115 protein-coding genes and 1 pseudogene (2 of these 116 cut by a window edge) are annotated in these 112042 nt (G+C 59.1%); 65 read left to right on the top strand and 51 right to left on the bottom strand.

Going from position 1 to position 112042, the window contains the following annotated elements; all coding sequences use genetic code 11:
• A protein-coding gene (dnaG, locus tag AC1DNI_RS13490; protein WP_477692192.1) for a DNA primase crosses the window boundary here: on the bottom strand, positions 1–1888 show its 5' portion. The gene continues 80 nt to the left of window position 1, outside the view; the window shows 1888 of its 1968 coding nt (coding positions 1–1888); its start codon is at positions 1886–1888; its stop codon lies beyond the left edge, outside the window.
• 348 nt (positions 1889–2236) lie between these two features.
• Between dnaG and AC1DNI_RS13485 the strand changes: the two genes are divergently transcribed.
• Both AC1DNI_RS13485 and AC1DNI_RS13480 read left to right on the top strand, forming a co-directional pair.
• Positions 2237–3907, top strand: coding sequence for a Na/Pi cotransporter family protein (locus AC1DNI_RS13485; protein WP_477692191.1), 1671 nt, complete (start codon positions 2237–2239; stop codon positions 3905–3907).
• A gap of 489 nt (positions 3908–4396) precedes the next feature.
• Positions 4397–6271 (top strand): calcium-binding protein, encoded by a 1875-nt coding sequence (locus AC1DNI_RS13480; protein ID WP_477692190.1) that lies wholly within the window; start codon positions 4397–4399, stop codon positions 6269–6271.
• A 48-nt stretch (positions 6272–6319) separates the two neighbouring features.
• On the opposite strand, the gene AC1DNI_RS13475 is transcribed toward AC1DNI_RS13480, so the two are convergent.
• Positions 6320–6994 (bottom strand): HAD-IA family hydrolase, encoded by a 675-nt coding sequence (locus AC1DNI_RS13475; RefSeq protein WP_477692189.1) that lies wholly within the window; start codon positions 6992–6994, stop codon positions 6320–6322.
• Positions 6995–7098: 104 nt separating this feature from the next.
• On the opposite strand from AC1DNI_RS13475, the gene AC1DNI_RS13470 reads away from it, so the two are divergent.
• From AC1DNI_RS13470 to AC1DNI_RS13455, 4 genes are all read left to right on the top strand, one after another.
• Entirely contained in the window at positions 7099–7632 is a 534-nt protein-coding gene (locus AC1DNI_RS13470) for a DUF1003 domain-containing protein (RefSeq protein ID WP_477692188.1), read from the top strand.
• Between the two features lie 341 nt (positions 7633–7973).
• The gene (locus tag AC1DNI_RS13465; RefSeq protein ID WP_477692187.1) at positions 7974–8729 is read left to right on the top strand and encodes a COG4280 domain-containing protein; all 756 of its coding nucleotides are present in this window, start codon (positions 7974–7976) and stop codon (positions 8727–8729) included.
• Positions 8726–8950 (top strand): hypothetical protein, encoded by a 225-nt coding sequence (locus AC1DNI_RS13460; protein WP_091944429.1) that lies wholly within the window; start codon positions 8726–8728, stop codon positions 8948–8950. The genes AC1DNI_RS13465 and AC1DNI_RS13460 overlap by 4 nt, the downstream gene beginning before the upstream one ends.
• Positions 8951–8989: 39 nt before the next feature.
• The gene (locus AC1DNI_RS13455) at positions 8990–10186 is read left to right on the top strand and encodes an MFS transporter (protein WP_477692186.1); all 1197 of its coding nucleotides are present in this window, start codon (positions 8990–8992) and stop codon (positions 10184–10186) included.
• Between the two features lie 52 nt (positions 10187–10238).
• Here the strand turns inward: AC1DNI_RS13455 and AC1DNI_RS13450 are convergent, their stop codons facing one another.
• The 4 genes and pseudogenes from AC1DNI_RS13450 to AC1DNI_RS13435 all read right to left on the bottom strand — a co-directional run.
• On the bottom strand, positions 10239–11018 hold the full coding sequence (locus AC1DNI_RS13450; RefSeq protein ID WP_477692185.1) for a response regulator transcription factor: 780 nt from the start codon (positions 11016–11018) through the stop codon (positions 10239–10241).
• Positions 11015–11392, bottom strand: coding sequence for a response regulator transcription factor (locus AC1DNI_RS13445; RefSeq protein WP_091944420.1), 378 nt, complete (start codon positions 11390–11392; stop codon positions 11015–11017). Before AC1DNI_RS13445 ends, AC1DNI_RS13450 begins: the two co-directional genes overlap by 4 nt.
• The gene (locus AC1DNI_RS13440) at positions 11371–12036 is read right to left on the bottom strand and encodes a response regulator transcription factor (RefSeq protein ID WP_477692184.1); all 666 of its coding nucleotides are present in this window, start codon (positions 12034–12036) and stop codon (positions 11371–11373) included. Before AC1DNI_RS13440 ends, AC1DNI_RS13445 begins: the two co-directional genes overlap by 22 nt.
• Positions 12033–13580 (bottom strand): annotated as a pseudogene (locus AC1DNI_RS13435) (PAS domain-containing sensor histidine kinase); the annotation flags it as partial. The pseudogene AC1DNI_RS13435 and the gene AC1DNI_RS13440, both read right to left, overlap by 4 nt.
• 518 nt (positions 13581–14098) lie before the next feature.
• Here AC1DNI_RS13435 and AC1DNI_RS13430 point away from each other — a divergent pair.
• The gene (locus AC1DNI_RS13430) at positions 14099–14344 is read left to right on the top strand and encodes a glycine zipper family protein (protein WP_477692207.1); all 246 of its coding nucleotides are present in this window, start codon (positions 14099–14101) and stop codon (positions 14342–14344) included.
• A 120-nt stretch (positions 14345–14464) separates the two neighbouring features.
• On the opposite strand, the gene AC1DNI_RS13425 is transcribed toward AC1DNI_RS13430, so the two are convergent.
• On the bottom strand, positions 14465–15217 hold the full coding sequence (locus tag AC1DNI_RS13425; protein ID WP_091944414.1) for an SDR family NAD(P)-dependent oxidoreductase: 753 nt from the start codon (positions 15215–15217) through the stop codon (positions 14465–14467).
• Positions 15218–15267: 50 nt separating this feature from the next.
• Positions 15268–16089 (bottom strand): alpha/beta fold hydrolase, encoded by an 822-nt coding sequence (locus tag AC1DNI_RS13420; RefSeq protein ID WP_027233354.1) that lies wholly within the window; start codon positions 16087–16089, stop codon positions 15268–15270.
• A gap of 581 nt (positions 16090–16670) precedes the next feature.
• Here AC1DNI_RS13420 and AC1DNI_RS13415 point away from each other — a divergent pair.
• The 11 genes from AC1DNI_RS13415 to AC1DNI_RS13365 all read left to right on the top strand — a co-directional run bounded on the left by AC1DNI_RS13415 (position 16671) and on the right by AC1DNI_RS13365 (position 26995).
• Positions 16671–17129 (top strand): carboxymuconolactone decarboxylase family protein, encoded by a 459-nt coding sequence (locus tag AC1DNI_RS13415; protein ID WP_477692183.1) that lies wholly within the window; start codon positions 16671–16673, stop codon positions 17127–17129.
• 43 nt (positions 17130–17172) lie between these two features.
• On the top strand, positions 17173–17454 hold the full coding sequence (locus AC1DNI_RS13410; protein WP_477692182.1) for a GNAT family N-acetyltransferase: 282 nt from the start codon (positions 17173–17175) through the stop codon (positions 17452–17454).
• Between the two features lie 251 nt (positions 17455–17705).
• A complete protein-coding gene (locus tag AC1DNI_RS13405) occupies positions 17706–18467 on the top strand; it encodes an SDR family oxidoreductase (RefSeq protein ID WP_477692181.1) in 762 nt (253 codons plus the stop codon).
• Positions 18468–18533: 66 nt separating this feature from the next.
• Entirely contained in the window at positions 18534–18950 is a 417-nt protein-coding gene (locus tag AC1DNI_RS13400) for a cupin domain-containing protein (RefSeq protein ID WP_477692180.1), read from the top strand.
• A gap of 21 nt (positions 18951–18971) precedes the next feature.
• Positions 18972–20492 (top strand): cyclic nucleotide-binding domain-containing protein, encoded by a 1521-nt coding sequence (locus AC1DNI_RS13395; protein ID WP_477692179.1) that lies wholly within the window; start codon positions 18972–18974, stop codon positions 20490–20492.
• A 23-nt stretch (positions 20493–20515) separates the two neighbouring features.
• The gene (locus AC1DNI_RS13390) at positions 20516–21268 is read left to right on the top strand and encodes an SDR family oxidoreductase (RefSeq protein ID WP_477692178.1); all 753 of its coding nucleotides are present in this window, start codon (positions 20516–20518) and stop codon (positions 21266–21268) included.
• Between the two features lie 117 nt (positions 21269–21385).
• Entirely contained in the window at positions 21386–22012 is a 627-nt protein-coding gene (locus tag AC1DNI_RS13385; protein WP_477692177.1) for an RrF2 family transcriptional regulator, read from the top strand.
• A gap of 40 nt (positions 22013–22052) precedes the next feature.
• Positions 22053–22739, top strand: coding sequence for a response regulator transcription factor (locus tag AC1DNI_RS13380; RefSeq protein ID WP_477692176.1), 687 nt, complete (start codon positions 22053–22055; stop codon positions 22737–22739).
• An 83-nt stretch (positions 22740–22822) separates the two neighbouring features.
• Positions 22823–23203 (top strand): response regulator transcription factor, encoded by a 381-nt coding sequence (locus AC1DNI_RS13375; RefSeq protein WP_477692175.1) that lies wholly within the window; start codon positions 22823–22825, stop codon positions 23201–23203.
• Positions 23204–23279: 76 nt separating this feature from the next.
• A complete protein-coding gene (locus AC1DNI_RS13370) occupies positions 23280–25328 on the top strand; it encodes a PAS domain-containing sensor histidine kinase (RefSeq protein ID WP_477692174.1) in 2049 nt (682 codons plus the stop codon).
• Positions 25329–25483: 155 nt separating this feature from the next.
• Complete coding sequence (locus AC1DNI_RS13365) at positions 25484–26995, top strand: DUF1254 domain-containing protein (RefSeq protein WP_477692173.1); 1512 nt, start codon at positions 25484–25486, stop codon at positions 26993–26995.
• A gap of 29 nt (positions 26996–27024) precedes the next feature.
• Here AC1DNI_RS13365 and AC1DNI_RS13360 read toward each other — a convergent pair whose 3' ends face one another.
• A complete protein-coding gene (locus AC1DNI_RS13360; RefSeq protein WP_477692172.1) occupies positions 27025–27837 on the bottom strand; it encodes a transglutaminase-like domain-containing protein in 813 nt (270 codons plus the stop codon).
• 310 nt (positions 27838–28147) lie between these two features.
• Positions 28148–28597 (bottom strand): GatB/YqeY domain-containing protein, encoded by a 450-nt coding sequence (locus AC1DNI_RS13355; protein WP_477692171.1) that lies wholly within the window; start codon positions 28595–28597, stop codon positions 28148–28150.
• A 287-nt stretch (positions 28598–28884) separates the two neighbouring features.
• Between AC1DNI_RS13355 and carA the strand changes: the two genes are divergently transcribed.
• Complete coding sequence (carA, locus tag AC1DNI_RS13350; RefSeq protein ID WP_153668481.1) at positions 28885–30135, top strand: glutamine-hydrolyzing carbamoyl-phosphate synthase small subunit; 1251 nt, start codon at positions 28885–28887, stop codon at positions 30133–30135.
• On the opposite strand, the gene AC1DNI_RS13345 is transcribed toward carA, so the two are convergent.
• Positions 30136–31056 carry an aldo/keto reductase gene (locus AC1DNI_RS13345; protein ID WP_477692170.1) on the bottom strand — a complete coding sequence of 307 codons (921 nt, stop codon included), beginning with the start codon at positions 31054–31056 and terminating at the stop codon, positions 30136–30138.
• Positions 31057–31230: 174 nt separating this feature from the next.
• Here AC1DNI_RS13345 and AC1DNI_RS13340 point away from each other — a divergent pair, with 174 nt between their 5' ends.
• Both AC1DNI_RS13340 and AC1DNI_RS13335 read left to right on the top strand, forming a co-directional pair.
• Positions 31231–31704, top strand: a complete 474-nt coding sequence (locus tag AC1DNI_RS13340; protein ID WP_477692169.1) for a nuclear transport factor 2 family protein — start codon at positions 31231–31233, stop codon at positions 31702–31704.
• 3 nt (positions 31705–31707) lie between these two features.
• Positions 31708–32265, top strand: coding sequence for a TetR/AcrR family transcriptional regulator (locus AC1DNI_RS13335; protein WP_477692168.1), 558 nt, complete (start codon positions 31708–31710; stop codon positions 32263–32265).
• Position 32266: 1 nt separating this feature from the next.
• On the opposite strand, the gene AC1DNI_RS13330 is transcribed toward AC1DNI_RS13335, so the two are convergent.
• Together AC1DNI_RS13330 and AC1DNI_RS13325 are read right to left on the bottom strand one after the other, a co-directional pair.
• On the bottom strand, positions 32267–33538 hold the full coding sequence (locus AC1DNI_RS13330) for a TCR/Tet family MFS transporter (RefSeq protein WP_477692206.1): 1272 nt from the start codon (positions 33536–33538) through the stop codon (positions 32267–32269).
• Positions 33539–33700: 162 nt separating this feature from the next.
• Positions 33701–34165 carry an Lrp/AsnC family transcriptional regulator gene (locus AC1DNI_RS13325; RefSeq protein WP_027233372.1) on the bottom strand — a complete coding sequence of 155 codons (465 nt, stop codon included), beginning with the start codon at positions 34163–34165 and terminating at the stop codon, positions 33701–33703.
• Positions 34166–34310: 145 nt separating this feature from the next.
• Here AC1DNI_RS13325 and AC1DNI_RS13320 point away from each other — a divergent pair, with 145 nt between their 5' ends.
• On the top strand, positions 34311–35033 hold the full coding sequence (locus AC1DNI_RS13320) for an aspartate/glutamate racemase family protein (RefSeq protein WP_477692167.1): 723 nt from the start codon (positions 34311–34313) through the stop codon (positions 35031–35033).
• Positions 35034–35069: 36 nt separating this feature from the next.
• Here the strand turns inward: AC1DNI_RS13320 and ypfJ are convergent, their stop codons facing one another.
• Positions 35070–36008 carry a KPN_02809 family neutral zinc metallopeptidase gene (gene ypfJ, locus AC1DNI_RS13315; protein WP_477692166.1) on the bottom strand — a complete coding sequence of 313 codons (939 nt, stop codon included), beginning with the start codon at positions 36006–36008 and terminating at the stop codon, positions 35070–35072.
• A gap of 337 nt (positions 36009–36345) precedes the next feature.
• Between ypfJ and carB the strand changes: the two genes are divergently transcribed.
• The 3 genes from carB to AC1DNI_RS13300 all read left to right on the top strand — a co-directional run bounded on the left by carB (position 36346) and on the right by AC1DNI_RS13300 (position 40549).
• Positions 36346–39831, top strand: a complete 3486-nt coding sequence (gene carB / locus AC1DNI_RS13310) for a carbamoyl-phosphate synthase large subunit (protein ID WP_477692165.1) — start codon at positions 36346–36348, stop codon at positions 39829–39831.
• Positions 39832–39920: 89 nt separating this feature from the next.
• Entirely contained in the window at positions 39921–40157 is a 237-nt protein-coding gene (locus AC1DNI_RS13305) for a type II toxin-antitoxin system Phd/YefM family antitoxin (RefSeq protein ID WP_091946441.1), read from the top strand.
• Positions 40154–40549 carry a type II toxin-antitoxin system VapC family toxin gene (locus tag AC1DNI_RS13300; protein WP_477692164.1) on the top strand — a complete coding sequence of 132 codons (396 nt, stop codon included), beginning with the start codon at positions 40154–40156 and terminating at the stop codon, positions 40547–40549. The genes AC1DNI_RS13305 and AC1DNI_RS13300 overlap by 4 nt, the downstream gene beginning before the upstream one ends.
• A gap of 2 nt (positions 40550–40551) precedes the next feature.
• Here the strand turns inward: AC1DNI_RS13300 and AC1DNI_RS13295 are convergent, their stop codons facing one another.
• A complete protein-coding gene (locus AC1DNI_RS13295) occupies positions 40552–42336 on the bottom strand; it encodes an ABC transporter ATP-binding protein/permease (protein ID WP_081815997.1) in 1785 nt (594 codons plus the stop codon).
• A gap of 324 nt (positions 42337–42660) precedes the next feature.
• Here AC1DNI_RS13295 and AC1DNI_RS13290 point away from each other — a divergent pair, with 324 nt between their 5' ends.
• Positions 42661–42873, top strand: a complete 213-nt coding sequence (locus AC1DNI_RS13290) for a cold-shock protein (RefSeq protein WP_027233379.1) — start codon at positions 42661–42663, stop codon at positions 42871–42873.
• Positions 42874–42985: 112 nt separating this feature from the next.
• Here the strand turns inward: AC1DNI_RS13290 and AC1DNI_RS13285 are convergent, their stop codons facing one another.
• Positions 42986–44017, bottom strand: coding sequence for a zinc-dependent alcohol dehydrogenase family protein (locus AC1DNI_RS13285; protein WP_477692163.1), 1032 nt, complete (start codon positions 44015–44017; stop codon positions 42986–42988).
• A 127-nt stretch (positions 44018–44144) separates the two neighbouring features.
• Here AC1DNI_RS13285 and AC1DNI_RS13280 point away from each other — a divergent pair, with 127 nt between their 5' ends.
• Positions 44145–45062 (top strand): LysR family transcriptional regulator, encoded by a 918-nt coding sequence (locus AC1DNI_RS13280; protein ID WP_477692162.1) that lies wholly within the window; start codon positions 44145–44147, stop codon positions 45060–45062.
• An 18-nt stretch (positions 45063–45080) separates the two neighbouring features.
• Here the strand turns inward: AC1DNI_RS13280 and AC1DNI_RS13275 are convergent, their stop codons facing one another.
• Positions 45081–45692: a glutathione S-transferase family protein gene (locus AC1DNI_RS13275; RefSeq protein WP_153668467.1), complete on the bottom strand. Its 612-nt coding sequence runs from the start codon at positions 45690–45692 to the stop codon at positions 45081–45083.
• Positions 45693–45933: 241 nt separating this feature from the next.
• On the opposite strand from AC1DNI_RS13275, the gene AC1DNI_RS13270 reads away from it, so the two are divergent.
• Entirely contained in the window at positions 45934–47136 is a 1203-nt protein-coding gene (locus tag AC1DNI_RS13270) for a pyridoxal phosphate-dependent aminotransferase (protein ID WP_477692161.1), read from the top strand.
• A 134-nt stretch (positions 47137–47270) separates the two neighbouring features.
• Positions 47271–48245, top strand: coding sequence for a protein-methionine-sulfoxide reductase catalytic subunit MsrP (gene msrP / locus AC1DNI_RS13265; RefSeq protein ID WP_477692160.1), 975 nt, complete (start codon positions 47271–47273; stop codon positions 48243–48245).
• A gap of 232 nt (positions 48246–48477) precedes the next feature.
• On the opposite strand, the gene AC1DNI_RS13260 is transcribed toward msrP, so the two are convergent.
• The 3 genes from AC1DNI_RS13260 to trxB form a co-directional block, all read right to left on the bottom strand.
• On the bottom strand, positions 48478–48954 hold the full coding sequence (locus AC1DNI_RS13260) for a DUF2380 domain-containing protein (RefSeq protein ID WP_477692159.1): 477 nt from the start codon (positions 48952–48954) through the stop codon (positions 48478–48480).
• A 115-nt stretch (positions 48955–49069) separates the two neighbouring features.
• Entirely contained in the window at positions 49070–49966 is an 897-nt protein-coding gene (locus AC1DNI_RS13255) for a LysR family transcriptional regulator (RefSeq protein WP_027233385.1), read from the bottom strand.
• Positions 49967–50118: 152 nt separating this feature from the next.
• Complete coding sequence (gene trxB / locus AC1DNI_RS13250) at positions 50119–51093, bottom strand: thioredoxin-disulfide reductase (protein WP_477692158.1); 975 nt, start codon at positions 51091–51093, stop codon at positions 50119–50121.
• 312 nt (positions 51094–51405) lie between these two features.
• Between trxB and AC1DNI_RS13245 the strand changes: the two genes are divergently transcribed.
• Both AC1DNI_RS13245 and AC1DNI_RS13240 read left to right on the top strand, forming a co-directional pair.
• Positions 51406–52806, top strand: coding sequence for a TrkH family potassium uptake protein (locus AC1DNI_RS13245; protein WP_477692157.1), 1401 nt, complete (start codon positions 51406–51408; stop codon positions 52804–52806).
• 98 nt (positions 52807–52904) lie between these two features.
• Entirely contained in the window at positions 52905–53375 is a 471-nt protein-coding gene (locus AC1DNI_RS13240) for an Lrp/AsnC family transcriptional regulator (protein WP_027233388.1), read from the top strand.
• Here AC1DNI_RS13240 and AC1DNI_RS13235 read toward each other — a convergent pair.
• The 3 genes from AC1DNI_RS13235 to greA are packed head-to-tail and all read right to left on the bottom strand — an operon-like array spanning position 53372 to position 55641.
• Positions 53372–54106 carry a glycosyltransferase family 25 protein gene (locus AC1DNI_RS13235; protein ID WP_477692156.1) on the bottom strand — a complete coding sequence of 245 codons (735 nt, stop codon included), beginning with the start codon at positions 54104–54106 and terminating at the stop codon, positions 53372–53374. The genes AC1DNI_RS13240 and AC1DNI_RS13235 overlap by 4 nt on opposite strands.
• The gene (locus AC1DNI_RS13230; protein ID WP_477692155.1) at positions 54103–55149 is read right to left on the bottom strand and encodes a glycosyltransferase family 4 protein; all 1047 of its coding nucleotides are present in this window, start codon (positions 55147–55149) and stop codon (positions 54103–54105) included. Before AC1DNI_RS13230 ends, AC1DNI_RS13235 begins: the two co-directional genes overlap by 4 nt.
• An 18-nt stretch (positions 55150–55167) precedes the next feature.
• Entirely contained in the window at positions 55168–55641 is a 474-nt protein-coding gene (gene greA, locus AC1DNI_RS13225; protein WP_091923800.1) for a transcription elongation factor GreA, read from the bottom strand.
• Between the two features lie 305 nt (positions 55642–55946).
• On the opposite strand from greA, the gene AC1DNI_RS13220 reads away from it, so the two are divergent.
• Positions 55947–57083, top strand: coding sequence for a PQQ-dependent sugar dehydrogenase (locus AC1DNI_RS13220; protein ID WP_477692154.1), 1137 nt, complete (start codon positions 55947–55949; stop codon positions 57081–57083).
• An 83-nt stretch (positions 57084–57166) separates the two neighbouring features.
• Positions 57167–58111: a DMT family transporter gene (locus tag AC1DNI_RS13215; RefSeq protein WP_477692153.1), complete on the top strand. Its 945-nt coding sequence runs from the start codon at positions 57167–57169 to the stop codon at positions 58109–58111.
• On the opposite strand, the gene AC1DNI_RS13210 is transcribed toward AC1DNI_RS13215, so the two are convergent.
• The gene (locus AC1DNI_RS13210) at positions 58040–58390 is read right to left on the bottom strand and encodes a DMT family protein (RefSeq protein WP_027233393.1); all 351 of its coding nucleotides are present in this window, start codon (positions 58388–58390) and stop codon (positions 58040–58042) included. The genes AC1DNI_RS13215 and AC1DNI_RS13210 overlap by 72 nt on opposite strands.
• Positions 58391–58583: 193 nt before the next feature.
• Here AC1DNI_RS13210 and AC1DNI_RS13205 point away from each other — a divergent pair, with 193 nt between their 5' ends.
• Positions 58584–59624 carry an extensin-like domain-containing protein gene (locus AC1DNI_RS13205; RefSeq protein ID WP_477692152.1) on the top strand — a complete coding sequence of 347 codons (1041 nt, stop codon included), beginning with the start codon at positions 58584–58586 and terminating at the stop codon, positions 59622–59624.
• Here AC1DNI_RS13205 and AC1DNI_RS13200 read toward each other — a convergent pair whose 3' ends face one another.
• Positions 59625–60812, bottom strand: coding sequence for a low temperature requirement protein A (locus tag AC1DNI_RS13200; protein ID WP_477692151.1), 1188 nt, complete (start codon positions 60810–60812; stop codon positions 59625–59627).
• A gap of 176 nt (positions 60813–60988) precedes the next feature.
• Here AC1DNI_RS13200 and AC1DNI_RS13195 point away from each other — a divergent pair, with 176 nt between their 5' ends.
• Complete coding sequence (locus AC1DNI_RS13195; protein ID WP_477692150.1) at positions 60989–61411, top strand: VOC family protein; 423 nt, start codon at positions 60989–60991, stop codon at positions 61409–61411.
• 4 nt (positions 61412–61415) lie between these two features.
• On the opposite strand, the gene AC1DNI_RS13190 is transcribed toward AC1DNI_RS13195, so the two are convergent.
• On the bottom strand, positions 61416–61793 hold the full coding sequence (locus AC1DNI_RS13190) for an acyl-CoA thioesterase (protein WP_036815387.1): 378 nt from the start codon (positions 61791–61793) through the stop codon (positions 61416–61418).
• A gap of 187 nt (positions 61794–61980) precedes the next feature.
• Here AC1DNI_RS13190 and AC1DNI_RS13185 point away from each other — a divergent pair, with 187 nt between their 5' ends.
• The 3 genes from AC1DNI_RS13185 (at position 61981) to uvrB (ending at position 66560) form a co-directional block, all read left to right on the top strand.
• Positions 61981–63183 (top strand): mandelate racemase/muconate lactonizing enzyme family protein, encoded by a 1203-nt coding sequence (locus AC1DNI_RS13185; RefSeq protein WP_477692149.1) that lies wholly within the window; start codon positions 61981–61983, stop codon positions 63181–63183.
• A 194-nt stretch (positions 63184–63377) separates the two neighbouring features.
• Positions 63378–63635 carry a SemiSWEET family sugar transporter gene (locus AC1DNI_RS13180; protein ID WP_027233399.1) on the top strand — a complete coding sequence of 86 codons (258 nt, stop codon included), beginning with the start codon at positions 63378–63380 and terminating at the stop codon, positions 63633–63635.
• A gap of 114 nt (positions 63636–63749) precedes the next feature.
• Complete coding sequence (gene uvrB, locus AC1DNI_RS13175) at positions 63750–66560, top strand: excinuclease ABC subunit UvrB (RefSeq protein ID WP_477692148.1); 2811 nt, start codon at positions 63750–63752, stop codon at positions 66558–66560.
• A 28-nt stretch (positions 66561–66588) separates the two neighbouring features.
• Here the strand turns inward: uvrB and AC1DNI_RS13170 are convergent, their stop codons facing one another.
• Positions 66589–67161: a TetR/AcrR family transcriptional regulator gene (locus AC1DNI_RS13170; RefSeq protein ID WP_477692147.1), complete on the bottom strand. Its 573-nt coding sequence runs from the start codon at positions 67159–67161 to the stop codon at positions 66589–66591.
• A 116-nt stretch (positions 67162–67277) separates the two neighbouring features.
• Between AC1DNI_RS13170 and AC1DNI_RS13165 the strand changes: the two genes are divergently transcribed.
• The 3 genes from AC1DNI_RS13165 to AC1DNI_RS13155 all read left to right on the top strand — a co-directional run bounded on the left by AC1DNI_RS13165 (position 67278) and on the right by AC1DNI_RS13155 (position 71304).
• Positions 67278–68321 (top strand): aldo/keto reductase, encoded by a 1044-nt coding sequence (locus AC1DNI_RS13165; RefSeq protein WP_477692146.1) that lies wholly within the window; start codon positions 67278–67280, stop codon positions 68319–68321.
• A gap of 34 nt (positions 68322–68355) precedes the next feature.
• A complete protein-coding gene (locus AC1DNI_RS13160; protein ID WP_477692145.1) occupies positions 68356–69660 on the top strand; it encodes an MFS transporter in 1305 nt (434 codons plus the stop codon).
• A gap of 126 nt (positions 69661–69786) precedes the next feature.
• Positions 69787–71304 (top strand): helicase HerA domain-containing protein, encoded by a 1518-nt coding sequence (locus AC1DNI_RS13155; protein ID WP_477692144.1) that lies wholly within the window; start codon positions 69787–69789, stop codon positions 71302–71304.
• Here AC1DNI_RS13155 and AC1DNI_RS13150 read toward each other — a convergent pair whose 3' ends face one another.
• The gene (locus AC1DNI_RS13150; protein WP_477692143.1) at positions 71305–72030 is read right to left on the bottom strand and encodes an HAD family hydrolase; all 726 of its coding nucleotides are present in this window, start codon (positions 72028–72030) and stop codon (positions 71305–71307) included.
• Between the two features lie 151 nt (positions 72031–72181).
• On the opposite strand from AC1DNI_RS13150, the gene AC1DNI_RS13145 reads away from it, so the two are divergent.
• From AC1DNI_RS13145 to AC1DNI_RS13135, 3 genes are all read left to right on the top strand, one after another.
• Complete coding sequence (locus tag AC1DNI_RS13145) at positions 72182–73027, top strand: transglycosylase SLT domain-containing protein (protein ID WP_477692205.1); 846 nt, start codon at positions 72182–72184, stop codon at positions 73025–73027.
• A 392-nt stretch (positions 73028–73419) separates the two neighbouring features.
• Positions 73420–73635, top strand: coding sequence for a cold-shock protein (locus tag AC1DNI_RS13140; protein WP_027233407.1), 216 nt, complete (start codon positions 73420–73422; stop codon positions 73633–73635).
• A 312-nt stretch (positions 73636–73947) separates the two neighbouring features.
• On the top strand, positions 73948–74361 hold the full coding sequence (locus AC1DNI_RS13135; protein WP_027233408.1) for a BA14K family protein: 414 nt from the start codon (positions 73948–73950) through the stop codon (positions 74359–74361).
• 48 nt (positions 74362–74409) lie between these two features.
• Here AC1DNI_RS13135 and AC1DNI_RS13130 read toward each other — a convergent pair whose 3' ends face one another.
• The 3 genes from AC1DNI_RS13130 to AC1DNI_RS13120 form a co-directional block, all read right to left on the bottom strand.
• Complete coding sequence (locus tag AC1DNI_RS13130; RefSeq protein WP_477692142.1) at positions 74410–75057, bottom strand: MBL fold metallo-hydrolase; 648 nt, start codon at positions 75055–75057, stop codon at positions 74410–74412.
• Between the two features lie 191 nt (positions 75058–75248).
• Positions 75249–75560: a hypothetical protein gene (locus AC1DNI_RS13125; protein ID WP_027233410.1), complete on the bottom strand. Its 312-nt coding sequence runs from the start codon at positions 75558–75560 to the stop codon at positions 75249–75251.
• Between the two features lie 132 nt (positions 75561–75692).
• The gene (locus tag AC1DNI_RS13120; RefSeq protein ID WP_477692141.1) at positions 75693–76583 is read right to left on the bottom strand and encodes a branched-chain amino acid aminotransferase; all 891 of its coding nucleotides are present in this window, start codon (positions 76581–76583) and stop codon (positions 75693–75695) included.
• Positions 76584–76834: 251 nt separating this feature from the next.
• On the opposite strand from AC1DNI_RS13120, the gene AC1DNI_RS13115 reads away from it, so the two are divergent.
• The 3 genes from AC1DNI_RS13115 (at position 76835) to AC1DNI_RS13105 (ending at position 79579) form a co-directional block, all read left to right on the top strand.
• Positions 76835–77338 carry a MarR family winged helix-turn-helix transcriptional regulator gene (locus AC1DNI_RS13115; protein ID WP_091923819.1) on the top strand — a complete coding sequence of 168 codons (504 nt, stop codon included), beginning with the start codon at positions 76835–76837 and terminating at the stop codon, positions 77336–77338.
• Between the two features lie 73 nt (positions 77339–77411).
• Positions 77412–78113 carry a response regulator gene (locus AC1DNI_RS13110; protein WP_370462166.1) on the top strand — a complete coding sequence of 234 codons (702 nt, stop codon included), beginning with the start codon at positions 77412–77414 and terminating at the stop codon, positions 78111–78113.
• Between the two features lie 170 nt (positions 78114–78283).
• Positions 78284–79579 (top strand): ATP-binding protein, encoded by a 1296-nt coding sequence (locus AC1DNI_RS13105; RefSeq protein ID WP_477692204.1) that lies wholly within the window; start codon positions 78284–78286, stop codon positions 79577–79579.
• Positions 79580–79593: 14 nt separating this feature from the next.
• Here AC1DNI_RS13105 and AC1DNI_RS13100 read toward each other — a convergent pair whose 3' ends face one another.
• Positions 79594–79914: a ribbon-helix-helix domain-containing protein gene (locus AC1DNI_RS13100; protein ID WP_027233415.1), complete on the bottom strand. Its 321-nt coding sequence runs from the start codon at positions 79912–79914 to the stop codon at positions 79594–79596.
• A gap of 218 nt (positions 79915–80132) precedes the next feature.
• Between AC1DNI_RS13100 and AC1DNI_RS13095 the strand changes: the two genes are divergently transcribed.
• The 3 genes from AC1DNI_RS13095 to AC1DNI_RS13085 all read left to right on the top strand — a co-directional run bounded on the left by AC1DNI_RS13095 (position 80133) and on the right by AC1DNI_RS13085 (position 82809).
• The gene (locus AC1DNI_RS13095) at positions 80133–80528 is read left to right on the top strand and encodes a VOC family protein (protein WP_477692140.1); all 396 of its coding nucleotides are present in this window, start codon (positions 80133–80135) and stop codon (positions 80526–80528) included.
• Between the two features lie 96 nt (positions 80529–80624).
• Positions 80625–81191, top strand: coding sequence for a gluconate 2-dehydrogenase subunit 3 family protein (locus AC1DNI_RS13090; RefSeq protein ID WP_477692139.1), 567 nt, complete (start codon positions 80625–80627; stop codon positions 81189–81191).
• A 46-nt stretch (positions 81192–81237) separates the two neighbouring features.
• A complete protein-coding gene (locus tag AC1DNI_RS13085) occupies positions 81238–82809 on the top strand; it encodes a GMC family oxidoreductase (RefSeq protein WP_027233418.1) in 1572 nt (523 codons plus the stop codon).
• Between the two features lie 102 nt (positions 82810–82911).
• Here the strand turns inward: AC1DNI_RS13085 and AC1DNI_RS13080 are convergent, their stop codons facing one another.
• From AC1DNI_RS13080 to AC1DNI_RS13065, 4 genes are all read right to left on the bottom strand, one after another.
• On the bottom strand, positions 82912–84126 hold the full coding sequence (locus AC1DNI_RS13080) for an MFS transporter (RefSeq protein ID WP_477692138.1): 1215 nt from the start codon (positions 84124–84126) through the stop codon (positions 82912–82914).
• 60 nt (positions 84127–84186) lie between these two features.
• On the bottom strand, positions 84187–85176 hold the full coding sequence (locus AC1DNI_RS13075; protein ID WP_477692137.1) for a cupin domain-containing protein: 990 nt from the start codon (positions 85174–85176) through the stop codon (positions 84187–84189).
• 97 nt (positions 85177–85273) lie between these two features.
• Complete coding sequence (locus AC1DNI_RS13070; protein ID WP_477692136.1) at positions 85274–85609, bottom strand: tRNA-binding protein; 336 nt, start codon at positions 85607–85609, stop codon at positions 85274–85276.
• 32 nt (positions 85610–85641) lie between these two features.
• The gene (locus AC1DNI_RS13065) at positions 85642–86142 is read right to left on the bottom strand and encodes a type III secretion system chaperone family protein (protein WP_091924029.1); all 501 of its coding nucleotides are present in this window, start codon (positions 86140–86142) and stop codon (positions 85642–85644) included.
• Positions 86143–86659: 517 nt separating this feature from the next.
• Between AC1DNI_RS13065 and AC1DNI_RS13060 the strand changes: the two genes are divergently transcribed.
• Positions 86660–86833, top strand: coding sequence for a hypothetical protein (locus tag AC1DNI_RS13060; protein ID WP_477692135.1), 174 nt, complete (start codon positions 86660–86662; stop codon positions 86831–86833).
• A gap of 63 nt (positions 86834–86896) precedes the next feature.
• On the opposite strand, the gene AC1DNI_RS13055 is transcribed toward AC1DNI_RS13060, so the two are convergent.
• The gene (locus AC1DNI_RS13055; protein WP_477692134.1) at positions 86897–87211 is read right to left on the bottom strand and encodes an accessory factor UbiK family protein; all 315 of its coding nucleotides are present in this window, start codon (positions 87209–87211) and stop codon (positions 86897–86899) included.
• A gap of 179 nt (positions 87212–87390) precedes the next feature.
• Here AC1DNI_RS13055 and lgt point away from each other — a divergent pair, with 179 nt between their 5' ends.
• Genes lgt through AC1DNI_RS13035 form a run of 4 tightly spaced genes read left to right on the top strand, consistent with a single transcriptional unit; the run spans position 87391 to position 91339 of the window.
• On the top strand, positions 87391–88242 hold the full coding sequence (gene lgt / locus AC1DNI_RS13050; RefSeq protein ID WP_091924033.1) for a prolipoprotein diacylglyceryl transferase: 852 nt from the start codon (positions 87391–87393) through the stop codon (positions 88240–88242).
• Positions 88239–89342 (top strand): class I SAM-dependent methyltransferase, encoded by a 1104-nt coding sequence (locus AC1DNI_RS13045; protein ID WP_477692133.1) that lies wholly within the window; start codon positions 88239–88241, stop codon positions 89340–89342. The genes lgt and AC1DNI_RS13045 overlap by 4 nt, the downstream gene beginning before the upstream one ends.
• Positions 89343–89391: 49 nt before the next feature.
• A complete protein-coding gene (gene pgeF / locus AC1DNI_RS13040) occupies positions 89392–90183 on the top strand; it encodes a peptidoglycan editing factor PgeF (RefSeq protein WP_113280795.1) in 792 nt (263 codons plus the stop codon).
• Positions 90184–90187: 4 nt separating this feature from the next.
• A complete protein-coding gene (locus AC1DNI_RS13035) occupies positions 90188–91339 on the top strand; it encodes a M24 family metallopeptidase (RefSeq protein ID WP_027233427.1) in 1152 nt (383 codons plus the stop codon).
• A gap of 344 nt (positions 91340–91683) precedes the next feature.
• Here the strand turns inward: AC1DNI_RS13035 and AC1DNI_RS13030 are convergent, their stop codons facing one another.
• Together AC1DNI_RS13030 and AC1DNI_RS13025 are read right to left on the bottom strand one after the other, a co-directional pair.
• Positions 91684–92160, bottom strand: coding sequence for an Hsp20 family protein (locus tag AC1DNI_RS13030; protein WP_477692132.1), 477 nt, complete (start codon positions 92158–92160; stop codon positions 91684–91686).
• 427 nt (positions 92161–92587) lie between these two features.
• Entirely contained in the window at positions 92588–92767 is a 180-nt protein-coding gene (locus tag AC1DNI_RS13025; protein WP_153669587.1) for a DUF3606 domain-containing protein, read from the bottom strand.
• 389 nt (positions 92768–93156) lie between these two features.
• On the opposite strand from AC1DNI_RS13025, the gene AC1DNI_RS13020 reads away from it, so the two are divergent.
• Together AC1DNI_RS13020 and AC1DNI_RS13015 are read left to right on the top strand one after the other, a co-directional pair.
• Positions 93157–93696 (top strand): hypothetical protein, encoded by a 540-nt coding sequence (locus AC1DNI_RS13020; protein WP_477692131.1) that lies wholly within the window; start codon positions 93157–93159, stop codon positions 93694–93696.
• A gap of 144 nt (positions 93697–93840) precedes the next feature.
• A complete protein-coding gene (locus tag AC1DNI_RS13015) occupies positions 93841–94773 on the top strand; it encodes a ribose-phosphate pyrophosphokinase (RefSeq protein ID WP_027233431.1) in 933 nt (310 codons plus the stop codon).
• A 7-nt stretch (positions 94774–94780) separates the two neighbouring features.
• Here the strand turns inward: AC1DNI_RS13015 and AC1DNI_RS13010 are convergent, their stop codons facing one another.
• A complete protein-coding gene (locus AC1DNI_RS13010; RefSeq protein WP_477692130.1) occupies positions 94781–95137 on the bottom strand; it encodes a HepT-like ribonuclease domain-containing protein in 357 nt (118 codons plus the stop codon).
• On the bottom strand, positions 95137–95421 hold the full coding sequence (locus AC1DNI_RS13005) for a nucleotidyltransferase family protein (protein ID WP_477692129.1): 285 nt from the start codon (positions 95419–95421) through the stop codon (positions 95137–95139). Before AC1DNI_RS13005 ends, AC1DNI_RS13010 begins: the two co-directional genes overlap by 1 nt.
• A gap of 233 nt (positions 95422–95654) precedes the next feature.
• Between AC1DNI_RS13005 and AC1DNI_RS13000 the strand changes: the two genes are divergently transcribed.
• Genes AC1DNI_RS13000 through AC1DNI_RS12980 form a run of 5 tightly spaced genes read left to right on the top strand, consistent with a single transcriptional unit; the run spans position 95655 to position 99106 of the window.
• Positions 95655–96284 (top strand): 50S ribosomal protein L25/general stress protein Ctc, encoded by a 630-nt coding sequence (locus AC1DNI_RS13000; protein ID WP_027233432.1) that lies wholly within the window; start codon positions 95655–95657, stop codon positions 96282–96284.
• Between the two features lie 30 nt (positions 96285–96314).
• Positions 96315–97040 (top strand): aminoacyl-tRNA hydrolase, encoded by a 726-nt coding sequence (gene pth / locus AC1DNI_RS12995; RefSeq protein WP_477692128.1) that lies wholly within the window; start codon positions 96315–96317, stop codon positions 97038–97040.
• 12 nt (positions 97041–97052) lie between these two features.
• The gene (ychF, locus tag AC1DNI_RS12990) at positions 97053–98156 is read left to right on the top strand and encodes a redox-regulated ATPase YchF (RefSeq protein WP_027233434.1); all 1104 of its coding nucleotides are present in this window, start codon (positions 97053–97055) and stop codon (positions 98154–98156) included.
• Between the two features lie 15 nt (positions 98157–98171).
• A complete protein-coding gene (locus AC1DNI_RS12985; RefSeq protein WP_477692127.1) occupies positions 98172–98642 on the top strand; it encodes a MaoC family dehydratase in 471 nt (156 codons plus the stop codon).
• A complete protein-coding gene (locus tag AC1DNI_RS12980; protein ID WP_477692126.1) occupies positions 98639–99106 on the top strand; it encodes a MaoC family dehydratase in 468 nt (155 codons plus the stop codon). Before AC1DNI_RS12985 ends, AC1DNI_RS12980 begins: the two co-directional genes overlap by 4 nt.
• 41 nt (positions 99107–99147) lie before the next feature.
• Here AC1DNI_RS12980 and AC1DNI_RS12975 read toward each other — a convergent pair whose 3' ends face one another.
• The 6 genes from AC1DNI_RS12975 to AC1DNI_RS12950 form a co-directional block, all read right to left on the bottom strand.
• Entirely contained in the window at positions 99148–99693 is a 546-nt protein-coding gene (locus AC1DNI_RS12975) for an adenine phosphoribosyltransferase (protein WP_027233437.1), read from the bottom strand.
• A gap of 107 nt (positions 99694–99800) precedes the next feature.
• Positions 99801–100664 (bottom strand): cytochrome c1, encoded by an 864-nt coding sequence (locus AC1DNI_RS12970; protein WP_228017887.1) that lies wholly within the window; start codon positions 100662–100664, stop codon positions 99801–99803.
• A 29-nt stretch (positions 100665–100693) separates the two neighbouring features.
• Positions 100694–101992 carry a cytochrome b gene (locus AC1DNI_RS12965; RefSeq protein WP_091923840.1) on the bottom strand — a complete coding sequence of 433 codons (1299 nt, stop codon included), beginning with the start codon at positions 101990–101992 and terminating at the stop codon, positions 100694–100696.
• Between the two features lie 21 nt (positions 101993–102013).
• On the bottom strand, positions 102014–102577 hold the full coding sequence (gene petA, locus AC1DNI_RS12960) for a ubiquinol-cytochrome c reductase iron-sulfur subunit (protein WP_027233440.1): 564 nt from the start codon (positions 102575–102577) through the stop codon (positions 102014–102016).
• A gap of 188 nt (positions 102578–102765) precedes the next feature.
• Positions 102766–104616 (bottom strand): ABC transporter ATP-binding protein, encoded by a 1851-nt coding sequence (locus AC1DNI_RS12955; protein WP_477692125.1) that lies wholly within the window; start codon positions 104614–104616, stop codon positions 102766–102768.
• Positions 104617–104837: 221 nt separating this feature from the next.
• Entirely contained in the window at positions 104838–106685 is a 1848-nt protein-coding gene (locus AC1DNI_RS12950) for an ABC transporter ATP-binding protein (protein ID WP_477692124.1), read from the bottom strand.
• A 324-nt stretch (positions 106686–107009) separates the two neighbouring features.
• Between AC1DNI_RS12950 and AC1DNI_RS12945 the strand changes: the two genes are divergently transcribed.
• Positions 107010–107465 (top strand): tRNA (cytidine(34)-2'-O)-methyltransferase, encoded by a 456-nt coding sequence (locus AC1DNI_RS12945; RefSeq protein WP_477692203.1) that lies wholly within the window; start codon positions 107010–107012, stop codon positions 107463–107465.
• Between the two features lie 56 nt (positions 107466–107521).
• Here the strand turns inward: AC1DNI_RS12945 and AC1DNI_RS12940 are convergent, their stop codons facing one another.
• Both AC1DNI_RS12940 and AC1DNI_RS12935 read right to left on the bottom strand, forming a co-directional pair.
• The gene (locus tag AC1DNI_RS12940) at positions 107522–108625 is read right to left on the bottom strand and encodes an ABC transporter substrate-binding protein (protein WP_477692123.1); all 1104 of its coding nucleotides are present in this window, start codon (positions 108623–108625) and stop codon (positions 107522–107524) included.
• A gap of 230 nt (positions 108626–108855) precedes the next feature.
• Positions 108856–109128: a hypothetical protein gene (locus AC1DNI_RS12935; protein ID WP_027233445.1), complete on the bottom strand. Its 273-nt coding sequence runs from the start codon at positions 109126–109128 to the stop codon at positions 108856–108858.
• A 156-nt stretch (positions 109129–109284) separates the two neighbouring features.
• On the opposite strand from AC1DNI_RS12935, the gene hemF reads away from it, so the two are divergent.
• Together hemF and AC1DNI_RS12925 are read left to right on the top strand one after the other, a co-directional pair.
• Positions 109285–110199: an oxygen-dependent coproporphyrinogen oxidase gene (gene hemF, locus AC1DNI_RS12930; protein ID WP_477692122.1), complete on the top strand. Its 915-nt coding sequence runs from the start codon at positions 109285–109287 to the stop codon at positions 110197–110199.
• 127 nt (positions 110200–110326) lie between these two features.
• Positions 110327–110509, top strand: coding sequence for a DUF1059 domain-containing protein (locus tag AC1DNI_RS12925; RefSeq protein WP_027233447.1), 183 nt, complete (start codon positions 110327–110329; stop codon positions 110507–110509).
• Here AC1DNI_RS12925 and AC1DNI_RS12920 read toward each other — a convergent pair whose 3' ends face one another.
• Complete coding sequence (locus tag AC1DNI_RS12920; protein ID WP_477692121.1) at positions 110510–111781, bottom strand: CCA tRNA nucleotidyltransferase; 1272 nt, start codon at positions 111779–111781, stop codon at positions 110510–110512.
• A protein-coding gene (locus tag AC1DNI_RS12915; protein ID WP_113280808.1) for a CoA pyrophosphatase crosses the window boundary here: on the bottom strand, positions 111778–112042 show its end. Its footprint extends 377 nt past the window's final position; only the last 265 of its 642 coding nucleotides appear in the window; its start codon lies off the right edge, out of view; the stop codon is at positions 111778–111780. Before AC1DNI_RS12915 ends, AC1DNI_RS12920 begins: the two co-directional genes overlap by 4 nt.

The raw sequence follows: 112042 nt of genomic DNA, 5'->3' as shown, positions 1-112042 counted from the left end.
CATTCTGAATATCGAGCAGCCGGTTGAGATTTTCGTCGGTGGCTTCCGTAGCCAATGCAGTTTCAGCGACTTTCAGCTCCTTATGTAGGGTGCTGGCGCGCTGATGCAAGTGAATGGCCTGTCTTAAAGCTTCAAGCGCGTCTTCTTCCGCCGCCTCCGCCGTCGCCGTCCACATACGGGCGCGCCTCACCAGCGCTTCCAGCGCCTCGATCAGTGCGCCGTGGCCGGTCTCGGCCATCGCCTTGCGCATTTCACGGCCGTCCGCCACGTGATGTTCAGCCATGGCGTTAAGCATCGCGGTATGGAAGCGCTTCAGGTCGGGATGGCTGAATTCAAGCCGCACGATCGTCTCGAAATCATCCTCGATAAGCCGGGGATGGTTGAACAATGTCATAAGGATGGCGGTCTCGCGTAAGGGTAGTGTAGCGGAGCTTGTCTTGACGAGAACCGAGCGCGCCAGGCTCTCCGATACGGCGAGCCGCCCATTGGGAGCCCCTCGCCCTCGCTGCCCGTAGCCGGATTGCGGGCCGAAGCTGTTGCGGTTGCTTCCCGCTTGTCCAGACCCGCGACGCTCATTGCCTCGCGTATTGGCGCTGAAAAACTGCTGGATGCGGTCACGAACGTCCTGGGCATAATGGCGGCGCACGTTCTCGTCGCCGATAAGGCTCGTCATCTGTTTCAGCCGCGACTCGAGTTCGGCGCGCCGTTCGGGCGTGTCGAATATACCGCCGCTCGTTTCGCGCGCCCACAGCATGTCCGCGAGCGGACGTGCATCGTCGAGCACGGCCTGGAATGCCTGAGGGCCGGACGCCTTGACGAGATCATCCGGGTCCTTGCCCTCCGGCAGCACTGCAAAGCGCAGCGAGCGTCCAGGCTTCAACGCCGGCAAGGCGAGATCGATCGCCCGGTGCGCTGCCTTGATGCCGGCATTGTCGCCGTCAAAGCAGAGGACCGGCTCGGGCGACATGCGCCAGAGAAGATCGAGCTGATCCTCGGTCAAGGCCGTGCCGAGCGGCGCGACCGCCTGGGCAAAGCCAGCCTGCGCCAGCGCAATGACATCCATATAACCTTCGACGGCAATCACGGCTTTTGCCGGTTGGCCGCCTTGCGGCTGCGCCGCCTTGCGGGCACGAAGCGCATTGAACAGGACCTTGCCCTTGTGGAAAAGCTCGGTTTCATTGGAGTTCATGTACTTGGCAATGGCGTTCGGCGTCAGCGCCCGCCCACCAAAGGCAATGATCCGGCCACGCAGATCCTCGATCGGGAACATGATGCGGTCGCGAAACCGGTCGAACGAGACCGGCTTGTCATCGCCGTAAACGACGAGGCCGCACGCCTCGATCTGCTCCTTCGTCGCCCCATTCAGTGCGAGATGTTCTTTGAGTGCATTGCGGCTTTCCGGCGCGTAACCAAGGCGGTAGGCATGCTGCGTTGCCGCGCTCAAGCCCCGATCGCGCAGATAGGCGCGCGCCTTGGCACCGCCTGCTGCCTGCAACCGCTCCTCGAAGAACTGGGTCGCCATTTCCATGACGTCATAGAGGGTCGCGCGTTTTGCCTCGCGAATCTCCGATTCAACGTCGCGCGCGGGCATCGGAATGCCCGCCATGTCGGCGACGCGCTGCACGGCCTCCGGAAAGCTCAACCCCTCGAGTTCCGTCAGAAAGCGGAAATGGTCGCCGGTCACCCCGCAGCCAAAGCAATGGTAGCGGCCCTTGCGGTCCTCGCAATGAAAACTCGGCGACTTCTCGCCATGGAACGGGCAGCAGGCCCAGAAATCGCCCTTCGGCGCATTTGTCTTCTTGCGATCGAATGAAACCCGCGTGCCGATCACGCTGGAAATCGGTACGCGTTCCCTGATCTCATCGAGAAAGGATGGCGAAAATCGCATGCTGCTCTTCGTTCGTCAGATTGTAAGCAAGGTCGGATCGCTGCGAACCCGATGTGCAGACCATACTGCAACAAATAAGGTTTGGGCGGAAGGGCGGCAACCCCGTCATCCCCTGTTCATCGCGTTATGGTGATTCGGTTTGAACTTTACGATTTTGCGTAGCCGGCAAACTTCTGCCGGGGCGACACAAATCTGTCATCAAACTGATAAATTATGCCAAATGCGACATGATTTTTCTTAGCCGGAACATATTTTTTTCGCTTTTACCGCGATATGTTATCTTAACAATCGGCTGCTAGATCTTCTGGCTGCTATACCGCAATCTCCAACACGAATGGATTGCACCAAGTGAACGGTTCCTCGGTTTTGTTGCATTTGGCCGGCGCGGTGGCGCTGCTCCTGTGGGCAACGCGTATGGTCCGCACCGGTGTCGAGCGCGCCTATGGCGAGCGCATGCGCCGCAGCCTGCGCGGCGTTTTGCACAATCCCGTACTTGCCGTGCTTTGGGGCCTGATGTTGTCGATCGCGCTGCAGTCCTCGACCGCAGTCAGCCTCCTCGTCGGTTCCTTTGTCGGGTCCGGCATTGTCAGCGGGATTGCCGGTCTGATGGCAGTGCGCGGCGCCGAGGTCGGCTCGGCGCTCGTCGTCAAGATCCTGAGCTTCGACCTGACGCTGCTGGTGCCGCTCTGCCTCGTCGCCGGCACGGTGATCTTCATGTCGACCGAGCGCAGCAACTGGCGGCAGATGGGCCGCATTCTCGTCGGTATCGGACTGCTGGTGCTGTCGCTCGAAATGACCGGGCAGGCCACCGAACCCTTGCGCAACAGCGAACTCCTGCCGGTCATCGTCAGTTACCTTAATACCGACCCGGTAACGGCTTTCCTTCTCGCGGCGCTCATGACCTGGCTTTTCCATTCGAGCATTGCGGCGGTGCTGCTCGTTGTCACCTTCGCCTCGCGCGGCCTGATCCAGCCTGAACTTGGCATCGTCATGATCTGCGGCGTCAATCTCGGCTCGTCGTTCATCGCGCCGGTCCTCACCCGCAACGCCGCGCCGAAAGCCCGCATCGTGCCCATGGGCAATCTCCTGATGCGGGGGCTCGGCTCCATCGTCATCCTGACGCTGTATCTCGCCTTCCGTCCGCCCGTTGCCGTTCTCGGCAGCACGCCGGCCGACCAAGTGATCAACGGCCACATCCTCTTCAATGTCATCATTCTTCTTGCCGGGGTGCCGCTGTCCTCGCTCGTTCTCAAGGCGACGCGGGCGGTGGTGGCCCTCAACGCACCGGCCGAGCCGCAAAAGCCCATCGACCATGTCGAACTCAGTGCGCTGGATGAAAGCGTGCTCGATACGCCAAGTCTTGCTCTTGCCAATGCAACACGCGAGACGGTCAGCGTCTGCGAAACGGTCGAGATCATGCTACGCGGCATTATCGATCTTTATGAAAATCCCGACCAGGCACGGATTGATGAACTCTCGGCGCTCGATGACAAGGTCGACCGCAAGCACGCCGCCATCAAGCTCTATCTCGCCAAACTGACAACGCGGAAACTGTCGGATTATGAGGTGGGCCGGGCGCGCGAACTTCTCGGCGCCTGCGTCAAACTCGAACAGGTCGGCGACATCATCGTGCGCAACATGTTGGCGCTCGTGCAAAAGAAGATGGACCGCAAGCTGCAGTTTACCGATGAGGGCTGGCGCGAACTCAGCGATTTCCACGCAAGGGTCCTGACCAATGCGCGGATGGCGTTCAACGTCCTCGTGTCACGAGATCGCGAAACCGCGCATCAGTTGGTATTGGAAAAGGATCATCTGCGCGACGCCGAGAAACAAACGAGCGACAGGCATTTCAACCGCTTGCGTGAAGGAACGACCCGCAGCCTCGAGACGAGTTCAATCCACCTAGATACCATTCGCGATCTCAAGCAGATCAACTCACTGCTGGCCGCAATGGCCTATCCAGTGCTCGAGGAACAGGGACTCCTGAACACCACACGTTTACGTGCGCTGCACAGCTGAGCAGATTTCTTGAGGCAAGAGGATCAATAGTCGCGATGGACGTGCGTGTTAGACCCGATAAACGCGCCCATGGCCGAACCGATCAATAGGCCGAGCAATATATTTCCCATCATTGCTTCGCCCACGCCTGCACCCACTGACAACCCTGCCAGTATTCCGATAATTGTCGACCACCGATGTTCTTTCATTGTCGCCTCCGTTATTTGCTCAACAACGTAGATCTAGGCGGCTGGTTCCATCCGACATTAACTATCACCTTCAGTTGATCGGTGTTGTCCACCCGAGGTTGCTCGCGGGTGTCGCACCGAAAATGTAGGGCGAATGCTTCTTCAATACTCCTGAACCGGGCAACGAATAGCCGACGAAAACATTGTTCCTGACGCGCCAGTTTCAGGAATTTGCTCGGATTATTGAAGTAATTTCAAACATTTGACTGTGTATATTTATTGATTGAGATTGCCGCCAGCATCCAACGTGGGGAGTTCGGAAATGGCAAATGTCACAGGTTCTGAGAATGTCGATGTGCTCAAGGGCACGGCCGACGAGGACACCATGTCCGGCCTTGCCGGCAATGACCGGCTGATCGGCAGCGCCGGTGAAGACCGCATTGATGGCGGGGAAGGACGCGACACAGTCGATTATCGGGGCTCGGAGGCTGGCGTCAATGTCGACCTTGAGATCGAACGGCAGGCCGTAACGCCGGGGCTCAGCTATGCCAGCGGCGATACGCTGATCGATATCGAGAACGTCATGGGCTCGGCCCATGATGATTTCATCACCGGCAATGCGAAGGACAACGTTTTTACCGGGGGCGCAGGAGCCGACCGCCTTTTCGACAATTCCACCACCGACCATGATCGGGCGAGCTATGCGACATCGTCCGAAGCTGTGGATGTCGACCTGCGCCGCACGGGTCAACAGTTCGGCGGCGATGCCGAAGGCGACCGCCTGCACGGCATCGAGAATCTCAGCGGCTCGGCCTTCAACGATCGTTTGATCGGCGATGCCGGCAACAATGTCATCAATGGCGGCGACGGTGCCGATTTCATGGATGGCGGCTCCGGCACCGAGGACATCGCCGAATATACCGGCTCCAAGGCCGGCATCGATGTCGACCTCAACCGTATCGTCCAGCACGCCGGAGCAGCCGAGGGCGACCAGCTCATCGGCTTCGAAGGCGTTTATGGTTCGAAGTTCGATGACCATATCGTCGGTGATGCAGGCGACAACTTCCTGACCGGCAATGCCGGCAATGACACCATTGTCGGCGGCGGCGGTTTCGACCGCATCAATGCCGGTGAAGGCGACGACACAATCGAAATAAGCAGCCTGTCGAAGGTGTCGGGTGGCGCAGGCTTCGATACCCTCATCGTCAACGTGACCGATTACGATCGCTATGAGAGCCACAGCGACGGTTTCAAGGCCGTTTACCAGGCGTGGAACCACGGCGATATCCAGCTTTCAAGCTCCGAATACCCTTATGCGTATCCTTCCCACACGAAGTACGCGACGGGCATAGAGCGTCTCGAATTCTATGGCAGCAAGCACGGCGATCTCGCGGTCGGCACGGACAATGACGACAAGCTCATCGGCAATGACGGCGACGATCTTCTGGTAGGCGGCCGAGGCGCCGACCATCTCGAGGGTGGCGCTGGCAACGATACTCTCTATGCGGGCGTACAGGGCCTGCAGAACGACATTCCCGACGCCGGAGATTATCTCGATGGCGGCAGCGGCGATGACATTCTCAACGCAGGCAATTCATTTGCGTTCATCGACGGTGGTGAAGGCGACGACCTTCTGCGGCTCACGGTCACCGAGCGGGATGGCGGATATATCGACGTGCGCACTACGGGACTGCAGGGCCAGCACATCTTCAACGTCGAGCATTTCGAACTCTATGGCGCGCAAGGCGACGACGTTCTGATCGGCGGACGCCATGCAGATCTTCTGGAAGGCGGCGACGGCAACGATCTGCTGCGCGCCGGCTTCAGCAACGATACGCTGCATGGCGGCAATGGCGACGACATGCTCTATGGGGAAGACGGCAACGATGAACTCACCGGCGGAACCGGTGATGACGTATTGTCGGGCGGGACCGGCGGGGACTATTTCATCTTCAACAGCATCGCCGGACAGGGCCATGATGTCATAACTGACTTCAATGGAGCCGAGGGCGACATTATCATCGTCCAGCGCGACCTTATTTCGACTTTGCATTCCTTCGAGGACTTCATGCACGCCGCCACCCAGACGGAGAACGGCGTGCTCGTCGATCTAGACGGCGACGGCGCGTCGACATCGAGCATCCTCATTGCCAATGCCTCGCTTGAAGATTTGACGCCGGACAACGTCCACGTCTGACGAACCCTTACCTTGAAATCAACGAGGGCGCCCGGCGGCGCCCTTGCGTTACGCTACATCAACCCTGCGCAGCGACATTCGCCCGTCGTCTTCGACAACCACGTCGAGATGCCGATAATCGAACACCACGGCATGCGCGGTCTCGAGCGCATGCTTGTGGGTTGCCGTGATGACAAGCACATCCGCACCGGCTGCATCGCCGGCCAGGATGCCGGGCACCGCATCCTCGAAGACGAGACAATCGCCGATATCGACACGGAGCTTTTTTGCTGCGAGCAGATAGCAATCCGGATTGGGCTTGCCGATTGCGACATCTTCTGCGGCCACCATCGTCTGCGGAAGTGGAACACCCGCCGCCGCAAGACGCCGCCTGGCAAGATCGAGCGGCGCCGACGTGACGATCGCCCATTGGGCCTGCGGCAGCTTGCCAAGAAATTCAACGGCGCCCTTGAGCGCGAAGATGCCGCCGACGTCGTCCATCTCGGCCCGCGTGATCTTCAACGCTTCGGCTTCCGGGTCGACGCCCGGCAGGCCGAGCCGGCGCACCGTATCGACAGCGCGCGCGCCATGCATCGTCGGCAGGAACGTGCGGACGTCGATCCCGTGACTCTCGGCCCACTTCGCCCAGACCCGTTCGGCGGCGAGGGTCGAACTGATGAGGGTGCCATCCATGTCGAACAGGAAAGCGGAATAACTCTTTTCGAACACGGCTGTTGCTGGCACTCTGCACGTCCTTTCAACTGCAATCATTTTGCCTGAGTTGTAGTGCATTTCCGTCATTGATTGCCAGTCCACGATCAGGTCTCAGTGAATAGGGGAGCACGTCCATGCCTAACGTCGAGCAAGTGAAGCGGGGTTTGCAGGAAGCCGAACTCAGGCTCCTGCATCATCTGCGTGCAGTTCGCCGTGAACATCGCAAGGAGAAGCCGGCCGATCGCGCGCAACTAACCCCGGGGCAGAAGATCGCCGACACGGTCGCCGCGACCATGGGTTCCTGGACGTTCATCATCATCCAGACGACGATCCTGTTCTTCTGGATCATCCTCAACATCACGGCATATGTGCGCAATTGGGACCCCTACCCCTTCATCCTGCTCAATCTTGCTCTCTCGTTTCAGGCAGCCTATGCGGCGCCATTCATCATGATGAGCCAGAACCGGCAGCAGGATATCGACCGCAAGGAAGCAGAGAACGACTACAAGATAAACATCAAGGCGGAACTCGAGATCGAGCTGCTGCATGAGAAGATCGAACTCCTGCATCAGAAAATCGACCAGATGCGCGAAAAGGAAGTTGTGACCCTTGCCGAGACCGTGCAGGAACTGGCCAAGTCACAGGATACGGCGGACAAAACGGAATGAGGCAGAAACGAAAAGGACCGCTGCGGGAGGAGGTGCAGCGGTCCTGATTGTAAATGTACCGCGGGAGGAGGTGCAGTACATTCCGGGTTGGGGTTTCTGGGAGGAGAAGAACCCAACGGTTTGAAGATAGTGTTCACCCGAGGATATTGCAATGCACAAAATTGCATGCGAGCCATGCAATCTGGAGCGTTGACCTGGATCCGCCACCGGGCAGCAAATGTGGATCACGTCGATGGATTCGATTAAATTTTTGACACGGCTTTGCGTCTATCTAGCGGTTGCGCCGGCAACCGTTACAGTGCCACGTTGCCTAAACCTCTGATTACGGAACGATTTATTCCATGACGAACATCACGACAATCGCTTCCACCATGACGGCGGCTTTCCTTGGCTCCTTCGTCGAGGTCGTCGAAGCCTTCACGATCATTCTCGCCGTAGGCGTATCGCGCAGCTGGCGGCCCGCCATAATCGGCACGGTTCTCGCGCTCGTCGTCCTTGCTTTGATCGTCATAGTCCTCGGGCCGCTCCTTGGCCTGATTCCGGTGGAACTGCTGCAGTTCGTCATCGGCACGCTGCTGATCCTGTTCGGCATGCGCTGGCTGCGCAAGGCGATCCTGCGCGCGTCGGGATTCATTGCCCTGCATGACGAGACGGAAGCCTTTGCCAAGGAAACAGACTTGCTCAAGCGTCAGGCCGCCGAGCGCCGCGCTGACTTCATCGCCGGCACCGCGGCGTTCAAGGCCGTCCTCCTCGAAGGCATCGAAGTGGTCTTCATCGTCATTGCCGTCGGCGCCGGACGCGGGATGATCGGTTATGCGGCGCTTGGCGCTGCTGCTGCGTGCCTGCTGGTGCTCGCCATTGGCGCAGCGGTGCATAAGCCGCTGGCGCGCGTTCCGGAAAACACGCTGAAATTCGTCGTCGGCCTGCTGCTGACCGCCTTCGGCGTTTATTGGACCGGAGAAGGCCTTGGTGCGCACTGGCCGGGCGCCGATCTTTCACTCATCGCCATCTTTGTCGTTCTTGCAATATTCTCGCTGATAGCCGTGCGTCTTCTGCGCAGCTATAACGAAGGTCAGGTAAAGGCAGTATTCCGATGAGCTTTCTCGCCTCCGCGTTGAAGGAATTGATCGGCATGTTCATCGACGACGGCGCACTGGCGCTTCTGTCGATCCTGCTGATCGCTATTATAGCTGCAGCCGTGGAATTTGCGGGATTGCCGGGTCTGACTGGCGGGCTGTTGCTGCTTGCCGGATGCATTCTCATTCTGGCAGAAAGCACCTGGCGCGCCGCCAGAGGGAAGCGGCCGTCAGACACTTGATGGCATGACTACAACCTGTGGCACTTGTGGGAGGGCACCATGGGACCTGATGCGATGCGGGACGTTTCAGCAGCGGGCGATTCGTGGCCCGTCGTGGTCGGTGCGATCGCCGCGCAGGTGATCGGCGGACTGGTGCCGCAAATGGCACCCTTCCTCGTCAGCGGGATGATGGACGGACTTTCGCTTTCAGAGCGCGACGCAGGCTTTGTCGCCTTCGTGGAGTTCGTAACCCTTGCTGCCACTGCGATCTTGATTGCGCCTGTTCTGCCCCGGTTTTCTTACAGGCGCGTCTGCCTCGCCGCCGTTGCTTTGACGCTGTTGGCGCAAGGAGCGTCGATATTTAGCACTTCTCTCGGATCGCTCGCATTTCTTCGCGGCTTCGCAGGTGTCGGGGAAGGCGCAATCTACGCTGTGTCGCTTTCCATTGTCGCTTCCCGCTGCAGAAACCCGGATAAGGTCTACGGCTATTTTCAGGTCGTCTGGGCCCTTGGAAGCGTTGGGCTCTTCGCTATTGGCGGCCAACTCACCGCCACATTCGCACATCGGGGCATTTTTGCATTTATCGCGGGGGTCACTCTCGCACTCTCCCCGCTACTACTCCTCATTCCGAACGACCGCGCCCGAAACGTCCACCAATCTGCGGCTTTGGTGGTTGCGGCCCCACCTTTGATCGGCGTCATGACGTTTGCGGCGATCATGCTTTATCTGGCTGCTTCCGCTGCGGTCTACACCTTCAGCGCGCCTCTCGGCGAGCGCGCCGGCCTTGACACATCGCAAGTGAGCTATGCGCTGACCATCGCATCCTTGATCGGACTTCTGGGCGCTGGTGCCGCCACCGTCCTCAACTTGCGCTGGGGCCGGGCAATCCCGATCACTGGGTTCTGTGTCGGTTTCGTCCTCATTACAATTGCGCTCTGCTTCTCGCAAAGCGCGATTGTCTATCTGGTCGCCCTCATCGCGTCGGTAGTGATCTACTATTTTTCGATCCCCTATCTTTTTGGTCTTTCAGCGGCACTTGACCGCAGCGGACGTTGGGCAGCAGCGGCGGGTTCGGCCTATCTGCTTGGCTTCGCAGCAGGCCCCCTGCTCGCTGGTGCGACGATCACGGCCGCGGGCTATGCCGGACTCGCCGCAGCTTGCGTGGCAATCACCGCCGGGGCATGGGCGCTGGCGATGGCGGTCAATCGCCGCCTTCGCGCAACGACTGGTGCCGGAACGACTGAAGCTCCAGCTTGAAACTGCCGTGAAGCGTCGAGCGCGGACGCTGCCGAACCCGCCGCCGCATTATTCAAAATGCCATGGCCGGTCGATGCGAGATCGCGAGGCGGCCGGCATCGGCAATTTTGGCAGGACAAGGCTGAGCTTCCACGGAATTGCGCACGCCTTCAGGCAGCGCCTCCCAGACGTGAACGAGTTCGCCGACTGATGTGAGCTTCATCTTGCGCATGACGTTGCAGCGGTGAAGTTTTACGGTGATTTCGCTGATGCCAAGGCAGAATGCGATCTGTTTGTTCAGACGGCCAATCGCGACTTCCTGCATCACCTGACGCTCGCGTGGTGTGAGCAGCGCAAATTTGCTTAGGTGGTCGGTAACGATCCGCGCCTGGGCGCGCTGCTTGGCATCGCGGTCAATTCCTGCGGCTATGGCATCGAGCAACGTCTGGTCGCGTACCGGTTTGGTGAGGAAATCTACCGCTCCGGCCTTCATCGCCTGAACGGACATCGGGATGTCGCCATGGGCGGTAAGAAAGATAATCGGCTTTTCATCGCCGCTTTCCAGGAGCCGATGCTGGAGATCGAGACCGCTCACGCCCGGCATGCGCACGTCGGCGACAATGCATCCCGGCCGATCAGAAAGCTCGGCTTTGAGGAACTCTTGCGTCGAACCGAAGCTGATTGTGTCGAGGCCCACCGACTGCATCAGTTCATCGAGTGCTTCACGGAGCTTCGCATCGTCATCGACGAAGATAACCAATGGAGGCTCCGCGCCGCCCCAATCGCTCACGGTCTGCGATCGATCGGGTACGGCATGCCCCAGGCTTACATTTGCATGATAGCTTATGCTCATTTTGGAGTCCCCTTTCCAGTCAGTGCATCGCCGATCGCTGCAAGCAACGCTTGCCCGTCGAAAGGCTTGCGGAAGAACCAGCCATGTTTGGGCTGCATTTGCTCTGCGAGTTCGTGTCTGCCCGTAATCAGGATCACAGGCAGGTCGGGGTGTTTGTCTTTCATTAAGCGCTGCAGTTCAAAGCCATCCATACCTGGCATGCCGATATCGGTAATCAGGCAATCGATTTCATGCGCAGCGTTGCTCTCCAATAGTTTCCTGGCGGACGAAAACGCCCGCACGACATGTCCCGCGGATTCGAGGAGATCCTCGAGCGAGTCGAGCAGGCGCTGATCATCATCGACGATCGCAACTACAGACTTCTGGTTGTACATTCGCGCGAGCTTCCGGATCGTCTGGAATGAGTGACAGGGATGCGCAGCTTCTCGGCGATCCTCACCAGGTCGGCGAGCGATGCCGCTTCCATCTTGTGCATGATCTTGCTGCGGTGGATTTCGAGAGTAATCTCACTAATGCCGAGTTCCGCTGCCGCCTGCTTGTTGAGAAGGCCGCTGACAACGAGTGGCAATACTTCTCGCTCGCGCGGCGTAAGCGCCGACAGCCGGCGCATAAGCTCAGCCAGTTCGGCGCGTGTCGTACGTTGTTCACGGTCGCGCCGGATCGCCGCCCGCACCGCCGCGATCAGATCATCCTCCCCGACCGGCTTGGAAAGAAAGTCGACTGCCCCACCCTGAATAGCCCTTACCGATGACGGAATATCGCCATGGCCGGTGATAAACACGATGGGAGGATGCGCGTCACTCGATAGCTGCTTTTGAAATTCCAGGCCGTTGACGTCAGGGAGTTCGACATCGAGGATCAGGCACGCGGGAAGATCCGGCTTCGGACAGGCGACATAGTCGGTGGCCGCAGCAAAGGTCTCGGTTCGCCACCCGAGCGATTCCAGCAGCTCGCCCAGCGCCTCGCGTACGCGTGCGTCGTCATCCACGACGAAGACGATTTCATCGCGCGGGTTCATGGCGTCTCGCTCGCCGCCAACGGCAGCCTGAAAGCGACGGTCGCCCCGCGCGTCTCGTTGTTGGCCATCCACAAGCGGCCCCCGTGCGATTCGATGATCGAACGGCAGATTGCGAGCCCCATACCCATCCCATACGGCTTGGTCGTAAAGAACGGCTCAAACACCCGCTCGGCGTCCTTGAAGCCCGTTCCGTCATCTCGAACCTCGATCCGAATGGCGTCAGGGCCATCGAAAGAGGAGAGGATCTGCAGAACATGCTGGCTGTCGGCTGCAGCTTCTATTGCTTCGACGCCGTTGCGGATCAAGTTTACGAGTACCTGCTGTATCTGGACGCGATCGAGCGCAACCGACGGCAGGTCGGGGGCAAGTTCCGTCCTGATGCGTACGTTCTTGGCCGCGGCCTCATCAACCATCAGTTGGCAGACTTCACCGGTCAGCCGGTTGACATCTTCAGGCGTCCTGGCATGCGGCGTTCGGCGGAAGAGCGCGCGCACGCGGCTCACGACATCCGCGGCCGAATTCGCATCGCGAGTGATGCGCTCGGCTGTGATCTTGGCACGTTCGACGTTTGGAGGGGTCGCGGAAAGCCAACGGTAGCAAGCATGGGAATTGGCGACGATGGCTGCCAGCGGCTGATTTACCTCGTGCGCGATAGACGCAGACAGTTCGGCCAGGCTCGCTGCCTGCGTCGCCTGGGCGAGCTTGTCGTATGCGCGTCGAAGCGCATCTTCCGCGTGCATTTGATCATCGATATCGTGACAGAGGCCGAACCACTGGACAATATTTCCATCTTCATCGCGCAAAGGCTCAGCGCGACCGGACATCCAGCGATATACGCCATCCGCCCGGCGCAGACGATACTTCATCGAGAAGCGATCGCCCGTGCGCAGACAGCTCCCGAGAACGGCCTCCACCTCCCCGGCATCGTCGGGGTGGAAAATAGTATCGAACACCACCGCCAGTTGTTGCGTGTCCTCCAAGTCCATCCCGAGGAAGTCCGCCATGCGTTTGTTGACGAGGGTGGTCTCTCCCTGCGGGGTCAGCCGCCAGAGATTGCTCGGGACCATGTCGACGAGCAGCGACAGTTCCCGCTCCCGATCGTGCAGCGCCTCCTGGGCCGTCACCAGGTCGTCGATGTCATGGCAAAGACCGTACCATTGAACGATGCGTCCGGTGTGGTCGCGAAGCGGCTCGCCGCGGCTCGACATCCAACGATAGAGCCCGTCGGTTCGGCGCAGGCGATACTTCAAGGAAAAGGGGACGCCGGTTGCGAGACTGTAGCGGAGCGTTTCGCCAAACTCCACTGCGTCTTGTGGATGCAGCACCGTGCTTATGAGCACGTCCAGCCGGCTCATTCCGGGTTTGTCGGTATCTGGAACGTCCAGACCCAGGAAATCGGTCATGCGTTTATTGAAGAATGTCGGTTCACCCTCGGGTGTAAGGCGCCAGAGGTGACTGGGAACCATATCAACGAGCAAGGAAAGCTCGCGCTCCCGATCGCGCAGCGCCTCTTCGGCCTGCATTTGATTGGCAATTTCCATCTGCATAATCGGCTGCTCCTCCCCGACAAAGAAAACCATCGGGCCGCCTACGCTTCCTATACCATTGACTATCGATTTCAGAGCTGCCGACGTCATACGATAGTGTAATCTAGCACTACGCTTATCGCACCTCATGGAAATCCATGATTGCAGAAGGTTGTGGCGAACCAAACGTTTTCGTCCGATCCAAAAACTTTACAACAAAATGCGGAGGTTCCTCCAGAGCAAGGAGGCGCTCGTCAATGAATATTGCCGAACGAACGGCGACAAGCCGCTAGCGCTTTACTGCACGAGGGCGAGATAAGTGACTGAGGACGCTATCAACTTGCCTTGGCAGATCGATGGCTCATCCCATCAAGGCGCCTCGCTAAAATCGCGTGACTTTGTGTTTCTATATGCCAATATCAACTTCGCTGGCAAACTTCGCCGCAGCGTGACACCCGATTATGTTCCCTTTCAAAACGGAAAGCCTCACCATGAATCTGGTCCCAGACAATCGCGTTCAGCAAAACCAATATTCAATGCCACAGTTCGTACTGACAGTCGCCCTTATAATGGGGTTGGCAGGCTGCACAACGACCGAAAAGGACCTCAGCGTCGGCACTGCGGCGGGCGCGATTATCGGTGGTATCGCTGATGGCGGCAAAGGTGCGCTGATTGGCGCGGGCGTCGGCGCACTTGGCGGCCTTTTGGTCCGCAACCTGCGCAATGGGTATTGTCAGTACCGCGACCGGAACGGCCGCATCTATACAGCGCGCTGCCGTTAAAGCACGATCCATTCCCTGGACACAGGCGATGGCGGCACTGAACCGGGTTCGTGCCGCAGTAGCCTTGGTGCTTTTTACTCTTAAGGCCCGGGTGCACGACCGGTAAAGCCGCCTCTCCGCCTACGTCGTAACAAGGCCCCCGTCGACGGCAATGACCTGCCCTGTCATCCATGTGGCGCGTGGATCGGCAAGGTGCACGATCCACATGGCCACGTCGTCCGGCACCCCGCGCCGGCCGAGTGGAATTGCCTTGCGTTCCTGCTCGGTGACCGCAACGATTTCTTCAGGCGACAGGTTCATGCGATCACGCAGGAAATCGGATTCCACCGGTCCTGGAGCGATGGCATTGACGCGTATCCCCTGCGGGGCGAGTTCCAGTGCCCAGCAACGCGTGAGGTGCTCGACCGCCGCTTTGCTCGATCCATAGATGGAAAGCACCGCCGCTGCCTTGCTGCCGAATGTGCTCGACATGTTGATGATCGTGCCTTTGGTCTCCGCCAGGTGCGGGACTGCCGCCGCGGCAAGGAGCAGCGGTCCCGTCACATTGACGGCGAACACACTGGATATGGTGTCGGCATCGCTCTCGATCAGCGGCCTGATTGCACCAGCTCCGGCATTGTTGACGAGAACATCGAGGCGACCCCAGCGTCTGATGGCAGCATCGACCGTCTGATGTGCTGCTGCCGGATCGGCTGCATCCGCCACAAGGCCCTCGATGTTGGGATTTGCGGCAGTGATTTCCTGGAGAACGCCAGGGCGGCGTCCGGTAATAAGGACTTTAGCGCCCTGCGCCGCAAATTGCTTGGCTGCCGCCAAACCGATGCCGCTGCTGCCACCAGTTATGATGACAACCTTGTCATGAAAACTTTCCATCTAACACCTTCGATTATTGGCGACCCATGATCGACTTGATGTCGCAACGCTCAGCTTCGTATGAACGCAAGCAGATCGGGGTTGATGACGTCCGCATTCGTCGTGCACATGCCATGGGGAAAGTCCTCGTAGACCTTCAGTGTGCCATGCTTCAAAAGCTTCACGGTCAAGAGCGCCGAATCGGCAACCGGAACTATCTGGTCGTCGTCGCCATGCATCACCAGCGTCGGAACATCGATGGCCTTCAGGTCGCCGGTGAAGTCGGTTTCGGAGAAGGCTTTTATGCAGTCATATTGAGCCTTCGCTCCGCCCATCATTGCCTGCCGCCACCAGTTTGCGCGCACGGGTTCAGATAAAGTCGCCCCCTCGCGGTTGAAGCCATAGAAGGGGATGGGAAAATTCCAGTAGAAATCCGCACGGTTGGCTGCGAGTTGATGGCGCATTCCGTCGAAGACATCCAACGGGGTGCCGTTTGGATTAGCTGCAGTTTTCACCAAGATCGGCGGAACCGCGCCTATCAGGACGAGCTTTGCAACACGCCCCTTGCCATGGCGGGCAACATAGTGGGCTGCCTCGCCGCCGCCGGTCGAATGCCCGACATGAATGGCATCGCGCAGATCAAGAGCCTTTGCGAGCTGAGCGAAATCATCGGCATAAGTATCCATATCATTGCCGGTCGCCGTTTGGGTCGAACGCCCATGGCCGCGACGATCATGGGCGATGACCCGATATCCCTTGTCCAGGAAGAAGAGCATCTGCGTATCCCAATCGTCGCTGGAGAGTGGCCAACCGTGATGGAAGACGATGGGCTGTCCCGTTCCCCAATCCTTGTAGAAGATTTCTGTCCCGTCCTTGGTCTTCAGCATTCCCATTGTGTAGTTCCTTTCTGTTTGGTTCGCGGTCATAGGTGAAACCCGCTTTGCGCTGAACGCCGTCGACGGCATGGCAGCAAAGACCGTCGCGCTCGCCGCAAGCAGCAGGACGTCGCGGCGGGATGCTTCGATCGCTTCAATCGGAGTGGGTTCTTTCATGGAGTTCTCCTCGATGGATTGGGCCGGACAGGTTGGATGCTCGCCTGCCAGTTCGTCGGCTGCAGGAAGAAACCGGAAAAACTCCTGCATTCATCATCCCTGTCGCGTCCGGTTAACACGGCTCGCACTTGAAAAATTAGCGGCTGAGCCGAGCTCCTGCATCCCATCCATAGGTTTGGATGGCTCATACCGAGGGTGACATTAAGCAGTTTGAAATTGAGGGTCGCGGCGGTTCGGTTAGGCGCGATCGGCCTCGATCAGCAATCGTTTGCCGAAACGGGCGACCAGGGCCGCGCGGCTCCTGGCATTGCGGGATGGTTCACCTGAACGAAAGAATAGGATCGCTCCCCATCCGGCACGATAGCGAACGCGCCTGCGAGGGTCATGATGGGCGCGCAGATCATTTTCAAGGAGGACCCGAAATGTCGCCCCGCTTCATACCATTCAAAACTGCTCCCGAACTCATTGAAGCTCTTACCAAAGTGGAGAAGGTCCTCGCCACCGGCGGGCTCGAGCCCAGCCTGGGGGAACTCGTCAAGCTGCGCGCTTCCCAGATCAACGGCTGCGCCTACTGCATCTACATGCACGTGAGTGACGCCCGCGCGCGCGGCGAAACCGAGATGCGGTTGTTCATGCTCGATGCATGGCGCGAGTCTTCGCTCTACACCGATCGCGAGCGCGCGGCCCTGGCGTGGACCGAGTCCCTGACCAGGGTTGCGAAGACAGGCGCCCCCGATGAGGATTATGCCCTTGTGAAAGGCCAGTTCAATGAGGGCGAACTCACCTATCTCACGATAGCGATCGGCATGATCAACCTCTGGAACCGGCTGCAAGTTGGAGCCCGCGCCTCGCACCCCGTCCACGCTGCGACGGCGGCCTGACCATGCTTGGCAGATGCCATCCCGGACCACAGAGGAATAAACGATGAGCAATCCCGTCAAGGACAATGTTGCTGACAGTCGCTACGAGATGCCGATTGCCGATGGAGCAATCGCCGCCGCCTACTACAGGATTGAGGATAACGCGGTGATATTGATTCATACCGAAGTGCCATTCGAATATTCCGGCCAAGGCATTGCCTCGAAACTGGCCGCGGGCGTTTTCGAACTCATTCGTGCGAGCGGACGGAAAGTCGTGCTGAAGTGCCCTTTCATGGCAAGGTTTTCGGCCAATCATCCCGAATACCGTGATCTCGTTGCCGGCTGATTCCGACTGCTCCGTCGCGACCTATAATGCTGAAAAAGCCTTCTCTTCATCGCGAAGGCTTTTTCCATTGCGGTATCAGCCAACACCGAAGCTAACGCTGGCGCGGGGTGGCTGCCTAAACTTCCGGATAGGTCGACTAAACCCGGTGACTAGAGCGCTAGGCCCCGTGCACGATGGAATGATTTTCCCTCTCCAATCATTGTCGAAAGCGGTCAACCAATCGAACACACACTCTCGACAGGAGAATTGCCATGAAGATCGTTCTTATCGGCGGAACGGGACTAATCGGCTCCAAGACTGCGGCGCGCCTGCGCAGCAAGGGCCACGATGTCCTGGCCGCCTCGCCCAACACCGGCGTCAACACCATTACGGGCGAAGGGCTGGCGGAGGCCCTGGTCGGCGCTGACGTGGTGCTCGATCTTGCGAACTCGCCCTCCTTCGAAGACAAGGCGGTCCTTGAATTCTTTCAGACGTCGGGGCGCAATCTGCTCGCAGCCGAAACCAAGGCTGGCGTAAAGCACCATGTCGCCCTCTCGATCGTTGGAACGGAGCGATTGCCGGAAAACGGATACTTCAAGGCCAAGATCGTTCAGGAGAAGCTTATCAAGGAATCTTCGATCCCTTACACGATCGTGCATTCCACGCAGTTCCTCGAGTTCCTCAAGGGTATCGCCGACACGGGAACGGTGGGTAAGGTTGCCCGGATTTCACCGGCCTATTTCCAGCCTATCGCTGCCGATGACGTTGCCGATGTAATGGCGTCCGTTGCAGTCGGAAAACCGATCAACGGCATGATCGAGATTGCGGGACCAGAGCGCGTCCGGATGAACGAACTCGTTGCCCACTACCTCAAGGAAATCAACGATCCGCGGACAGTCGAGGCCGACACCCATGCGCTCTACTTCGGGTCCGAGCTGAATGACCAGTCGCTCGTACCCGGCGACGGCGCACGGATCGGCAAGATCGGCTTCCGGGATTGGTTGCGCCAATCACAGCTGGCGCCGGCGAAGTAGCAATTGAGCAACGGGAAGGAATTTCCCGTGATTCCTTCCTATTCCACAAGCTGAAGGGAAACCAAAATGATCAGAACCATCTTGTTATCGGCGATCATCCTCGCCGGAAATGCAGCGGGCGCCTTGGCTCACGATGCCGGCAAGGAATCGAAAGTCACGCTTGTCTACGAACATGAGCTGCCGAATGTGCCGGGCAAGAGCATGAAGGGCGTGCTCGTCGAGTATGGTCCAGGCGGATCGTCCGCTGCACATACCCATCCCGATTCCGCCTTCATCTATGCAACGGTCCTTGAGGGAGCGGTCACGAGCAAGGTCAATGACGGCCCGGCAAAAACCTACAAGGCGGGCGAAAGCTTTTCGGAATATCCCGGCGACCGCCATGCTGTCAGCGAGAATGCCAGCACGACTGAACCGGCCAAGCTGCTTGCGGTATTCGTCGTCAATACCGACGAGAAGGATCTGGTGCTGCCCTACCATGAATAAACAGGTTGCCGAGGGTGAGGCATGAACATCGATCCAACCATTGCGGACATGATGTCCTCGCCAATCATCCACGCCGGCTGGGTTGCCCTGGCCGGTGTTGCTTCCACACGCGCGCTCGTGCGCCGTCATTCAATCTTGAAACTGATTGCGCAGATTGCGTTTTTCATAGCGCTGACAGGAATATTGCTCGCCAACGGCATCCTGCCCTATGACATCGATCCTGGCCGCGGCTCGGCGGTCGAAACGGTCGTTCTCGCGCTCGTCAAAATCGTGTGGTGGATGAATGTCGCATGGGCGCTTGTTGCCTTTGTCCGCTTGTTTCTCGTACTGGAACATACGCCGCGCGAGGCACGCCTCATCCAGGATATCATCGTCGGTCTGATCTATCTCGGCACCGCTTTGTCGATCGTCGCATTTGTATTCGGTGTGCCCGTCGGCACCTTGCTTGCAACATCCGGTATCTTTGCGATCATTCTTGGCCTTGCCCTTCAGAACACTTTGAGCGATGCCTTTTCCGGAGTGGCGCTCAATCTCGGACGGCCGTTCGTCCTCGGCGACTGGATCAAGCTCAGCGATGGCACGGAGGGTCGCGTCGTCGAGAGCAATTGGCGCGCAACCCACCTCTTAACCTCCGGCAATAATATCGCGGTTCTGCCAAACGGCTTTCTTGCCAAACTTGGACTAACGAATGTCAGCCATCCGAACGAGACGCACGGCATTCCATTGTCGTTGAGAATAGCGCCGACCAAACCGCCCGCAGCAGCCATCGAATGCATGGAGATGGTCCTCTTGAGCTGCAATTCGATCGTCAGGGATCCGCCTCCGCTGGTTGCCTTGCGGGGGCTCGATGCCGCGGCAATCGAGGTCGATCTCCTGTTCCGCGTATCGAGCCTGGCTTACAGTATTTCGGCCAAGAATGAATTGATTGACCTCGTCTATCGTCATACGCGATCGGCAGGACTGACCTTGGCGAGCCCCGCCTCTTCACCGAGTTTGGGAGGAGCAAGCTCCGCCATCCCTGACGCGCCAAACTCGCCTGCCATGGAACTTTTCGAATCGACACCATTCTTCGCAGCCCTTTCCGGCGAAGAGCGACAGGCCCTGGCCGATGCGGGTTCGAGCCGGATTTACCGAAAAGACGAGATCGTCGCGCGCCAAGGGCAGACACTGGGTTCGTTAATGTTTGTCCAACGCGGAGTGCTTCTCCTGACCCGGCAGGGTCAGCACGGCGAAGACGAGATCATGCGCCTGGCTCCAGGCGACTTCTTTGGCGAGGATGCTCTGCTTCCTGGAACCGCAGAACCCGGAACCATGACCGCGATTGCGTCAACAGTAATCTTTGAGTTGGAGAAGAAGCATTTGGCACCTCTCTTCGAAGAGCGGCCTGACATGGCCGGCGATCTTGCGGCGATGCTGGCGCAACGATTTGAATTGGGCCTTCGCGACGCTCATTCGACGCGGGATCGAGCGCACCGCCGCTCGGTGACCGAAATGCTGAAATCCATGGAAACTGCATTCCTGACGCCCAACGGCGGTCCCTAACGCACATCTGAAAGGAAGCAACGATGAAAATCACGGTCATGGGAGCAAGCGGGCTCATAGGCACGCGTCTCGTCGAAAAACTTCGGCAAGCAGGCATGGAAGTGGTTAGCGCATCCCCTTCTCTCGGCATCGACAGCGTGACGGAAGAAGGCCTGCGGGGCGCGATTAACGGCGCTGAAGTCGTCATCGATGTCACCAACACCACCTCGTTCGGCGACGATTCGGCATTGGGCTTCTTCAAGGCATCGACCCGGAACCTCCTCGCCGCGGCGGCTGATGCAGGCGTCAGCCACTACCTCGCGCTCTCCGTGGTCGGTACGCCTCGCCTGGTGGAGAGTGACTATTTCCGCGCGAAAATGGTGCAGGAAAATCTTATCCGAGCCGCACGCAGGCCCTATACCATCCTCCATTCCACACAGTTTTTCGAGTTTATCAACGGGGTGATCGAGATGAGCGCCAAGGGCGATGAGTTCCGGCTCCCCTCGGCCCTCATCCAACCGATCGCTGCCGACAATGTCGCCGCAATTCTGGCCGAACTGGCGATGGCAGCGCCGCGCAACGATACCGTGGAGATAGGCGGACCTGAACAGTTCGGTCTCGACGAAATTGCGCGTGTCCAGCTCGCCGCCGATGAAGACCGGCGCGAGGTCATCCGCGATGACAGAGCTCGCTACTATGGTGTCGAACTTAACGACGACACGCTTCTTCCGCTGAAGGGATCGCGCCTTGGCTCGCTGCGCTACGGCGACTGGCTATACCGCTCCATGGCGAACTGACGAGGCAATTCCACTTCAGCCGCTCGAAGAAGCGCTTATGAGATCGGGAGGCAATCGGCCTCGACCTATACAAAATACAACTGGAAATTTATAACACAACCTTGTATGGGTTGTGTTATGAAGAAGCCCAGGATTGAACAACCCGCGAAAACGGCAGACGGCGGTGCTACCGGCCGAGTGAGTCTGTATGGGGCGGCGGTTGAGTATGGCATTCACTGCATGCTCTGGCTTATCGAGCCGCGTGCGAAGCCGGTCAGCAGCCGCGATCTTGCCGAGCTGCAGGGCGTGCCATCCGCATTGATGTCGAGAATCATGCCCAAGCTTGAAAAGGCGGGGCTGGTCACATCGACCAGCGGCATCAGCGGGGGCTACCGGCTCGCCAAGGCGCCGCAGGACATCACGGTCCTCGAGGTTGTCGATGCAATCGATGGCGGCAAGGGCGTCTTTGACTGCAGGAATATCCGCAAGAATTGCGTCTTGTTCCGCGGCAATGCTCCCGCCTGGATCACGAGTGGCGTTTGCGGGGTTCACGCCGTCATGCTGCGGGCCGAGAAAAGCATGCGCAATGAAATGAGCCGGACAAGCTTGCTCGACCTAGCAATGGGTTTCGGCGAGTTGGCCCCAGCTGATTTCGGACCAAATGTCGGTCAGTGGCTGGATGACCGCGCATCCAATCGCGAAATTGCCCGCATTTCGGCGGTCAAGGACAGTTCACGAAAGCGACGGCGCAGTACCAACGAGTGATCGTTGACGAACAACAGTTTGACTCCTTGCAACGCACTGGATGGACAAGATGAATCTTTCGACGGGGACTTTAGTGACTGCCAAACCAACTTATCCCGATCAAAATCCGATCGTCCTTGTTGTCGACGATGATGAATCGCTCCGGCTTTCGATTTGCGATCTTCTGGAATCTGTCGGTATCGAAGCAGCCGGTTTCGCCTCGACGCAGGCGCTGATGGATGCCGACCTCCTCGACCGGCCGGGCTGCATGATACTTGATGTCCGCATGCCTGGCGTCAGCGGGCTGGATTTTCAATCACGCCTTGCCGCAAGCGGCATTTCAGCATCCATTATTTTCCTCACCGGCTACGGCGACATACCGATGACGGTGCAGGCGATGAAGGCGGGGGCAATCGAGTTCCTCACCAAGCCCGTTCGCGAACAGACGTTGCTCGACGCGGTGAACAAAGCCATCGAAATCGACAAGGAAAGACGCGCCGCGCAACTCACCAAAGACGCCAATATCGCGCTCTACGCGACGCTCACGCCGCGCGAACGGCAAGTCATGGAAGCTGTGGTGCGGGGAGCCTTGAGCAAGCAGATCGCCTTTGAGCTGAACATATCGGAAATCACCGTCAAGCTCCACCGAAGCAGCGTGATGCGCAAGATGAAAACCTCGTTCGTCACCCAACTGGTGCACGCCTGGCAGTCCCTACCATCGGACATACGCAATGACTATGCGGCCTAGTCTTTGGTATGGCTGTGATGAAACCCGGACTCAGCAGATACTAAAATCGAGTTGTCACAGTAGGTTGCGCGAAAGTATTCATTTTGGCCCCAGTACCAGTTATTGCAGTCGTCGACGACGACGCAAGCGTCCGCGAGGCCCTGGCGGAATTACTCGAGGTGTTCGACTTCAGGTGCCGGGCGTTCGAAAGCCCCGAAACATTCCTGGCAGCGAATGCCCCAGGGCGGTTCGACTGCCTGATCACAGACCTTCACATGAAAGCTATAAGCGGGCTTCAATTGCAGCAGAAGCTTGCCGAGGTCGATCCCGGCTTACCCATCGTCTTCATTTCGGCACACTCGGACCCCGCAGCAAGGTCGAGGGCGCTTCACTGTGGGGCAATCGCCTTTCTGAACAAGCCGATCGACGACAATGTGCTCTATCGGCACATCATATCCGCCCTCAATCGTGGTTCGAAGGAGTAAGATCGATCACGAAGGACACCGCCAGCCGGTGAATTGAAACGCAATCGACCATCGCGTCAGGAAACGGAGGTCGCAGATGGAACTCGCAGATTACGCGACCGACAGTGTAATTCGCTACGATCTCGAAGGCACAATTCATTACTGCAACGCCGCCACGACAACCCATTATGGATGGGTTGTCGCGACCATGATCGGTCGGCATTTCCAGGATCTCATGCCGGAGTCTGACCAGGGCACCGTGCTTTGGAATGATCTGTTGAAGAACGGGCATTGGGACGGCGCGTTGCAGCGGCTCTCGCATTCGGGCGCCGTAATCGACGCCAGTGTGCGGTTGGCACTTCGCAAGGACGGTTTGGGCAATGCACTGGATGTTGTCGAATTTTCCACGGTGCAAGCTAATGCCGCCGTCTCGCTGCCTCATGGCACGGGGTTGGGAACGGCAGCCTGCTGGCAGTTCAACCTGCGACGCGCCCTGCCCCTGTTTGCTCTCGCCGACGCACCGGCGAACCGGGATCCGAGTGCCGATGAATGGTGTCCAGACCGATTGGATACGCTCCTCACCGCGATCCAGATAACGGATGTCAATGACGAAGCCATACGCCTGTTTGGATTGCCGGAAGATCGCGACCGGGTGATCGACCGGCCTGTCGCCAGCCTATGGCCCGAGCAAAGCCGGGCAGCGCTTGGAGATTTGCTGACCGCCCTGGTTGCAAAGACCGACGCGGAGCCGGAGATACGGGAAATTCCCGTCGTTGGCCGATTGCAGCAAGTCGTTCTGACGGGTTGGCGAGCGACTGACCCGCGGTGCCCCGATACAGTCTTCGTCCGCGTCAAAGCCATATTGAACGCGCCAAACGCGCTGATCGAACTGGAAGCGAGCCAGAGTCGATATCGCAATTTGATCTCCTATCTGCCCATCCCCGTATGGCAGATCGACGCCCGCGCCGCAGGGCGTATTTTCGACCGCCTGAGGGAGGGCGGCCTCGACGACATGGCTGCCTATTCAGAGGAGCACCCCGATCTCGTCGATCTTACCTGCGAACTTGTGCAGGTATTCGACGTCAATGATGATGCCATGTCTCTCTTCGGGAGCAAGGAGCGCTCGGACTTTACCGGTCCGGTCGGCTATCTGTTTGCAGGCACGCCGGGCGCGGCGCGGCGCGTCATGCTGGCGCATTTTTCCGGCGCGCGGAACCACGTCGAAGAACTTAAGGTGAAGACGTTCGATAGCCGCGTGATTGACGTGCTGCTGTTGGTGACCTTCCCGGTTCCCGGCGAACGGCTCGATACAACGATCATCATCATGATAGACAATACGGCGCGCCTTGAAGCGGAAGCAAAGCTGCGCAGGATCGAGGCGGATTTCTCGCACGCGTCGCGGCTTTCGACCTTGGGCGAAATGACCACGTCGATCGCGCACGAGATAAAGCAGCCGCTCGCGGCAATCCTGATGAATGCCCAGACGAGCCTGCGATATCTGAGGAAAGCCGAGCCCAATCTTGAGAAGGCAGATCAACTGACGTCTCGCGTTGTCGATAGCGCCCAGCGCGCCAGTGATATCATCGGTCGGATCCAGGACATGGCGCGCAAGCGTGCGCCGTCCTACGCGTTGCTTGGTTTGAACGACGTCGTGCGCCAATGCCTGATCTTCCTTCGCCACGAAAGCGAAGACAAGGATGTGGTGATCAAGTCCAATCTTGAGCCGAACCTGCCGTTGATCGATGGCGATCGAATTCAGTTGCAGCAGATCATCGTCAATCTGATCGTCAACAGCATCCAGGCCATGAAGTCGGCGCCGAAAACCCGACGCGAGATTTACCTCGAGACCAGCCTGGACGACAACGATCAGGTTGTTTTTTCTATCCGGGATACGGGCACGGGCATCGCCGTCGATCACATGGAACGGATATTCGACAGTTTCTTCACCACAAAGGAGGGCGGCCTCGGCATAGGACTTGCCATATGCCAGTCGATCGTCAAGGCCCACGGCGGAACGATCGAGGCTTTCAATCATCCGGACGGCGGAGCTGTATTTCGCTTGGCTATCCCGGCGAAAGGCGCTTTCAAAGCATCCGGCAATCCGGCTTCTTCCGAGCAAGCGGCATCAGAAAATCGCCCCTATTGAGAACAAAGGGGCGCGGCGCCCCCTCAAGATAGCCCAATGAAGGAGCACGGTATCGGTCACTGTAACCGTAACGTACTTCAACTGGCATCGATAGCTTGGCAATGACCTTGCGAAGCTAATGCCGCCCCAAGCGGCATCGTTGGAAAGGTCGATCCATGTTCAGATTTTGCCACGCACCGCTAGCCGCGCTGCTGATCGCCGCCGCCTCGCCGGCCTTGGCGCAGCAGCAGCCGCCAAAGTTTGCCGCCAAAGTTCCGGCGGATATCCAAACGCCAAACGCGGTCCAGACGCGCATTGGCGAACTGAAGTTCTCCGACGGGCTTCCCAGCGACGAAACCGTACAGAAGGTCTATGACAACATCGATTTCTCGCGCGGTGTCGAGGCTTTCCTCTCAGGCGTGCCAGCCGCGTCGGTGCACGCGGCCTGCAACGGGCTGAAGAGCATCGGCGTCAACCCAAACGAGGCGGTATCGATCAGTGAAGACCTGCTTGACGCGCGCTCCCTGTTCCTGACAGCCAATTCGACCACGGTATACGTGTTCTTCTGCATCGACCTGAGGGATGGTCCCGTCGTCGTCCAAGTACCGCCGGGTGTTCTTGGACCTGTGGACGACGCCTATTTTCGCTATGTCACGGATCTCGGCCTGATCGGCCCGGATAAGGGCAAGGGTGGCAAGTATCTGTTCGTCGGTCCGAACCAGGAAGGACAATTGCCGGATCAAGGCTATTTCGTCACCAGGACGCCGACCTTTACCAATCTCATCTTCTACCGGGCATTCGTAAAGGACGGCGACATCGCCGGAGCGGTAAAAAGCGTCAAGGCACATGCCCGGGTCTATCCGCTGGCGGCTGCCAAAAATCCGCCGGAAACCACATTCGTCAACAGTTCGGGCAAGCAGTTCAACACGATCCACTCCAACGATTTCAAGTTCTATGAAGAAATCAATGAGGTTATCCAGGCCGAGCCAGGCGATGCGTTCGATCCGGAGATTGTCGGTCTGTTCGCTTCCATCGGCATAAAGAAGGGCAAGCCATTCGCGCCAGATGCGCGGATGAAAGCCATTCTCGCCGACGCCATTGCGGTGGGCAACGCGACGGCGCGGGCGATGGTGTTTGCTCCACGCGACGAGCGCGCCAAATTCTATCCTGATCGCCAGTGGAACAACGGGTTCATCGGCAACAGTTACGCGTTCCTGAACGGTGGAGAACGCATGCTCGATCCGCGTACCATGTTCCACTACATGGCAACCGGAATAACGCCGGCCATGGCCGCCGCGAAGCCCGGCACCGGATCGGCCTACGCCTTTGCCGTTCGCGACGCGGCGGGGACATTTCTTGATGGCGGAAAGACCTACAAAATCACGCTCCCCGCACCGATACCCGCCGGCCAGTTCTGGTCGTTCACAGCCTACGACAATCAGACGCGCTCCATGCTCGAAACAGACCAGAAACTGGCAGGTATCGACAGCAATAACCCCGACATCAAGAAGAACGAAGATGGATCGGTGACAGTATGGTTTGCGCCGAACGCGCCCGCCGGGCACGAAAGCAACTGGGTGCATACCGTGCCCGGCAAGGGCTGGAGTTCCATCCTGCGCCTGTACGCACCGTTGGAACCATGGTTCGACAAGAGCTGGAAGCCCGGCGATTTCGAATTGGTGAACTGATCTGCCGAGGATGCAGGCAGGGTCGGCCGTCAGGCCGGGACTGCCTCGTCGGCCCACACCTTGAATTGCGTCAGGACATTGGGACCGAAGATGTTTGTGAGCGGGACGTCCGCAGCATCGCGCCCGTGCGCGACCTTGATGCGACCAATGCGCGGCGCGTTGTTCCGCGGATCGAACGCATGCCACTCTCCGCCGAGGAATACCTCCATCCACGCACAGAAATCCATCTCCGAATGCGGCGGGGGAACCCCGATATCGGTTATATATCCGGTGCAATAGCGTGTCGGTATGTTGAGGCAGCGGCAAAATGCGACCGCGAGGTGCGTAAAGTCCCGGCAGACGCCAATGCCCTCGCCAAAAGCACCGCTCGCCGTTCGGGTCGGATTGGAATAGGCGTAACCGAATTTTATATGCTGATGCACGTAATCGCAGACGGCCTGAACGCGCTGCCAGCCGAGCGGGAATTGTTCGAACAGCCGCCAGGCCTGATCGCTCAACAAGTCCGTCTCGCAATAGCGGCTACCCATCAGGTAAACCAGCACCTCATCGGGAAGATCCTGAACCAGATGCTGCTCGGCATCGAGGTGGATTGGGTCGGGGGAGCCGCTGTCGTTGACAACAGCATTCGTGCTTAAACTGAATTGGCCTGCAGGCGCCAGGATACGATTGCACCAGTTTCCAAATTGGTCGTGGTAGCCATGAGCATGGATCAGTGGTGCTGTCTTGAACGTCTCTATACCGATGAGATCGTCAACGCGCGAGTGATGAACATTCAGTATGGCAATGATCGGTGTTTCCTGCGGAAACTCGAAGGTCAGCTTGCATCCGACTTCAATCTTCATTCGTGGCGCTCCGGGGCTAAAAATCGAAAACAATAAAAGCAGACGACCGATGTATCGCAGTGGCCTGCGCCTGATCATAAATTACGTTGGAAGAACGTCCACTCCGGCAAGCAATAGACGGAGTGGCTCAGTGCATCCTACATGGTTTTCCGCCAATGACGCCTAAAAATTGCGCACGATGACAATTTGCCCATCTTGAAGCTTTGACCTTTCAAATCCCGATGGCGCGCGAGCCCACCTTCTCCTCATAAAACCCTGAACTGCGATGAGTTCCCGGCACAAGCAAGTCTCACACGGTACTTGAGCGCAGCTACTGCAGCAGTTCCTTGACCAGGGCGCTTGCCTTGCTGAAGTCCATCTGGCCGGCATATTTCTCCTTGAGCGCGTTCATCACCTTGCCCATGTCGCGCAGGCCGCTTGCATCGGTTTGCGTGATGACCTGCGATGTAGCGGCGCGTATTTCGGCCTCGCTCATCTGCTTTGGCATGAAGTCGCGGATAATCTCGATCTCGGCGCGCTCCTGCGCGGCAAGCTCTTGGCGGCCGCCATCTTCGTAGAGCTTCGCCGATTCCTCGCGCTGCTTGATCATCTTGGCGAGGATTGTGCTGATTTCCTCGTTCGTCACCGGCTCCTTGCCCGTTCCCCGGTTGAGAATGTCGCGATCCTTGATAGCCGCCATGATCAGGCGCAACGTCGGGACCCGGCGCTTGTCCTGTGCCTTGACGGCGGCGGTGAGTGCTTGTGCGATCGTATTGCGCATATTCGTCGTCTCCTGTTTGCGAGCAACCTAGACGCGGAGCCAGCCTGAAACAATTGGTGTCAATCCCGACGCCTGGAGAATTCACCAGGAGTCTTCGCGTTCCAATTGACCGCGGGCGCGGCTTTGTCTATGGAGTGGGCCTTAGCCAGACTATTATTGTTGTTGCTGCGGTGGAGAGCTTTCCGGCCACCGCGTTCAGTCACGTCATATGGACGCATGGACGGCATTCTTCAATGCCCCGCAACGACAAGGACAACAACGACGCAAGCCCACGCCAGGAGTGCCGCATGAACCCCTCGACAACGACAGACGCTGCAGCCCAGACGAGCCCCAAGACAGCCGGCTGGACACAAGCAAAGCCGACGGCAGTTCTCGTCCTCGCCGATGGCACGGTCATCGAAGGCAAGGGCCTCGGCGCCACCGGCAGCTGCGAGGCGGAGGTCTGCTTCAATACCGCACTTACCGGTTATGAAGAGATACTAACCGACCCTTCCTATGCGGGTCAGATTGTGACCTTCACCTTCCCGCATATCGGCAATGTCGGCACCAACAAGGAAGACATCGAGGATTTGACGCCCGCCAACCGGGCTGGCGCTGTCGGCGCGATCTTCAAGGCGGACATCACCGCCCCGTCGAGCTATCGTGCCGCCGACAACCTTGATCATTGGCTGAAAGCGCGCGGCATCATCGCGCTTGCCGGCGTCGATACCCGCGCGCTTACCGTTCTCATCCGCGAAAAAGGCATGCCGAACGCCGTGATCGCCCACGATCCGGACGGCAAGTTCGACATCCCGGCGCTGAAAGCACGCGCCGCTGCATGGCATGGCCTTCTCGACCTCGATCTCGCCAAGGACGTCACGTCCGGCCAGAGTTCGGTCTGGACCGAGAAGCCATGGGTCTGGAATGAAGGCTTTGCCGAACAGTCGGCGCCGGAATTCCACGTGGTTGCCATCGACTATGGCATCAAGCGCAATATCCTTCGGCTCATTGCCGGGCTTGGCGCGAAGGTCACCATTCTTCCGGCGACGGCCACGGCGGACGACGTACTCGCCCACCAGCCCGACGGCATTTTCCTTTCGAACGGCCCGGGCGATCCGGCCGCAACCGGAAAATATGCGGTCCCCGCGATCAAGCAACTGATCGAGACCGAAATCCCGATCTTCGGCATTTGCCTCGGCCACCAGATGCTGGCGCTCGCGCTGGGCGGCGACACGCAGAAGATGCACCAGGGCCACCACGGCGCCAACCATCCGGTACGCGACGATACCACCGGCAAGGTCGAGATCGTCTCGATGAACCATGGCTTTGCGGTCGACACCAAATCGCTGCCCGCTGGCGTCGAGGAGACCCATGTCTCCCTGTTCGACGGCAGCAATTGCGGCTTGCGCGTCACCGGCCGCCCGATCTTCTCGGTCCAGCATCACCCGGAGGCCTCGCCCGGTCCGCAGGACTCGCACTATCTCTTCCGCCGCTTCTTCAATCTCATTCGCGCGCGCAAGGGTCTGGAACCGCTGCCGGAGCGGGACCAGGCGGCCTGATCAGGGCACGTCCCGTCCCGTAGCAGCTTTCAGGATTTCGAACCATTGCTGGCGGTCGAGTTGGATGTCGAGCGCCCGAGACATTGCTGCGAGACGATCGAGGTTTAAGCTGCCAAGCACTGGGATAAGCCTCGCCGGATGGCATAGCAGCCAGGCGATCGCGATCGTGGCGATGTCCTCCACGCCAATTTTCACTCCCGCTTCCCCCAGGACATCACGAACGCAGCTTTCACGCTGCCCGTTACTGCTGAAGAGCTTGCCGCCGCCAAGTGGCGACCAGATCATCGGCGCGTACCGCAAGCGTTGCGCATGGTCGAGGCTGCCATCAAATAACGGCGATGTTTGAAGCACCGACATTTCGATCTGGTTCGTCACCAGTGGAAACGACAAACGCGATGCCAACAGGTCGAACTGCGATGGCGAGAAATTCGAGACGCCGACAGCGCGAACCTTCCCTGCTTTTACGACGCTTTCCAGACCCGAGGCCGTCTCGTCCGCATTCATGAGAGGGTCGGGACGATGGATCAGCAAAATATCGAGATAGTCGGTGTGGAGATTGGTGAGCGAGCGTTCGACGGAGGCCCTGATATGCGCGGCGCTCGTATCGTAGTGTTTGAGACGATTGTCGGGGCGGGCATTTGATTTCAGCATGATATCGCATTTGCTGATCAACTCTATCGTGTCCCGGGGGCCGCCCCAATCTTTAAGCCCCTCTCCGAAAGCTTGCTCAACTCCGTAGTTGCCGTAGATGTCCGCATGGTCAAAGCTCGTTATTCCGAGGTCGATTGAACCCTGAGTGAGCCGCGCAATGTCGGAGGCACTTGGTTTCGAAGTTCCGTCCAGGAGCCGCCATCCACCGAGGACAATCCTCGACAGGCTGAGCCCTGCTCCATTCAGCGTAACGCGCGATCCTTGGGACATTCTCTCACCTCACTTTCCAACGGCGCCCATTTTCTAGAGCAAATGTGAAATGGTGAAAATGGCTGAAAGTAAGTTCGCTTGCGCATGAAACTACCGAGTTCTCTCTTGACATGAGAGGGGATGACTGTACCAATCACTCAAGATTTTACCTTTCGGTACACAAAGGAACCTAACATGTCAGAGCAACGTCCGCCGCTGCCGCCATTCACCCGCGAAACAGCGATCTTAAAGGTTCGTGCCGCTGAAGACGGCTGGAACAGCCGCGATCCGCAGCGGGTCTCCCTCGCATATACGCTCGACAGCTCGTGGCGCAATCGCTCCACCTTCATCAGCGGACGCGATGAGATCGTTGCTTTTCTCACCGCAAAGTGGGTGCGCGAGCTCGATTATCGCCTGATCAAGGAGCTTTGGGCGTTTACCGACAACCGCATCGCCGTTCGCTTCGCCTATGAATATCACGACGATTCGGGCAACTGGTTTCGTGCCTATGGCAACGAGAATTGGGAGTTCGACGAGAACGGGCTGATGCGCGAACGCTACGCATCGATCAATGACCTGCCCATCAAGGAACCGGAACGGAAGTTTTTCTGGGAACGCTCGAAACCCCGCCCGGCGGACCATCCGGGGCTAACGGATCTCGGTCTATAGGCTATGGCCAAAACCGTTGCCGAACGCGCCGACGTCGTTCCTGTCCTTGCCGAAATCTTTCGTGAATATGGCTTCGAGGGTGCAAGCCTTGCCATCATCGGTGAACGCACCGGCCTCGGCAAGGGCAGCCTCTACCACTTCTTTCCTGGTGGCAAAGCGGAAATGGCAACGGCGGTCCTTGCCGAAATTGATGCCTGGTTCGAGGCAAATATCTATCGGGTCTTGCGGGAAGGCGCTGATCCCCGCGCAGCTATCGAAGCAATGTGCCGCAGCGTGACCGGATATTTTCACTCGGGGCAGCGCGTGTGCCTTGTCGGCGCATTTGCTCTCGACAACGTCCGCGATCGGTTCGGCAACCGGATCAGCGCCTACTTTTCGAATTGGCAGGCGTCACTGGCTGCGGCCCTCGTCAAAAATGGTTGCAGTGCGGTCGATGCGGCAGATCTTGCCGAAGAGTCCGTAGCCGGCATCCAGGGCGCGCTGGTATTGGCCCGGGCCCGTGGGGATGCTTCGGTCTTCGAGCGCGCCATGATCCGGATCGAACGAAGGCTCCTCGCCTGAGCTACTGCGCTTCGTTCGGCGCAAGCGCGCCCGGTGCAAGCGCGCCATCCTTTGCGGGCGAAGGCTTGTCGACGCGCAGGATAAAGACGATGACGGCAACGAGCACGAACAGACCGCCAAGCACATAGGCGGCGCCGGCAAATTTCACCGGCGCGTCCGCCGCGGTGAAAACCGCGAAAATCTGCGTGAAGATCAGCGGCCCGATAATATTGGTTATGCTGAAAAGGCTCGTCATCGCACCCTGCAGTTCGCCCTGTTCGGAGGCCGGCACCTTGGCCGATGCGATGCTGCGCATGGCCGGGTCGGCCAGACCTTCAAGGCAGGTTGCGATAATCACCGCATAGACCATCCAGCCCTGCCAGGCGCTTGCATAGCCGAAGAAGCCGAGCATGGCGAAGGTCAGGCCAATGACGGCGGTTCGCCATTCGCCGAACTTCGTGACGACGCGCGGCAATACCAGCCCCATAACGAGGGCGCTGCAGAGGCCATAGACGCCGAGCGAAAGGCCGATATCGCTTTCGCTCCAGCCATAGCGAAAACTTCCGACATAGGCCCATACCGACGGGTATGCCATATGCCCGAGCGTAAGCATGAAAAAAGCAAGTCCGATAGCGAGGATGCCCTTGTGCTGGCGCATCTGTTTCAACGCGCCGATCGGATTGGCGCGCTTCCACTCGAATGCCCGGCGGTTTTTGATTGCGAGTGTTTCGGGCAGCATGAACCAGGCGACGACGAAATTGACGAATGAGATTGCTGCGGCGCCAAAGAAGGGAACCCGCGGGCCGAATTCACCGAGGAAGCCGCCTATGATCGGGCCGAGAATGAATCCAATGCCAAAGGCGATGCCGAGCAGGCCGAAATTTCGGGCGCGGTTCTCGTCGGTGCTGACATCGGCGATATAGGCTGAAGCCGTCGCGTAACTGCCGCCGCTTATCCCCGCGAGAATCCGTCCGAGCAACAAAATGGCGAAGTTGGGTGCAAGCGCGCAGATCAGATTGTCGAGTGAGAAGGTGATGATGGATATCAACAGGATTGGCCTGCGGCCGAACCGGTCACTCAGATTTCCAATAAGCGGCGCAAATGCAAACTGCATGCCCGCATAAACGAAAAGCAGCCAGCCGCCGTAGATTGCCGCCTGTCCGACGTCCGTGCCGGTGAGTTCCTCCAGATATTCGGGGAGAACGGGGATGATGATCCCAATGCCGATGATGTCGAGCAGTAGGATCGTAAAAACGAGAATAAGGCCGCGTTTGGCAAGGACCGGATCGATCATCGGAAAACTCACAAACAGCCCCTTTATGCGCAGCGGAGGCGCAAAGGGCACATTTTCAGTCGTCAGGCGCGAAACAATTCGTGAACATGAACAGGAAACGGCGCAAAATGCCATCGATTTCTGGCTGAAAGCAAACTTCCTCCTGACAACTGCTGCCAAAAGCTAGCGCACGTAGCGCGTCGGCACAGCCGTCGTAGTCTTCAGGATCTCCATCGAAACCGACGCTGAAATATCGAAGAACTCGACCCTTTCGACCAGCGTCCGATAGATGCCGTCATAGGCCTCGACCCGGGGCAGGACGAGTTTCAGGATATAGTCGATCGTACCGGTCATGCGATGCACCTCGACGATTTCGGGAATGTCGTTGATCGCCTTGCGGAATTGTTCGAGCCATTCGGCGGAATGGCGTGCAGTGCGGACAATGACGAACATCGTCGTCGGCAATCCCATCAGCGGACGATCAAGCAGGACCACGCGTCGCGCGATGAACCCCTCCTCTTCGAGGCGCTGGATGCGGCGCGAACATGCCGATACCGATAGGTTTACCCGTTCAGCGAGTTCAGATACGCCGAGTGACGCGTCATTCTGCAGCAAATCAAGGATTTTCCGATCGCGATCGTCGAACATTGATTAAATCAAGCCCATTTATTGCACCTTAGGCACATACTACGCTGATTTTTTGCAAAGCCACAACCAAAAGGCGCCAAGTTTGCGAAGCTTTTGCGCGTGTTCCCGCCTATCCTTTGCCCAGGTCACAAAGCAAGGGGTTGGTATGCGCACTATTGGATTGATTGGCGGCATGAGCTGGGAGAGCACCGCTGTTTATTATCGCCAGATCAATGAGATGATCCGTGAGCGACTTGGCGGGCTGGTCTCGGCAAAGATTGCCATGCAGTCGCTCGACTTCTCCGAAGTCGTTGCCTTGCAGAAAGCCAACCGCTGGGACGATGCGGCTGTGCTCCTCTCCGGTGCGGCCCAGCACCTCGAGGCTGCCGGCGCTGATTGTGTGCTCATCTGCACCAATACCATGCACCTCGTCGCCGAACCCGTCGCAGCCTCTATTTGCGTGCCGCTTATCGATATCCGCACCGAAACCGCGAAAGCGCTGGCTGCCGCAGGCAAAAGCCGGCCGCTGCTGCTCGCTACCCGCTATACGATGGAACACGGCTTCTATGCCGAATTCATGCGCGATCACTTTGCTATCGAGGTCATGGTGCCGAACGAGATCGACCGCGCCAAGGTTCATTCTGTGATCTTCGATGAATTGTGCTGCGGCATCGTCAAGGATGATTCCCGTCATGCACTCGAAAAGATCGTGCAGCGCGGCAAGGAAGCCGGCGCCGATTGCGTCATTCTTGGCTGCACGGAAATATGCCTGTCACTGACCGCCGACAATCTGGCCCTGCCGGTGTTCGACTCGACAACGATCCACTCTAAGGCCGCCGTCGCCCATGCGCTCGGCCTTGACCGGGTCAGCGATCAAGAAGCCATCTAGCGGAGTGCCTCCCGTGACGGGAGGCAACCAGCCACATCAGATCTTGCTGTTGAACGTGTCACAGCTATCGAGCTTGCCGCTGTCGAATCCGCGCTTGAACCAGGTCGCGCGTTGCTGCGAGGTGCCATGGTTGAAGCTCTCCGGCACGACATAACCCTGCATTTTCCGCTGCAGCGTATCGTCGCCGATCTTCTGTGCGGCATTCAATGCCTCTTCCAGATCGCCCGCTTCGAGAATGCCCTTCTGCTCGGTGAAGTGGCCCCATATGCCGGCGAAACAGTCGGCCTGGAGCTCGACGCGAACAGACATGGCATTGGCATCCGCCTCACTCATGTTCTGACGCATCTGGTTGAACTTGGGCAGCACGCCGATCAGGTTCTGTACATGGTGGCCGACTTCGTGGGCAAGCACATAGGCCTGGGCGAAGTCGCCCGATGCGCCGAACTTCTTGTCCAGTTCGTCATAGAAACTCAGATCGATGTAGAGCTTGCGATCGCCGGGGCAATAGAACGGCCCGGACGCCGCACTGGCGAAACCGCAGGCGGACCGCACCTGCCCATTGAAGAGCACCATGGTGGGCGCCGGATAGGTCTGGCCCTCGGCCTGGAAGATGCCGCTCCAGACGTCCTCGGTCTCGGCAAGGATCGTCCGGACGAACTGGGTCATCTCATCGTTGCTCTTGACGGACGTGTCGCCTCCCGAGGGGGACTGGGTCTGGCTCGGCGAAAGCGAACCGCCATCTTCGCCAGAACCGACGAGGATCTGCATGGGATCGATATTGGTGCAGAACTTCAGGAACAGGAAAATTGCCGCGAGGATGACGATGCCTGAAAAGCCGCCGCCGCGCGCCGTGCTGAAACCGCCGCCTGTCGGCAACCGGAACCCGCCGCGACCGATGCCTCCGGGAAAGCCGCCGTCGCCCTCGCCGCGTTGATCCTCAACATTGTCACTTTGCCTGCGGCCTTGCCAACGCATGTCCATCTCCCAAAGCCAGCCGACGAACCGGCCGATATGCTGCACTATCAACAGTATAGTGCGATATTTGTTTCACGCATGCGGCTATTTTTCAACGCAGAGGCGCCGACGACACATAATCAACTTTCATGACCGATTGATGCAGCGGCAAGGCCGAGCCACAAACGAGCCCCAAACTGCGGCGAAAAAGGATGAAATGCCGCGTTTTTGGGGTTACGTAATGCGATTCCTTTGCCTATAAGGCAGCCTTAGCCTCGCATCTGGAACTTAAGTGTCTGTCCGTACGGTCGAAACCCGTGCGGTTTTTTGTGCAGCACGCTATGGATAGGAACCGACCATGCCAAAACGCACCGACATCAAATCTATTCTGATCATCGGCGCTGGCCCGATCATCATCGGTCAGGCATGCGAGTTTGACTATTCCGGCACGCAAGCCTGTAAGGCGCTGAAGGAAGAAGGCTACCGGGTCATCCTCGTCAATTCCAATCCGGCGACGATCATGACCGATCCGGAGCTTGCCGACGCCACCTATATCGAGCCGATCACCCCTGAAGTCGTCGCGAAGATCATCGCCAAGGAGCGTCCGGACGCGCTGCTGCCGACCATGGGCGGCCAGACCGCGCTCAATACCGCGCTTTCGCTGCGCCGCATGGGCGTTCTCGACCGCTACAATGTCGAGATGATCGGCGCCGATGCCGCGGCTATCGACAAGGCCGAGGACCGGGCGCTTTTCCGCGAGGCGATGGCCAAGATCGGCCTCGAAACACCGCGCTCGATGCTCGCTAATGCCACGGACGTCAAGGATCACGACCGCCGCCTGCACCAGGAGCAGCGCGAGGCGGTGAAAGCGAAATATTCCGGCGCGGAACTCGACGCCGCGCTCGACAAGCTCGAGACCGAATGGCAGCTCGGCGAAGGCGACCGCAAGCAGCGCTATGTCTCGCATGCACTCGGTATGGCCGGGGCCGCGCTCGACCATGTCGGCCTCCCGGCTATCATCCGCCCTTCCTTTACCATGGGCGGCACCGGCGGCGGCATCGCCTACAACCGTACCGAGTTCTATGAAATCATCGGCAGCGGCCTCGATGCCTCGCCGACGACCGAGGTGCTGATCGAGGAGTCGGTGCTCGGATGGAAGGAGTACGAGATGGAGGTTGTTCGCGACAAGGCGGACAATTGCATCATCATCTGCTCGATCGAGAACGTCGATCCGATGGGCGTCCATACCGGCGACTCGATCACCGTTGCCCCCGCTCTGACGTTGACCGACAAGGAATACCAGATCATGCGCAACGCCTCTATCGCGGTGCTGCGCGAGATCGGGGTCGAGACCGGCGGCTCGAACGTCCAGTTCGCCGTCAACCCGGAAAACGGGCGGCTGATCGTCATCGAGATGAACCCGCGCGTATCACGATCCTCGGCGCTGGCGTCGAAGGCAACGGGCTTCCCCATTGCCAAGGTCGCAGCCAAGCTCGCCGTCGGCTATACGCTCGACGAACTTGAAAACGACATTACCGGCGGCGCGACGCCGGCATCGTTCGAACCTTCGATCGATTATGTCGTCACCAAGATCCCCCGCTTCGCCTTCGAAAAATTCCCCGGCGCCGAACCGATCCTGACGACGGCAATGAAGTCGGTCGGCGAGGTCATGGCGATAGGACGCACCTTCAAGGAATCGCTGCAAAAGGCGCTGCGCGGTCTTGAAACCGGTCTGACCGGCCTCGACGAAATTACGATCCCCGGCACCGGTGAGGGCAACGACAACAATGCGATCCGCGCCGCCATCGGCACGCCCACGCCGGACCGGCTGCGCATGGTGGCGCAGGCGTTGCGGCTTGGTCTTTCCGTCGAGGAGGTGCACGAGGGCTGCAAGATCGACCCGTGGTTTCTCGAACAGATGGCGGAAATCATCGCCACGGAAGAACGGGTACGCGAGCATGGCCTGCCGCAGGACGCGCAGAACCTGCGCATGCTGAAGGGCATGGGCTTTTCCGATGCGCGTCTCGCCAGTCTCGCCAAGGTCGAGGCTTCCGATGTCACCAAGCTTCGCAACAAGCTGGACGTTCATCCGGTCTACAAGCGCATCGACACCTGCGCTGCCGAGTTCGCCTCGCCGACCGCCTACATGTATTCGACCTATGAAGTACCCTTTGCCGGAGCGCTCGCCTCGGAGGCCGAAGTCTCCGATCGTAAGAAAGTCGTCATCCTCGGCGGCGGGCCGAACCGTATCGGCCAGGGTATCGAATTCGACTATTGCTGCTGCCATGCTGCTTTCGCGCTGCGCGATGCCGGCTACGAAGCCATCATGATCAACTGCAACCCGGAGACCGTATCGACCGACTACGACACCTCGGACCGGCTCTACTTCGAACCTTTGACGGCTGAAGACGTCCTTGAAATCCTGCGCACGGAACAGAGCGCCGGCACACTCCATGGCGTCATCGTCCAGTTCGGTGGCCAGACGCCGCTCAAGCTCGCCGATGCGCTGGAGAAGGCCGGTATCCCGATCCTCGGCACGTCGCCGGACGCGATCGATCTTGCAGAGGACCGCGACCGATTCCAGAAGCTTCTCGTCAAGCTTGATCTGACCCAGCCGAAAAACGGTATCGCCTATTCGGTTGAGCAGGCCCGCACCATTGCTGGCGAACTCGGCTTCCCGCTAGTGGTACGCCCGTCCTACGTGCTCGGCGGACGCGCCATGCAGATCATCCATGACGAGCGGTCGCTGCAGAGCTATCTTCTCGACACGGTTCCCGAACTCGTGCCTGAGGAAATCAAGCAGAAGTATCCCAATGATAAAACCGGGCAGATCAATACGCTCCTCGGCAAAAACCCGCTGCTTTTCGACCGCTACCTGACCGAGGCCATTGAAGTCGATGTCGACTGCCTGTGCGACGGCAAGGACACCTGGGTTTCCGGCATAATGGAGCACATCGAGGAGGCCGGCATCCATTCCGGCGACAGCGCCTGCTCCCTGCCCGTCCACTCGCTCTCCGCTGAAACGGTGGCCGAACTCGAAAAGCAAACGGCTGCGCTTGCCAAATCGCTCAATGTCGTCGGCCTGATGAATGTACAATACGCCATCAAGAACGACACAATCTATGTGCTTGAAGTGAACCCTCGCGCCTCACGTACAGTGCCTTTCGTCGCCAAGACCATCGGAACGCCAATTGCCAAGGTCGCAGCGCGGATCATGTCCGGCGAAACGCTGGATCAGGCGCTTGCCAATTATGGCGGCAAGCCGGCAACGACGGGCCGCAAGCACATCGCCGTCAAGGAAGCGGTATTCCCGTTCGCGCGCTTCCCCGGCGTTGATACGCTGCTTGGGCCAGAGATGCGCTCGACCGGTGAGGTCATGGGTCTCGACTATGACTACGCGCTGGCCTTTGCCAAGTCACAGCTCGGCGCCGGTGTCGATCTTCCGCGCGATGGAACGCTGTTCGTTTCTGTCCGCGACGACGACAAGCCGGGTATCCTTTCGGCCGTCAAGCGTCTCTCCGGGCTCGGCTTCAAAATCATGGCGACCGGCGGCACGGCCCGTTTTCTTTCGGAAAACGGCGTCGCGGCCCAGAAGATCAACAAGGTTCAGGAAGGCCGACCGCATGTCGAGGACGCCATCCGCAACCGGCAGGTCCAGTTGGTCTTCAACACCACGGACAGCGCTAAGGCGATCTCGGACTCCAAGTCCCTCCGCCGCGCAACGCTGATGCAGAAGGTGCCATATTACACCACCCTCTCGGGTGCCGATGCGGTCGCCGAAGCAATCGCGGCGCTGAAGGCGGGGTCGCTTGAGGTCAGGCCGCTGCAGGATTATTTCGTTTGACAGTCTAGGCCGGGCTGGTGGCACCGCTACTTGCCTGGCAGGACAATACACAGTAAAATGACCACAGGCATCTGACTATGGTCACGAATATGAGCAGACAGGTATCCAAATCCGAGTTCAAGGCAAAGGCGCTTGAATATTTTCGGCAGGTCGAAGCGTCTGGAGTAAGCCTTGTCGTAACCGACCACGGCAAGCCGGTGCTCGAAGTGCGACCTTATCGCGGCGGAACCGAACGCAGCGCAATGGACGTGTTACGTGGCTCGGTCATTCAGTACGACAAGCCAACCGACCCGGTCGGCGACGATGACTGGGCCGAGGCGCAGTGATCGTACTGGACACACATGTCCTGGTCTGGTGGGTGAGCGGCGATCCCGCCTTGAGTAGGACGGCACGTAACGTGATCCAAGAGCAGCAAGTGAGTGGCGAGATCATTATCTCGGCCATCTCAGTTTGGGAAATCGCCATGCTGGTCGATCGAGGACGGCTGGTGCTTTCGATGGATGTCGATTCTTGGCTAAGCGCAGTCGCGCGAATCGAGCGAATGCGCTTTGTCGCCGTAGATCGAGAGATCGGGGTAAAATCGGTGAGATTGCCAGGCGACTTTCACAAGGATCCGGCTGACCGCATGATCGTCGCCACGTGTCATGTCTTGAGCGCGCCGCTGGTCACAGCCGACAGCAAAATTCAGGAATACGCGCACATCACCACAATCTGGTAGCGCTAAACCCCTTCGATCCCTTCGTTCTCGAGCCCGTGGCCTGACGGGTCGCTGACGAAATGCAGCACCTTGGCGAAGAGCTTTTCGTCCTTGTCCTCCCGTCCGATATGCACCACGGTCGACTTGGCGAGATGGTTGCGCAAAACCTTCATGACCCGCTCATGCGCAGCAGGTTCCATTGCGTCGAGGGCCTCATCGATCACCACCCAGCTTGGTTCGTGCAGTTTGAGGCGGGCGAAGGCCAGAGATTGCTGTTCGTCGTCGCTGAGTTCCCTGTCCCAGCGCGCGCGGAAATCGAGCATTGATTCAAGCCGGGTCAGGCCGAGTTCATGAAGGGCCGATACCAGTTGCTCGTCGGAAAAGGCTTCCTCGCCTTGCGGATACGACATCGCTCCCCGCAGGCTGCCCGGCGGAAAATAGGGCGAACGCGGCATATAGAGTATCGAGGTGTTCGCCGGCAGGCTGACCGTTCCGGCACCCCACGGCCAGAGGCCGGCAATGGCGCGGAACAGCAATGTCCGGTCTATCCCAGCTTCGCTGGTTATCAGGACCCGCTCGCCTTCCTTGACGACCGCCTTCTTTTCCTTCAGCCGAACCGTTGCCCGGGGCGCGGTGATTTTCAGCGATTCCAGGACGATCTGGTTGGAATCCGTCTCGGTGAACTTGATGCGCTGGTCAACACTGTTCATGAGGTCGGTCGCCTGGACGGCCTGGCGGAATGACGTCACACGCAAAAGCGTGGCGCGCCAATCGGCAATGGCGCCGAAATTGTTGACGAACCATTTCAACGCGTCGTGCACCTGGTTAAACGCCCCGATCGCAGCCATCAAGCCGCCAAATGACAGGTTACCAGCAAAGTAGACCGGTGCCGCAACGAGGATCGGGGCAACGATTGTGATCCAGCCGTAACCCGACGTGACCCAGGTCAACTGGGTCAAGGCGGTGACCAACAGGCGGATTGCGCCAAGCAGTCGGTCGATATCGAAACCGAGCCGGCGATTCTCGTCGGCCTCGCCACGGTAGAGCGAAATCGCATCGATATGTTCGTTGACGCGCATCAGCGAGAAGCGCAGTTCCGATTCCTTCTGGTATCGGTCGGCATTGAGATGGATGAGCCGGCGTCCGACGAGCCAACTGATCCACGAAGCGATGCCGGCATAGAGAAATGCTGCCCAGACCATGTAGCCCGGTATGGAAAAACTGTAGCCCGCCACGTTGAAGACGAAGCCGCTGGAAAACGTCCACAACACGCCGACAAAGCTGATCAGCAATATCGACGCCTGCAACAGCCCGAAGCCGAGATCGGTCGACATTTCGGCGAGGTGGCGGGCGTCCTCATGCAGGCGCTGGTCGGGATTGACGCCGATCGGACCGGAATTGGAGAGCTTGAATGCCCGTCGTGGTTGCAGCCATTCGCCGACGAGATCGCGCGTCAGCCCCTCGCGCAGTTTGAGGCGCGCCATCTGGTTGAGCCAGGTCTGCGCCACGTTGAGCACGAGCAGCACCGAGGCAATGGCGAAGAACACCATGAGCTGATCGACGAACGCCGAAAAATCGCGGCGCGACAGGGCATCATAGAACGGCACGTTCCAGCGGTTGAGAAGGACCTGCCCCGCCGAGGTGACGATGATAATGGCGAAGACGCCGAGGATGAGGAGAATAAGGCGGTTACGAACCGGCGAAATCCAGTAGATATTGCCGATGACGCGAAGCTGCGCCCAGAGACCCGCTTCCACTTCGCCCGCGACGGAGGTGGGCGTGGATCGGTTCGGTTTCTGCTCCGCCATGAGTTTCCCCTGTGGGCGACCGCGAGTCGGCCTTGTTCTACCTTCTAACACACGTCGGATAATGCGCTGAAATGCAAGACGGAATGTAGGGGCAAAATTTACGCACGCAAGCGCTGCGCGGTAACCTCGATGGCAGGCCATTTTGAATCCGGCTTGTTTTGGGCCGGAATCTGTCATATGTATCCGTCATCGATTTTATCGGTCGAGTGACTTTGCGACCTGCGTAACCCGTTGCGCTTCCTGATGAACTCCATTGCATAGGTTCGATTCCCTGGGCTGCATATGTGCATGCTGCCTGTCTTATACATCTGAAAGGAATTTCCCATGGCTACGGGAACAGTGAAATGGTTCAACAGCACTAAGGGCTACGGTTTCATCCAGCCTGATACCGGTGGTGCCGACGTATTCGTCCATATTTCCGCTGTTGAACGCGCAGGTCTGCGCGGCCTCAATGACGGTCAGAAGGTCAACTACGAGATCGTTCAGGACCGTCGTTCGGGCAAGTCGTCCGCTGACAACCTCAGCGTCGCGGGTTGATGCCGCAAACCGGGAATCGTTCGATTTCTGAAGCACAGAATTGAGAAAGGCGGGTTCACCCCGCCTTTTTCGTTTTATATCAAGAGATTCGTCGGTCCGCCGGACTCAACTTCTAAGCGAGTTCAACAACAACTTTACCGAACGGTCCCCGATCAAGATGATCAAGCGCAGCGTTGAGCTCGGCCAACGTGTAGCTGGCCTCGATGATCGGCTTCACGCCTGAAACGTCATAGGCGCTTACCAGATCTTCAAGTCCCCGCCGATGGCCGACCTGAAGACCTTCGACGATCAGTCGCTTGCGGGCGAATGCGCCAAAGCTGCCGGACACATCCAGCCCTTCGAGAATGCCAATAAGGGAGATGCGCCCCGCGACGGCAGCCGCCTCAAGCGATTTGCCAAGATGGGCGCCGCCCACGGTTTCGAGAATATGATCGGCGCCGTGATCGTGCGTCAGGCGATGAACGGCGGCCACCCAATCCTCTTTTTTGCGATTGATGCCATGGTGGGCGCCGTGTTCGCTCGCGCGAGCCAGCTTCTTGTCGTCCCCTGAAACGACGATGATTTCGGCCCCGTGCATCAGGCCGATTTGAAGCCCGAACAGCGAAACGCCGCCGGTGCCAAGAATGAGGACCGTCTGTCCCGCCCGCAATTGTCCACGCTCGACAAGCGCCGTCCACGCGGTCAGTCCAGCGCAGGGCAGCGTGCTGGCCTCACTGTGCGTAAGGGTGGCAGGGCCTCGCACCGCCCAGTCTTCGTGGAGAACGACATACTCGGCAAGAACCCCCGGCACCGCGCCCCCGAGCGTGCGCCCGTTGGGTTCTCTCGCGGTCCCGGGGCCGTCGCCATCGATCCAATCGGGAATAAACGTGGAGATGACGCTGTCGCCCACGGCAAAGCGCGTCACGCCGTCGCCGACCCCGGCGACGATGCCGGAAAGGTCGGAAGCAGGCACCACCGGTTCCGTCAGCGGATCGGGCAAGCCGAAACCGTCATCGATGAAGAGTTTGTCACGATAGTTCAACGACGCGGCGAAGACCTTGATCAATATTTCGCCGGGCCCTGGTTGCGGAACCGGTACCTCCGCTAGCTTTAGATTTTCCCTGCCGGCCGCGATCAATTGCCAGCGTCCCATCGTCGTTTTCATAAATACACCTTTCTATCGCACCCGCCTCCGGGTTGAGGTGTCGACCATATAGGCGCCGCGAGCACAACAGTTGCGCCAATCCGCATCAATATTGTATCCCTACTGTCTACAATGAGGATCGAGGACGTTGAACAAACTCGCCGGCATTCAAGAATTTGTCGCGGTTGTCGACGCGGGCGGATTCTCGGCTGCTGCCGAACGTCTGCACATGTCGAGGTCAGCGGTGGGCAAGACCGTGGCACGCCTTGAGCAGCGGCTTGGCGTCAGGCTCTGCCATCGCACAACCCGGGCATTTGCGCTGACTGCAGAGGGGCACGCCTTCTACGAGCGCTCGCTGCGCGTCCTTGCTGAAGTCGAGGCGGCCGAATTTGCTCTGACCTCGGAAATGGCCGAGCCAGCCGGCCGCATGCGGATCAGCGTGCCGGCAATCTTCGGCCGGCGCTGCGTGGCGCCGATTGTCTTCGATCTCGCCCGGCAATATCCGCGACTGCGATTCGACGTCTCCTTCACCGACCGGACCGTGGACCTTATCGAAGAGGGTTACGATTTGATCGTGCGCAACACCGTGCTTCCGGACAGGGCTGGATTGAGCGCGCGCCGTATTGCCCGCCAGCGCATGGCCATCTGCGCGTCGCCGGACTATCTCGCCGCGCGCGGGACGCCGGGCACACTTGATGACATCGCGGCACACGATGCCATCACCTATGGCCGCGACGGCAATGCCCGACCCTGGCTGTTCCCTGACGGGCGCGGCGGCACCTTCGCTGCCCCGGCGCGAAGTTTGCTCATCGTTGACGATCTTGAGGCTGCGGCGGATGCTGCCGCGAGCGGTCTTGGCCTCGTATGGTCGCCGTGCTGGCTGATCCGCGAACACGTTCGCGCAGGCCGTCTGGTCCAGGTGTTGACCGGGCTTGAGCCTCTGATCTTCGACACATTCGCCGTATGGCCGACCGCGCCCTTCATGCCCGCCCGCCTACGTGTCCTCGTCGACGCTTTGGCGAGCCACCTTCCGGGCATGACCGGCGCAGACCGTGAGATCAAGTGACTGGGCGAGTGGGATCTCCTACGGGATCCACGTGATTGGCACGTGTCCTTCGTCTGCAGCAACCCGGCTCAGCCATTTTGCAATCGACGGGTAGGCTGAAAGATCGTAGCCGCCGCGATTGGCTTCGTGTGTATAGGCGTAGAGGGCGATGTCGGCGAGGCTCATGCTGCTGCCCACCAGATATGGCGTTTTCTGCAGCTGCGTTTCCATGACGAGGAGTGCCTTGTTTCCACCCTCGAGCGTTGCCGCGAGCCGCTCGGGCGTCGCCTCCTTGGCCCGTTCCGGATAGACGAACAAGGCCTTTCGCACGGCGATGTTCGGTTCATGCGTATACTGCTCGAAGAACAGCCACTGATACATCAGCGCCCGCTCGTAGGGGTCCTCGGGAATGAAGCGGCTGCCTTCGCCAAGGTGCAGCAGGATTGCGTTTGATTCTGCGAGGAGCCGCCCGTCGTCGAGCTCGAGCAGGGGCACCTTTCCGTTCGGATTTTTTGCCAGATATTCCGGCTTGCGCGTTGAACCGTCGACGGAAGACACATGGATATGCTCGAACGGCATTGCCAATTTCGCCATCAAAAGCCGTGGCTTGTAGCAGTTTCCGGATTCGGGCTGTGAGTAGAGTTTCGGCATATGGCTGGTCTCCTGTGGCAGGCGAATATTTTCGCTCCTTCGCGCAATGTCCAATCATTTTGCTTGAAGGATGTGACAAGCGAAGCTGATGCTTCGTCAGTTCGATGTCACACCCTGCATAGAAAGTGAGCGATGAAAAGCCTTCAGGGCATGCTTTTGCTTGCGATTCGCCCTCCATTGCGACATACGAACCCCGCAACCGCCCGGCGGTTATCAACCCTCGTTTCTGGAGAACGACAAAATGGCATTCCTCGCAGACGCCCTTTCCCGTGTGAAGACTTCCGCAACCATTGCGATCACCCAGAAAGCGCGCGATCTGAAAGCCGAGGGCCGTGATGTCATTTCCCTATCGGTCGGCGAGCCGGACTTCGATACGCCCGATAATGTCAAGGAAGCCGCAATTGCCGCCATCCGCCGCGGCGAAACCAAATATACGCCCGTCGCGGGCATACCGCAGCTGCGCGAAGCGATCGTGCGCAAATTCAAGCGCGAGAACGAACTCGAATACAAGGCCAACCAGGTTATCGTCAGCACCGGCGGCAAGCACGTCATCTATAACGCGCTGCTTGCGACGCTCAATCCAGGCGATGAAGTGATCTGCGTTGCGCCCTATTGGGTAAGCTACCCTGAAATGGTGGCGTTGTGCGGCGGCACCCCGGTGATCGTCTCCGCGTTGCAGAAGAACGAATTCAAGTTGCAGCCCGAGGATCTCGAGCGTGCGATCACGCCGAAGACCAAGTGGATCATCATGAATTCGCCTTCGAACCCGTCGGGCGCGGCCTATACGTGGGACGAAATGAAGAAGCTGACGGATGTGCTGATGCGGCATCCGCATGTCTGGGTGCTGACCGACGACATGTACGAGCACCTGACCTATGGCGACTTCAAGTTTGTCACGCCGGCACAGGTCGAGCCGAACCTCTACAACCGCACCCTGACGATGAACGGCGTTTCGAAGGCCTATGCCATGACCGGCTGGCGCATCGGCTACGCCGCCGGCCCGCTCGAACTGATCAAGGCAATGGACATGGTCCAGGGCCAGCAGACGTCCGGGACGAGCTCCATTTCACAGTGGGCGGCCGTGGAAGCGCTCGATGGAACGCAAGAACATTTGCGGGTGTTCAAGAAGGCCTTCGAAGGACGTCGCGACCTGATCGTCTCGATGCTGAACCAGACCAAGCTCCTCGAATGCCCGAAACCCGAAGGCGCATTCTACGTCTATCCGTCCTGCGCGGCCGCAATCGGCAAGACCGCACCGTCGGGCAAGGTCATCGAAACTGACGAGGATTTCGTCAGCGAACTGCTGGCAACGGAAGCTGTCGCCGCCGTACATGGCTCGGCATTCGGGCTTGGCCCGAACTTCCGTATTTCCTATGCAACCTCCGACGCCAACCTCGAAGAGGCCGGCAAGCGCATTCAGCGATTCTGCGCCAGCCTTCGCTGATTGATTGCAGAAGACCAGTGAAGGGGGCCGTAAAGCGGCCCCTTTTCGTTCCGCCGACTAATCACGCCATTGTGTGACAACGGCCTGCGATTACTGGCTATTTTGCACCCCGAAACCGGCATAACGGAGTGGTCATGGCCGTAATAATTCGCAAGCCCGCCTGGGCGATTTCCGACGCCTTGGCGACCCCTGAAACGGCATTTCTCGATCGCAGGTATATTTTGAAGGCCTGGGGCCTCGGGGCGCTGGCGCTTGCGGCAAGCGCGAGTCTGCCGAAAGCTGCGCGGGCTGCAACTTTGCCTGCGGGCAACCCGGCGCTCTACCCCGCGAAACAGAATGCGGCCTATAAACTCGACCGCAGCCTGACACCGGAAGAGATCAATTCGAAGTACAATAATTTCTATGAGTTCGGTGGCGACAAGGACATCTGGACCGAGGCGCAGACACTCGTCACCAATCCCTGGGACATTGAAATCGGCGGCATGGTGGAAAAACCCTTCACCATCGCCTTTGCCGAACTCGAGACAAAAATGCCGCTGGAGGAGCGCCTCTACCGGCACCGCTGCGTCGAGGCATGGTCGATGACCATACCCTGGACCGGCTTCTCGCTGGCGAAGCTTGTGGAACTGGCAAAGCCGACCGCCTCGGCGAAATATATTCGCTTCGAGACATTTTACGATCCGGCGATGGCGAGCGGCCAGAATGGCTTCCTGTATACCTGGCCCTATGTGGAGGGGATAACCATGGCGGAGGCGGCAAACGAACTCGCCTTCATGGTGACGGGCGCCTATGGCAAGCCGCTCCTCAACCAGTTCGGCGCGCCGCTTCGCCTTGCCCTGCCGTGGAAATACGGATTCAAATCGATCAAATCGATCCGCAAGATCAGCTTCACAGACGAGCGGCCGGTAAGTTTCTGGGAAGGGCTCGCCTCGAACGAATATGGATTCTGGGCCAACGTCAATCCAGAGGTCGCGCACCCGCGCTGGAGCCAGGCGCAGGAGCGCGTGTTGCACACCGGCGAGACCGTGCCGACGTTGCTATTCAACGGGTATGGCGAACAGGTGGCTGGATTATATGCGGGGATCGAGGGCGAAGAACTCTATCGCTAAAAAGCGTACCCCTGAAAAGAAAAGAGGCCGGACAAATGCCCGGCCTTAAGTTTTGAAGGTGCCGTTTCCGGCTAAAACCTCCAGAGGGGAACACTTGCGGGCGCGCAATGGGAGGAGGAGACGCACCGGCAAGTGATGTGGATATGAAGGTTTTGGCCCTTTCTCGCAACATCCAATTGTGCATTGCACCCATGCATCTGATGCATAGCGCGCCAATCCGCTTAAGAATTCATCATTTTTGCATATTGAAATCGCAATGCCGAATGATTTGTCCGGCCGAAAACTTCGCAGCCCGCCGCCATGCTTCGTCGGTATCGCCGCGATAGGTGATGAAGTCGCCGCAGACGGCGCGGCTGTCCCGCACGTCCAGCACCGAATATCGCAGCCAGCCGATGAGCGTGCTGGTTTTCTGCACGGCGCCAATGACGACATAGGTCGCGCCGTTCTGCCTCGCCAGTGCGGAGAGCTTTTCAAATCCCGGATCAGTCGCCGTACATTGGCCGTCCTGGCATGGCAGTTGCACGAGTTTGAACTTGCCTTGCTCCGCCAGTTGCTGCCGCAGATAGTCTGCAAGCTCCCTCAGGCGCCTCTGATGATCAGCGGATTGGTCCCGGGGCTCACCGGACGTATCGACGAAATCGAAATTGGCCGAGGCGATCGGCGTTTGTGTTTCCGCATCGCTGTGGCCCAAGGCCAGGAGCAGACTCAAAAACGCAATCGATATGCGAGCAACTGCAGGCATGACACACCGTGCCGGCGCAATGGCCGGTCCGTTCGAAGGTGCCTCACGGCGGACTATAATTCGCCTGCGAAGAAAGGATAGTCTAATACGCCCAGGTGCGCGCCTTGGAAAACAGGAAATCGCGGAAAACATGCAGCTTTGCGGCGTTCTTGATGCCCTCCGGATAGCAGAAGAACGTATCGAAGGACGGCAATTCCATCTCGGGCAGAAGCCGAACAAGGGTCGAGTCCTTCTCCACCATATAGTCCGGCAATACACCGATGCCGACGCCTTTCTGGATGGCACGTTTGATCGACAAAAGGTTGTTGATCTGCAGTACCGCCGGCCTGAGGTTCCCATCCGATCGGCCGATGACCTCAAGCCAGTTCAGATTGGTGAGATAGGAGGGCGCGGGTTCGCCGAAGCTGATGATGCGATGCGAATCGATTTCGTCGATGCTTTCGATCTTGCCATACTTGGCAATATAGCCCGGCGCGGCGTAGACGTGCATGTGTACGGTAAAGAGCCGACGCTGAATAAGATCCGGCTGTTGCGGCTGGCGCAGGCGAATGGCGCAATCAGCATGGCGCATCGTCAGATCGAGTTCCTCATTGTCGAGGAGGAGTTGCAACTGGACTTCAGGATAAAGTTCGATGAACTCCTGTACGCGCTCGATAAGCCAGCCTGAACCGAGGCCGACCGTCGTCGTCACGCGCAGCTTTCCAGACGGCCTGTCCTTGCTTTCGGTGAGCCGCGACCTGACGTTTTCAAGCTTCATGAGAACTTCGTGGGCGGTGCGATAAAGTACCTCGCCCTGTTCAGTCAGAATGAGACCCCGCGCATGCCTGTGGAACAGCGGCACGCCGACATCCTGCTCCAGGGCGCTGACTTGACGGGAAATAGCCGATTGCGACAGGTGCAATGTCTCGGCAGCATGGGTGAACGACCCAGCCTCTGCCGCAGCATGAAATATTCGCAACTTGTCCCAATCAAGCGACATCGCGCAGTTTTCTCCCCACTCCGGCCGCGCCATCGCGGCCAGCTCCATTTGACCCATTGCTCCCAAAATCATGTTTGATTGTCTGGGGTTGGGCCACTCAACATTCCACTGCAGCGCCGCGTGCCATCAGGCGCGGTGCGCGGCGGTTATTCTTATTCAGCAGCTTCGCGTACTGGTTCCTGGGCGGCCAGCCAGCGTTCGGCTTCAAGTGCTGCCATGCAACCCATGCCTGCTGCAGTTACCGCCTGCCGGTAGATGTCGTCCGTGACGTCGCCGGCAGCAAAGACGCCGGGAACATCGGTGGCCGTGGAATCAGCCGCCGTCCATAGATAGCCGTTCGGCTTGTGCTTGAGCTTGCCCTTGAAGAGCTCGACGGCCGGCGCGTGACCGATGGCAACAAAGACGCCATCAGTCTCAAGATCAGTGGTTTCGCCAGTCTTGATGTTCTTCAGGCGCACGCCCGAGACCGATGCCGGCAGCGGCGCCTGGGCTTCGGTGCCCGTGATCTCGTCTATGACATTGTCCCAGATGACCGTGACGTTTTCTTTGCTGAACAGGCGATCCTGCAGTATTTTCTCGGCACGGAACTGGTCGCGGCGGTGAACGATGGTCACCGACTTTGCAAGATTGGCAAGGTAAAGCGCTTCCTCGACGGCAGTATTGCCGCCCCCGACGACGACCACGTCCTTGTTGCGATAGAAAAATCCGTCGCAGGTGGCGCAAGCCGAAACGCCAAAGCCCATGAAAGACTGTTCGGTCGGAATTCCGAGCCACTTCGCCTGTGCGCCGGTGGCAATAATCAGCGCATCGCAGGTGTATTGTGTTCCACCGTCCCCGACCAGCCGGAAGGGGCGCACCGACAAGTCGACCTCGGTGATGATGTCATGCGCAATTTCGGCCCCGACATGTTCGGCCTGAATGCGCATCTGCTCCATCATCCAGGGTCCCTGGACGGGATCGGCGTAGCCCGGATAGTTCTCGACATCGGTCGTGATCATCAACTGGCCGCCCTGCTGCAGGCCCGCCACGATAAGCGGTTTCAAATTAGCGCGGGCAGCGTAGATCGCTGCGGTATAGCCCGCGGGACCGGAGCCGATAATGAGAACGGGCACATGGCGCTTCGACATAACAAGACCTTAAATTCATTTCTCACAAAAGTTGGCGCGGGCCGCAGCTCGCGTTCGACCGCCATAAGGTAGTGGCTCAGCCCCCGGTGTTGCAAGGTCTGTGCAAAACATAGGCAGGTTAGCCACAGCTTGCTGCTGCCTTTCCCGCCTCTTCGTTCCATTGTGCGCTCTGCACGAACCAGTTATGAAACTGAAGATGTCAAAAATGCGGACCACCGCCCTTTCCAGAACATAGCGACCGATTTCTGACGGAGGGAGGTCAACGCCATTTTTCGCACCATCATCAATCTATGCGCGCGGTTCGGCCTCATCATGGCGGCGACGATGCTCATACCGGCACTCATCGACCTCAATGCCGGCAGTCGCGATTGGCTCGTCTTCGTCCAGGCGGCAGGTCTTACCGCTGTCCTGTGCTGGCTGACCAGCCTTGCCACGCACCACCCCGAGATCCGCTTCACCCCCCGGCTTGGATTCCTGCTGATTGTCGCCCTCTGGCTTAGTGCGGCCGTGTTCGGCGCCCTGCCCTTCATCTTCTCGCCCCTGCCGATCAGCATCATCAAGGCCTTCTTCGAGTCCATGTCCGGCATTACTGCCACCGGAGCCACCGTCCTGACCGGTCTCGACAGGATGCCGCGCGGTATCCTGCTCTGGCGCTCGATGCTGTGCTGGTTCGGCGGCCTCGGCTTCATTGGCCTCGGGCTTTTGCTGCTGCCGTCCTTGCGCGTCGGCGGCATCCAGCTGCTGCACATGGAATCCTCGGACAAGTCGGAGAAGATACTGCCGCGCATCCACCAGATCGCGACCGGCATTGTTCTCGCCTATGTCAGCCTGACGCTGATTTGCACCATTCTCTATTTTGTTGCCGGAATGGGCATGTTCGACGCCATAAATCATGGCATGACCACCGTTGCGACGGCGGGCTTTTCGACGCACGATTCATCACTCGGCTTTTACGCGCACAACCGCGCCATCCTCATCATCGCCACCGTGTTCATGATCCTCGGTGCCCTGCCCTTCGTGCTCTATATAAAGGCGGCGATGCCGCAACGCCGGGTATCGATGAGCGATCCGCAGGTTACGCTGTTCTTCATCATCATTGTCGGCTTCAGTGCAATCCTTGCCGCCGGGCTGATGCTGGAGACCGGCATAGGGCTTGTTGACGCGATCATCGCGGCAACGTTCAACCTTGTCTCGGTGATCACCACGACGGGCTTTGCGACAGAAGACTATACGCTTTGGGGTGCCGAGGCGCTCGGCATATTCTTCCTCGTGACGTTCATCGGCAGCTGCTCCGGTTCAACTTCCGGAGGCATCAAGATCAATCGCCTCATCATTCTCTGGCAGATGGCATCTGCAAGCCTGACGCGTCTGATCCTGCCGAACGCCATCGTCAAGATGCGCTATGGAAAATCGGAGATCACCGACGAAGTCGCACAATCGGCGCTCCTGTTCATCTTTCTCTACATGGCCTCGCTCGTCGCGGGCGCCACGGTGCTTGCCATGCTCGGCAACGATCTCGGGACCGCTTTCACCGGCGCCCTGACTGCGCTTTCGAATGTCGGCCCGGGATTTGGCGAAACGATCGGCCCGGCCGGCAATTTCTCGACAATCGGCGATCCATCGCTGCTGGTTCTGAGCTATCTGATGCTCGCAGGACGGCTTGAAATCGTCACGGTTGTTATTCTCTTTACCCGTCGCTTCTGGACGAGATAAATCGCAACCTGTTTGCAACCGGCGGGCAATGCATTACACAGCAGCAGGAATCGCTTATGTATAACGCACTTACCGTGTGAAACAGGATAAAGGCACCCATGCCTCTGAAGGCGGAACTCGACGCGATCGACTGGAAAATCCTGAAACAATTGCAGGACAATGGCCGCATCACCAATGTGGAGCTCGCCGAACGCGTTGGTATCTCGGCGCCCCCCTGCCTGCGCCGCGTGCGCAAACTTGAGGAAAGCGGCGTCATCCAAGGCTATCGCGCGATACTCAACGGCGCGGTCCTTGGGCAGGACATCGTGGCGTTCTGCATGATCCGCCTGCACCGCCAGTCCGATGCCGATCTGAAGAGCTTTGCCGAGAAGACCCAGAACTGGACGCTCGTGCGCCGTGCCTGGATGGTTTCGGGTGAATCGGACTTCCTGCTTCACTGCGTTGCGAGCGACCTTTCCACCTTCCAGAACTTCGTCATCGAGGAACTCACCTCGACGCCGAACGTCGATTCGGTGCGCACATCGCTGACCATCCGCTCGGTAAAGAACGAACCTTTGATGGTGCTCTAGGCTCGTCGCGTGCGGCTGTAGAGGTTCAAGGCGACCCGGTAATACGGCCTTAGAATTTCCCGTTTCAAGCGGGCGCCGAAATTCTTGTTCTTGCCCTGAACGACCGTACCGCCAAGATCGAAATCGATCTCGCGAATGGTGATCGGCCGCGCGGAAAGAATGCGTGCGCAATGAAGCCAGCGCATCTGTATCGTCGTGTCGACCGGACGATCGAACCGCTCCGTGGCCTTCAGGAGTTCTGCGGCCGCCTCGCGGCCGACAAGTTGCATCTGCATGCCAAGGCCGGGCAAGCGCGGCTGCATGATCGAATAGATGCCCTTGCGCGCAATATCGGTTCCATGTTCGCCCCGCGCCCAGCGCGGAAAGCGGATATAATCGCCGGGCTGCATTGCCTCGAGCGCCAGTGCCAGTTGCTCGGCGAATGGCCCGTCGTCGATATCGACATCGTCCTCGATGACAAGCCCCGCATCGAGATCGCGCTCGACGATCGTCGCCCAGGCCTTGCGGTGCGACTGGAAGCAGGCGATTTCCGAAGGACGCAGCTCGAACGGGTAGTAGGGCTTATGCAATGACCGGGCATAGACCGTATCGATTTGACCCGAAGTCATGTTCAAGGCGTCAATGGCATCAAGGATTTCGGCCTCGATCGGCAGGCGTTTGATCAGCTTCTCGACGTGTTCGCCGCGCTTTGTGGCGCGCTTTAGATGGATGATCAGCGCGGCAGTCTTCACCGCAGCCCGCTCGCGAACATGGCCTCATAGACGTCGAGAATCTTTCCGGCTTCCTTTTCCAGCGGAAAATTCTGCCGCACATGGGCAAGGCCGGCCTTACCCATATCGGCGCACTGGGCCGGATCGGCGAGATAAGGCGCGATCGCTGCTTCCAGCGCCTTGCCGTCACCCGCAGGAACGACTGATCCTGTTCCGGGTGTAATCATCTCGGCATAGGCGCCCGCGTCGCTCGCGACAACCGCCGTCTGCGACGCCATGGCTTCGAGCGGCGTCAGGCCGAAGCCTTCCTTGCGGGACGGGGCAACGTAAAGCGTCATGCGGCGATACCAGATGCGCACGTCCGGCACTTCGCCGAGGAAAAGAATGCGGTCCTCAAGTCCGGCAGCGGCGATCTTCTGCCGCAGTTCCTGCTCGAAACCCTTGTTTTCAACGGTTGTGCGGCCGGTCATGATTGCCGTCCATTCCGGATGCTGCGGCAAAAGGCTGATCATTGCGTCGACGAAGAGATCGGTTCCCTTCGAATGCCGAATCCGGCCCGAACAGCCGATGAGATATTTCCCCGGCAGTCCAGAGGCCGCAACGCTGTCCTCCTCACCCAATGGCGGGTGAAACCGCTCCGTGTCGACACCGTGCATGATCACCGTGTGCGGCACCTCGAGGAAGCTGCCAGATTTCCCGCTCGTCGCGATGACGGCGTTCATTTGCCGGATCAGCCACTTGGTGAAGGACCTGTGGTCGCGCTGCGCCGCCGAGGTAAAAAGCAGCTTCAGCCGCATGCGCAACACCGAACGCATCAAAATGCCTGCGACCATCTCCGTATTGCGGCGGGCGTGCCAGATGCGGAACGGACGGGTCCGGGGCTTTAGCCATAGGCCAGGTAGACCCAACCAACGGAGCTTCGGCAAATCGTCCGGCAGGCCCGGCCCCAAGGTTGCTATCTTGAGGCCGTTCGCGCGTTGCAATGGAATAAGCTGGATGATGGTCGAGGTGACGCCGGAAAGCGTGCGCTTGAAGTTCGGCGCGATCACCTCGACGTTTGACACGGTATCGAACGACACCGCTTAAACAAATCTGAAGCCGAGGATCTCGTAGGACCGTGCGCCGCCCGGCGCATTGACTTCGATCGTGTCGCCTTCGCTCTTGCCGATCAGGGCGCGGGCGATTGGCGAGGAAACGGAAATCCGGCCCGCCTTGGGATCGGCTTCCTGGTCGCCGACGATCTGGTACGTCCGCTCTTCCTCGGTATCCTCATCGACAAGACGGATCGTTGCGCCGAACTTGATCTTGTCGCCGGAAAGCTTGGTAATGTCGATGATCTCGGCGCGCGCCGTATAGTCCTCAAGTTCGCCGACGCGACCCTCGTTGTGGCTCTGCGCTTCCTTGGCAGCATGATACTCGGCGTTTTCCGAAAGGTCGCCATGAGCGCGCGCCTCCGCAATCGCCTGGATGATGCGCGGCCGTTCTTCTTGCTGGCGCCAGCGCAGCTCTTCCTTGAGCTTATCAAATCCTGCCTGAGTCATCGGGACCTTTTCCATGTCCTCTCCTTTCGTTGTAGTGCCAAAACGGGCCAAAACAGAGCCGCGCGGCACAAAAAGAAAACGGTCGCCGGAGCTCAAAGCTTCGGAACCGTTCAATCATTCCTGACTTAATATAGCATCGTTTCAGGCAATTTCACGAAGAAAGTGGAAATAGTGCCGGCAAACGGATTTGCGGGCGATGCGGTATCGAATCACAAGGGACTCACATCACTGTGAGGCGACCGAACCGTCGAAATGTGTTCTCAATTTCCCAAACTGACTCGCCACGCCCGACAACGCCCGCGATGAAAGGACCCTCATCGATGCGACGGAGAACAGCTATTTTGCTGGCAAGCGCCCTTTGCTTTGGCGCCCAGATAGCCCAGGCCGAGACCTTCGACACCGAGAAAACGCCAGTCGCCTCCGAGACGGTCGCGAGCAATCTCGACCACCCCTGGAGCCTCGCCTTCCTTCCGGATGGCGCCCTTCTCGTAACGGAGCGCGCCGGGAATATACGTATCGTCAAGGATGGCAATGTATCGGAACCGCTGAAAGGTGTACCGAAGGTCGCCGCGATGGGCCAAGGCGGCCTGCTCGATGTCGTGCTGGCGCCGGATTTTGCGCAAAGCGGGCGCATCTTTTTCACCTTCTCAGAACCTGGCAAGGACGGCGCGGGCACTGCGATTGCAAGCGCCAGACTCGTGCGCAGTGGACAGGGCGGAACCCTCGAGGACGTCACCGTCCTCACCTCGATGCGCAAGAAGACCAGCAAGGGCCAGCACTTCGGCTCGCGCATCGTCATTACGCCCGATGGCAAGCTGTTCGTGACGATGGGCGAGCGCGGCGACAGCAACCGCGCCCAGGATTTCAAGGATGAAGCAGGTTCCGTGCTTCGCATCAATGCCGACGGTACCACGCCGGCCGACAATCCTTTTGCCGATGGCAAGAAGGGGCTACCGCAAATCTGGTCGAAGGGCCACCGCAATCCGCAAGGGGCGACCTGGGATCCAGTCACGCAGTCGCTCCTGACAGTGGAGCATGGGGCCAAGGGAGGTGATGAAATCAACCAACCCCAGGCAGGCAAGAATTATGGCTGGCCGGTCATCTCCTACGGCAAGGATTATTCCGGCGCCAAGATCGGTAAGGGCACGAAGGCCAAGGGTTACGAGCAGCCACTCCACTATTGGGATCCGTCGATTGCGCCGTCGGGGCTGGCCGTCTACGAAGGCGAGATGTTTCCTGAATGGAAGGGCGATCTCCTTGTCGGATCGCTGAAGTTTGCAACGCTGGTGCGACTTGAACGCGATGGAAAAGGCACGATCGGAACCGAGGAGCGCATGCTCAAGGACGCGTTCGGCCGTATCCGCGACGTCCGCGTCGCGCCGGATGGCTCGGTCTATCTTCTAACCGACGATGCTGATGGCAGGATCGTTCGATTGACACGCGCGCGAGCGAGCTAAGCGTCTTGCAGTCGGCGGTTGCAGCAGTTAGAGCAATTGCGACTGCGGAACCTGATGTAACCGCACCAACTTGTGGGATCGTCATGACGCATGGCCGCGCCAATATTCTGTTGCTTCTTGCCGGAGCGATCTGGGGTTTCGGCTTCGTTGCCCAGTCGACGGCCATGGCCAGCGTCAAGCCGTTCATGTTTGTCGCCATCCGCTTTTTTCTTGCGGCGCTGACCGTCCTGCCTCTCGCGATGCGCGAGGCAAAAAACGCGCGCCAAGGCCTGACACAGCGCGATTATCTCGGCTTTGTCTTCATCGGCCTCCTGCTCTTTTCCGGCGCAGCCCTGCAGCAGGTTGGCATGCTCACATCGTCGGTCACCAATGCCGGGTTCCTGACTGGGCTTTACGTCGTCATGGTGCCGATCCTCGGCGTATTCCTGTTTTGGCAATGGCCCCATCCAGTCGTCTGGCCCTGCGCCCTGACTGCGCTTGCCGGTATCTACCTTCTTTCCGGAGGCCGTCTCGATGGTCTGACTGTTGGAGACTGGCTTATCGTGGGATGTGCGGTTTTCTGGGCACTGCAGATCATCTTCATCAACCGCATCGGCGTTCAGAGTGGACGCCCGATCATGCTGTGCCTCGTGCAGTATCTGGTTTGCGGCATCCTCGGCCTGCTGGTCTCGATGACAAGCGAGCGGACCGAACTGTTTTCGATCCTCGCGGCCGGTCCGGAACTCATTTTTGCGGGTGTCCTGTCGTCGGGCGTAGGCTTCACCCTGCAGGCCGTCGGCCAGCGTTTTACAACGGCGCCGCAGGCCGCCATCATGCTTTCGTCCGAAGCCCTTTTTGCCGCGATCTTCGGCATCATTCTGCTCGGCGAGCGCCTGACGCTTCAGGGCCTTGTCGGGTGCGCCCTCATTTTTTCGGCAATGATCGCTGTCGAACTCATCCCGATGCTGCGCAACAAGTCACGCCTTGAAGATCAAGGTCGCCCCGCCGGCAATCAGGGCAAATCCGGCCACGTGCTGCCAGGTGAATGATTCCTTGAGATAAAACACCGAAAACAGGCTGAAGACGACGAGCGTGATGACCTCCTGCATCGTCTTCAGTTCAGCGGTCGAATAGACCGTGTGGCCGATGCGATTGGCGGGAATGGCCAGCCAATATTCCATCAGCGCAATGCCCCAGCTGATGAACACCACTTTCGCCAATGGCGCTGACGGAAACTTCAGGTGACCGTACCAGGCGAAGGTCATGAAAACATTGGAAGCAATAAGCAGGAAAATGGGCGCAATGGATGGCGATAGGAAATTCGGCATGATCGCTCTTTCAGGAAGATAGGTCGTTGGCTACGGCAGGCTAAATGCACCGGCAATTGCAGCAAAATCAAGCCATTTGCGGGCCCGTCATGTTTCGATCCCAAATGTTAAGAAGCCGCTGACCTTTCCTTTACGATTTGCCTCTACTTTCACCCGTTGCTGCGCCTCGATTCAGGCAATGGGATGTGGTGACATGAGTTGTGCGTTGTCGTCCGCTGTGCGCTTGAAGCGCTTATCCACGATACTGCTCCTGTCTGTGTCGACGACCCTCAGTGGCTGTGGCATGGACGAGGTGCGCCGTCCCATGGCCGACGTCGGCAGCGGTTCGGATACCGCCATTGCCAGCAGGTCGCTTGCCAGCGAAGAAAACCAGGTCGCTGTCGAAACGCAAACGCTGCCGAGCTCCGGGATGGACCAAATGGCCGGGCCACCCCCCGATGTCATTTCTGTGCCGGACACCAGCCAGGCGGCGAGCGAACCGATCGAGGCGGCGACGCCGACCCTGCAGCCACCCGAGGCAGCGCCGGAAATTCCGCGGCTTGGCGAGACCAAGCCCTATTCCCTGCCCGAAATGGAACCACCGTCGGATGATGACAAGAGCTATGGCTACCTGAAAAATTATAGCTATCCCAATGCGATACGCGATCCTATCGCACGCGGCGAAAGCGTTCTCGGCATGTCCGGCGGCGAGATGGCCTGCCGCACCGAACTCAAGAAGCTTGGCGTGGTGTTTCAGGAAAAGCCGCCAATCAACGATGGCGGCGCCTGCCGCATCGACCATCCGCTTGCGGTCAGCGGCTTTGCCAGCGGCAATATAAAGCTGAAGCCGACGGCGACCCTGAATTGCCATATGACGCTTGCATTCGCCCGCTGGGTCAAGGGCGACCTCTCGCCATCGACGCGGCTGCGCTACCTTTCGGGCATCAACACCATACATCAGGCGTCGAGCTATTCCTGCCGCACCATGAGCAGCCAGCGCGGCCGGCCCATGTCCGAGCATGCCAGGGGCAATGCGCTCGACATTGCGAAAATCACGCTCAACAACGGCCGCGAAATCGAGGTCGAAAGGCCGGGGCTCTTCTCGTTCCGCCAGCGTGGTCTTCTCAACACCGTTCGTTCGGATGCTTGCGACTATTTCACCACCGTGCTCGGACCCGGTTATGACCGTTTTCACAGCACGCACTTCCATTTCGACCTGATGCAGCGGCGCAGCGGCCACCGCGCCTGCCGCTGATCATTGCGGATTTAACTGCCGCTGCTTGTAGCTCCGATATTCCCAGACGGTGACGACGATCAGGATGGCGCTGGTCGCGGCGCCGATAGCCAGCGGTGAAAGTGCCGGGCAAATGACCGCCAATCCGGCACACAGCACCAGCCCCACGAGATGGGATAGCGGTACCCGGCCATTGACGTAGCGCTTGAAGAGAAGATTGCCGACAAGATAAAGCGCCGTGCCGCCGACCGACGTCCAGATCATGGCTGCTTCCGCATGGCCGAGCGGATGATCCAGCACCAACTCGTCCGAGACGGCGACGACAATGATGCCAGCGACCAGCAGCACGTGGACATAGGTATAGGCGATGCGGGCGATTCGCCCCGGATCGTCGGTCTCTGCAATCTTGTGATGCGCCGCCGACTGGCCGAGATTGAAATAGATGAGATACATGGCGACGGACGCGACGAAAGTCGTCAAGAACGCCGCCAGCGAAACCAGGCTCCATTCATGCTCTGAAAAGGTGGCGCCGGATACGAGGATGGATTCGCCGAGTGCAATGATGATGAAAAGGGCCGCCCTTTCAGCCATATGGTCGCCGCTGACATTCCAGTCCGTGGTGATTGAGGCGCCAAGCCGGGGCGCCCAAAATCCCACGGCCGGCCCAATGATCTCAATTGCCAGCGCCCCTGCCCACAGCGGTAGACGATATTCCGGCATGGCCAGGCCACCGGCAAGCCAGAAGATCGCCGAAATACTGAGCCACACGGCAATGCGCTGGAAGTTGCGGAAGTTGGCGTCGTCGTGATGCCGCACCGCCCACAGCATGAACAGGGTGCGTCCAAGTTGCATTGACACATAGGCGAGCGCAAAGACGATGCCGCGTCCGGCAAAGGCGGCGGGGATCGAGGTGGAGAGCACAAGCCCGGCGAGCATCAGCGCGAACAGCATCGTGCGCACCGGCGCGGTTGCAGGGTCGAGCCAGTTGGTGACCCACATTGTATAGACCCATACCCACCAAACGGCCGTGAGCAGCAGCGCGCTTTCGGCAAGGCCCTCGAGGCTCAGATCATGCAGGAGGAAATGCGATATCTGCGTAATGGCGAATACGAAGACGAGGTCGAAGAAGAGTTCGACAAAATCGACCTTCGCACTATCAGCAGCATCCCGCTGACGGGAATAGTCCCGAATTGCCCCGAAGAATGCCACGCCCCATCTCCCAAATCATTAGCCTGCCCGTAAGATGAAGCGGTTCCAGCCAAAAATGAAATGGTTTTTGCCGCAGCCAGGACCTGAATGCTCGCTTCAAACTCCTGACAATTTGGGGTTGCGCTCGCGCGCCGCTTTCCCACTTTTAGATGATCAAACAACTCCGGGAGGAACCCATGCGCTTCGTTGACCGCTATCCAATCATCGTCACAGACCGCAAGGAGGCCTGCCGCGACTTCTGGATCGAGCATCTTGGCTTTGTCAGCGCCTTCGACAGCACCTGGTTCTCTTACCTCATGGCCGAAGATCAATCGGCCAGCATCGCTTTCATGACGCCGGACCACCCTTCCGCCCCGCCCGGTCCGGAAAAGTTCAGCGGAACCGGCATGTGTTTCGAGCTCCAGGTGGAGGATGCCCGGGGAGCCTTCGACAAGATTTCATCCACCGGCCTCAAGATCGAATACCCGCTGACCGACGAGCCCTTTGGCCAGCGCCGCTTCGGCTTTCATGATCCATCGGGCCTCTGGATCGACGTTGTCGAGCAAATCGAATCGGCAGCTGGATTTTGGGATCGCTACATGATCGGCAGCCAGAGCTGATCGGTCAGATTTCCTTCGGCACCGGGGTGGGCTTGCCGTCCTTGTCCAGCGCAACCATGATGAAGTCGGCGTGGGTGACGAGTTCCATCAGATCGGACAGGTAGCGTTGCGCCCAGGCCTCGACCTTGAGCGTGATCGAAGTGCGTCCGACATGGGCGATATGGGTGTAGATGCACAGCGTATCGCCGATCTTGACCGGTTTTGCGAAGGCCATTTCCTTGACGGCAGCCGTCACTACGCGTCCGCGCGCCCGTTCCGCGGCCCGAATGCCGCAGGACAAATCCATCTGCGCCATGACCCAGCCACCGAAAATGTCCCCGGCCGCGTTGGCGTCCGCCGGCATCGCCAGCGTGCGCAGGGTGAGTTCGCCGATAGGCTTCATCTCTTCGGTCAATTGCCGTCTCCGTCAATGAATTGCGTTGCCGCCATGATGGGGTGCGGTCGCGGGATTGAAAAGGGGCCTTCGCCCGCCACTGTCAGAAACCCGACATTGCGGGTCGTTGACCGGTTTCGGTTTCGTATCGCCGCTGGCTTAGTCTGGCAATACAGCGAACGTACCGGAGGGGATCATGAAAATAACCGACGTCAGGACCTTCGTGGTCGGCAATCCGCCGCCCTCGTTCGGCGGCACATGGTTCCTCTTCGTCAAGTTGACGACCGACTCCGGCGTTGTCGGCTATGGCGAGGCCTATAATTCCACGGTCAGTCCGCAGGTTATGCGCAAGGTCATCGAGGACGTCGCCGAGCGCTGGCTCATAGGCGAAGACCCGCACCACATCGAACGATTTTTCCGCCGCGCCTATTCGAGCGGCTTCACCCAGCGTCCTGACGTGACGGTCATGGGCGCCGTTTCGGCGCTGGAAATGGCCTGCTGGGACATCATCGGCAAGGAAGCCGACAAGCCGGTCTATGAACTGCTTGGCGGCAAGGTGCACGAGCGGCTGCGCAGCTATACCTACATCTATCCCAAGCCCGAACTCGGCGAGACCTCCGCCATCTACTGGAACGCGGAAGCATCAGCCGAGCGTGCCGCCGAATATGTGGCGGAAGGCTATACTGCGGTGAAGTTCGACCCCGTTGCCCCCTATACTTCGTTCGATCCGCGCCAGCTTTCGCTGGAACAACTCGATCTCGGCGAGAAATTCGTTCGCCTCGTGCGTGAAGCCGTCGGCGGCAAGGCCGACCTTCTGTTCGGCACCCATGGCCAGATGACGCCGACCAGCGCGGTGCGGCTGGCCAGGCGGCTCGAACCCTATGACCCGCTGTGGCTGGAGGAACCGGTGCCGCCTGATATGCCGGAGAACATGGGGTATGTGCAGCAGCACACCTCGATCCCGGTCGCGGCGGGCGAGCGCCTGACGACGAAGTACGAATTCCAGCGCCTTCTCGTCAATCGTGCCGCCAATATACTGCAGATGAATCTCGGCCGCGTCGGCGGCATTCTCGAAGCCAAGAAGATCGCAGGCATGGCGGAGACATTCCATGCGCAGATCGCACCGCACCTTTATTGCGGGCCAATCGTCGGAGCCGCCAACATCCAGATCTCCACCTGCAGCCCGAACTTCCTGATCCTTGAATGTATCCAGGGCTTCAGAGGGTTCCACGCCGATATCCTGAAAAGGCCGATCAAATGGGAGGACGGCTACGTCATTCCGTCTTCGGAACCCGGCCTCGGCGTCGAACTTAACGAGGACGTCGCCGCCGCGCACGCCTATGACGGCCATGACCTGCATCTCGGCATGGGACGCGATCCGCTGATCGTATGGACCTGATGGGGCCCATCGATCTGGGCTCTGAGGCCGGTCGCGATTCCGCCTCGGCGCGCTCAGCCATAGCCGTCAAAGCTGCCTTCCCGCGTTCCACGAAAATAATTGTCGCATGTAAAGCTTGATGCCATTATTCCGCTGTATTTCAAGGAAAAATCAGCTCATATATTAATCGCATTTTTCTTCGAAAGAGCCGATCCGTGCCGCTCCATATCGAACTTGTGGGTAGCCTTGCTGCCGTGATCACCACGCTGTGCTGGATCCCGCAGATCATCAAGATCATGCGGCACCGCGAAACGGCCAGCATTTCCCTTGTATCCAACGCTTCGCTGATGCTCGGCGTTTTCCTGTGGCTGATCTACGGCATGATGATCGGCTCATGGCCGGTGATCATGGCCAACGGCGTCACTTTCCTGCTCATCCTCGCCATTCTCGGCCTGAAAATCCGCTACGGCTGATTGCCAGCAAACCGGCCTGGCTTGGCCGCCCTCCTGACAACCTGTTGTCAGGAGCCTGTCAGTTTCTGCCGGGCCGCCCTTTCCATTTCGCCGGACTCTTACCATATTCGACGAATGGCTAAATCTCCTGACAAGTACAAAGTAAGCGGTTTCGGCGAAGCGCCCCAACCCGAGCTGGAAGGCACGCCGCTTTCCGGCTCTATCAGCGATTGGGCGAACCAGATCACCGAAGCTTCGGCCAAAGCCAAGCCAGCGAAGGCCAAGGCAAAGCAGGGCGCCAAGACGCAATCCAGCGCGTCGCGGACATCGCGCGGGACGTCGATCGGCGGATCGACCGACCCGAAGACGCGCGCGGCCGCCGGCCTTAATCCCGTTGCTGGCCTCGATATCAGGCTCGAGGATGCTGGAAGTATCGCACCGGGCGGAGCCACGGCAACGGTCGCAGCGCTGGCGGCGCTCATCGAGAGTGGCAATCCGCTCTTCAAGAACGGCGCTGCATGGCAGCCGCACCGTCCGGCACGGCCCGAGAAATCCGAGGGCGGCATCCAGATCAGCATGGAGACCGATTTCCAGCCGTCCGGCGACCAGCCGACGGCGATCCAGGATCTCGTCTCCGGCATCAAGGATAATGACCGCACCCAGGTCCTGCTCGGCGTTACGGGTTCGGGTAAAACCTTCACCATGGCCAAGGTGATTGAGCAGACCCAGCGTCCGGCGCTCATTCTCGCGCCAAACAAGACATTGGCCGCGCAGCTTTACGGCGAGTTCAAATCCTTCTTTCCGAACAATGCGGTAGAGTATTTCGTTTCATACTACGATTACTACCAGCCGGAAGCCTACGTTCCACGCTCGGACACCTATATCGAGAAGGAATCCTCGATCAACGAGCAGATCGACCGGATGCGCCACTCGGCCACCCGCTCGCTCCTCGAGCGTGACGACGTCATCATCGTCGCTTCCGTCTCCTGCATCTACGGTATCGGCTCGGTCGAAACCTATACGGCGATGACCTTCGAGATGAAGATCGGCGACCGCCTCGACCAGCGCGCGCTGCTCGCCGATCTCGTGGCGCAGCAATACAAGCGACGCGACATGGACTTCACGCGTGGTTCGTTCCGCGTGCGCGGCGACACGATCGAACTCTTCCCGGCCCACCTTGAGGATCGCGCCTGGCGCATTTCCATGTTCGGCGACGAGATTGAGGCAATTACCGAATTCGATCCGCTGACCGGGCAGAAGACCGGCGATTTGCGTTCGGTAAAGATCTACGCCAATTCGCACTATGTAACGCCGCGCCCTACGCTGAACCAGGCGATCCGGTCGATCAAGGAAGAGCTCAAGCATCGGCTTGTGGAACTCAACGCCGCTGGACGCCTGCTCGAAGCGCAGCGCCTCGAACAGCGCTGCACCTTCGATCTGGAAATGCTGGAGGCCACTGGCTCCTGCGCCGGCATCGAGAATTATTCGCGCTATCTGACCGGCCGCAAGCCCGGGGAACCGCCGCCGACGCTGTTCGAGTATATTCCGGACAATGCGCTGGTCTTTATCGACGAGAGCCACGTTACGGTTCCGCAGATCGGCGCCATGTACAAGGGCGACTTCCGCCGCAAGGCGACCCTCGCCGAATATGGCTTCCGCCTCCCCTCGTGCATGGACAACCGTCCCCTGCGCTTCGAGGAGTGGGACGCCATGCGCCCGCAGACCGTTGCGGTCTCGGCAACACCGAGCAACTGGGAGATGGAAGAGTCCGGCGGCGTCTTTGCCGAACAGGTCATCCGGCCAACTGGCCTGATCGATCCGCCGGTCGAGGTGCGCCCGGCGAAAAGCCAGGTCGACGATGTGCTCGGCGAAATTCGCGAGACGACAGCCAAGGGTTACCGCACCCTCGTTACGGTTCTCACCAAGCGCATGGCAGAGGATTTGACCGAATATCTGCACGAGCAGGGTGTTCGGGTGCGCTACATGCACTCGGATATCGACACGCTCGAACGCATTGAAATCCTGCGCGACCTGCGGCTCGGCGCCTTTGACGTTCTCGTCGGCATCAACCTTCTGCGTGAGGGTCTCGACATTCCCGAGTGCGGTTTCGTCGCCATTCTCGATGCCGACAAGGAAGGGTTCCTGCGCTCCGAAACCTCGCTGATCCAGACGATCGGCCGTGCCGCCCGCAATGTCGACGGCAAGGTCATCCTCTATGCGGACCACGTAACAGGCTCCATGGAGCGGGCGATGGCGGAAACCAACCGCCGCCGCGAGAAGCAGGAGGCCTATAACGCCGAGCACGGCATCACGCCCGCCAGCGTCAAGAAAAACATCGCTGATATTCTCAACAGTGTTTACGAACGTGACCACGTACGGGCTGACATTTCCGGCTTTGCCGAGTCCGGCGCCATGATCGGCAACAATCTGAAGTCGCATCTCGAGCATCTCGAACGGCAGATGCGCGAAGCGGCCGACGACCTCGACTTCGAAGTGGCGGCACGGCTGCGCGACGAGATCAAGCGCCTGCGCGAGACGGAACTTGCTATCGCCGACGACCCGATGGCGCGCGAGGTGGAACTGGAAAGTCCGGCCACGGGACGCACCAAGGGACGGCACAATGCCGGGCGGGCGATGCACCGCGTCGTTACCGACGATCAGGACCAGGACTCGCAGCTGTTCCGCAAGCCGCATCTCGACGAGATGGGCGGCGACACGACGCGGCCGCTCGGCGTCTTCCGCAAGAATACGCTCGACGAGATGACGGTCGGTCGGACGGAAAAGCCAGTCGTCGGTTCAGTGCCGCAAAAGCCCGCCTTTACCGGCACGAACAGGAACGACCACGAGATCGTGCGGCGTGAGCGTTCGGGCGTCGGGTCCTACGAAGATGCAGGCGATGCGCGCAAGAAGCGGCGACCCGGCAAGACCGGTCGGCCCGGGCGGTAATCAGGGCAGCGCAGTGACGGCTGCCTGATCAGTCCTGTTTGCCGAAGGCCGCCTGCCCTGCCGCCAGGATTTCATCGGCAAATGCCGGATCATCGACGGCGCGCGAAAGAACCAGCGTGCCGACGAGACCCGCCATGGTGGCAAGCGCCTTCTCGCGTTTCGCCTCTGCGGATACGCCCGGTATGATCTTAGCCAGAATATCAAGCAGGGCACGCGTTCCATGCGTAAAGCGCGCGCGCACGCGTCCGCTCTGCCGCGCGATGTCGGGAGCAAGCGCCGCCATGGTGCAACCCGTTGCCCGGTGGTCGCGATGCTCCTTGAGGAGATAGGCATCGGTGAGGGCGGCGAACGCCTCCTCGGGCGACCGATCCGCGAGTTTGCCCCACTTTTCCGCCGATTGGTCCATGGAAGCCGCACAGGCTTCGGCGATCAAATCGTCCTTTGAGGCGAAGTGGCCATAGAAGCCGCCATGGGTGAGGCCAGCACTTTTCATAAGATCCGCGACGCCGATGCCATCAAAGCCCTTGTCGCGAAATTCGCGGCTCGCAACTTCGATGATGCGGTCCCGATTCTTGGCAGCCTGTTCCTTGCTCACACGCATGACACCATCCTCACGAAAATTCCTTGTTGACATTTTATATGATGAACGTCATTTATAGTCAATCATTATGATCATCATTTAAATGCGGCTGCGATACGCCCGCACAGGAGCAGTTCATGCGCTACAAGCTTTTCGGCAACCATACGGGCCTGCGGGTTTCGGAATTTGCGCTTGGTACCGGCAATTTCGGTACCGGCTGGGGTTACGGCTCCACCGCCGACGTCGCCAAACAGATATTCGACGCCTATGCTGAAGCGGGCGGCAATTTCATCGATACAGCAGACAGCTATCAGTTCGGGCAGTCTGAGACCATCCTCTCCGATCTCATCGCGGCAGAGCGCGACAACTTCGTTCTCGCCACCAAATATTCACACGGCGCTTCTGCTAATGTCGGGCCCTCTGTTGTCGGCAATAGCCGCAAATCCATGATCCAGGCGGTGGAAGCAAGCCTGAAGCGGCTGAAGACGGAGCGTATCGACCTGCTTTGGGCCCACATGTCCGATGAGATGACGCCCATTGACGAGATCGTGCGGAGCTTCGAAGACCTCGTTCGCGCCGGAAAGATTGTCTATGCAGGCTTCTCCAATTTCCCCGCCTGGCGGATCGCCAGCGGCGCGACAATCGCCGCGCTGCGCGGCTGGACGCCGATTGTCGGCCTCCAGACCGAATACAGTCTTGTCGAGCGGACTGCCGATCGTGAACTGCTGCCTATGGCGCGCGGTTTCGGGCTTGGCGTCGTCGGCTGGTCGCCGCTCGGCGGCGGACTTCTGACAGGCAAATACCGCATGGGTGAAGAAGGCCGCGCAACTGGTCTGGGTGTCGTCATTCAGCACGAAGACAGCACACAGCGCACGCTGATCATCAATGAAGTCATTGCAATCTCTGCAGAAATCGGCGTAACGCCGAGCCAGGTCGGCATTGCATGGGTCGCCGCCAAGGGCGTCCTGCCGATCATCGGCCCAAAGACGCTCGACCAGTTCCGCGACAATATCGGCGCTACAGCACTGGTTCTCACCAGTGAACAGGTAGAAAGGCTTGACCGCGTCAGCGCAATTGCACTGGGCGCGCCGCATGAACTGATCGGCAGCGAGCGTACACGCCAGCGGCTGACGGGCGGCAAGCTCGAAGTTCTCGACCTTTCTTCGGCTCCCCTCATCTGATAGACGCCACACCACATTTGCGAAAGCGCCGACCATGCTCTCCACACCTCTCGCCGCCCTGCTGGCCCGCCGCAATATTCATTATGGCTGGGTCGTTGTTGCCGTCACCTTCATCACGATGCTGGTCACCGCCGCGGCGGTGGGCGCACCCGGCGTGCTCATCGTTCCACTTGAAAAGGAGTTCGGCTGGGAAACGGAACAGATCGCAACCGCGTTTTCCATCCGCCTCCTGCTGTTCGGCCTCATGGGGCCGTTCGCCGCCGCTTTCATGAACTATTTCGGCGTCAGGCGTGTCGTCTGCGTTGCGTTGATCCTCATCACGGCCGGACTTTTTGCTTCGCTGGCGATGACGCGGATCTGGGAGCTGGTGCTTCTGTGGGGCGTAGTCGTGGGCTTCGGCACCGGCTTGACCGCCATGGTGCTCGGCGCAACCGTGGCGACGCGCTGGTTTACGGAGCGGCGCGGCCTCGTACTGGGCATGCTGACCGCAAGTTCCGCGACCGGTCAGTTGATCTTCATGCCGCTGATGGCTTCGCTAAGCGAAAATTACGGCTGGCGCACGGCAATCGTTCTCATCTGTGCCATGCTGCTCGTCGCTGTTGTGGGTGTCTTTTTCCTGATGCGCGATCGCCCGTCGGATGTCGGCTTGCCGGCCTATGGCGACAAGCTCGTCGCGACCACCGTGCCGGTGACCGGCGGCCTGCTCTCGCTCATTACCATGCCGCTGCTGGCCCTGAAGGAGGCATCGCGCAGTTCGACCTTCTGGGTGCTGTTCGCCACCTTCTTCGTTTGCGGCGCAAGCACCAATGGCCTCATCGGCACGCATTTCGTGGCGCTGTGCGGCGATTACGGTCTTGCCGCCGTCGGGGCGGCAAGCGTGCTCGCCATGATGGGCTTTTTCGATTTCTTCGGTACGATTGGATCGGGCTGGCTTTCCGATCGGGTCGACAATCGCTGGTTGCTCTTCTGGTACTACGGCCTCCGCGGCCTCTCGCTGCTCTATCTGCCCTATTCGGATTTCTCCTTTTACGGCCTCTCCCTCTTTGCCATGTTCTACGGGCTCGACTGGATCGCCACCGTGCCGCCGACGGTGAAGCTTGCGACCGAGCGCTTCGGCCGGGAAAAGGCAGGCCTGATGTTCGGCTGGATCTTTGCCGGACACCAGCTCGGCGCGGCATCAGCGGCCTATGGCGGTGGTTTTGCCCGCACTGAATATGCTACCTATGTCCCCGCATTCCTTGTCGCGGGCATCCTGTGCCTCATTGCAGCGCTGCTGGTGCTGACATTGAGCAAGCAGAGCAAGGACGATGCCGTCCCGGAACCCGCACCGGCGGGTTGAGGCCGGGCGACACGAAACGAGCTGTGGGTTTCCGTCGAAAACGCTGCATTGAGGACATCGACCGATGCTAAGAGAGTCCGCGCGCCGGTTCGTCGCGCGGAATCACTCGAAGCAACTGGAGCATGGATGAAGGTCGACATCGACATGGGAGCGGCGCCCGCCGGCGCAAAAGCCATGCTCGATCTCGAAGAGCTTCTGGCCACGCGTCTTCTCGTGCAGGGCAATTCCGGTTCCGGCAAATCGCATCTCCTGCGCCGCCTGCTCGAACAGAGCGCACAATGGGTCCAGCAATGCGTGATCGATCCGGAAGGCGATTTCGTCACTCTTGCCGAGAAATACGGCCATGTCATTGTTGACGGCGCACGCACGGAAAGCGAGCTGACGCGCATTGCAGCGCGTATTCGCCAGCACCGCGTTTCAGTGGTCCTCGATCTCGAAGGCCTCGATGTCGAGCAGCAGATGCGCTGCGCGGCGGCCTTTCTCGGCGGCCTCTTCGATGCGGAGCGCGACTACTGGTATCCGATGCTCGTCGTCGTCGACGAAGCCCAGCTTTTCGCTCCGGCTGTCGCCGGCGAAGTATCGGACGAGGCCCGCAAGCTGTCGCTCGGCGCGATGACCAACCTCATGTGCCGGGGGCGTAAACGCGGCCTTGCCGGCGTTATCGCCACCCAGCGTCTCGCCAAGCTCGCCAAGAATGTTGCTGCCGAGGCCTCCAATTTCCTCATGGGGCGGACGTTCCTCGATATCGACATGGCCCGCGCTTCGGATTTGCTCGGCATGGAACGACGCCAGGCCGAACAGTTCCGCGACCTCGCCCGCGGTCATTTCGTGGCGCTTGGACCCGCCCTCTCGCGAAGGCCCTTGGCGGTTACAATCGGCACGGTCGAGACTTCGGCGCGGTCATCGAGCCCCAAGCTCACGCCGCTGCCGCAGCCCGGTGAGGATGCCCGAGACCTGATCTTCACGCCGGCCCCGGAAGAGCGCAGGACGCCAATCCGGCGTGCGCCCACTCCGCCGCCGACAACGCCGACTGCGGACATTCTGAGCCAGCTCAACCAGGCGGCAAAGGCGGCTGCCCAGCCGGACAACCCTGCCCCGATGCTCTTCCCCGAAATCGACGAGGCGGAGCGCAACGCGTCGATCAGCGCCGTCATGCAGGAAATGCTGGCAGATCCGGACGCGTCATTCCGCACCGATGCCGTCCTTTACCAGGATTTCCTCGTCCGCTGTCGCATTCGCCGCGTGCCTGGCGATGCATTGTCCCTGCCAGAGTTTCGGCGCCGCCTCGCAGTCGCCCGCGCCGGCATCGATGGTGAAACGGCGCAAAGCGAGCCATGGCAGCAGGCGCTCGAACTTTCCAAGACATTGCCGGACGACGTTCAAGGCGTGTTCTTCATTGTCGCGCAGGCGGCGGTTAAAGGCAGCAGTTGCCCGTCCGACGCCACGCTGGCGCGAGCCTATGGTACGCATTCGACCCGACGTGCCCGCCGGCTGCTCACCTATTTCGAGGAACAGGGCCTGATCGTGGTCCGCACCGATTTTACCGGCAATCGCATCGTTGCCTTTCCCGATCTTGGCTGCGAGACCGGCCCCGGCGATCCAAACGGCCCTGAGGAAGCGCCCGAACAGGAGGCCGCAGAGTAGTCAGGTCAGATCGCCCAAGAGCGGCAAGAGTTCGCCCAGATGGTTGATCTGCCGGAAGCGTGGCTCCTCAACGGGCGCATCGACGTGCTCGAGCACCCAGGTGAGTTCGTGCGGCACGAAGACGCCCCAGCTGCCCGCCTCGAGCGCCGGAATCACATCGGATTTCAGCGAATTGCCGATCATCATGGCCCGCTCCGCGCCATCGCCATGACGCCGGAAGATGGTCTCGTAGGTCGCCTTGTCCTTGTTGCTTACGATCTCGACCGCATCGAAAAAGTCGCCAAGCCCCGATTGCGCCAGCTTGCGCTCCTGATCGAACAGGTCGCCCTTGGTGATCAGCACAAGCCGGTAGGCATCCGACAACGCCTCCAGCGTTTGCGTAACGTGCGGCAGCGTCTCGACGGGGTGGCGCAGCATTTCGCGGCCGGCCGCAAGAATATCGGCAATGATCGATGCGGGCACCCGCCCCTCGGTAACCTCCACGGCGGTCTCGACGAGAGACAGGGTGAACCCTTTTATCCCGAAGCCGTAAAGGTCGAGATTGCGCTTTTCGACGGCAAGAAGCCGCCCGGAAAGGTCAGGAACGGCGGCATAGGGCGCGAGGAGATCGGCAAAATGCCGTTCTGAACTGCGGAAAAACTGTTCGTTCTGCCACAGCGTGTCATCGGCATCGAAACCGATCGTGGTAAGAGCGCCAGGCGCAAGCATATCGCGTTCCACTTGCATGATTATTTTCCTTCATTCAAACATTGTCTGCAGCGCCCGCGCATGGAATCGGGCGTTCGACCTTTTAGCAGATTTGGGGCCACGCTTGGCATCTTCCGCCGAAGCATAAACGGGGAATGGCATCAGAGTGAATTGGCTCGCAAAGCCCGTCATGCTCCTGGCATTGATGCTCCTGCCTTCGCTGGGCGCGTCGGCGGCCGAGTCCCCGGCTGCCACGCCGCAGGTGCCACCGCCGCCTCCGACCATCGGGCAGATATGTGCAGCCATTGCGACCCATGCCGATGGTTTCGGTGTGCCACGCGATTTCTTCGCCCGGCTGATCTGGAAGGAAAGCCGGTTTGATGTGCAGGCGGAGAGCCCGGTCGGCGCGCAGGGCATTGCCCAGTTCATGCCGCGTACAGCCAAAGAAAGGCGGCTCGACGACCCCTTCGACTTTCATAAGGCGTTGCCGGCTTCCGCGAGCTTTCTCAGAGACTTGCGCAAGGCATTCGGCAATTGGGGATTGGCCGCTGCGGCCTATAATGCCGGCCCCACGCGCGTTGCCAACTGGCTGGCCAGCGGCGGATTCCTTCCCCTCGAAACCGAGGAATACGTCCTCGACATAACCGGGCAATCGCCCGATGATTTTGCTGCGGGAGCCGACATCAACAAGCGTCCGCTCAACGCCAAACTCAGCTTCGATGCCGCGTGCCGCCAGTTGCCGATCGTTCGGTTCGAAACCGTTGCCATGTCGCAGATCAAGCCCAAGCCCTGGGGGATCCAGATCGCCGGCAATTTCCGCCGCGCTGCCGCGGCGCGCCAGCTCGACCGCCTGCGCAAGAGCTTCCCCGCCATCCTTGATACGCATGAGCCGGTCATCAGCCGCAACCGCACTCCGATGGGAAGGCGCGGCATCTATGCGGTGCGGATAGGCGCCGACAGCCGTCCGGAAGCCGACAAGATCTGCGCCCAGTTGCACAGCGCTGGCGGCGCTTGCATCGTGCTGCGCAACCGCTGAGCGGGCGCGATACACCCCTTGGAACGTCTCGTTTCTTTCGCGTCAAAGGTGTCATCGGGCGAACTTCAGGCGATTTTTTACTTCGCCAAGTATGCAGCCCGCAATGTCCTTCGATATAGTCGACTAAAAGGTAGTAAAACTTTTGCTTGCCAAAAAACACTTATTCTAGCAGTCTCAAAGCGTTCGGGCATCTGCGAACACTGGAAGACTGGAAGAACGGCGCGCCGGAACCGCAAGAATACCGGGTCGGGAGCAATCCCGGCAATGATCGGCTCCTTTCCTGAATTCGAGAACTGCCTGCATGACACCGTTGGACGTAACGCACCGAAAACGGCTCTACCAATCCCGCTAACCCGAGGGGGGACGCGGTAAGTAAGGAAAAGGAACGAAGCATGGCACAGACCGGTACGGTCAAATTCTTCAACAGTGAAAAAGGCTTTGGCTTTATCAAGCCCGACGACGGCGCAGCGGACATTTTCGTCCACATTTCCGCCGTACAGGCTTCGGGCCTCACAGGTCTCGCGGACAATCAGAAGGTTTCCTTCGATACCGAACCGGATCGTCGTGGCAAAGGCCCCAAGGCCGTCAACATCACGATCACCGAATAATACCGGCAGCTTGCGCTGCCAAAGATCCCCGATCGGCTGTCGGGGATTTCAGACGGCATCATTTTTGGCGCGCCATTCGGCCAGTCGCCACGTTAAGCGTTTTGTGCTTCGATGCCTTGGATTTGCTAAAATTCTATGTGCTTTCTCGGGCTGCCGTCAGAAATGACCGGCAGGCGAGCGCACTGGCATTTGTTCAGCCTGCATTCATTCTGAAAGGCTTAAAACGGAACTACAACTGAGGCTCCAGCATTGTCTCAGTCAGGACTACGCCAGAGCGCAGGGCGCTCTGCAGCATGCTTCAAGGAGGCACACATGAATATCGGCACCAAGATTGCCATTCTCACCACCGCCGCGCTTGCAACCGTCGTTGCACCGCTGACCTCTGCCTCCGCCGACAACTGGCGCTGGCGCCATGGCGGTTACTATCATCACGACAACAGCGACGCCTGGGTCGCAGGTGCCGCAGGTCTTGCTGCTGGCGCCCTGATCGGTGGAGCTCTTGCCGCGCCGCGCCAGCCCGACGTGATCTATCGCGACTACGATGACGGCTATTATCGCCGCCCTGTAACGGTCTACCGCGAAGCGCCGCGTTATTACGGCGCCGGCGCACGGCCATGGTCGCGTGAATGGTACCGTTACTGCTCGAACCGTTACCGGTCATTCAACCCGGAAACAGGTACCTTCCGCGGATATGACGGCCGCGACTATTTCTGCAACGCCAACTGACTTGCAGCCATAAACATTCGAAAACCGCCGGCCAGTCCGGCGGTTTTGCTATGCGCCGGTCAGGAAAGGGTTGGTCCGGCGCTCCTCGCCAAAGCGCCCGCCCGGGCCATGGCCGCAGATGAAGCCAATATCGTCGCCAAGTGGCAGCAGCTTCGTCTTGATCGAGTAGATCAACGTCGCGTGGTCCCCGCCCGGCAGATCGGTCCGCCCCACCGAACCATTGAAAAGCACGTCACCCACATGCGCGAACTTGGCGGCGCGGTTGTAGTAGACGACATGTCCCGGCGCATGGCCCGGGCAATGCAGCACCTCGAAAACATGAGTGCCGAACGACACGTTGTCCCCGTCTTTCAGCCACCGATCCGGCGTGCAGTTGCGCACATTATCGGTGATGCCGTATTGCACCGCCTTCGCCTCGATACTGTCGAGCAGGAAGCGATCCGCCTCGTGCGGTCCGATGATATCGACGCCGAGCGCTTCCTTCATATCCATTGCGCCGGCCGCGTGATCGATATGGCCGTGCGTAATCCAGATCGCTTCGATGGTGATGCCGTTCGCCTGGATTGCGCCCAGCACCTGTTCATTGTCGCCGCCCGGATCAATGAGCACGCCATGCTTGTCGTCGCTGTCGAAAAGGATCGTGCAATTCTGCTGGAAGGCCGTAACGGGGATGATTCCTGCCTGCAACTGTCCCATTAATATGCCTTCCTGTTCCTGTCTAACATATCACCAGCGGGCCTATCGTCGCGGAAAAGCCCTCTCATTTCAGATGGCGGGCCGCTTATTGAGCGCAACCATCCTCTATTCGCTCAACTTTATAAGCCTCAATCCGGAAATGAAAAGGGCGGCCGGTGGCCGCCCAAAACCCGTTATGTCCCGAAACCAGATCAGGTCTTCGCCATCGAATTCTTGATCGCGCCGATGATCGCCGTCAGGATAATGCCGCCGATACCGCCGCCGGCGACCTGGCCGATGATCGCGCCGAGATCGAGCCCCGACGATGCTGCTGCGTTCGCGACCGCCTCGGCACCGCCGGCGCCGAGAAATTGCGTCAGATATCCGCCGATGAGACCCCCGATACCGCCAGCAACCGTGTTGCCGGTTGTGCCGAGGCTCAGGTTCTTGAGAAGTCCGCCGACAATATTGCCGCCGACGCCACCTGAGATAAGCTGGATAATGATAGGAAGAAGCGCTTCCATGATTGACACCCCGTCAACGTTTCATGCCAGACTCATGCCTGACATGGTCATGATGACTATGTTTTAAGCAAAGTCAAACAACTTGGCGTCGTTTTAACAGGGTATCAAACACTAATTTCATTAGACTTTCGTCTACTCTGCGGCCGCTTTCTTTGGCATTACTTCCGCAGCGTAATCATTCATCAGGTTGATTGCGATTTCACCAACGCTGAAACGATACGGTCCGATCTCGGAGACTGGCGTCACTTCGGCGGCGGTTCCGGTCAGGAAGCACTGTTCGAAACCTTCCAGTTCCTCAGGCATGATCGCCCTTTCGACAACCTCGTAGCCGCGCCGTTTGGCCAGATCGATGACGGTGCGCCGCGTGATGCCGTCGAGGAAGCAATCGGGCGTCGGTGTATGGATGACGCCGTCCTTGACGAAGAAGACATTCGCGCCCGTAGCCTCGGCGACTTGTCCGCGCCAGTCGAGCATCAGGGCATCGGCGTAGCCCTTCGCTTCGGCTGCATGCTTGGAGATGGTGCAGATCATGTAGAGGCCGGCGGCCTTCGACTTCGATGGAGCCGTTTTCGGATCCGGCCGGCGATACTCGGCAAGATCAAGACGAATGCCCTTCAGCTTTTGCGCCGGATCGAAATAGCTCGGCCACTGCCAGATGGCGATGGCGACATTGATCTTGTTGGCCTGGGCGGAAACACCCATGGTCTCACTGCCGCGCCAGGCGACGGGACGTATATAGGCATCCCTGAACCCCTGCTTTGCCAGAAGCTTGCGGCAGGCATCGTTCAATTCTTCCACAGTAAAGGGTATCTTGAAGCCGAGGATGCGAGCTGATTCGTGCAGGCGCTCGGTATGTTCATTGAGCTTAAAGATCTCGCCGCCATAGGCGCGTTCACCTTCAAAAACCGAGCTTGCATAGTGCAGGCCATGGGTCAGCACGTGAATTTTTGCATCCGCCCAGCGAACGAATTCGCCGTTCATCCAGATGTAACCTTCAAGCTGATCAAATGGGACGGATGCCATGTTTGTCCTCCAGGCGTTGGATTCCTGTTATTTTTTCAAGTTCGAGTTGCTACCAACTGGTCCAGAATACCGATTGGTGTACCATTGCCGGCAGGCACAAACAGGCGTGTCGAAGAGGAAAATGTCTCGGAAACACTCATCGGCTTTTCGTTTCGTTCAAAACGCGGCCAACAGCTTGCCAAAAATTATCAACAGTCTAAAATTATGTCAACAACGCTGACATAATTTTCCAACTGGAGCGGGAAACCTGCATGAAATCTTATACACCCGATCGGCATATCGAGACAGCCCTGACGAAAAGCGACGCGCGCGAACTTGACATCATCGAGCTGTTCTTCTTTGCCTATCGCGACTTCACAGCCGATCCCGACATGATCCTCGAGAAACTTTCCTTCGGGCGCGCACACCACCGCGTTCTCTATTTCATCAACCGCAAGCCGGGAATGACCGTGGCCGAACTTCTGGACGTTCTGCAGATCACCAAGCAAAGCCTCGCCCGCGTCTTGAAGCAATTGATCGATACCGACCATGTGGTTCAGATACCGGGCCCGCACGACCGGCGCCAGCGCGAATTATACCCCACGCCCAAAGGGCGCGATCTCGCGCTCGAACTTGCGGCACCGCAATCACGCCGCATTGCCGGTGCATTGGACCAAATCGGTCACTCCGACCGCGCCGTGATCGAACATTTCCTCAAGGCAATGGTCAATCCTTCACAATGGCAACAGATCGACAGTCTACCCAAGGCAGGATAGAAATTTAGTGCACGAAGAATTGGAATTGAAAGAACAAGGGACGCAAGACCCGGCAATCAGAGGGACACACCTGGTGAGTGAAGAACATCCGCTATCGGACGATGCGCCGCATCTGCTCATCGTCGACGACGACACCCGAATTCGCAATCTACTGTCGCAATATCTTACCGGCAGCGGCTTTCGTGTTACGGTGGCCGCCAATGCCGACGACGCCCGCCGCAAACTTGCCGGCATTGATTTCGACCTCCTGATTCTGGATGTTATGATGCCGGGCGAAACCGGCGTTGCCCTGACGCAGTCGCTGCGCAAGGAAAAGACCGTGCCGATCCTGATGCTGACGGCGCTGTCGGAAACCGACAGCCGCATTGCCGGGCTCGAAGCCGGCGCCGACGACTATCTGCCGAAGCCGTTCGATCCGCGCGAACTGATTCTCAGGATAAACAATATACTGCGCCGCGGCGCCCCGGCAGCCCAGGCCAAGATCGAACAGATCGTATTCGGCCCCTATACGTTCATCATCGCCAAGCGCGAACTGAAACGGTCCGGCGAAATCATTCGCCTCACCGATCGCGAACAGGATATCATGGCGATCTTCGCCGCGCGCGCCGGCGAGACCGTGCCCCGGCACGAACTGACGGGCCAGGAGGGCGATGTCGGCGAGCGTACGATCGACGTCCAGATCAACCGCCTGCGCCGCAAGATCGAAAACGATCCAGCCAATCCGGTTTGGTTGCAGACCGTGCGCGGCGTCGGCTATAAACTCAGCGTGGAGTAGGATCCCGACCCTCGTGATCCGCGCCATTTCAATGCGTGAGCGGACAACGAGTAATGGCACAGACTGATACCGCAAAGCGCGCATTGGCCGTCAGAAAGCGTCATTGGCGGCGCAGGCGAAGCACGCTGCTCGGTCCCTGGCGAAAGTTCACGCGCTGGCTCGCGCACTGGATGCCGAAACGGCTCTATGCGCGATCCCTGATCATCATCATCGCTCCGATGGTCCTGTTGCAGTCGGTAATCGCCTTCGTGTTCATGGAAAGGCACTGGCAAACCGTTACCCAGCGCCTTTCCACGGCTGTGGTGCGCGACATTGCCGGCATTATCGACCTGATGGACACCTATCCACAGGATCCCGGATACGAGAATCTCATTCGAATCGCCCGCGAACGCCTCGCGCTCAACATCTCCATATTGCCGGGCGATCCGCTGCCCGCACCAGGCCCGAAGCCGTTCTTCTCAATTCTCGACGGCATCCTCAGCGAGGAAATCACGCGTCAGATCAACCGCCCGTTCTGGATCGATACGATCGGGGACTCCGACCTCGTGGAAATTCGCATCCAGCTCGACAACAAGGTGCTGCGCGTCTTCGCGCGCCGCAGCCAGGCCTATGCGTCGAACACATTGATTTTCCTGGTCTGGATGGCAGGCTCAGCCCTGGTTCTCCTGGCGATTGCGATCCTCTTCCTGCGCAACCAGATCAAGCCGATCCAGCAGCTTGCATCGGCGGCAGACAGTTTCGGCAAGGGACGCTCGCCGCCTCCCGACTTCAAGCCGCGCGGTGCCGAGGAAGTGCGGCGCGCCGGCGCCGCCTTCATCGTCATGCGCGAGCGCATCGAACGGCAGATCGAACAGCGCACGACCATGCTGAGCGGGGTAAGCCACGATCTGCGCACGATCCTCACGCGCTTCAAGCTGCAACTTGCCCTCGTCGGCAACAGGGTCGACACCGAAGCCATGGAGCAGGATATCGACGACATGCAGTCGATGCTCGAAGGCTATCTTGCTTTTGCGCGTAGCGAGGCCGAGGAGGAAACCGGCGCATTCAGCCTCGAGCGCTTCTTCGCCAAGCTCAAGGAGGAAGGAACGCTGCTCGACCGCGGCTTCAGCTCGATCATCAAGGGCGAGCCGGTCATTCAGGTCCGCCCCAATGCTTTTTCGCGCCTGATCTCGAACCTCGTGTCGAATTCGTTCCGCTACGCCAGCAATGTCTCGGTTCTGGCCGACCATCGTGAAGGCTGGCTGACGATCACGATCGACGATGATGGTCCCGGCATTCCGAAGGAGATGCGCGACGAGGTCTTCAAGCCATTCTTCCGACTAGACGAGGCACGCAATCAGGACTCGAGCGGAACCGGGCTCGGCCTTGCCATTGCGCTCGATATAGCCCGCAGCCATGGCGGCGACATTACGCTGGATGAAAGCCCGGCCGGAGGGCTCAGGGCCGTCGTGCGAATTCCGGCCTAGGCCTGTTGCGGCAGTCAGGCCGCATGTTCATTGATCAGCGCCGATCCGCATTCTCCGGGTTTTTCGGCTGCAATCTGGACGCCGCGCAGATAGAGCGCACATGTCGTGCGCAGCATTGAAGCAAAATTGGGTATCTCTCCCTGTGCTTGCAAAGCCTCGTCATAGAGCGTCGAAATGAAGCGTGGCGTCGTCATTTTCTGGCTTTCGGCAATCTCGTCGAGCAGTTGCCAGAACGTCGCTTCAAGTTGAATGCTGGTAGAATGTCCGCCGATGCGCACAGAACGATTGATCTGCCGATAACCCTGCGGATCCTGTTCTGCAAATACCTTGCACATTATCAAGACCTCCCTTTCTGCCTGATGACCGCGTCTGTAATCGGTGCCCGAACGGACGGAATGGTCATTGGTGCGTTTTGAGAAAATTTATTCCGCTTGCAAGGCGGTGTGGTAGCCGATTGCCACCACTTTTCTTCTCCCAGGCGCATAATCACCGACAAGTCTCGACACTGCAACCTCGTTTTGAGACGAACCCGTCAACCTCCATGGAGGCGCCCTTGGCAAAAGCCATTCATTCGATGATCCGTGTTCTCGATGAGGAAAAATCGAGGTCATTCTATAAGTCGGCTTTCGGTCTCGACGTCGCCGACCGGCTGGACTTCGATACGTTCACGCTCATCTATCTGCGCAATGAAGAAACGCCGTTCGAACTCGAACTGACGATCAACAAAGGCCGGACCGAGCCCTATAATCTTGGGGACGGATACGGTCATCTCGCCGTCAGCGTCGACGACCTCGACGCCATCCACGCGCGGCTGAAAGGCCTCGACTACAAGGTCCGCGACATTGTCGAATTCAAGCGGGAGGAAACAATGATCGCGCGCTTCTTCTTCGTCGAAGATCCGGATGGATACAAGATCGAAGTCCTGGAAAGACATGGCCGGTTCGTCTGAACCGGCCGAGCGGCGTTGGAGGAACGCCGTCATAGCCAGCAAGGGCATTTCGCCGGTTCTCCGGCGGGTGCCGATAGCAAGCAAGGGAGGAATTCAATGGTTACAATCTTCAACCGCAAGCCGGATCTGGACGAGTCCGGCCCGAGCGGCAAGGGCATATCCCGCCGCGATCTTCTGAAAAGTGGCAGCGCCAGCCTTGGCGCCATTCTCATCATCAGCGGCAGTTCGATCATCCATCCAAAATTCGCCTGGGGATTGGAGACGACAAATCTCGATCCGCAGACCATGGCGACCCTGATCCAGATGGCGCGCGACGTCTATCCGCACGATCAGGTGCCCGACCGCTTCTATGCGATCGCCGTCAAGCCTTACGACGCCAAAGCCGGTGAGGACCCGAAAACCAAAAAGCTTGTCGTCGACGGCGTTGCCGATCTCGACAAGCGTGCCGGCAAGGGCGGTTACCTTGGTCTCGGCTGGGAAGAAGACCGCCTGGCCATTCTTCGCAAGATCGAGGACACGCCGTTCTTCCAGACCATTCGCGGCGGACTTGTCACGGGCCTCTATAACCAGAAGGACCTTTGGCCGATCTTTGGCTACGAAGGCGAATCCTTCTCGAAGGGCGGCTACATCGCCCGTGGCTTCAGCGACATTGAGTGGCTCTGACGGCAAGTCCGATAGAACCGAAGATTTTGGCTAATGGGAGGAAACCATGGCTGCACCTTATGATCTCAAAGACGACAGCGTCGTCGTCATCATCGGCTCTGGCGCCGGCGGCGGCACGCTAGGCAACGAACTTGCACAAAAAGGCATAGACGTCGTCATCCTCGAAGCGGGCGCGCGTCACGAATATGATGATTTCATCAATGACGAGTGGGATAGCTTCGGCCAGCTTGCATGGGTCGACAAGCGCACCACCTCGGGCGATTGGCGCGTCGCCAAGGACTTTCCAAATCTTCCAGCCTGGATCGTCAAATCCGTCGGAGGATCGACCACGCACTGGGCCGGCGCATCGCTACGCTTCCAGGACCACGAGTTCGAGGCGCTGACGCACTACGGCAAGGTCAAGGGTGCAAACCTTCTCGACTGGCCGATCACCCTTGCCGAACTCGAGCCCTATTATGCCAAGGCCGAGGACAAGATGGGCGTCACGCGCACCAATAATATCGAGGGTCTGCCGGGCAACAACAATTTCAAGGTGTTGAAAGCCGGCGCCGACAAGCTCGGCTACAAGGAATGCAATACCGGTCACATGGCCATCAATTCGGCCGAGCGCGACGACCGCATGTCCTGCCAACAGACGGGCTTCTGCTTCCAGGGCTGCAAATGGGGCGCGAAATGGTCGACGCTCTATACGGAAATTCCCAAAGGTGAGAAGACCGGCAAGCTCGAGGTCCGTCCCAATTCAATGGTGCAGAAGATCGAGCACGACAAGAGCGGCAAGGTTACCGGCGTCCTCTACGTCGACAAGGATGGCAAGCAGCAATTGCAGAAGGCTCGCATCGTCGCCGTTGCCGGCAATTCGATCGAAAGCCCGCGCCTGCTGCTGAACTCCGCGTCGAGCATGTTCCCGGACGGGCTCGGCAATTCCTCCGGGCAGGTCGGACGCAATTACATGCGCCACACCACCGGCTCCGTCTATGCCGTGTTCGAGAAGCCGGTGCACATGTATCGCGGCACCACCATGGCCGGTATCATTCGCGATGAGGCAAAACACGATCCGTCGCGCGGCTTTGTCGGCGGCTATGAGATGGAAACGCTGTCCCTTGGCATCCCCTTCCTGGCGGCGTTCCTCGATCCGGGCGCGTGGGGCCGGTCTTTCACCTCGGCGCTAGACCAATATGTAAACATGGCTGGCATGTGGATCGTCGGCGAAGACATGCCGCAAGAGGATAATCGCATCACTCTGCACAAGGATGAGAAGGACAAATATGGCCTGCCCATCGCCAATGTGAACTTCAGCGACCATCCCAACGACAAAGCGATGCGGGATCATGCCTATAAGCAGGGTCAGGAACTCTATAAGTCCGTGGGTGCAGTGCGCACCTTCCCGACCCCGCCCTATCCTTCGACCCACAATCTCGGCACCAACCGGATGAGCGAGAAGGCAAAGGACGGCGTCGTCAACAAGAACGGGCAGAGCCACGACATCAAGAACCTGTTCATCGCGGATGGGAGCCAGTTCACGACGGGCGGGGCGGAGAACCCGACACTCACCATTGTCAGCCTGGCAATCCGCCAGGCCGACTATATCGCACAGGAGATGGCGGCAAAGACAATCTGAAAACGCCCGGTCGATTTCTCCCAAGCAGACCGGGCTACGCCATTGGCGCAATTTCCCGTCGACATTGCGTCAATGGTGTAGCTAGCCTTTGAACCACTGATCCTATTCTTCAGTGCGGGGCTGTAGCAGCGCCAGCACGGCTGTCGCTGCCGCAAGTATACCGGTAAGCGTCAAGGGAGCCGTAGCGCCATAGGTATCGACGACATAACCGCCGACAACCGCGCCAATCGTGATGGCGACCTGGAAAGAGGTGACCATCAGGCTGCCCGCTGCCTCCAGCGCGTCAGGCGCGGCGCTGGACAAGTTTGTCGGCAGCACCACCGGGGCCATGCCGAAGGCAAAGCCCCACAGCGTAGCGAAGCCGAAGGCAACGCCAATGTGCACGCCCCAAAGTACCAAAGCGAGCGCCGCAAATGCCATAAGAGCGGCGGTGACAGCGAGCGCCATGCGGATATTGGTGTCGGCCAAGCGGCCGCCGGCGATATTACCGACCACGGCGGCGAGACCGAAGCCGAGCAGCGCCAGGGCAATTGGTCCGGTTGCAAGGAGCGTTACGTGTTCGAGGAAGGGGCGCACATAGACCGAGCCGGCAAAATGCCCCGTCATCAGCAAAAGAATGGCAAGCATGCCGAGTTGAATGCCGCGCCGCCGCGTCAGCCGAAGAACATCGGCAAGGCTGTTGCTTGTGGTTGCAGGCAAGGTCGGCAGGCTGAGCAACTGCAGCAGCATGGCAAACGCCGCCAGCCCCGCGGTCATGGCCATGGCGCTGCGCCAGCCCAGCCAGTCGCTGATCAATGCGCCCATCGATGGTGCGGCAATGGTGGCGAGCGATACGCCAAGGGTGACGATAGCCATGCCCCGGCCTTTGGCATTGGCGCCGACCAGCCTTGCGACAACGGCGACTGAAAGCGCCCAGAACGCGCTGAGGGCGATGCCCAGCCCGGCCCGGCCCAGCAATAACAACCAGAAATCGGTGGCTAGCGCCGCAAGAATATTGGAGCCGATCGCAAGGGCGCTGAGGCCGACCAGCACGGTCTTGCGGTTCAAGCGGCCGATGAGAACATTGCTCAACATGGCCGTGACGGCGCCGACGGAAGCAGTGGCAGTGACGACCTGTCCGGCCGTCCCCTCGCTGATGCCGAGATCGCGCGCCATCGGCGTCAACAGGCCGGCCGGCAGGAACTCGGCGGAAACGAGAGCAAAGCTGGCCGCCGCCATCGAAAGGACCGCGAACCAGGTACCCCGGCTCCACGCAACCGGCGCGGCGCCATCAAGCTCTATTGCCGCGCCTTCAAGCTGTAGTGTTGTGTCTGTCATCGAAGCATCTCCAAGGTTTGGAGATACTTCATAAATCAGTTACCTCGGATGATCTGTATCCTAAAATCCGAAATTCATGTCTGTTCGTCCGGAAATTGTGCGGCGCACAACGCCCGGCGAGACATTGGTGATGCGTTTGAATGCGCGGGCGAAGGATGCCTCGGATTCATAGCCCAACCGGGTAGCGACCTCGGCAACCGACATGCCGCTTTGCCCCAGCAACTCGCGGGCAAGCTGCATACGCAGACGGGCGAGATAGCGTGCCGCACCCTCACCTAAAACAGCGCTGAAGCGTTCGGCGAAAATCGACCGCGACTGGCCGGCGAGGCCGGCGAGACTTTCGAGAGTCCAGTTACGGCCGGGGTCCCGATGCATTGCTGCCAGGGCGCGGCCTATATGGGGGTCGCGGATAGCGGCGAGCCAACCGGTTGTCGAGGCTCCGTTGCAATTTACCCAGCAACGGATGAGCCGCGCCGTGAGGAGATCCGCCATGCGCGACAGGATGGTGGCGCTACCCATCTGCGGTTGTGCGGCCTCGGTCGTCATGGCCGCCAGCAAGGGACCGACGATCGGGTCATTGCCCGCCACGTCGCAGCCCTTGATGATCGGCGGCATCAAAGTGATCAATGGGTTAAGCGCACAGGCGTTCAGCGCCATGGAACCGCAGAAAAGGGTGCTGGTCGCCCCGGTACCTTCGCGCACAACTTCGCAGACGTTGCTCCCCAACTTGGTCACCTGGCAACTCTCCAGCGAGTCGCCCGCCACGTCCGGCGCGCTGGCGAGCCGATGGGCGATGCCCTGCGGCAGTAGAACCAGGTCGCCATCGTGCAATTCCTGCCAGCCTTGCACTTCCGTATGCATCCAGCAGGGACCCTGCCCGACAAAGTGAAAACGAAGCAGCGGTTGTTGCGGAAAGGCGATGCTCCATGGATGTCGGAGCTCGCAGCGTCCATAATTGACGCCATTCAAGCGAAAGTCCTGCAGGACCTCGCTCAGCGCATCCATCGGAATATGTGGCGGCGAATTGGGTCGGGACGAATGATCAAGCATTTCGCTAATCTATATGCTGAGCGTCCGGCAGGCAAGTGGGGCCGATATTCTGCAATCGCCTGTTCCAACCTTCGGGTGAAGGCGAGGCGGCCGCCAACTAGAAGAGCTTGCCGCCATTCGGCACCGGCTTGCTGACCGCGGCAAGCACGACGGCGCCTTCATCATCCGGAAATCCGAGCGTCAGGACTTCCGACATGAAGGGCCCGATCTGGCGGGGTGGGAAATTCACCACCGCCATGACCTGCCGGCCTTGCAATTCCTCGATCGAATAATGCTTGGTGATCTGCGCCGAAGAGCGCTTGATCCCGATCTCGGAGCCGAAATCGATCTTCAGCTTGAAGGCGGGCTTGCGTGCCTCCGGGAATGCTTGGGCCTCGATGATGGTGCCGACGCGGATATCGACCTTTTCGAAATCGTCAAAACTTATCGTCATGATCTTTGCATGCTGCCTGAACGTTGAACCGATCAGGCCGAACCTACCGTCTCGAACAGGATGCTGTCGAGTGATTCCCGAGCGGTCGAGCCCGACCAGACCACGAACTGGAAGGCCTGGAAATAGGTCTCGCAGGCATCGAGCGCGCTTGAAAGCAGAACTTCGACCTGTTTGCTGGTTGGCTCGGCGCCGCCCGAAAGCAGCAGCGATTGACGGTACATGATGGCGCCTTCCTGACGCCAAAGGTCGAAGTGGCCCATTAGCAATTGTTCGTTTATCAGGGATAGCAGACGCATGACCTCGTTGACCCGCGGCTCGCTGATCGCGATGTCGAAGGCGCAGGCAAGATGCAGAGCCTCGAAATCCTCCATCCACGAAAAGGAAATCTGGTAATCGGTCCAGCTCCCTTCGACGGTTATGGCAATCTCATCTTCCCCGGTGCGCTCGAATGCCCACTCATTGGTGTGGGCAACATGTTCAATCACATCCACTGGATGGAGATCACGCGCAATTTCTATTTCCAGAAGGCTCATCGCCATTACCTGCTATTTCGAATCCCATCGACGCTGCGGGAATGCAGCACCCACCCAAAGCACACATACGCTTGAAACCGCACCGACAGGCAGAACGCACCAGCCGGATGACGGCTGGACGCCAGCCCAACCGCTGCATGATCCCTTTTACGAATCATGCTGTAATTTCAGTGTATTGATGCTGAGTCCGAGCGCCAGCCCCCTTTTGGTCGAATGGCGCGAATGGGTGTGGAAAGACGCTGCCAAAAAGATTCACGAGCCCCCTTTAACCGACTCTAAGAAAACGATTTTCGGCGATTTCCACCTGTTGATAAATTCTTAAGATTTATTTTGGGGATTGCGCATTGGCGGCGGAAATACACAACGCCGGCGATGAAAAGCCAGCTTCTTTTCGTAAACTCTACGACCCGGTCCATTCTCGCGATAAGGCCAATGCATGGTTTCGTCATATCTCCGATATCGTGGGCATCTAACCTGTCGTTCCGACAAGCCGACCAACAAACAACGGAGACGTGCAATGTCCAGTGAACCAGGTGCAAAAGTAACCGTGAGCCAGAAAAATGACGACGGGCTCTGGTACTATGCGATAACCGCCGAGGGCAAACAGGGACCAAAGGTTGGCCCGTTCGATACGGAGGAAGCGGCGCTCGCAGCCGGCGAGGACAGATTGGCAAAAGGCGAATCGGCCTAGCTCGAGCTCCGCACGCAGAAAGGTCTGACGAGACCCTTCAGATCAAGATTGCGGTGCTGGAGGCTATGCTTTCCTTGGCCTGGCCCTCGATGTGCCGGGTTTCTCGGCGGCGTCCGCGGTTTTGCCATCGGTGCCTACGAGAGCCTCCAGCGCCTCGATCCGCGCCAGCAGCGCGGTGTTTTCGGCCCGGGCTCTGATCGCCATCTCGCGCACGGCCTCGAAGTCCTCGCGCTGGACGACGTCCATGGTGTTGAGCAGCCGTTCCGCCTGACCGCGAAAGGCGGTTTCGACTTCGCGCCGGACGCCCTGCGCCGCGCCCGCAGCATCGGTCACAAGCTTTGCCAGTTCATCGAGAACGCGGTTTGGTCCATTGCTCATGGCGGATACCTCTCTGGTTTCGTGAAACAAATAATCGTCGCCGACAGCGATTGCAAGCAAGTCCGACAATCGCCGTGATTGGCGCGAGCCCGCACAAATGTTACCCAACACGCCGCTTGACGCTGTTCATGCCCTCGCGCATGGTCCCGCCGACATTTGTCCTGCCACGGAGCGCCTTTGTGAGCGAAATCCTCCTTCCTGCATTAGCTGCGATTGCTTTTCCTGATATTGATCCTGTCATATTTTCCATCGGCCCGCTTTCCGTGCATTGGTATGGACTTGGATACGTCGTCGGCATTCTCTTTGCCTGGTGGTATGCGAAGAAACTCATCTCCAAGCCCCGCCTATGGGCGAACAACACACCGCCGATGAAGCCGACCGATCTCGACGATTTCGTCCTTTGGGCAGCCCTCGGCGTCGTCCTTGGCGGGCGCACCGGCTACATTCTTTTCTACGATCTGCCGAAATATCTGTCCCATCCGCTCGATATCTTCAAAGTATGGGAAGGCGGCATGTCGTTTCACGGCGGCCTGCTGGGTGTTATCCTTGCGATGATCCTGTTTGCCCGCTCGCGCAGGATCAACGTGTACAGCATGTTCGATACGATCGCGGCTGGCGTGCCTGTCGGGCTTGGACTTGTGCGCGTTGCCAATTTCATCAACAGCGAACTCTGGGGACGTCCGACCGACGTGCCGTGGGGCATGGTCTTTCCGACGGGCGGACCCTTCGTCCGCCACCCGAGCCAGCTCTATGAGGCAGGGCTTGAAGGCATCGTCCTCTTCACGGTACTCGCCGTGCTCATCTTTTACGGGCGCAAGCTGAAATGTCCGCGTTTCATCAGTGGAACTTTCATTGGCCTCTATGGCCTGTCGCGCATCTTCGTCGAGTTTTTCCGCGAGCCTGACGCGCAGCTCGGCTATCTTTATGGCGGCTGGCTCACAATGGGCATGGTGCTGTCGATACCGATGATTCTGGTTGGACTTGCCTTTATAGTATCGGCACGAAATCCCGAGGTCGCAACAGGGCGATGAACCTGAAAGAGCGGATCATCAGGCAGATCGAAGCGAGCGGCCCGATCAGCGTCGCCGACTACATGGCGATGTGCCTGTTTGATCGCGATGCGGGCTACTACACGACGCGCGAACCCTTCGGCAAGGATGGCGATTTCATCACCGCGCCGGAGATCAGCCAGATGTTCGGCGAGCTCATCGGCGTTTGGTGCGTCAATGCCTGGCGCGCGCTCGGCGCTCCTGCCTCCTTCGTTCTTTGCGAAATAGGTCCGGGGCGCGGCACGCTGATGCAGGACCTCCTGCGCGCCGCGGGCAAGCTCTCGCCGCAGTTCGCCGCCGCCGCCAGAATCCACATGGTCGAGATCAGCGATCGCCTGCGGTCGGTGCAACAGGAAAAGCTGGCGGCGCATGCCGAACGCATCATCTGGACGAAGACGCTCGGCGAAGTCGCCGATGGCCCCCTCCTCCTCGTTGCCAATGAGCTTTTCGACGCCATTCCGACCCGCCAATACGTCAAGACCAACGGTCGTTTCGTCGAGCGCATGATAGCGGCCGACCCTGCAGGCCGGTTGTTCTTTGCTGCGGGTTCCGGTTCGATCGAGGCTGCCCTGTTGCCGGCCGGAAGCGATGTTGCACCCGAAGGCAGCATATTCGAGATCGCTCCGGCGCGAAGTGCGTTGATGCAGGAGATCGCCCTGCGTCTGCGCAATCAGCGCGGCGCCGCGCTCCTATTCGACTACGGCCACCTGCAACCCGGGTTTGGCGACACGCTGCAGGCGCTCAGCCGGCACGAATCGGTTGACGTGCTGCATATACCCGGCGCAGCCGATCTTACCACCCACGTCGATTTCCACAGTCTGGCGCAGGCTGCCCGTCATGAGGGCTGCAAGACGAATGCCATGACCCAGGGCGATTTTCTCATCGCCATGGGCATCCTCGACCGGGCCGGCGCGCTTGGCCGTTACAAATCGCCGGAATTTCAGGAACGGATCCGCGCCGATGTCGAGCGCCTCGCGGGACCGGACCAGATGGGCACACTGTTCAAGGTGCTGTGCGTCGCGGACGTGGCCACGCACACCTTTCCATTCGAACGCAGCGAAGCCGGAACCCAGGGCAATTGACTTCGCGCGCTCGCTCAACCACCATCCCGGGCCTTGAAAGGCATACAGCATGATCAACTCCGAAAAACCGGCACCGTTGCGCTCAGCCCTGCTCGGATCCCCCGAAGAAGACCGAATCGCCCATGGATTTTTCACCCGCAAGGGTGGGGTGTCGGACGGCATCTATCGCGGCCTCAATGTCGGGAGCGGCTCCAAGGACAATCAGGAGCGCGTCCGCGAAAACCGCAGGCGCGTCGCCGAAACGCTCGGTGCCCCGCTGACACATCTCGTCACGGTGCATCAGGTGCACTCCCCGGACGTCATCACGGTGAACCGTCCCTTTGTCGGAACGCGGCCGAACGCCGATGCCATGGTGACGGCAACGCCGGGCATCGTCATCGGCTCGCTCTCGGCCGATTGCGGTCCGATACTTTTTGCCGACAAGGACAAGAAGGTCGTCGGCGCCGCCCACGCTGGCTGGCGCGGGGCGCTAGGGGGCGTCCTCGAAAATACCGTTGATGCGATGATCGCGCTCGGTGCAAAACGCGATCGCATTCAGGCTGTCCTCGGCCCAACGATTGGCCCCGACAATTATGAAGTCGGCAGCGAATTCTACGACCAGTTCGTCGAGCGGGACGCTTCCTACAAGGATTTTTTCCGTCCGTCGCACAACAATGGCCACAAGATGTTCGACCTTTGGGGTTTCATCGTCGGCCGGCTCGAAAAGGCCGGCGTGAATGCGTCGGCGCTTCGCCAATGCACCTATGCCGACGAGGATCAGTTCTTCTCCTATCGCCGGACGACGCATCGCAAGGAACCAGACTACGGTCGGCAGATCTCGGCGATCACCATTACGGAGTAACAGTATGGCCCTTCATTTCGAACCGGAAGAATTTGCTGCGCGCCGCGATCGCCTGATGATCGTGATGGCCGAGCAGAAGCTCGATGCGGTCCTGCTGTTTGCGCAGGAGAGCATGTACTGGCTGACCGGCTACGATACATTCGGCTTCTGCTTTTTCCAGTGCCTTGTGATGAAGGCCGACGGCAGTCACGTGCTGATGACCCGGTCCGCTGATCTGCGGCAAGCGCGCCAGACCTCTAACATCGAAAACGTCGTCGTCTGGGCGGATCGCGAGAATGCCAATCCCGCGGCAGACTTGCGCGAAATATTGAATGATCTCGATCTTCTCGGCCGCCGCATCGGCATCGAATACCAGACGCACGGTCTGACGGCCGCTGACGGCCGACGACTCGACGAGCAGTTGACGGCTTTCGGGCAACTGGTCGACATTTCCGGCATCGTCGACAAACTCCGCGCGCTGAAAAGCCCGGCCGAAATTGTCTACGCCCGCAAGGCGGCCGAGCTCAGCGACGATGCCCTTGATGCGGCGTTGAAACTGATCAAGGCAGGCGCGGATGAAGGCGCCATTCTTGCGGCCATGCAATCGACGATCTTTGCGGGCGGCGGCGACTACCCGGCCAATGAATTCATCATCGGTTCGGGCGACGATGCGCTTCTGTGCCGCTACAAGTCCGGCCGCCGCAAGCTCACCAAGAACGACCAGCTGACGCTTGAATGGTCTGGCGTCTACCGCCACTACCACGCACCGATGATGCGGACGGTCCTTACCGGCAAGGCATCGAAGCGTCATCAGGAACTCTTCGATGCGGCGCAGGAGGCCCTGCTTGCCGTCGAGGCCGCCATGACCCCCGCCTCGACCTTCGGCGACGTCTTCGAGGCCCATGCCAAGGTCATGGAAGCCCATGAACTGACCCGCCATCGCTTGAATGCGTGCGGCTATTCGGTTGGCGCGCGCTTTACCCCGTCCTGGATGGACATGCCGATGTTCTATCCGGGGAACTCCGAACGTATCCAGCCGGACATGACGCTGTTCGGGCACATGATCATATTCGACTCCGACACCAATACGGCGATGACGCTGGGCCGGACCTATCTTACGACCAACGGCGCGGCCGAAACCCTCTCGCGCCAACCTCTTGACTTGATCGTAAAGTAGCCATGGTTGCTATCGCAAACTAGATCGTCGGTGCAAATCCGACCTGCCGCAACCTAACGGCGAGTCCCAACTCAGGGACCCGCCAATAAACGCATCGATCAAGGTTGGTTGGTTTTGAACCGATGCCTCATATAACCACCCTTGGCCTTTCGTAAGATGTCGGCAAATGTATGGGTGGCTTGGACTTTATCCGACGGTTGGGATTTTACCTTTCGCAACAGGTCCGGAGGCGCCGTCCGCTGTTTTGGTCCTGATGTAATAGCTTGCATGGCTGTCACCCTTCACAAAGATAACGGCAACTGGCCTCCACCTGACCCAGTTGATGAGCTGGAGGCAGCCGCTCCCTAAGCAGCTCGATTATCGCTGACCCGGTTGGAGCTATCGCCGGCTATCGTATTGGCGGATCCGCTGATCGCAATCCGACGCGGCTTCATTTCCTCGGGGATCTCCTTTTTGAGATCGATGATCAGCAGACCATTGTCGACACGCGCATCGGTAACGCTCACATGGTCCGCAAGCTCGAAGCGGTGCGCGAATGGCCTCAGCGCCAGACCGTGGTGAAGATACTGCAGCTCTTCATCAACGGACTTGTCGCCCTTGACCACCAACAGATTCGGCTCATGGGTGATGGCGAGGTCATCTTGTCCGAAGCCGGCCACGGCAATCACGATGCGATATTTGTCCTCCCCAAGCTTGACGATGTCATACGGGGGCCATCTGTCCGAGCCTTGCGGTTGCGTAGAGTTTTCGAGCAGATTGAAAATGCGGTCAAAGCCGACGCTCGACCGGTAGAACGGGGAAAAATCGACGTTGCTTCTCATAGCTAGGTCCTCCTTTGAGCAACATAGAAATGAGGCGCGCCAAGAAGCTTGGCGCTCCCTGACGTCGGTCCACTGACGTGCAACCGACCGCGAAAAAATTTGGTATTGGCAGGAAACGCTGTCAAGATTTTCGGTGCAAAAAAATTCCTAATCGTCCGATCGATAAAGCTTCCTGGTTGCCTCATCTGAGGCGTGCCTTTCTCGCGCGGAAAGGCGCCGGCGCTTCATCATTCCAAAAGCAAGGATTGCGCCGAGGACGATGGGACCACCCAACACTAGGGCAAACCACAGATACTCCATTCTACCGTCCTTCAGTAACAAGATGACGATGACCACTTTTGGGTGGGCCGATCTCGGGAATGGAGGAGAGAAGGGCGGCGATCAAGACTGGAAGTGTCGTCCACAACAGATCATAGGCGGCCATGGGTCAGCGGCCTCCAAGTTCGCTCTCGATCTTCTTGCGACTGCCGCCGTGCTTCTTGATCAGCTCAAGGGCCCGGTCTCTGCTGATGTCATGTTTCGTCATGAGGTAGTTCACCTCGTAGTCCTCGCTTGCCGACACTGTGGCGCGGTCTCGATTGTCCTGCTTGAATTTGTCATCTGACATTTGGGTTTCTCCCCGGCTGTTGCTGGTTGTTTCTCAACAGCCGCAAAGGATTTAGGTTCCACTCCCAGCCGAACTGATAGCTCGTTGCAAATGTTCTCAAGCTTCGTCGGGGTTGGAGCAGTCCGGCAGCTCGCAAGCGCGTGAAGCGCGCAAGGGTGACGACGTCTCCACGGAATTGCCTAAAAAGGTGCGCCCGACGCGACAAAAAGCGAAGCATAGTCAATAGCCGGGTTGACTTGATCGTAAAATAAAACTCTCTTCTGCTTCTATTTGATAAGGTGGCTCATGACGGGGTTTGACTGAAGATGTGGTCTCGTAACTCACTGACATGCGCGGTCGCATTGCTTGCAACACTCGCGCTCGCCGCCTGCAACAGTTCGGAATCGCCGATGGGCGTCAGCAAGGCCGACCTGCCAGCGGCACAGGGCAGCGCGACCACGCCGGCAACCCCTGGTACAGCCCAAACGACCGCCACAGCGGCGCAGACGACTGCCGGCGCACCCGTGCCCACAACTGCCGGGGCCGCACCGACCACCACCGCCAATGCGCCAGGCGCCGCGCGCACCGCCAAGCTTCGCTTTGCCCCTATCGTCGGCGCGCCAATCGCTGCCGCAACGCCGCTGTCGCAGCGCCTTTCGGCTCTTGCCAAGGAAAAGGGTATTGTCCTCGGCACCGCCGCCGATACCGACAACACGCACATCATGAAGGGCTATTTCTCGGCGCTGCCCGACGGCAACCAGACGACGATCATCTATGTATGGGACGTACTCGATCCGGCTGGCACCCGGCTGCACCGTATACAGGGCCAGGAAAAAGTGCCGGGTGGCGGCGCCGATCCCTGGAGCACGGTACCGGCCAAGACCATGGAAGGCATCGCCGACAAGGCAATACAGGGTTATCTCGCATGGGTTTCGGGCGCCAAGACGTGACATATTTACGCGTTTTCCCGGATAATGCCGCGGAATAGAGTTGGATTTCTTGCTGCATGCTTGCATTGTGCGGGAAGCACAGTAAAAGGCCCGCCATATCCTTTAATTGGCTGACGCTCTGAAAAGACGTGGGGAAAAATCGGCATGAAACTGTTCGCGGGCAATTCCAATCGTGTTCTCGCTGAATCTGTCGCCAAATATCTGAATATTCCGCTTGGAAAAGCCAGCGTTCGCCGCTTTGCCGACCAGGAGATATTTGTCGAGATTCAGGAGAATGTCCGCGGCGAAGATGTCTTCGTCATGCAGTCCACCTCGTTTCCCGCCAACGACCACCTGATGGAACTGCTCATCATGATCGATGCGTTCCGCCGTTCCTCGGCCAAGCGCATCACCGCGGTGCTTCCCTATTTCGGTTACGCCCGCCAGGACCGCAAGCCGGGTCCGCGCACGCCGATCTCGGCAAAGCTCGTTGCCAATCTGATCACCGAGGCCGGTGCCAATCGCGTCCTTACGCTCGATCTTCATGCCGGCCAGATCCAGGGGTTCTTCGATATCCCGACCGACAACCTCTATGCAGTGCCGGTCATCGCCCGCGATGTACGCGCCCATTACGGCACGTCGAACGTCATGGTCGTCTCCCCCGATGTCGGCGGCGTGGTGCGCGCCCGCTCGCTGGCAAAGCGCATCGATGCGCAGCTTGCAATCGTCGACAAGCGGCGTGACCGCCCGGGCGAATCCGAAGTGATGAACGTCATCGGCGATGTGCGCGGCAAGGATTGCCTGCTTTTCGACGATATCGTCGACTCCGGCGGCACGCTGTGCAATGCGGCCGAGGCCCTCCTCGCCAAGGGCGCAACGAGCGTCACCGCCTATATCACCCACGGTGTTCTTTCAGGCGGCGCGGTCGCTCGCATAGCGAGTTCGAAGCTGAAGGAACTCGTCATCACCGATTCCATTCAGCCGACGCCAGCCATCGAATCTGCGCACAACATCCGCGTCCTGTCGATTTCCGACCTGATCGGCGAGGCGGTATCGCGCACGGCCTCGGAAGAATCCGTTTCCAGCCTGTTCGACTAACGGCAGTTTATTCGGCGGTGCTGTCCAGTTTTGCTCGAATCTTGGTCATTGCGATTCTAAGCTGCGGGAGATGATCCGTCACAACGGACCAGACGATCGAATCGGCAAGCCTGTGGTACTCATGACGCAAAATGTTGCCGATGCCGCGAATCTGTTTCCAGGGAATTTCCGGCGCGATTAACAGCAATTCATCCGGCAGGTGGCGCGAGGCTTCAGAGATGATTTCAAGGGCACGCTGAACCCCCATCCGCAATAGCCAATCTTTGCTGAAGTCAGCGAGCGATTTATTCCGTGTCGAAATTTCGATCCCGTCAATCGCTTCAATGATTTCCGCTACGACGGGCTCTATGCGACGGCGCGGCATCAGAAGATACGAATAGAAGATTGCTCGATTTCGTGCTTCAGCATGGGATGAAGACTGTCGCGCGTCGTTATGTCGATTTGCGCATCCATTGCCGCTTCCACTAATTGCTTAATGCTGATGAGCTCGATCAGCGAGAACCGCCCCGACGCATCGTAATCCACGAACAGATCAATATCGCTGTCGTCTTCGGCTTCGTCGCGCGCGGTCGATCCAAAAAGGTAAAGCCCGGTCGCGCCGATGCTTTTTATCGCATCCGCATGTCGCTCCAGTTCGGCAATGACCAAATTCCTTTTCATACGCAAATCTTATACATTCGAGGCGTTAACAGCAACAAACTTGCACTGGCGCCGGGTTTCCGTTATAGAGCCGCCATCCGCGTAGACACCCTTGGAGGCAACGCGGAATGGGGCGGTCATTCATCCGGTCTCGGATGAGCATTGGACCGCTTCATGTTTTTTGTGCATCCACCTTGTGGTCTCGAAAAACACTCCAGATTTGAACCTCGAAAGGAAATGCCATGAGCGAAGCATACGAGCTCAAGGCCGAGGCGCGCGAACGGGTCGGTAAGGGGTCCGCCCGGGACATTCGCCGCAACGGTAAAGTGCCAGCAGTCATCTATGGTGACAAACAGGCGCCAATCTCGATCACCCTCGACTACAAGACGCTGTATTACAAGATTCACGGCGGCGGCTTCAAGACGACGATTGCCAACATCCTTCTGGATGGCAAGTCGATCCAGGTCCTGCCCAAGGATTACCAGCTCGATCCGGTCAGCGACAAGCCGGTCCATGTCGACTTCCTGCGCGTATCGGCCAAGTCGGTCGTCAACGTCCATGTACCGATCCACTTCCTGAACGAAGAGGCTTCGCCCGGCATCAAGCGCGGCGGCGTTCTCAACATCGTTCGCCACGATATCGAGCTGCATGTTCCGGCCAATGCAATTCCGGAAGCAATCGAAATCGATCTCACCGGCACGCAGATCGGCGACTCGATCCACATTTCCGCTGTGACGCTGCCGAAGGGCGCGACACCGGTCATTCAGGATCGCGATTTCACGATTGCTACGATCGCTGGCCATGCAACCGCTGACGAAGACATCACCGAAGCAGCGGAACCGACTGAAACTGCAGAAAAAGAAGGCGAGTAATCGTCCTTTCGACTATTGGGAGCTAGGCGCGTGCTGCTTATCGCAGGTCTTGGCAATCCGGGCTCCCAATATGCTGCAAACCGGCACAATATCGGTTTCATGGCGGCGGATGAAATACATCGCCGCCATGGTTTTTCTCCCTGGACCCGCAAGTTCCAGGCACTGATTGCCGACGGGATGATCGACGGCGAAAAGACCATCCTGATCAAGCCCCAGACATTCATGAACCTTTCAGGCCAGGCCGTCGGCGAAGCCATGCGCTTTTATAAGCTCGGCGTCGGCGATCTCATCGTCATCTATGACGAACTCGATCTGGCCGCAGGCAAGGTGCGCATCAAGATCGGCGGCGGTTCGGGCGGCCATAACGGCATCAAATCGATCGACGCCCATTGCGGCAAGGATTACAAGCGCGTCCGCCTCGGTATCAACCATCCGGGCGTCAAGGAAATGGTCTCCAACCATGTTCTCGGTAATTTCGCCAAGGCGGATCGCGAATGGCTCGATCCCCTGCTCGAGGCGATTGCCGCCAATGCGGGACTGCTGGTTCGCAAGGATGATTCCGGCTTCATGAACCGCGTCGCGCTTGCCGTCGGCGGCAACACCAGGAGCGAGCCTGCGACAACCGAAAAGCCGGTTGCAAAAAGTACCGGACAAAGCCATATCCGGCAGGCGCGCCAGCAAAAGCCTGCCGTCACCATTCCAAAATCCGGCCCCATGGCCGACATGCTGAACAAGCTCTTCGGCAAGAAAGAATAAGGATCGCACATTATGGGTTTCAAATGCGGCATCGTTGGCTTGCCTAACGTCGGCAAATCCACGCTCTTCAATGCCCTGACCAAGACGGCGGCGGCGCAGGCCGCCAACTACCCGTTCTGTACGATCGAACCCAATACGGGCGAAGTGGCGGTTCCAGACCCGCGCCTGCAAACCATCGCCAAGATCGGCAAATCAGCCAATATCGTCCCGACGCGTATCTCCTTCGTCGATATTGCCGGCCTCGTGCGCGGCGCATCGAAGGGTGAAGGCCTCGGCAACCAGTTCCTTGCGAATATTCGCGAAGTGGATGCAGTGGTGCACGTGCTGCGCTGCTTCGAGGACGACGACATCACCCATGTCGAAGGCCGCATCGACCCCGTCGCCGACGCGGAGACCGTCGAGACCGAACTGATGCTCGCAGATCTCGAAAGCCTCGAACGGCGCATCGTCCAGTTCCGCAAGCGTGCGAGCAGCAAGGACAAGGAAGCGCTCGCCGTGCTTCCGATCATGGAACAGGCCCTTTCACTGCTCCAGGACGGCCAGCCGGTTCGCTTCATGCTGAACGGCATTGCACCCGACGATCTCGCGATCCTTCAGGACCTCAATCTTCTGACCTCCAAGCCCGTCCTTTACGTCTGCAACGTTGCCGAAGGCGATGCCGCAACCGGCAATGAATATACCGAAGCTGTCGAGGAAATGGCGACCGGACAGGGCGCCGAGACAGTCACGATCTCAGCCGCCATCGAGGCCGAAGTCGCGCAGCTTCCCGATGAAGAAGCGCGCGAATATCTTGAGGCAATGAGCCTCGACGAGCCCGGCCTCGATCGGTTGATCCGCGCCGGCTACCGACTGCTGCACCTCATCACCTACTTTACCGTAGGCCCGAAGGAGGCACGCGCCTGGACCGTCGAGCGCGGTTCGAAGGCGCCAAGGGCGGCGGGTGTCATCCATACGGATTTCGAGCGGGGCTTCATTCGCGCCCAGACCATCGCCTATCAGGACTATGTGGGGCTCGGCGGCGAAGCAGCCGCCAAGGAAGCTGGCAAGGCCCGCGACGAGGGCAAGGAATACATCGTCCAGGACGGCGATATCATGCTGTTCAAGTTCAACACCTGATACGGTTGGATAGAAATGGCTGAACGCACGCCCACCTACGCCTATGAGGATTTCATCGTCGGCAGTGAATGGTCGCTCGGCTCCAAGCAGGTGATGACGGAAGAAATCATCGATTTTGCCAGGCAGTTCGATCCGCAGCCCTTTCATCTGAATGAGGCCGCGGGCACGGCCAGTATCCTCGGCGGGTTGGCGGCCTCGGGCTGGCACACGGTCTCGATGTTCATGCGCATGCTATGCGACGCCTATCTCCTTGATTCGACCTCGCAAGGCGCGCCAGGGATCGACTTCGTCAAATGGAAGCATCCCGTGCTCGCCGGCGACACGCTCACAGGACGAACGACGATCCTCGAACAACGCCTGTCGAAGTCGAAACCTTCCCTCGGGTTCGTCAAGATGCACCACGATGTCTTCAATCAGGATGGCATATTGGTGTGCGAACTCGAACATACCGCGATGTTCTCGACACGGGAGCCTGTGCAAGCATGAGCATCGAACAGTTCATTGGCGTGGAGCGCGATCTCGGCACCCATCGCTTCAACGCCAGCGAGATCATTGATTTTGCGTCGAAGTACGATCCGCAACGCTTTCATGTCGATCCTGAAGCGGCTAGGAAAAGCAATTTCGGCGGACTTTGTGCCTCGGGCTGGCATACGACGGCGATATGGATGCGCCTCAATGTCGAGGACATGAAGCGGATCATCGCAGAAGCCTTGCAACGAGGCGAACAGCCGCCGCAATTCGGCCCCTCACCGGGTTTTGAGAACCTGAAATGGCTGAAGCCGGTCTATGCCGACGATACGATCCGCTTTACCCGGACCTTGCACGACGTGCGCCCGCTCAAGTCTCGGCCGGGCTGGTCGATGATGCAGATGTCCTCCGCCGCCTATAACCAGAATGGCGACAAGGTTCTTTCATTCGACAGCACCGCCCTTGTTGCGCTGCCCGCTTGAAGGGTCGGCAGGCCAACAAAAGTGTAAAACAATGAATCCGCTCAGTGCCCGTCGAAGGCGACCAGCGTCCGTACGTTGACGCCGAGTGCCTCGAGCTTCTTGCGGCCGCCGAGTTCCGGAAGGTCGATGATGAAGCAGGCGGCGACGATATCGGCGCCCATCTGCTGCAGAAGCTTGACCGCGGCCTCTGCGGTCCCGCCCGTCGCGATCAGATCGTCAACGAGGATGACCTTGTCGCCGGGCGCGATAGCGTCGCGGTGCATCTCCATCTCATCGAGACCATATTCGAGACTGTAGGCGATCCGCACGGTATCGCGCGGCAGCTTGCCCTTCTTGCGGATCGGCACGAAGCCCGATGACAGTTGATGCGCCATGGCGCCACCAATTATGAAGCCGCGCGCCTCGATGCCTGCAACCTGATCTACCTTGCCACCGGCATAGGGGTGCACCAGTTCATCCACGGCGCGGCGAAAGGCGCGGGCATTGCCAAGGAGTGTGGTTATATCGCGAAACATGACGCCGGGTTTTGGATAGTCCGGAATGTTGCGGATGGCATCAACCAGCGTCTGCTTGAGGCTTGAATCCATCTGATCGTTCCCTTCGCGCTGTCAGCGGGCAGACAATCTATGCAGCCCCGCCCTCAAAAGAAAAGGGCGCATAGCGCCCTTCCCTCAAATTGACTCTACCAATCCGGTCAATGCTCGACGTCGGACCAGATCCGGCGCTTCGCCACATAGATAAGGCCTGCGAAGAGAACCAGGAACAGCATGACGCGGAAGCCGGTCTTCTTGCGGGCCTCGAGGTGTGGCTCGGCCGCCCACATCAGGAACGCGGCAACGTCCTGCGAATACTGCGTAAGTGTCTGCGGCGATCCATCGTCATAGGTGACCTGGCCGTCCTGCAAAGGCTGCGCCATCTTCAACGACTTGGCGGCGATGAAGAACGGGTTGTAGTGCGTGCCTTCAGGGATCTGCATGCCTTCCGGCGGCGTTTCGTTAAAGCCGGTCAGAAGCGCGTGGATATAGTCCGGACCGCCTTCCTGGTACTGCGTGAAGATATCGATCAGGAACCGCGGGAAGCCGCGCTCTACCGCACGTGCCTTGGCGATAAGCGAAAAGTCTGGCGGTACCGCGCCGCCGTTGGCTGCTGCCGCCGCTTCCGGATTGGCGTAAGGCGACGGGAAATGATCGGCAGGGATAGCCTTGCGGGTTGTAGGCTCGCCATCGGCATTGGGTTCGCCCGGCACTTCGTATTCGGCCGCGAATGCCTTGATCTGAGCATCGCTATAGCCGAGTTCCGCCAGCGAACGGAATGCCACGAGATTCATCGAATGGCAGGCCGAGCAGACCTCTTTGTAGATCTTGAGGCCGCGCTGCAACTGCTGCTTGTCATAGCGTCCGAACGGACCCGCGAAGGTCCAGTTCATCTCTTCCGGCTTCTTGATCGGGAAGTGCGTCGGTTCGGCGGCGTTATGCGCTTCTTCGGCGACCGCGACCGTTCCGAATGCCAGCATGGTTCCGAGACCGGCAGCTGCAAGACCGAGGAGGATTTTTTTCATGGGAAAGTTCCTTGAGCCCTTCACGATTCTCAGCCTTTGGTTTCCGGAGCCGCGGTGACGCCTACCGGCCGGCCACCACCTTTGGTTTTCGCGAGCACCGCCTCGGTGATCGAATTCGGGAGTCGGCGCGGGGTTTCAACCAGTCCAAGCAATGGCATGAGGACAATGAAGAAGCCGAAATAATAGGCCGTTCCGAGCTGCGAGAAGACCACGTAGAGACCTTCGGCAGGACGCGATCCGAGCCAGCCGAGCATGATGGCGTTGGCAACGAAGATCCAGAAGAACAGCTTGTACCAGGGCCGGTAGACGGCCGAGCGGACCTTCGATGTATCGAGCCAGGGCACGAGGAAGAGGATCGCGATCGAGCCGAACATCGTCAAGACGCCGCCGAGCTTCGAGTTGATCGGGCCGATGTTGAAGGTGATGGCGCGAAGCATCGCGTAGAAGGGCAGGAAGTACCATTCGGGGACGATGTGGGCCGGAGTCTTCAGCGAGTCGGCCTGGATATAGTTATCCGGATGGCCCATGAAGTTCGGCAGGTAGAAGACGAAATAGGCGAAGAGGATCAGGAACAGCACCAGGCCGAACGCGTCCTTGACGGTGGCGTAAGGCGTGAAGGCAACCGTATCCGTCTTCGACTTCACTTCGATGCCGGTCGGGTTGGTCTGGCCGGTCACATGCAGCGCCCAGACGTGCAGGACGACGACGCCGGCAATCATGAACGGCAGCAGGTAGTGCAGCGAGAAGAAGCGATTGAGCGTCGGGTTGTCGACGGCAAATCCACCGAGCAGCAATTGCTGGATCGGATCGCCGATGATCGGGAACGCCGTGAAGAAGCCGGTGATGACGGTCGCACCCCAGAAGGACATCTGGCCCCACGGCAGCACGTAACCCATGAAGGCCGTTGCCATCATCAGGAGGAGGATGATCACACCGAGGATCCACAGGAGTTCGCGCGGCGCCTTGTACGAGCCGTAATAAAGGCCGCGGAAAATGTGGATGTAGACGGCGAGGAAGAACATCGAGGCGCCGTTGGAATGCAGGTAGCGCAGGAGCCAGCCCGAATTCACGTCACGCATGATCTTTTCGACGGAATTGAAGGCAATGCCGGTGCTGGCGGCATAATGCATGGCAAGCACCACGCCGGTCAGGATCTGCGACACCAGCATGATCGCCAGGATGCCGCCGAAGGCGTAGGCATAGTTCAGATTGCGCGGAACCGGATAGGCTACGAATGAATCGTAGAGCAGACGCGGCAACGGCAGTCGCGCATCAAACCATTTTTCGATTCCGCTGTTCGGCGTGTAGGATGAATGTCCACCGCTCATGTCGTGTCTCCCCGTGGAACCTTAGCCGATCTTGACGACGGTGTCGGAAATGAAAGAAAGTGGCGGGATCGCCAGGTTTTCCGGCGCCGGTCCCTTGCGGATGCGTCCGGCCGTATCGTAGTGCGAGCCGTGGCAGGGGCAGAACCAGCCGCCGAAATCACCCTGTTGGCCGAGCGGAATGCAGCCGAGGTGGGTGCACACGCCAACCATCACCAGCCAGTTTTCCTTTTCCTTCGAAGCGGTACGATCGGCATCGGTGGCCTGGGCATCGCTTGGAAGGTTGGCATTGCGCGCAATCGGGTCCTTGAGATCGCCGAGCGCGACAGCCTTGGCTTCCTCAACTTCCTTGGGCGTACGGTTGCGGATGAAGATCGGCTTGCCGCGCCACTTGACCGTGAGGGACATGCCCGGCTGAACAGCCGAAACATCAACTTCAATGGACGAGACTGCCAGCGTGGATGCGTCCGGTCTCATCTGGTCGATGAAGGGCCAAGCAAAAGCCCCTGCGCCGACCACACCGGCCATACCTGTCGCAATATAGAGGAAGTCACGCCGTGTCGGCTCGGTCGTATCGTGTGCGCTCACGGGGCCTGTTCCTTTCCGAATAACAACGCAGCGGGAGAGTCCACGAAGTCAGCATAATAGAAGACAGGCCCAAGAAGATGAGCCCCGCGGAATCCCCAACATATCGCGTGGTTTCTAAGCATGTCGCAGGAGCTTGTCCAGCCTGACAGCGGCATAAGGGCAGGATGTCGCAGGGATAAACCGGCGGCTTATTCCTGCCCGATAAATCCGCCCGACTGGCGCGCCCAGAGCCCGGCATAAAGCCCATTGGCAGCAACAAGCTCGGCATGCGTTCCGCTCTCGACGATGCGGCCCTCGTCCATGACGATCAGGCGGTCGAGAGCCGCGATGGTCGACAGGCGATGGGCGATCGCAATGACGGTCTTTCCTTCCATCAGCCGGTAAAGGCTTTCCTGTATCGCCGCCTCGACTTCCGAATCGAGCGCAGAGGTCGCTTCGTCGAGGATGAGGATCGGCGCATCCTTCAGCATGACGCGTGCGATGGCGATGCGCTGGCGCTGCCCGCCCGATAGTTTGACGCCGCGCTCGCCGACATGGGCATCAAGTCCGCGACGGCCCTTGGGATCGGTCAAGGTGTCGATGAACGCTTCCGCCTGGGCGTTGATTACCGCATCGCGCATCATGTCGTCGGAAGCGTCGGGCCGGCCATAAAGGATGTTGTCGCGGACGGAACGATGCAGCAGCGACGTATCCTGCGTGACCATGCCGATATGGGCACGCAGCGAATCCTGAGTGACATTGGCGATGTCCTGGCCGTCGATGAGAATGCGGCCACTTTCGACGTCAAAGAAACGCAGCAGCAGGTTGACGAGCGTCGACTTGCCGGCGCCGGAGCGGCCTACAAGGCCGATCTTCTCGCCCGGCCGCACATGCAGGGAAAAATCGTCGATGACGATCCTTGCCGACTCGTAGTGAAATCGGACGTTCTCGAACCTGATTTCCCCATGCGTCACGGTGAGCTGCTGGGCCCCCGGCTTGTCGACGACGCTGACGGGGCGCGCGAGGAGTTCCATGGAATTCTGGATCGTGCCGTAGTTGCGAAGCAAGCCATTGAGGTTGGCCATCATGCGCGTCAGAAGCATGCTGAGCCGCAGCACAAGACCCAGCGTGAAGGCGACCTCGCCGGAAGAAATCTCGCCCTTCAGCCAAAGATCGATCGACAGCGCCGCCACGACGCAGATCATCGCCCCGCTTGTGCTGGCGAGCGAAATGCGAATGCCGCTCAAACCCCGCGTCAGCGACATGATTGCGACGAGCCAGCGATCCATGCCGCGGCGCATATAGGCGTCGTCGCGCTGTGTGGTGCCGAACAGCTTCAGCGTCTGGATATTGCTGTAGCCATCGACGAGCCGACCCATGACCAGCGAGCTCATTTCGGCCGTATCGCGGGCGGCCTTGCGCACGCGCGGCAGGAAATAGCGGGCGGTGAAGCCAAAAACGACGAGCCACACGCCGACGACTGAAGCCAGCCGCCAATCGAGGCGGCCGATGAGAAAGAGTGTCGTCGCGCAATATACAAGGCTGAACCACACTGCCTGCAGCAGCGTCACCATGAAATCGCCAAGCGCTTGTCCCGCGGCCCAGACCTTGGTGACGATGCGGCCGGAAAAATCGTTCTGGAAAAATGCAAGGCTCTGCCGGTAGACGACGCTGTGAGCCTGCCAGCGGACGAGATTGTTGAAACCCGGCACGATCGCCTGCTCCTCGACGAGGGCAGCAAGGGAAAGAACGAGCGTTCGCCCAAGAAACACCGCAAGCAGCATCAAAAGCAGCGCGACACCGTGGCGGTCGATAACACCCTGCCAACCTTCGGCGCGATCGGTGGAGGCGAGAATATCGATAATCTTGCCGACGAACCAGAAGAGCCCGGCCTCGAACAGGGCAATCAGCCCGCCGCAGACGAGCATTGCCAGGAAAACGTATTTCTCCTGCCGGACATAGAACCACATGAAGGCGAGCGACTGGTTCGGAACCCGTTCCGCCGGCGCACTGGCATAGGGATCGACCCAGCTCTCGAACAGGCGGTAAAGGCGTGTCATTCAACCTGCATTGCGTTGAAAAATCATCACGATGATGAAACCAATGGGCGAAGGGCCACCATCGGTCGAGTCCCGCGATGCGTCAAATTAAACTTCGGTTACCGGACACTCTTCATGGCTTGGCTTCTCACCCTCCCCTCGTGGGGAGGGTCAGACCGAAGGTCTGGGGTGGGGGCCTGGTCAGAATAAAACAAGTCCCCTCCTGGCTGCTGCGCTCAGCCCTACTCCGCAGCTTCCTGATCGTCGAGCCCGAGGAACCCGCCGGACTGGCGCGCCCAAAGGCCGGCATAAATCCCGTTTGCGGCGATGAGCTCGTCGTGGCTGCCGCTCTCGACGATCTTGCCCTTGTCCATCACGACAAGGCGGTCAAGCGCCGCAATTGTGGAGAGGCGATGGGCGATGGCAATGACGGTCTTTCCCTGCATGAGCCGATAAAGATTGTCCTGTATCGCCGCCTCGACTTCCGAATCGAGCGCCGAGGTTGCCTCGTCCATGATCAGGATCGGCGCGTCCTTCAACATGACTCGAGCGATGGCGACACGCTGGCGCTGACCACCGGAAAGCTTGACGCCGCGCTCGCCGACATGAGCTTCGAAACCCCGGCGCCCCTTCGGATCGGTTAGTTCCTCGATAAAGCCATCGGCCTGGGCATTGCGCACGGCCTGCCGCATCAACTCATCCGATGCATCGGGTCGGCCATAGAGCACATTGTCTCGCACTGAGCGGTGCAGCAGCGATGTATCCTGTGTGACCATGCCGATATTCGCCCGCAGCGAATCCTGCGAGACTTTCGAAATGTCCTGACCATCGATCAAAATGCGCCCACTCTCGAGGTCGTAGAAGCGCAGCAGCAGGTTGACGAGCGTTGACTTGCCGGCGCCCGACCGGCCGACGACGCCGATCTTTTCGCCGGGCCGGATATCCAGCGAGAGCTTGTCGATGATCCCCGCACCCTTGCCGTAGTGAAAGCCGATGGCGTCGAAAGTGATCGCGCCCGATTTCACGACGAGTTCGGGCGCATTCGCAACGTCCGGCACCAGGCGCGGCAGCGAAATCGAGGTGATACCGTCTTCCACCGTTCCGATATTTTCGAACAGGGCGGACATTTCCCACATGATCCACTGCGACATGCCGTTGAGGCGCAGGACCAATCCGATCCCCACGGCAACGGCGCCGACGGAAATGGCGGAGTCCAGCCACAGCCAGATGGCGATGCCGCCCACCGAAAACAGCAGGAGACAGTTCATCGCATAGAGGCAGAAGTGGAAGCTCGTCACCATGCGCATCTGGCGATGCACGGTGCCGAGAAAATCCTCCATTCCCTCGCGTGCATAGCTTTCTTCGCGCTTCGAGTGCGAGAAGAGCTTGACCGTGGCGATATTCGTATAGCTGTCGACGATCCGGCCGGTCATGGTCGAACGGGCATCGGCCTGCCGTTCCGAAATGACGCGGATTTTCGGAATGAAGTAGCGCAAAAGTCCTATATAGGCAGCGAGCCAGACGACGAATGGCAGCATCAGCCGAAGGTCGGCAGCTGCCGCGATGATCAGCGTGCCGCTGAAATAGACGATGACATAGTTGAGAACGTCGAGCAGCTTCATCACCGCTTCGCGCACCGCGAGCGAGGTCTGCATCAGTTTCGTCGAGACGCGTCCGGCAAACTCGTCCTGGAAAAACGTCATCGACTGGCGGATCAGGTAGCGATGCACCATCCAGCGGATACGCATCGGATAGTTGCCAAGGAGCGTTTGATGGATAACGAGCGAATCGATCAACACGATGCCGGGCATGACGATGAGGATCACGCCGGCAATCAGCGCCAGCTTCCAGCCCTCTTCGGAAAGGAAGGTCTCCCGCGAGTGGTTCGACAGCCAGTCGACAATATTGCCCATGAAGGCGAACATCGACACTTCGAGCACGGCGATCAGAGCTGTGCAAACGGCCATGACGGCGATGAATGGCCACACGCCGCGCGTGTAATGCAGGCAGAACGCCACGAGCGATCTTGGCGGCTCACTGGGCTCGGCTGGCGGAAATGGTTCGAGCCTCTCTTCAAACCAGCGAAACATTTTCAACCTCGTAAACACCTGTCCTGATCACGGTAGCGGACCGCGAGCCGGTCGTTGGGATACTGCTTGGGACAAACATGGAAAACACCTGCAAACGCGAAGATCGGCAGTTTGCGGCTCGTGTCGGAAAGACGAAATTTCTAGTTAGGGAGAACCGACACGCAACCGCAAAGGCAACCGGACATCGTCCAGTCTGGAAGAAGTCGCATCAATTTTGGCATCGACACCTCCAAGTTAGCGTTGCAGTTTGCTTCCTATAGCGATTATGAACGCAAAAGGCGAGAGGCCATCGCAATGGAGCCGTAAGTATTGACCGACGCATCAGTGGACCTTCGCATCGCGCTTTATCAGCCCGACATTCCAGGCAATACCGGAACGATACTGCGCATGGCTGCCTGTTTCGGGATCGCGGTCGATGTGATCGAGCCGGCGGGCTTTGACCTTTCCGACCGGGCGTTGAAGCGTGCGGGCATGGACTATCTCGAACAGGCGGCGTTGACGCGTCATGCCAGCTGGGCGGATTTTCAGGCGTGGCGGCTTGCCGCAAAACGGCGGCTGCTGCTCTTCTCGACGAAAGCTGCGGTGCCCTATACGAAGTTCGCCTTTGAACCCGGCGACATCCTGCTGCTTGGACGCGAATCCGCCGGCGTTCCTGATGAGGTTCATCAAGTCGCCGATGCGCGGTTGATCATTCCGATGGTCGAGGGCGCGCGCTCGCTCAACCTTGCGCTGTCCGCGGCCATCGCCGCAGCTGAGGCACTGCGGCAATTCCAGGCCTGAAACGAATCCGCCGGCCATTTCTGACCGGCGGACCTTGGGTTTTCAGTCTGGCGGAATTAGTTGATCTGTTCGGCCTTGCCGCCTTCCCACTTGTAGAAGACGAATGCCGGCGTGGTGAGATCGCCGGTGCTCGAGTAGGTCAGGTCGCCGACGACGGTCGAAAGCGGCTCGCCCGACTTGATCTTTGCTGCGACTTCCGTCGGCTCAACCGAACCTGCCTTCTCGATGCCGCCCGCGATGATCTGCATGGCCGCATAGGCATTAAGCGTGAAGGCTTCCGCCGGGATGTTGTTCGCCTGGAGAGCCTCGACGACCTTGGCGGCGGCTGGGTTCTTCGTCGGGTCGGCGCTGTTGGTGAACAGCGTGCCGGCTGCAGCGTCACCGCCGATTGCCCAGTATTCCGTGTTCGAAAGACCGTCCGGCCCGATGATCTGGGCCTTGACGCCCTGATCATGCAATTGGCGCGCGATCAGACCACCTTCGGCATGATAGCCGCCGAAATAGATCACATCGGCCTTTTCCGACTTGATGCGGGTGATGAGAGCGCTGTAGTCCTTTTCGCCGGCATTGATGCCTTCGAAGACGACTTCTGTGACGCCGCCCTTGTTGAGAACCGACTTCAGACCATTGGCGATGCCGGTGCCGTAAGGCGTCTTGTCGTAGACGATGGCGATGCGCTTGTCCTTGAAGTTGTCGAGCATGTACTTGCCGGCAACATCGGCCTGCTGGTCGTCGCGGCCGCAGGTGCGGAACACGGTTTCGAGGCCGCGTGTGGTCAGATCGGGCGTTGTCGCGGTTGGGGTGACCATGACGATGCCGTTTTCAGCAAGAACGTCCGATACCGGCATGGCAACGCCGGACGTTACCGGTCCGACGATGAACTTGATGCCTTCGCCGACGACCTGGTTGGCGACCGACACGCCCTGCTTGGGTTCGCCCGCATCGTCAAAGATCTTGGTGACGATCTTTTCGCCCTTAATGCCGCCCGCCGCATTGATGGCCTCGGCAGCGCTTTCGGCGCCATTCTTCACCTGCAGGCCGTAGGCGGCGACAGGACCGGTGACCGGCGCGATAATGCCGACGACGATATCGGCCTTGGCGAACGACGTCATCGCCATGACGGCAGCCAACGCCACGCCAGAGATCAACGATAAGCGCATAGTTTCCTCCTTGGATTTTGTGCATCCGAACGACTGTCCGGGGCTGGCAGAGTTCTAGTGACTTTGGAAATGGCTGTCAGCAACGATTGCTTGGATTTTGGCGCCTACTGACGAAAAATTGAAAAATCTTGCAAACTCGCGGCGATTTTCGACCATATCGATCAATTTCTTGAAAAATATCATCAATTTTATTGCTGAATCGACAGTTTTGGCGCTTCTCTTACCAAAAGCTAATCCGCGTTGGGCAACCTGCGCATGGTAAATTCGATGATATCACCCGGCCGCTCTTGCCAGCTTTCGATCTCGGTCCAATAGGCGGCCTTGGGGAATTGCTCGAACCATTCGCGGGCTTTTTCACGGGCTGCCAGTCTCGGCAGGCGGAAGCTTTCGCGAACGAACGCGCCGCGTTGCTGGCCGGCGTCACGGCGGCTTTCCTTGAGCTGCTTGCGCAAGCCCTCGAGCGGTGGCTTGGGGAATTGCGACCTGGGCGCCTTGGAGACCATTCTTTGAGCCCTCACTCAACGCTTTACACTGTAAACTTATGCAGTGTTGTTGCGGAAAACGAGTCATTTTTTGGAGATCTGCGGATTGAGTAAACGCCCCTTCCCTTTGTCTTTTCGATGTTGTGATATGTCCGCATAAACAAAGGATTCTTTGCCATGGACCGCCCTGACATTCCCGCCGCTCTTCCCGATGCACTCGATGACAAGAAAGCCGCAGCCACAGCCTGGTTTACGGAGATCCGTGACAAGATCTGCGCCTTGTTCGAACAGTTGGAGGACGAACTGGAAGGCCCTCTGTCGGATCGCGCCGCGGGCCGCTTCGAACAGACGCCCTGGCAGCGTGACGATGGCAAGGGCGGCGGCGGCATCATGTCGCTCATGCATGGCCGCGTGTTCGAGAAGGTCGGCGTCCACATTTCCACGGTTCACGGCGAGTTCTCGCCGGAGTTCCGCAAGCAAATACCCGGCGCCGATGAAGACCCGCGCTTCTGGGCGTCCGGCATTTCGCTGATCGCACATCCGCAAAGCCCCTATGTGCCGGCGGTTCACATGAATACGCGTATGGTGGTGACGACCCGCCAGTGGTTTGGCGGCGGCGCCGATCTGACGCCGGTGCTCGATCGCAAGCGGACCCAGGAGGACGCGGACACGGTCGCCTTCCAGAAGGCGATGAAGTTCGTATGCGACAAGCATTCCGCTGTTGCCGACTATGACAAGTTCAAGGCCTGGTGCGACGAATATTTCTACCTGCCGCATCGCAAGGAACCCCGTGGTACCGGCGGCATATTCTATGACTGGCTGCATTCGTCGGACGAGAGCGGCGGATGGGACGCCGACTTCAACTTCACTCGCGACGTCGGCCGGGCTTTTTCGGTGGTCTATCCCTACCTGGTGCGCCAGAACTTCAACAAGGACTGGACCGACGCCGATCGCCAGGAACAGCTGGTGCGTCGCGGCCGCTACGTCGAGTTCAACCTTCTCTACGATCGCGGCACGATCTTCGGCCTCAGGACCGGCGGGAACGTGGATTCGATCCTTTCTTCGATGCCGCCGGCGGTCAAATGGCCATGAACGGGAAATTTGAGGGATCAAATACAGGAATGATGCGTTATCATGCTTCCTTGGCGCGGGTGATTGTCCGCGCCTGATCGAGCGCGTCAGGCAAATGTTTGCGGGCTCACAACAGGGAGAGAAGGCCATGAAAGAACTTCATTGCATTGTTCCCGGTTGCCAGTGGCATACACGTCACGAAACCGAAGCTGAAATCATCCGCCGCGCCAGCGAGCACTTGCGCGAAACCCATGGTGAAACGGTCATTCGCGAATCCATGCTCGAAACGATCAAGGCAAACATCCAGCCCGAAAAGGGTAAAGCCGCCTGATCAGGCCTTTCCCGCATGGTGGGGAATTCTTGCCAGCAGTTCATCGCGCTCGAGGCTGAATCCGGACTCGATCCACTCATCCTCGAGCGCGCGTTGCACCTTGCCGACATCAGGACCCTTCGAAAGGCCCGCCGTCACGAGGTCGCCGCCGGATAAGGGAAATTTCGGCCGCTCATAGTCCTTGAGGTATTCAAGCAGCCGCGACAGGTTACCGGCGCGGAACATGGCTGCATCGTCACTCGCCGCATCGTTACGGGCGGAGGCAAGGGCGAGCCTCAAGCGATCCTGCATACCTTGCACGTCGCTGCGATAGAGCCGCTTTGCAAAGCCGGTCTCGGATATCTCGGGATGTGGCGGCACCGTCGCGGCAAAAGCCGCCAGGCGGTCGCGCTCCTGATTTGAGAGCTTGAGCCGAACGGCAAGCTCCGCCAGCCGCTCCGTGTTCGGCGGCACCATGCTGGCAAGACGCAACAGAGGGTCGGCCTCCCAACCAAGTGCCTGTTCGGTCTGAACGAGGCCGTGGATGGCATCAATGCCCCACTTTTCCGTCTCCGGCAGCACTGCCGTCAGAACACCGGCCTGGCGCATCCACAAGAGGGCGCGCGACGGGTCCGGCGCTGAGAGAAGCTTCTTCAGTTCGGACCAGACACGCTCGGCCGAAAGGCGCGAAAGTCCGCCTTTGAGGCGCGCGCAGGCCTTCAGCCCCTCCGTTTCGGGCCGGCCCTTCCCATACCACGCAAAGAAGCGGAAGAAGCGCAATATGCGCAAATAGTCTTCGCGGATACGCTGTTCCGGATCACCGATGAAGCGCAGGGTCTGGCTCTCGATGTCGGCAAGACCGCCGACAAGATCAACGATTGTGCCATCGGCCTCGACATAAAGCGCGTTGATCGTGAAGTCGCGACGTTCGGCATCGACCTGCCAGTCCTTGCCGAACGCAACTTCCGCGTGACGCCCGTCGGTTTCGACATCGGCGCGCAAGGTCGTCACCTCATAGGGACGTCCCTTGGCGACGACTGTGATTGTCCCATGAGCTATTCCCGTAGGGACCGCCCTGAACCCCGCATCCTCCGCGCGCCGCAGCGTTTCCTCGGGCAGGCAAGTCGTCGCGATGTCGATATCGCTTACTGGTTGCCCGAGCAGCGTATTGCGCACGGCGCCGCCAACGACGCGGGCGCTCTCGCCCCCGACCGAAAGCGCTGCCAACAGAACTTGCAATTGCTCGTTGGCAAGCCACGGCGCCTTGTCTGAAATGGACTTTATCGCGCTCAAGAATAGAGCCTTTCATAAAGAGTACGAATGATGCCGGCCGTCACGCCCCAGATAAAGCGATCGCCGAACGGCATCGTATAGTAGAACCGCTCCTGATCCTGCCACATGCGGCTTTCGCGGCGATGGTTTGCCGGGTTCATCAGGAACGACAGCGGCACCTCGAATACATCGGCAACCTCGTCCGGATTAGCCGCGATTTCGAAAGGCGGGTGGACAAGGCCAAGAACCGGAATGATCGAGTATCCGGTGGTAGTCAAATAG

The sequence above is a fragment of the Phyllobacterium sp. 01N428 genome (assembly GCF_056399405.1).
The sequence above is the reverse complement of the archived record's forward strand: the minus strand, read 5'-3'. Positions and strand labels throughout refer to the sequence as shown.

Bases quoted from the DNA above. Each gene is read 5' to 3' on its own strand.
- AC1DNI_RS13400 (WP_477692180.1), top strand. From the start codon at position 18,534: ATGATCAGAACCATCTTGTTATCGGCGATCATCCTCGCCGGAAATGCA.
- AC1DNI_RS13275 (WP_153668467.1), bottom strand. From the start codon at position 45,692: ATGCCGAAACTCTACTCACAGCCCGAATCCGGAAACTGCTACAAGCCA.
- AC1DNI_RS13450 (WP_477692185.1), bottom strand. From the start codon at position 11,018: ATGAGCATAAGCTATCATGCAAATGTAAGCCTGGGGCATGCCGTACCC.
- AC1DNI_RS13385 (WP_477692177.1), top strand. From the start codon at position 21,386: ATGAAGAAGCCCAGGATTGAACAACCCGCGAAAACGGCAGACGGCGGT.
- AC1DNI_RS13155 (WP_477692144.1), top strand. From the start codon at position 69,787: ATGAAGGTCGACATCGACATGGGAGCGGCGCCCGCCGGCGCAAAAGCC.
- AC1DNI_RS13430 (WP_477692207.1), top strand. From the start codon at position 14,099: ATGCCACAGTTCGTACTGACAGTCGCCCTTATAATGGGGTTGGCAGGC.
- AC1DNI_RS13035 (WP_027233427.1), top strand. From the start codon at position 90,188: ATGGCCCTTCATTTCGAACCGGAAGAATTTGCTGCGCGCCGCGATCGC.
- AC1DNI_RS13460 (WP_091944429.1), top strand. From the start codon at position 8,726: ATGAGCTTTCTCGCCTCCGCGTTGAAGGAATTGATCGGCATGTTCATC.
- AC1DNI_RS13185 (WP_477692149.1), top strand. From the start codon at position 61,981: ATGAAAATAACCGACGTCAGGACCTTCGTGGTCGGCAATCCGCCGCCC.
- AC1DNI_RS13020 (WP_477692131.1), top strand. From the start codon at position 93,157: ATGGGCGTCAGCAAGGCCGACCTGCCAGCGGCACAGGGCAGCGCGACC.
- AC1DNI_RS13480 (WP_477692190.1), top strand. From the start codon at position 4,397: ATGGCAAATGTCACAGGTTCTGAGAATGTCGATGTGCTCAAGGGCACG.
- AC1DNI_RS13340 (WP_477692169.1), top strand. From the start codon at position 31,231: ATGTCAGAGCAACGTCCGCCGCTGCCGCCATTCACCCGCGAAACAGCG.
- AC1DNI_RS12935 (WP_027233445.1), bottom strand. From the start codon at position 109,128: ATGGTCTCCAAGGCGCCCAGGTCGCAATTCCCCAAGCCACCGCTCGAG.
- AC1DNI_RS13405 (WP_477692181.1), top strand. From the start codon at position 17,706: ATGAAGATCGTTCTTATCGGCGGAACGGGACTAATCGGCTCCAAGACT.
- uvrB (WP_477692148.1), top strand. From the start codon at position 63,750: ATGGCTAAATCTCCTGACAAGTACAAAGTAAGCGGTTTCGGCGAAGCG.
- AC1DNI_RS12955 (WP_477692125.1), bottom strand. From the start codon at position 104,616: ATGACACGCCTTTACCGCCTGTTCGAGAGCTGGGTCGATCCCTATGCC.
- AC1DNI_RS12985 (WP_477692127.1), top strand. From the start codon at position 98,172: ATGGCTGAACGCACGCCCACCTACGCCTATGAGGATTTCATCGTCGGC.
- AC1DNI_RS13025 (WP_153669587.1), bottom strand. From the start codon at position 92,767: ATGTCAGATGACAAATTCAAGCAGGACAATCGAGACCGCGCCACAGTG.
- AC1DNI_RS13425 (WP_091944414.1), bottom strand. From the start codon at position 15,217: ATGGAAAGTTTTCATGACAAGGTTGTCATCATAACTGGTGGCAGCAGC.
- AC1DNI_RS13370 (WP_477692174.1), top strand. From the start codon at position 23,280: ATGGAACTCGCAGATTACGCGACCGACAGTGTAATTCGCTACGATCTC.
- AC1DNI_RS12965 (WP_091923840.1), bottom strand. From the start codon at position 101,992: ATGAGCGGTGGACATTCATCCTACACGCCGAACAGCGGAATCGAAAAA.
- AC1DNI_RS13115 (WP_091923819.1), top strand. From the start codon at position 76,835: ATGAAATCTTATACACCCGATCGGCATATCGAGACAGCCCTGACGAAA.
- AC1DNI_RS13220 (WP_477692154.1), top strand. From the start codon at position 55,947: ATGCGACGGAGAACAGCTATTTTGCTGGCAAGCGCCCTTTGCTTTGGC.
- AC1DNI_RS13190 (WP_036815387.1), bottom strand. From the start codon at position 61,793: ATGAAGCCTATCGGCGAACTCACCCTGCGCACGCTGGCGATGCCGGCG.
- AC1DNI_RS13170 (WP_477692147.1), bottom strand. From the start codon at position 67,161: ATGCGTGTGAGCAAGGAACAGGCTGCCAAGAATCGGGACCGCATCATC.
- AC1DNI_RS13105 (WP_477692204.1), top strand. From the start codon at position 78,284: ATGCCGAAACGGCTCTATGCGCGATCCCTGATCATCATCATCGCTCCG.
- AC1DNI_RS13130 (WP_477692142.1), bottom strand. From the start codon at position 75,057: ATGGGACAGTTGCAGGCAGGAATCATCCCCGTTACGGCCTTCCAGCAG.
- AC1DNI_RS13000 (WP_027233432.1), top strand. From the start codon at position 95,655: ATGAGCGAAGCATACGAGCTCAAGGCCGAGGCGCGCGAACGGGTCGGT.
- AC1DNI_RS13455 (WP_477692186.1), top strand. From the start codon at position 8,990: ATGGGACCTGATGCGATGCGGGACGTTTCAGCAGCGGGCGATTCGTGG.
- AC1DNI_RS12950 (WP_477692124.1), bottom strand. From the start codon at position 106,685: ATGTTTCGCTGGTTTGAAGAGAGGCTCGAACCATTTCCGCCAGCCGAG.
- AC1DNI_RS13195 (WP_477692150.1), top strand. From the start codon at position 60,989: ATGCGCTTCGTTGACCGCTATCCAATCATCGTCACAGACCGCAAGGAG.
- AC1DNI_RS12925 (WP_027233447.1), top strand. From the start codon at position 110,327: ATGAAAGAACTTCATTGCATTGTTCCCGGTTGCCAGTGGCATACACGT.
- AC1DNI_RS13390 (WP_477692178.1), top strand. From the start codon at position 20,516: ATGAAAATCACGGTCATGGGAGCAAGCGGGCTCATAGGCACGCGTCTC.
- AC1DNI_RS13290 (WP_027233379.1), top strand. From the start codon at position 42,661: ATGGCTACGGGAACAGTGAAATGGTTCAACAGCACTAAGGGCTACGGT.
- AC1DNI_RS13380 (WP_477692176.1), top strand. From the start codon at position 22,053: ATGGACAAGATGAATCTTTCGACGGGGACTTTAGTGACTGCCAAACCA.
- AC1DNI_RS13285 (WP_477692163.1), bottom strand. From the start codon at position 44,017: ATGAAAACGACGATGGGACGCTGGCAATTGATCGCGGCCGGCAGGGAA.
- AC1DNI_RS12975 (WP_027233437.1), bottom strand. From the start codon at position 99,693: ATGGATTCAAGCCTCAAGCAGACGCTGGTTGATGCCATCCGCAACATT.
- AC1DNI_RS12940 (WP_477692123.1), bottom strand. From the start codon at position 108,625: ATGCGCTTATCGTTGATCTCTGGCGTGGCGTTGGCTGCCGTCATGGCG.
- carB (WP_477692165.1), top strand. From the start codon at position 36,346: ATGCCAAAACGCACCGACATCAAATCTATTCTGATCATCGGCGCTGGC.
- AC1DNI_RS13355 (WP_477692171.1), bottom strand. From the start codon at position 28,597: ATGCGCAATACGATCGCACAAGCACTCACCGCCGCCGTCAAGGCACAG.
- AC1DNI_RS12970 (WP_228017887.1), bottom strand. From the start codon at position 100,664: ATGAAAAAAATCCTCCTCGGTCTTGCAGCTGCCGGTCTCGGAACCATG.
- AC1DNI_RS13345 (WP_477692170.1), bottom strand. From the start codon at position 31,056: ATGTCCCAAGGATCGCGCGTTACGCTGAATGGAGCAGGGCTCAGCCTG.
- AC1DNI_RS13330 (WP_477692206.1), bottom strand. From the start codon at position 33,538: ATGATCGATCCGGTCCTTGCCAAACGCGGCCTTATTCTCGTTTTTACG.
- AC1DNI_RS13365 (WP_477692173.1), top strand. From the start codon at position 25,484: ATGTTCAGATTTTGCCACGCACCGCTAGCCGCGCTGCTGATCGCCGCC.
- AC1DNI_RS13410 (WP_477692182.1), top strand. From the start codon at position 17,173: ATGAGCAATCCCGTCAAGGACAATGTTGCTGACAGTCGCTACGAGATG.
- AC1DNI_RS13270 (WP_477692161.1), top strand. From the start codon at position 45,934: ATGGCATTCCTCGCAGACGCCCTTTCCCGTGTGAAGACTTCCGCAACC.
- AC1DNI_RS13070 (WP_477692136.1), bottom strand. From the start codon at position 85,609: ATGACGATAAGTTTTGACGATTTCGAAAAGGTCGATATCCGCGTCGGC.
- AC1DNI_RS13320 (WP_477692167.1), top strand. From the start codon at position 34,311: ATGCGCACTATTGGATTGATTGGCGGCATGAGCTGGGAGAGCACCGCT.
- AC1DNI_RS13045 (WP_477692133.1), top strand. From the start codon at position 88,239: ATGAACCTGAAAGAGCGGATCATCAGGCAGATCGAAGCGAGCGGCCCG.
- AC1DNI_RS13010 (WP_477692130.1), bottom strand. From the start codon at position 95,137: ATGCCGCGCCGTCGCATAGAGCCCGTCGTAGCGGAAATCATTGAAGCG.
- AC1DNI_RS13055 (WP_477692134.1), bottom strand. From the start codon at position 87,211: ATGAGCAATGGACCAAACCGCGTTCTCGATGAACTGGCAAAGCTTGTG.
- hemF (WP_477692122.1), top strand. From the start codon at position 109,285: ATGGACCGCCCTGACATTCCCGCCGCTCTTCCCGATGCACTCGATGAC.
- AC1DNI_RS13090 (WP_477692139.1), top strand. From the start codon at position 80,625: ATGGTTACAATCTTCAACCGCAAGCCGGATCTGGACGAGTCCGGCCCG.
- AC1DNI_RS13240 (WP_027233388.1), top strand. From the start codon at position 52,905: ATGCCTCTGAAGGCGGAACTCGACGCGATCGACTGGAAAATCCTGAAA.
- AC1DNI_RS13140 (WP_027233407.1), top strand. From the start codon at position 73,420: ATGGCACAGACCGGTACGGTCAAATTCTTCAACAGTGAAAAAGGCTTT.
- AC1DNI_RS13060 (WP_477692135.1), top strand. From the start codon at position 86,660: ATGTCCAGTGAACCAGGTGCAAAAGTAACCGTGAGCCAGAAAAATGAC.
- AC1DNI_RS13305 (WP_091946441.1), top strand. From the start codon at position 39,921: ATGAGCAGACAGGTATCCAAATCCGAGTTCAAGGCAAAGGCGCTTGAA.
- AC1DNI_RS13125 (WP_027233410.1), bottom strand. From the start codon at position 75,560: ATGGAAGCGCTTCTTCCTATCATTATCCAGCTTATCTCAGGTGGCGTC.
- AC1DNI_RS13465 (WP_477692187.1), top strand. From the start codon at position 7,974: ATGACGAACATCACGACAATCGCTTCCACCATGACGGCGGCTTTCCTT.
- AC1DNI_RS13255 (WP_027233385.1), bottom strand. From the start codon at position 49,966: ATGTCGCTTGATTGGGACAAGTTGCGAATATTTCATGCTGCGGCAGAG.
- pgeF (WP_113280795.1), top strand. From the start codon at position 89,392: ATGATCAACTCCGAAAAACCGGCACCGTTGCGCTCAGCCCTGCTCGGA.
- carA (WP_153668481.1), top strand. From the start codon at position 28,885: ATGAACCCCTCGACAACGACAGACGCTGCAGCCCAGACGAGCCCCAAG.
- AC1DNI_RS13470 (WP_477692188.1), top strand. From the start codon at position 7,099: ATGCCTAACGTCGAGCAAGTGAAGCGGGGTTTGCAGGAAGCCGAACTC.
- AC1DNI_RS13080 (WP_477692138.1), bottom strand. From the start codon at position 84,126: ATGACAGACACAACACTACAGCTTGAAGGCGCGGCAATAGAGCTTGAT.
- AC1DNI_RS12980 (WP_477692126.1), top strand. From the start codon at position 98,639: ATGAGCATCGAACAGTTCATTGGCGTGGAGCGCGATCTCGGCACCCAT.
- AC1DNI_RS13160 (WP_477692145.1), top strand. From the start codon at position 68,356: ATGCTCTCCACACCTCTCGCCGCCCTGCTGGCCCGCCGCAATATTCAT.
- msrP (WP_477692160.1), top strand. From the start codon at position 47,271: ATGGCCGTAATAATTCGCAAGCCCGCCTGGGCGATTTCCGACGCCTTG.
- AC1DNI_RS13360 (WP_477692172.1), bottom strand. From the start codon at position 27,837: ATGAAGATTGAAGTCGGATGCAAGCTGACCTTCGAGTTTCCGCAGGAA.
- AC1DNI_RS13205 (WP_477692152.1), top strand. From the start codon at position 58,584: ATGAGTTGTGCGTTGTCGTCCGCTGTGCGCTTGAAGCGCTTATCCACG.
- AC1DNI_RS13145 (WP_477692205.1), top strand. From the start codon at position 72,182: ATGCTCCTGGCATTGATGCTCCTGCCTTCGCTGGGCGCGTCGGCGGCC.
- AC1DNI_RS13445 (WP_091944420.1), bottom strand. From the start codon at position 11,392: ATGTACAACCAGAAGTCTGTAGTTGCGATCGTCGATGATGATCAGCGC.
- AC1DNI_RS13015 (WP_027233431.1), top strand. From the start codon at position 93,841: ATGAAACTGTTCGCGGGCAATTCCAATCGTGTTCTCGCTGAATCTGTC.
- AC1DNI_RS13295 (WP_081815997.1), bottom strand. From the start codon at position 42,336: ATGGCGGAGCAGAAACCGAACCGATCCACGCCCACCTCCGTCGCGGGC.
- greA (WP_091923800.1), bottom strand. From the start codon at position 55,641: ATGGAAAAGGTCCCGATGACTCAGGCAGGATTTGATAAGCTCAAGGAA.
- ypfJ (WP_477692166.1), bottom strand. From the start codon at position 36,008: ATGCGTTGGCAAGGCCGCAGGCAAAGTGACAATGTTGAGGATCAACGC.
- AC1DNI_RS13395 (WP_477692179.1), top strand. From the start codon at position 18,972: ATGAACATCGATCCAACCATTGCGGACATGATGTCCTCGCCAATCATC.
- AC1DNI_RS13325 (WP_027233372.1), bottom strand. From the start codon at position 34,165: ATGTTCGACGATCGCGATCGGAAAATCCTTGATTTGCTGCAGAATGAC.
- AC1DNI_RS13085 (WP_027233418.1), top strand. From the start codon at position 81,238: ATGGCTGCACCTTATGATCTCAAAGACGACAGCGTCGTCGTCATCATC.
- AC1DNI_RS13165 (WP_477692146.1), top strand. From the start codon at position 67,278: ATGCGCTACAAGCTTTTCGGCAACCATACGGGCCTGCGGGTTTCGGAA.
- AC1DNI_RS13075 (WP_477692137.1), bottom strand. From the start codon at position 85,176: ATGCTTGATCATTCGTCCCGACCCAATTCGCCGCCACATATTCCGATG.
- AC1DNI_RS13415 (WP_477692183.1), top strand. From the start codon at position 16,671: ATGTCGCCCCGCTTCATACCATTCAAAACTGCTCCCGAACTCATTGAA.
- AC1DNI_RS13335 (WP_477692168.1), top strand. From the start codon at position 31,708: ATGGCCAAAACCGTTGCCGAACGCGCCGACGTCGTTCCTGTCCTTGCC.
- AC1DNI_RS13210 (WP_027233393.1), bottom strand. From the start codon at position 58,390: ATGCCGAATTTCCTATCGCCATCCATTGCGCCCATTTTCCTGCTTATT.
- ychF (WP_027233434.1), top strand. From the start codon at position 97,053: ATGGGTTTCAAATGCGGCATCGTTGGCTTGCCTAACGTCGGCAAATCC.
- AC1DNI_RS13120 (WP_477692141.1), bottom strand. From the start codon at position 76,583: ATGGCATCCGTCCCATTTGATCAGCTTGAAGGTTACATCTGGATGAAC.
- AC1DNI_RS13150 (WP_477692143.1), bottom strand. From the start codon at position 72,030: ATGCAAGTGGAACGCGATATGCTTGCGCCTGGCGCTCTTACCACGATC.
- AC1DNI_RS13440 (WP_477692184.1), bottom strand. From the start codon at position 12,036: ATGAACCCGCGCGATGAAATCGTCTTCGTCGTGGATGACGACGCACGC.
- AC1DNI_RS13215 (WP_477692153.1), top strand. From the start codon at position 57,167: ATGACGCATGGCCGCGCCAATATTCTGTTGCTTCTTGCCGGAGCGATC.
- AC1DNI_RS13135 (WP_027233408.1), top strand. From the start codon at position 73,948: ATGAATATCGGCACCAAGATTGCCATTCTCACCACCGCCGCGCTTGCA.
- AC1DNI_RS13245 (WP_477692157.1), top strand. From the start codon at position 51,406: ATGGCGGCGACGATGCTCATACCGGCACTCATCGACCTCAATGCCGGC.
- AC1DNI_RS13100 (WP_027233415.1), bottom strand. From the start codon at position 79,914: ATGTGCAAGGTATTTGCAGAACAGGATCCGCAGGGTTATCGGCAGATC.
- AC1DNI_RS13420 (WP_027233354.1), bottom strand. From the start codon at position 16,089: ATGGGAATGCTGAAGACCAAGGACGGGACAGAAATCTTCTACAAGGAT.
- trxB (WP_477692158.1), bottom strand. From the start codon at position 51,093: ATGTCGAAGCGCCATGTGCCCGTTCTCATTATCGGCTCCGGTCCCGCG.
- AC1DNI_RS13030 (WP_477692132.1), bottom strand. From the start codon at position 92,160: ATGAGAAGCAACGTCGATTTTTCCCCGTTCTACCGGTCGAGCGTCGGC.
- AC1DNI_RS13065 (WP_091924029.1), bottom strand. From the start codon at position 86,142: ATGAGCCTTCTGGAAATAGAAATTGCGCGTGATCTCCATCCAGTGGAT.